Genomic DNA, 113,104 nt, shown 5'->3' with positions numbered 1-113,104 from the left:
TGACGATGGCACCCTCGCGCAGGGGCGACCCCACGACAGTGGCGCTCGGATCGACGGCGTACCCGTCCACGTACACGAGGGGCGCGTTGTTGGCCGGCGCGTGCCGGTGCTGCCCGAGCGGGATGACCTGCGCCCCGCTGTGCCCCACCTGCTTGGCCAGCTCCTGCGCGATGTCCCCCACGGTGGACTCAGGATCGGCATCGAGCACGACGTCGGCGGTGCCACCGCCGTACGGGTCGACGACGGTCAGAGTCAGGCGCACGACTTGTCCTCCCCGTGCCACTGGGCCGGTGTGGCTCCTGTGGTGTCTGTCGCTGGTTGCCGCTGTGCTGAGCGCTTGCCGTTCTGCCGGCTGTCCTGCTCGCTTCAGTCACGCGGGTCACAGTGGTACTGGGACGATATCCGTTCGGTACGACGGCGGGGCAATGGGGAGGCGCCGTGACGTTCCCGATGGCAACGTCGTACACGCTTTCATGACGGCTCGTTCACAAGCCGGGTATGGGGCACCACAGGCCACACCCGTAAGCTGCTGACGCAAGAGCGGACGATCACACCGGTTGCCGGCTGTGACCGGCAACTCGGCTTCTGAGCCGGTGAGTCCGCAAACAGGGAAGCCACGGGGGTTGGCCCTGCGGCGTTGCGAGAGGGAGCGGCTTCATGGCCAAGGACCTTGATGTCACATATCAGGACATGCGGGATGCAGCCAAGCATGTCGTGAAGGAGAAGGAAAAGCTCCAGGAGAAGCTCGAGGGCCTGAAGAAGTACATCAACAACCTCGTGCAGGGCGGCTACGTCACGAAGAGCTCGTCGAAGGCGTTCGACGAGAACTTCGACGAGTTCGTGCGCGGCATGAAGGACACGCTGGACGGTCTGGACGGCATGGGTGACTACCTGACCATGGCCGCGGACAAGTTCGAGCAGATCGATGAGGAGCTGGCCAAGCAGGCTCGGAGCAAGTGACGTTCTACTGAGGTCACGGGGCGGGGCGGAGTGGCGTGCGCGCCAGGTAGCTGCACCGCCCCGTTGGCTGACGAGGACGACACCATCGCTCTTGGCTCGCCTGCCCCAATCCCCCGCCAGTGCGGTAATGAGCAGGTAGCTGACGGGCCGACCTGCCTCGGAGGCAGCTGCAGGCTTGCCCAGGATGCGGTGTGCGGCGCGGCGGTGTTGGTTGGCGCCAAGCGCCAAGGGTGAGTAAAGTGCCGACGCTTTCACATTGATGAGCGCGAAACTCGCGCATCGGGGGATCTGCATGATGAAGAGTGCGCTTGCGGCGGTGACCTGTGGCTGACCACGCGCGGATCGACGACCTTGACGTCATTCGGGAGATGGGGAAAGGCCTTGGGCGGATTCACAAGGCGTTCGAGGGCCTGCCGGGCGTCGTGGAATCGTATGGAGAAGACTTCGGACACGATGACCTGACCGACAAGTTCGAGGACTTCGAGGCGAACTGGAACCTGAATCGGGACAAGCTACAGGAAGAACTCAAGTTCTTGTCGGAGTATGCGCTGGCTGCTGCAAAGACGTACAGCAAGTTGGATCACGAGTTGGCCAGGGTGATCCGCGAAGCCCAGAGCCCCGGCAAGAAGGGTAAGTGAGTCGCCGTGGCTGGAGGACGTCCTCGTGATTGGTCGCCGCTGTGCTGGTTCGACCCTGTCCCAGGAGACCCGGACAGGGTTGCAGGCTTGGGGAAGAAACTCAAGAAGACTGCTGAAGAACTCGAGCGTCAGGTAAAGAACCTCAAGGCCATCTCTGAGGTCGACTCCTGGGACAGCGAAGCGGGCAGGGAGTTCCGTAAACGGGCTGAAGGCTCAACGGGGAAGCTGGAAGCGGCGCGAAAGCGCTACGCGACTGCCGCGGCCGCACTCGGAGACAAAGTCGTCGACGTCGGCGGTGGTTATGCGGACAAGGTCCATGCCTCGCCCACGAACTACGCCTCTGACCTGAACCGCGCTCAGCAAATAGCTGATCAGGCCCTCAAGGAAGCCCAAGCGGCGGAAGACGACAAACGTGCAGCCGGGACGAAGCTAGCCGACGCGGAAGACGACTCGAAGAAGAAGGACCTCGAGGATCAGCAGAAGGCGGCCGATGATGTCGTCAAGGCTGCCCAGGAGAAGATCGAAGAGGCGAAGCGCATCCGAGATGCCGCCGCCAAGCGGGCCTGTGACGCGATCGACGAGGTCATATCCGATGATGCGTTGAAGGACGGGTTCTGGGACAGCCTTCTCGACGACATCGCGGACATTACAGGAACGATCGCCACCGTGTGCGGTGTGTTGTCCCTGATGGTTGGCTGGATTCCAGTGATCGGACAGGCGCTGGCCGGAATTCTCGGCACCATCGCTCTCGTCATGTCGTTGGTCGGTTTCATCTGTACGGCAGTTCTTTACATGCGCGGAAACGCGGACCTCATGGATTTGGGTGAGGCGGCGCTCGGCTTCCTGATGATCGGTGTCGGCAAGGCGTTCTCGAAGCTTGCCGGCAAGTACGCGGGGACTGTGCTCAAGCGGCTCACCAGAATGAAGTCGAGCAAGACGCCGGGCATAGGCAAGGCCTTCAAGCGTGATCGTCAGAAGCTGAACAAGCTCGGCTCGCAGGGTTTCACGAAGGTGTTCTCGATGACACCGAAGGAGCTCGGCAAGACGATGGCCAGTCCCTTCACCGAGCTGGTCACAAAGAGCGGGTGGAAAGGATTCGCGGACAACGCCAAGACCGTGTTCAATCCGAGCAGTTGGCGGGGCGCGAAGGAAGCGATCACAGCGAACGGGGGGGTGGCGAAATCGGTGTCGTTGGTCGACGCTGAAGTTGCTGCGAGTCTCAAGTCGATCAAGCCTATGGCCGCCAACTTCCCCGACATCCCAGGCCTGAACGGCGTCAAGACCACGGTCAACGTCCTGACCGGCATCGGATACGCTGTGACCGGTGGAAACATCTATCTCGACGAAAACACTCGACCGGCCCTCTAGGAGATCGACATGACAGTTGAAATTGACGACTGGACCTGTCGGCTGCATTTTTCTGACGGTTGGGTCGACCTGACAGCCGGTGCCGGACTCGACTCCGCAGAGAAGTCCGCCTGGGCGCGGGAAGTCGTTGAGTCCTTCAACCCACTGGATCTCGTGGCCTCGAAGGAGTCCATCGAGAAGGACCTCATTCACCTTGCTCGAGCCGCCGAAAAGAATCACGCGGTTCTCGCCGCCGCGTTCTTCGCCGCAGGCGGAGCACACTACGCCACGTTCGACGTCCAGATTTTCGGCGAGGACGAAACCACTCTCTCTCTGGACGAGGTCGAGAACATGCTGCGGGGCCACAAGGAGATCGTCGGGGAACCGCAGGTCAGCAGGGTCGAGCTGCCCGTCGGATCGGCAGTTCGGCTGCAGGCCATGTACCAGTCCAAGGGGGTGCTGGGGTTCGGCAAGAAGCTCACTGAAGCCGTTTCGTATGCCCTTTTGGTGCCCGAGACCTCAGACGTGCTCCTGGCGACGATGAACTGGGGCGCCATGGAACACAGCGATCAACTCACAGAGGAAGTCGATGCGCTGATTCCGACGCTGCGCTTCGTGCCGCTCGACGCGGAGGGCAACCCGATTCCGGAGGCGGGCAGCCCTGATGCCTGAGCCCTGGGAAGACGAGGACGCCACGACGCCGCCGAAAGACTACAATCTGATCGTCCCCGACGGCTGGTTCAAGCTGTCGTTGGACCCGGAACACCGTGACCGCAGCATCATCGCGCTGGCGGAACAGCAGTTCCATGGTGTCGACAACGCTCCTCTGCTCAAGGAGCAGATGATGCGTGAGTTGCAGAAGACAGCGAAAGACGCGTATCAGGCCGGCGGTATCGAGTTGTACCTGTCGACCCTGCGGATCGGGCCTCTGCCGCTTTCGTCATCGCTCTTGGTGAGCTTTGCCGCGCCTGGAACCATGCCCTCATCCTCCGACGTGCACACGTTCGCTGACGTGCTTGGCCGGCGTGGGGCGGAAACTGCCGTGGTCAAACTCCCCGTCGCTGGCGGTGCGGTCCGCGAGTTCCGCTCCGAAGCGGCTTCTCCCACCACGCAACTGGGGAACGAACTCCCAACGACCACGGTGAAGTATTACGTTCCTGTCCCGGCGACTGATGAGTGGCTGATCCTGTCGTTCTCTACGCCCCTGGATCCGCTGGCGCGTCAGATGGTCGGGCTCTTCGACGCGGTGGCGGACACGTTGCACTGGACGTGACGTGGCAGTGAAGACCAGACTCCGAGGGCGAGTTGCGGCGGGTGCCTGCCCCGTCGAGGAAGGGACGACGGGTGGAGCGACAAGCTGACGCTACGGCTGCCGACAATCGGCTCCGGGCGCCGGATGGTGTGGGAATCGTCGTCGGGGTTCTCTGCCTGGTCGTCGGGGTGGGCGCCATTCTGCTGTTCATGGGACTGTGGAAGCGGTTCGCTCGTGAAACGGTCCCTGTGTTGGTCGACCTGCCCGGAGGCTCTTGGGCGGTCGGCGGCGTTCTCGGGCTGATCACTGTAGTCGGGGCGACGGGCGGTCTGCGCTGCGCGTTGAGTCGGGCAGGGGAGACCCGTCGGATGCAGAGGCTGCGAGCGGCGGGCACTGCGGCTTGTTGCACAGTGGCATTCGGGCCGCTCTTCTATCTGCTGAGTGGACTGCCCGGCAAGAACTGCCGCTCAGCCAGCTGTGAGTACATCCCCGGTACTGGGAGCGCATTCCTCGCCTATGCGCTCGGCATCGGCGTCATGGGCTGGCTTTTCTGGCGTTGGGCCAGCGCTCGGTCCGAGGTAGAAGCGGCGCGGGAGCTGGAACGACTGCGGAGACTTCGAAAGAAGGGCAAGGGGAAGAGCCGCGCGGCGCGCAGAGGGTGAGGCGGAATGCAAACAGGTCATGGGCAGTTCCATACCAGTGCTCCGGCGCAATTCTCATAGCAACGTCGGAGAGTGCTGCCGGAGTGGTCATGCCTCTCCGGGCAGGCCCTGTGACCGTTCCTCGGCCCAAGCTTCGGTCGGTTCGACGAAGGAAACGGTCTGCAGGACGGCCGACAACAAGCGGTAAATGTCGGTCCAGTGGTCCATCGAGGCCGTGTAAAGCGTGAAGATCGCTGTGAAGGGGCCGGTCGGGAAGGGCACGTAAACCTGGATCTGGCCCGTGAGGAGTTTCGTGGCCTCGCCGTCGGCGGATGCTTCCGGGCCGAGGTCGTATTCGCGCAAGCTGACGCAGGACACCGCCGGGCCGCACGGCAGATCGAGCCAGATGGCGTCGTTGTACGGGTCGCTGGAGTGGGTCGCGAGGATGCCCTGGGCGACGACATCGGTGTCGATGCCGGCCTGGTCCGTGGGGGCGATGGCGACGGTGAAGGCGCATTGGGCGATGCCCTCGGCAGGTTCGTGCCTGATTACCTGTCCCTCTGGCACTTCGCTTTCGTCAGCCGTGGAGAACAAGCCCATGGCCGCATAGGAGACACCGGTGTCTCCCATGAGTTCGGCAATCGCCGCGTAATAGGGGGCGGCAGGTTCCCAGATGGTCTCATCGCCCCGGGAGTACAGCTCTCGGACGAAGGAGAGGGCGCGTTCGCTGCGCTCCTCCGGGGTGGCGGCGATGGGCAGTGCGAAGAAGCCCTCGGGGGCGAGGAACCAGAGGGGCGGGATGTTCCCGTCAGCAGCACTGACGTGCTGGGCGTTCGCGGAGTCAGCGGCTGGGATCATGGAGGTAGTGTGCCGTTCCGGTCGAGTGCAGGGCCTGAGTGTTAGGTCAGGAAGTCTTCTTGGTGGTATTCCGTCAGACCGAGTTCCGTGCCGTTCAGGTCCATTACCGTGTTCAGCCCGGAGTGACCGAAGGAAGCATGAACGGTGCTCGGTGCCACGACTTCGACCCGAAAACATCCACATGGGTTCCGCTTGACCAAAGGCGGCTGGGCATCCGGTGCCTGAGCTGCTGCAAACCTCTCAGCGGTGTTGCGTTGCGCCTGCGTCAGCGATGTCAGCGGGATGAAGTCGACAGGTTCGATCAGGTAACGAGTGAGCCTCTCCCGTTTGATGCTGCTAACTCTGCACCAGGAACCGTCAGTGAATGCGATCTTTGCGTCGTTGCCGAGCTTGAAATCCCGGAGCTCGACCCCTTCGATGCCGGACCGAGGTGTCTCCCAGAGGAACTCGTCGGAGATGCGCCTCTCGTCCCCCTTGAAATATGGGAAACCCACGATCACGAGCCGCTGGTCGGTGACGATCGCGTGTGTGCGGTACTCGTCCTGAGGGGAGCGCGAGGGGTCCAACTGCCAAGGCAGAGTGCGTGCGGTGGAGCCCCGAGCGGCCCACATGACCGGGAAATCCTCGACCTCGTCAGGTCGGTCGTGCGAGGTGTCCGAGCCCTTGTCTGAACGGCCTGGGCCGACACTGCCCGACTGGGACGACAGGAGGCCCATGACAGCCACACCGGCCGCCATGGCGGCGCCCTTCACGGTGTTCCGGCCGGCGGTGCTCCCCGAAGAACGGGCGGTGTATGACGGTCCTTCGGGCCAGCCGTCTAGTTCGTTCTGGATGTCGTTGCGCTCGCTGTCGCGAAACCAACGCATTCCCTTGACCCGAGTGGCCGCGCCCGTGGCGAAAGTCAGCGGAGCACGGGCGATGAAAGTCTCTCCCGAGCTGGGCCACCACACGCTCATGTCCTCACACTTCCTTTCGCGGCCATCTTGGGTGCCATGGCGCAACCTCGGGCTAGTCGCCCGCCACGTGGCCGTAGATCTTGGGGGCGATCTTGAGGCCCGCATCGAGGGCTATACCGCCCGCCCCGAAGGGGTTGATGTTCACGCCGGGAATCAGATTGGCTCCCTTGGAACCGATCAGCTGTCCTTGATGGTAGCCCGCGTAAGAGAGGCCCCCCATACGAGACATCAAGCCGCTGCTCCCGTGCGCAACTTCGAAGACATCGTCGGACATACCGCCGATCTTTACCAAGCCGGCCTTCCCGAACCCTCCGACGATGTCTGCGGATTCCTTACCGAAGGACATCAGCACCCGTGAACTGCCGAGCTTGGTGGCACTGAAGCCCGTACCGAGCCTCTCTGCCGTCAACGCAGCCTTGCCCGCACCGACCACCTTGATTCCCTTGCCGAACATGCCGATTCCCGGCAGCAGGCCCACCGCATCCAGCCCGAGTTGAGCCCAACTCACGTCCGCTCCGGCTGCTTTGGCCACCCCATGCGTAGCCAGCGTGAGGCCCGCGCCGATGAGCGCGGCAGTGCCGAAGATGGCGGCGAGGGGCGGGAAGGGAAGCGTGACGATGGCAAGCAGCCCGAGGACGGCTGTGATGTCGCTGAGCACGTCACCGATCGCCTTGATCAGGTCGGCGTGCTCCTTGAGCCAGTCGCCGGTGGCGTCCCAGGCGTTTGCAATGCCCGTGCCCAGCTTCTCCCAGAAGCCCGGCTCGTCGGGGGCGATGTCGGCGGCCTTGTCCAGTTCCTTGCTGATCTTCGCCGCGGCCTGCTTGTAACGGTCCTCCAGTTCATGGACCTTCTGAATGAGGCCGGTGACATCGCCAGAGGCCTTGCCGTATTCCTCAGTGCCTTCCTTGGCTTCCGCCTTGGCGTCGAGTTTCTCTCCCGCCTTCTTCTCCAGGCGGTCCGTCTCGTCCTGGAAGTCCTGGAGCTCGTTGGCCCAGCGATGCAGTGCGCGCGAAGCCTTGTCAAAGGACTCGTGGCTCTTTCGGATCAGTGGGGTGACGTCCTGGCCGATGTACTCGGTGAAGGCGACGGCGGTCTTGCCCTTCCAGGCTCCGCACTCTATGCGCTCCAACTCGCGTACGGCTGTGCCAAGCTCGCCTGCCAACTTGCCAAGTCTTTTGGCGAGTTGCTGGGTGTCCTCCACGCTCCCGGGCGTGGGATCCCAGCCGATGTTGGGAGGAACGGTGCGCTGACCGGCCACGTTACTTGCCCTTCTTCTTGACCTTGAGTGACTGAGCCAGCTCCAGATCGAGGCCGTCGAACGTCTCGCCGATCTTGTTGATCATCTTGACTGCGCCGTGGGTGTGCTTGCCGAGTTGCTTGATGCCGTAGCCCCAGTCGTCGGCGAAGTCCTGGACGTCTTCGATGAGCCCGCTCTCGCCGACAGCCGAGGAGTCGGCTCCTCGAAGGTCGCGGCGGGCGTCCTCCATACGGTCGCTGATGGAGGAGAAGGTCTTCTTCAAGTGCTCGAACACGGTGTCTTCGAGGCGCAGATCGCTCATGGTGGCGCTCAGTCTCTGTGGGTGGGTAAGGCGCGGCCTGCGGGGCGGCGGACCCCGCCTGTGCCGGGTCAGCGGGTGGCGGCCGTGAGCGTGCGGTGGCTGATGCGGCGGCCGTAGAGTCCGTTGAATGGGCCTGCACGGGTGATGCGCAGCGGCGGCGTGCGGAACGGAAGGCGACGCTTCAAGTGACTCCCCCGAGAAGCGAGAAAGGTCTGCCAGGTAACGCCGACGGTACCTGCTGAGTTCCGCGGTTCGCCAGCGCGAACTTCTCGGTGGAGTATGGGTGATTTATGGGGGTCGGGGTGGGGGTGGGAATGCTTATGTGTCGCGCGCACCTCTTGCGAAGGTGGGTATGTGAAAGTTCATGGCGCGGGCGGTCCGCGATGTGCAGAGCTCTTCACGAAGATTGCACGATGAAATCAGTCCTGAGGTGCGGTTGCGCAGCCACCTGCCGACGTTGCCTGCCGGCCCGGCGCCGGGCGGAGCAGGGCAAGACGGCCGCAGAGGCGTTCGCTCCACCTCTCCGGCCGTCTTACCGCTCATACGCCCCGCAGCGCAGGGGCTGCCGGTGCCGGCCTCGTGATGCCGTCTCGGCGTTCGCGTAGCGGCCAAAGTCACCGGTTGACGGCCTGGATCTCCTGGACGGTGATCGCTTGCTCGTTGCCGAAGGTGCCGTTCGGAAGGTCTCCGCCCGCGCCGCCGGTGCCGGTCCAGTCGATGTCCCACGTGATGGTGGCCCGGAGTTTGTACGTGCTGTCGCCGGAGGAGCGGAGGTACCTGATTCCGCACGGCGGGGTCTCGTCGGCCTTCCCCTTGGCGTAGGGCTCGCCGATGGAGTCGTCGGCGTTGATGACGCACTCGCCGGACGCCGGGTAGGTCTCGGCGTCCTTGGTGCCCGGCTCCAGCTTGAGGGACACCGGCCTGGCGGTGGTGGTGGCCTGGATGTTGAAGCCGGGGACGTTGAGAGCCGCCGTCGCCTCGACCTCGTCGAAGACGGCCTTGTCGAGCCAGGCCCAGGTCGGCAGGTTCACCTTGGTGTTGGCCTCGGGGGCGAGGGTGACCTTGGTGTCGGGCAGCTGCATGTGCTGGTAGGCCAGAGCGGCGAGTATCTCCGGTGAGATGGCCTCCTCGTACTGGGGCGGTGGCGCATCGCCGTTCTCCACCCAGAAGGGGAGATCGGTGCACGAGGTCCGCTTGAGGTAGTCCGGCTCGTTGGGGTTCTCGACGCCGGCCCAGAACATTCCCTTGCCGTCGTTCTCGACGTTGTAGTCCTTGTAGCCGGGTTTCCCGGGGATGTCGAAGCCGTCCTCGTAGTGGCGCTTGGTCTCGCCGAGCGCCGCGCCCGCGGTCCCGCCCATACCAGGCGTGTTCAGCTGGCTGTCGATGTGCTTGGACATCTCCTTCTTGAAGTCCTTGGCGCCCAGGTAAGGGGCGTACCAGCAGGGAGGCGGTGTCCAGTTGATGTCAGATGACGTTACGTTTCCGGTGCCGCCGCCCTTGGCGACGGAGCCGGAGTACTGGATGCGGGCGGCGGCGTAGATACCGTTTTCGTTGCTGCCGCCTGACTCTTCTGTGTTGGTGCCCTGAGCGTTGGCCGGCTTTTCGTCCGCATAGGCCGGTTGCGTGACTGCGAGCATGATCAGGGTTAGCCCCAGGGCAGCTGTGCCCTTGCAGAGAGCTAGCTGCCGTGACCTGTTCACTGGCACTTCGCCGCCTTGGCCTCGACGTAAACCTTGGAAGCCTGCCACAGACCATCTCCAGTGGGGAGCTTGACCATGACGATCTTGAAGTAGTCGAAGGACGAGATGCTGGGGGTGCCCTTCAGGACCTTACCGGTCTTGATCTCCTTGGAGTAGAATTTGCTCGAATCTACACAGAACGCAACCTCCACGGAGTTGCCGTTCGGCGCGGAGCGGGTAGTGGCCTGGTAATGGCGCCGTGTGCCGTACGCTGTCCAACCGCCGTCCAGTCGGGCGTTGATTTGCGTCTTCGCGTAGCTCGTCCCATCGCCTGTCGAGTAGGCGACCAGAGAGGCGTCCTTGGTCGTACGCTTGTCGACGCCTCGATAGATGGCCCGGACGTAGTTCGCCGCATCATCCATCGCAGCCGCCTCGTTCTTGTCCTTCGGCCTGTCCCAGTCGAAGACCAGGTTCATGTCCTTGGGCAAAGAGACGTCCACGCCGTCCGGCTTGTCCTCTGCCGGTGCTCCCGAAGGTGATGCCGACTCCTTCGGCGTCTTCGCTCCCTGGTCGGCGCCTGCGATCTTGTCGTTGTCGCTGGACTTGTCGTCCCCGCTACCGCAGGCCGTCAACAGCAGTGCTGCCGTTGCCGCCAGCGCGGCAGCAACGGGCAAAGGGCGGCGCTTCACAGTGGATACTCCCCGTGAGACAGATGTGAGGTCAGGGAGACAGACGCTATCGGTGAGGTTCTCGGTTTCGCCAGAGCGAACTGGGAGCTGCGCAGGGCATTTGGGGCGTATGAGGGTGTAGTGGCGCGGAGTTGTTCCCAGATCGTGCCTCAGCCATGGCGGCCCCGGGCACTCGGTCGTCCGTGCCCGGGGTCGTCGGTGTAACCGGGGTTTTTGCTATCGCGTCGCCCTGCATCCAGCGCAGGCGCACGGCGGATATGCGGAGGTGTACGGCACGGGCTCGGCGGAGCCGCCGGCCGTGATCTCGACCTTTCCGCAGTCCTCCGTGACGGCGCCTCCGGCGTCGATTCGGTAGACGTGGAGCGTCATCCGCGAGTGGCGGTAGGGGGATTGCAGGAGACCGACCGCGCCCTCCAGGGCCGGGTAGTGAGAGATGCACTCCTGGCAGGCGTAGATGGTGAGGGGTAGGCCTGCCGGGGCCCGGAACTGCCGGATGGGGACCGGTGTGCCTGTGGAGCGTTCGCAGCGGGTGCACATCCGCATCGCCGGGCGCGTCATCGGGTGGCCACCGGTACGCGCACTCCGTGGATGCGCTTAGCGCCCACATCCGTGCCGAGGGCGGCTCGACGGCGTTCGCGTTGGCGGCGGTGTTCGGCGGGGTCCAGGACGTAGGGGCGCACCAGGCGGCATGCGGTGCCGTCCAGCAGTTCGGTGAAGCGGGTCGGCGGGGGCGGGATGGGGACGATCCGCAGGGGCGGCACCGCGCCGAGGCGGTGACGGCCGCGAGGGCGTGGGGTGCAGAGGCTCAGCATCCACGCGAGGGTGCGGACGGTAAGGTCCAGCATGTCGGCGCTCCTTCGTAGCGTTGGCCATGCCCCGGGACGGCCACCATCCGTCGCCGGGGTCTGTCGTGACAGACCGTAGAGCTACTTGTACAGGCCTGTCTACCCATATGGGCTGAGAGGAGCTTCTATGCCTTCATGGAGGGTCGTACGTACAGTTCACTGGTGTTCGAATTTGACCCCACCAGGCCGAAGTGGCAGCAGATCGCCGAAGTCGTTCGGCAGCGCATCGCCAGTGGCGAGTACCCGGTGCGCGGCTTGATCTCCGAGGTGAAGCTGGAGCAGGAGTTCGGAGTTGCTCGCGAGACTGTTCGTAAGGCCACCGCAGCCTTGCGGGAAGAAGGGCTGATCGTCACCACCCGGGGCATGGGGTCGTTCGTCGCCGAGCGCTGAGCCACCCCGGGCAGTCTCGATGGGGAACCGGCATGCGGTCGGGGGCGCCGCGGCCTCGTGGAATTTGCTGTTACGGCCATCCAATCGCCGACGCGTAACTACACTCCCGGCCCATGCGAACCCCCCACAACACCAAGCGCCCCAAGCCGAGAAGAGGCAGCGGCTCCCGAGGCGGCCGTGAAGAAGTGCCCGGGGGCGGTGACGCCCCCTGACCCCCGCCCCGTCCAAAGCCAAGGGCAACACCAAAGCCAAAACCCGGGCCCGTCACAAACAATCCCGCGACCCCCGAGCCCACTGGCTCCTCCTCGCCCTCACCCTCCCCCTCGTCTTCGCCCTGCTGATCTTCGAAGGCTGGACCCGGCACGAGGTCGACGCCGCCAAGGCGCGGTCGCCCTGTACGGCTCCCGTGCCCGACGTCGTCGCCCGCGGCGGGCCCGTGATCGGGATCAACCGGGACGGGATACGGACCGGGGCGATGCCCGCCCGGACCGTCGCGCTCACCTTCGACGGGGGTCCCGACCCCGTCTGGACACCCCGGCTCCTCGACCTGCTGCGACGGCACAACGCGCGGGCGACCTTCTTCGTGCACGGCTCCCAGGCCGCCCGGCATCCGGAACTCACACAGCGGATCCGGGCCGAGGGGCATGAGATCGGGTCCAACACCTATACCGGGGCCGTCCTCGGGGAGTCCTCCGCGCCGCGTTTCCGGGCCGAGTTGGAGCTGACCCAGAGTGCCCTCGCCGGGGCCACCGGACGGCGGACGAACCTGCTGCGGATGCCCCGCACCACCAGCCCCGACACCCTGTGCGGACGCGAGTGGCAGGCCGCGCGGCGGGCCGCCGGGTACGGGTACGTGCTCGTCGCCGCCGACAAGGGGTCGCGCAAGCCGGTGCAGGGGATCGTCCGGCAGCTGAGTCAGACGGAGAGCGCTTACGCGGAGGCGCGCAGGCTCCTGAAGAACCCGGGCGTCGATCGGTTCACCACCGTGTCCGACGGGCTCGGGCTCGTGCCGTACGCCTCCCCGTCCCTCGTTCAGAAATGGGCCGGGCGGGGACTGATCCACGTCACCGGTCTCGGCCAGGCCTTCGCCACCGCCATGATCTGGATCCTCGGCGTCGCCGGCGGCCTCGGCGTGCTGCGGCTGTTGCTGCTCGCCCTCTTCGCCCGCGCCCATGTGCGGCGGCTGGAGCGGTTCCGGACCGGTGCGCCCTGGATGCGGGAGACGTCGGGGCCGGTGACCGTGCTGGTCCCTGCGTACAACGAGGAGGCCGGGATCGGGTCGACCTTGCGGTCGCTGCTCGACTCCACCCACCGGCGGCTCCAGGTCGTCGTGATCGACGACGGGTCCACCGACCGGACCGCCGACATCGCCGAGACCATGGGGGACGCGCGGGTGGAGGTCGTACGGCAGGCCAACGCGGGCAAAGCCGCCGCCCTCAACACCGGGATCGCACACGCCCGGTACGACATCGTCGTGATGGTCGACGCGGACACCGTCTTCGAGCCCGACGCCGTCGAGCGGATCGTCCAGCCGCTCGCACACCCGGCCGTGGGTGCCGTCAGCGGCAACACCAAGGTCGGCAACCGGCGCAGTCTGCTGGCCAGATGGCAGCACCTGGAGTACGTCTTCGGGTTCAACCTCGACCGGCGCATGTTCGAGGTGCTGGAGTGCATGCCGACCGTGCCGGGTGCCATCGGGGCGTTCCGGCGGGACGCCGTGATCGGGGTCGGCGGGGTCAGCGAGGACACCCTCGCCGAGGACACCGACCTGACGATGGCCCTGTGGCGGTCCGGCTGGCGGGTGCTGTACGAGGAGTCCGCCGTCGCCTGGACCGAAGTTCCCACCAGCCTGCGGCAGTTGTGGCGGCAGCGGTACCGGTGGTGCTACGGCACGCTGCAGGCCATGTGGAAGCACCGGGGAGCTCTCCTCGGCAGGGGCCCGGCCGGGCGGTTCGGGCGGCGCGGGCTGACGTATCTCGCGCTGTTCCAGGTCGCTTTGCCGCTGCTCGCGCCCGTCATCGACGTGTACGCGCTGTACGGCGTGCTGTTCCGCGACCCGTGGGAGTCCGCCGCGGTCTGGTTCGCGTTCCTGGGCGTCCAGATCGTCTGCTCCGGCTACGCGCTGAGACTCGACGGCGAGCCGGTGCGGGCCCTGTGGTCGATGCCGTTCCAGATCGTCGTCTACCGGCAGTTGATGTATCTCGTCGTCATCCAGTCGCTGGTCGCGCTGCTGCTCGGCAGCCGGCTGCGGTGGCAGCGGATGCAGCGGTCCGGGACTGCCGCTGAACAGATCGGCGGGCCCGTTCCGTATAGGAGTGTGCCGATGCGCTGACCCGAGAGCCCCCACAGCACCTTCGAGGCGTCGATGAGCGACTGGACCGACCGGCTGGGAGAATCCCCACCGGAGTGGAGCCCGCGGCGGGAACCCCTCGTTCCCCCGCCCTCGATCCGCACCGCCCCCCTGCCCGGCATGCCCTCGCCCGCCGCCCCCGGCCGCTACGACAGCGGCCCGGACCACCGCGGCGGGCGCGGCAGCAGGAACCCGCGGCGCCGGGCGGGCAGGGGCCGGAGGTACCTGCGTACGGCCGCCGTCCTGGCGTCCGCGCTGGTGCTCGGCGGGGCCGGTACGTACGTCTGGGCAGACACCCGGCTCAACCAGGAGGTCGACCTCGGCGCGCTCGGCGCCCGGGTGCCGGCCGGTGAGGGCACCACCTACCTGGTCGTCGGCTCCGACAGCCGCGAGGGACTGTCCGCGCAGGACCGGAAGGATCTCAACACCGGCTCGGCCGAGGGCCGCCGCACCGACTCGGTGATCCCGGCTTCGCCGGCTTCGTGGGGGTGGTGGACGCCGTCGGCGGCGTCGACCTGTGTCTGGGCCGACCCGTGCGGGACAAGGACTCCGGAGCGAATCTGCCCGCCGGCTGCCAGACCCTCGACGGCGCCGAGGCGCTGGCCTTCGTACGGCAGCGCAAGCAGGAGGAACAGGGGGACCTGGGCCGCACCCGCAACCAGCAGAGATTCCTCGCCGCCCTCGCCCGGAAGGCCGCCACCCCGTCCACCCTCGCCGACCCGTCGAAGTCGTTCCCGACCCTGGACGCGGGCCTCGACACGCTCATCGTCGACGAGGGCACCGAACTGCCGGACCTCATGGGGCTGTTCGAGGCCCTGCGGAAGGCCACGGGCCGCGGAGGGCGGCAGCTCAACGTGCCCGTGGCCGACCCTGACCTGCGCACCCCCAAGGGCAGCGCGGTGAAGTGGGACGACCGTCGCGCCCGTGCCCTGTTCGACGCCTTGCGCGAGGACCGACCGCCCGGCTGATCAACGGCCCCTGCCGAGACCGGCCGACGGGGGCACCAGGGAGCCGTGCCCGTTCAACGGGCCTCGGCGAGACCGGCGGCCGTGGGCAGAACGGGGCCGCGCCCGTTCAACGGGCCCTGGCGAGACCGGCCGAGGGGGACATCAGCGAGCCGTACCCGGACGCCGCCCACACGCTCCGTCCCGCCGGTACCTCGAAGTAGGGCACCCTACGGCCGTCCTCGTCCGTGTCGGGGAGCACCTCCGGGGCGCGGCGGTCCCGCAGCGCGTCCGCGCACTCCTGGCACACCGCCACGTCGAGCCGGTCCCGGCGGCCGAGCGGACGCCAGCCGGTGCGCAGGGCCGCGCGGCCGTGCAGGGGGTTGAAGAAGCAGAGGGGAAGGCCGGGCGAACCGGTCAGGGCGTCGCGGCCCTCCTGCGCCAGGGCCAGGGCGCCCGCCAGGTCCGGCAGGCCCCGGGCCCCGTCGAGAACCGTGCCGGCCGCGGCGTACGCGTCGAGGGCCTGCTGGAGGCCGGGGGTCGCGGCCACGTCGGCGGCGTGGGTCGCCTCGCCCAGCGCCAGTACCTCCGCCTCCGCACGGCGCCGCACCCGCGCCTCGTCGGCCGCGCGGGCCGTGGCGAACACGACGTGGGGGACGGCCGGGTTGGGCCTACGGGAACGGAGCAGAGCCGTGCGGGTCGCGAGCGCGGTCAGGGCCAGGGCGGGTACGGCGATGAACAGCCACCAGCCGGTCATGCCGGAGCCGGAGTCGGGACTGGAGCCAGAGCCGGAGCCGGGCTGCGTGGGGCGGGGCGGCCCGCCCAGGTCGCGCATCGCCTCCTCGTAGCGCTGCTCGCCCTTGCCCTCCGCCACCAGGTCCACGGCCTTCGCCGTCAGGTCCGCAAGGCCCGCGTCCCGCATCTCGTCCAGGAACCCGGCGGCCGTCACGGCCCTGCGCGCCTGGTGGGTGTCGCCGGGCCACTCGTAGCCCTGGAGGGAGTCGGGGAAGTCGCCGTCCGACGTGATGAGGACGAGGTCGCGCCGTTCCGGGAGCCGGTCGCGGACCGTCCCGGCCAGGAGGGCGGATTCGCCGTCGAAGGCGTCGCCCTTGGTGAGCGGTGTGAGCACGACCTTGATGGGCAGGCCGGTGCGGCGGATGCGGTCCGCCAGTTGCCGTTGCCGGGACGGCGGTACTGCTTCGGCGTAGGCCTCGTCGACGTAGACGGGCGAGGTGCGCAGGGCGCTCGCGATGCGCTGCCCGGCGCTCGGGGTGCCGCCGTCCGCCGCGCCCGCGGTGCCCGTCGTGGTGAGCGCCGTCAGCAGCAGTGCCGCGAGGGCAGTGATCACGCGCTTCGCGGCGCTCTGGTCGACTTCAGTGGACACCTGCGGTCTCCCTCACCTTGTCGATGAGCCGGGCGATTCCTTGCGGTACGGCGGTCAGGGGGCCGTCGGTCACGTCGTAGTAGGGCAAGCGGGCGTTGCCCAGGGAGGGGTCGGGCAGCTTCAGCAGCCGGCCCGGGATGTCGCCCGGTGCGGCGACGGCCGTGTCGCCGCAGAGCGGGCATACGGGCAGCAGACGGCGGCTGTTGCCCCCGGCCGAGACGCGGACGTGGTGCCGGCGGGCGGCGGGCCCGTGCAGTGGGTTGACGCCGCAGCAGAGGTCGGCCGGATCACCGGCGAGTCCGGCACGGCCGGCTCGCGCGAGCACGATCACGGCGACGAGGGTCGGGGCGTCCGTCCCCGGCTGCCGGACGCGCCCGGGGTCGCCGTCGACCAGGAGCAGCGCGGCGTCGAGGTGGTCCCAGGCGCGGTCGCGGTCGTCCGGGTCGCTGAACTCACCTGCGAGGGAAGTTAGTTCGGCGTAAGCGGTGCGCCGGAGGTAGGACACCGAGGGTTCGGTCGGGGCGGTGAGCGGGAGGCTGCCGGACGGCTCGGGTACGGGGGAGCGTCGCCGCCGAATTGCCTGGACGATCCCTGTCGCCCCGGCCACGAGGCTCGACAGCAGCAGGGCCGCGAAGGCGCCCACGAACAGGCCCGGCCAGAAGTCCGTGGAGAACAGGGCGGGGAGGGCGGTCTCGCGGGTGGCGTTCGGCGCCGCCGGGGGCGCGGGCTCGGACCAGGGCCGGTCGGTGCGCGGGGTGTCGTCGATGAAGGTCATCAGCGCGTCGAGGCGCTCACCGAGGAGGTGGTCGTCGGCCTCGTCCGCCCTGCTGTCGCCCAGTGTGACGGAGTCCGGTACGTCGAAGGAGAGGCGGTTGCCGTCCAGGCGCAGGCCGTGGTTGTAGACGTCGATCGTGCCGTCGGCCGGGTCGGCGACCACGTACACCCCGTCCCGGCCCACCTTGGCGTGTACGGCCGCGGCGAACAGCCCCGAGTCGCCGGCCGATTCGCTCTCCGGCGTCTGCGGTACGAGGGAGACGTACACCGGGCCGCCGCCGTCGGAGCGCCGGAAGTCCCGGATCCGCTCGTGCAGCCGATCCAGTTGACGGGCGTCGAGGACGCGCGGGCTCTCCGGATCGGCGTACACCGGGTCCTGCTTCAGCCCCGCCGCGACCCGCTCCACCCGGGCGGACAGGTCGGCGGGGGCGGGAGGCTCCGCCGCGCTGGACCGGGTCTGGTCGAAGGCGACGGTGGCGGTGAGGGCGACAGCGGCGGCGGAGAGGACGGCCGCGCCCCAGACGAACCGGCGCAGGACGGGCTTCTTCGGGCGCCCGCGCCTCGCGTAGGCCGCGAGCAGCAGAATCGACAGGGGTACGCCGGTGAGCAGGATGCCCGTGAGGAACGACTGGTTCTGGCGGTCGGACGGGCCGATGTACATCTCGGCGGGTTCGTCGTCCTGGTACTTCTCACGAGCGGCCTCGGCGCGGGCGGTGGCCTTCTCGGCGCCCTGCGCGATGACGTCGGCGAAGCGCTCGAAGCTGAGCAACGCGCCTGCGTCGTAGGGGAGTTCGTACTGTGCGACGGTGACGGCGGCGTCGGCGGGGGCGTCGACGCCGAAGGCCCTGGCCTCCGTGATGTCCGGCCCTTCGAAGAGGACGTACAGCCCGTCGCGCCCCAGCCGGTCGTGCACCGCGCCGAGCAGCTGCCGGGCGTCCGCGCCGGTCTGCAGCGGCAGGACCAGGACGTAGGTCGGGACACCGGTCTTCTTCGCGATCCGGGAGAAGTCGGGGGCGCTGGAGCGGGGGACCTCGCGGGGGAACTGGTCGGAGACGTGGACCGGGTTCTCGCGGAGGCGCTCGGCGAGGTAGGCGGCCGGAGTGGGGGTGTCCGCGGCGACGGCGGGTGTGGCGGTTGCGAAGAGGGCTGTCATCGCGAGCAGGGTCAGGAACAGTCCGATCGCGCGGCCGCGCCTGCGCCCCGTTGCCCGTATCCCCGCTGTGCAGGCGTAGTTGGCCGTGACTGTTCTCACCGGTGAGTCCCCCGCGGTCCGTTCGACGTCCGCGCGGCACTCTACTCGTTCGTTCGCGACTGCTACAGGTCGCTCGATGAGGAGCTCGCGGCCCTCACCCTCACGGGGCATGACCACGCGACGCCCTCACCTCGACTTCGTGAGTGAATCGTGCAGGCCTGATGGCCGACAGGTGACGAACCAGACCGCTGGCCAGGCCTGTTGGGGGCCATGGCGATTCGCTTGCGCACAGGTGCTGATGTCATGTGGGGCTGTCCCCGGCCGGGTTGGGCGGGTGGGACGTTGCAGATGGATAACAGGCCGTACCCTGCGGCCCCTGGGGTCGGACGCGCCTTGAGGGGCTTATGTGCGGCTGATACGGTGCGATGGCTTGACACTCACCCCCAGTGCTGGCTATTCGCCCAGGTCGGGCGGGTACGTCCGGCCCGTCCCGTGCTTTTCCGTGCGGGTCGACGCGGGTGAAGTGTCCGAATTTGAAGGCACATGACAGACATCTTCTTGGGTGTACGGGGAGCGGTTGCGTGAAGATCCAAGAGCGTACGGGGGCGGGCGCAGGTCGTTCTGCCGCTCCGGCTCAGCCGTCGGTCGGCGACCGGCTTCCCACCCCGCCTCGCGAGCGCAAACCGGCACTGGCCGCGCTCGCCGTGCTGCTGATTCTGGTGGGTGCGCTGGGGGCGACGATGCTCGTGCTCCAGGCCGGTGACCGGATCGAGGTCGTCAAGGTGACGAAGGAGGTCCAGGCCGGGGAGTCCCTCACCGACAGTGACGTGACCTCCGTGATGGTCGCCAAAGACGACAACATCCACTACATCGAGTGGGCGCAGCTCGACACCATCAAGTCTTACAAGGCCAAGTCCACGCTCTACGCCGGGACTCTCGCCGTCGGTGAGATGTTCGCCAAGAAGGCCAGCCTGCCCGCCGGCAAGGCCTCCGTCGGGCTCGCCCTCAAGGAGGGCACGTACCCCGCGGACATCAAGGCCGGCGACATCGTCTCCGCCTACCGCGTCGGCTCCACCGGCTCCGGTTCGAGCAACTCCGAGGGCAACAGCGGTTCGGGCGGCACCTCCGTCGGCGGCGCCCTCGTCGACAACGCGCGCGTGAACTCCGTCGTGGCGGACGACGACGCCACCGTGAGCACGGGCAACCTCTCGCTCACCCTCCTCGTCGACCAGGCCGACGCGGCCGCGCTCGCCTCCGCGGCGGCCGCGAACGAGGTCGCCATCGTGCACGTCCCCGGCAACTAGAAGGCGGCACCCACCCCATGGCGCTCATCGCTCTCGCCGCCGACAAGGGTTCCCCCGGCGTCACCACCGCGGCCGTCGCCCTCGCGGCGGTCTGGCCGCGGCGGGTCCTGCTCGCCGAGGCGGACCCGGCGGGCGGTGACCTCGTCTACCGCAGTGCCGCCGCGCACGGCGGACCGCTCAACCCCAACACCGGCATGCTCTCCATTGCCGCCACTGCGCGCCGCGGCCTCGTGCCCGACCAGCTCTGGGACCACGTCCAGCCGCTGAGCGGCGGTCTCGAGGTCCTCGTCGGGCTCGGGATCGCCGAACAGGCCGCCGGACTGGCGGGGTTGTGGCCGACCCTCGGGCACGCCTTCAACTCCCTGGCCGACTCCCCGCACGCCGCCGCCGACGTCATCGCCGACTGCGGACGCATCAGCGGCGACACCCCGGCCGTCGAGCTGTTCCCGCACGCCGCACTCGTGCTGCTCATCTCGCGCACCGAGCCGGAGGCCCTCGCCCGTGTCCGTGACCGGGCCGCCGCCCTCGCCGGCAAGCTGCACGGCGGATCGCGTGGCGCCGCGAGCCTCGGCACCCCGATCATCGGCGTCGTCCTGATCGCCGACACCGGCACGGCCGGCAAGCTCGCCTCGCAGGTCAACGACATGCTCGTGCACGCCCAGACCGGCGCCCGCGTGGTCGGCACCATCGCCGACGACCCGGCCGGCGCCGACCAGCTGGCCGGCCGCAAGCGCGGCCGGCTCGACAAGTCGCTGCTGATCCGCTCGGCCCGCAAGGTCGCCGCCGACCTCTACCAGCAGTACGGCGCCGCCTGGGCGGCCTCCGCGCAGGCCAACCAGGCACCGCAGGCCCACCACGCCCCGCACGCCCCGGGCCGGATGCAGGGCCACGCAGGGGCCGGCGCATGACCGCTGTCGACCACCAGTTGGTCAAGCGGTTCCGCCAGGACGCCGGCGACCGCATCGCCGAGCAGCGCCGGCAGGACCAGGCCGCGGGCGTCACTCCGATGTCCACGGAGGACGAACGGCAGTACGCCCGGGCCGTCATAGCCCAGATCCTGGAGGAGTACGCCCGCGCCGAGATCAACGCGGGCCGTACGCCGCTGGACGCCGAGACCGAGGAGCAGTACGCGGCCGCCGTGCACGCCGCGCTGTTCGGCGTCGGCCGGCTCCAGCCGCTGCTGGACAACCCGGACGTCGAGAACATCGACATCAACGGCTGCGACCAGGTGTTCATCGGCTACGCCGACGGCCGCGAGGTCCAGGGTGACCCCGTCGCCGAGACCGACGAGGAGCTCATCGAGCTCATCCAGGTGCTCGGCGCGTACTCCGGTCTGTCCTCGCGTCCCTTCGACTCCGCCAACCCGCAGCTCGACCTGCGCCTGCCCGACGGTTCGCGACTGTCGGCCGTCATGGACGTCACCCGGCGGCCCGCCCTGTCCATCCGCCGCGCGCGCATGGGCAAGGTGTTCATCTCCGACCTCGTCGGCAACGGCACCCTGTCGCCCGAGGTCGCCCACTTCCTGGCCTGCGCGGTCCGGGCCCGCAAGAACATCATGATCGCCGGGGCCACCAACGCCGGCAAGACCACGCTCCTGCGGGCCCTCGCCAACGAGATTCCGCCGGGCGAGCGCCTCATCACCGTCGAACGGGCCCTGGAGCTCGGCCTCGACACCTTCCCCGACCTGCACCCCAACGTGGTCGCTTTCGAGGAGCGCCTGCCCAACTCCGAGGGTCAGGGCACTATTTCGATGGCGGAACTGGTGCGGCGCTCGCTGCGTATGAACCCCTCCCGCGTCATCGTCGGTGAGGTCCTCGGCGACGAGATCGTCACCATGCTCAATGCGATGTCGCAGGGCAACGACGGCTCGCTGTCCACGATCCACGCCAACAGCTCGCACGAGGTCTTCAACCGTATTTCCACCTACGCGCTCCAGGCGACGGAGCGGCTGCCCATCGAGGCCAGCCAGATGCTGATCGCGGGCGCGGTCAACTTCGTCGTCTTCATCCAGCGGCGCAACAACTTCGGCAACGGCGGCCGTCTCCAGCGCATGGTCACCTCCGTCCGCGAGGTCAACGGCGTCGACGGACGGGTGCTGTCCAGCGAGGTGTTCGCGGAGGCCCCCGACGGCCGGATCGTGCCGCACGCCCCCATAGCCTGCCTGGAGGAACTGATGGCACACGGCTACCAGCCGTCCGGGACCTGGGGGTGAGCCGGGGATGACCACGAACCTCGCGGCAATCGGCTCGCTCGGCTCCATGGGCGGCCTGTTCTCCACCACCGTCCTGTACTCGATAGGGAGCGGCGTCGCCGTCGGCGGTGGCCTCGCCCTCCTCCTCATCGCCGTCCGCGGGCTGCCCGCCAAGCCCGACCACGAGAAGCAGAAGGCCGCCGAGCGGGCGGGCGAACTGCTCCGCTTCGCCGGGCAGCGTGGCTCACTCGCCGCCATCGTGGGCCTGGTCGTCCTCGTCCTCACCCGCTGGGCCGTCGCGGGCATCGCGGCCGGCGTCCTCGTCTTCTTCTGGGACCGCCTGTTCGGCGGCGCCAGTGAGGAGCGGGCGGCCATGCGCCGCGTGGAGGCCCTCGCCTCCTGGACGGAGTCGCTGCGCGACACCATCGCCGGCGCCGTGGGCCTGGAGCAGGCCATCCCGGCCTCCGCCCGTGCCGCGGCCCCCGTCCTGCGCCCCCACCTCGACGCCCTCGTCGACCGGTTGCGCGCCCGCACTCCGCTGCCCGAGGCGCTCCAGCAGCTCGCCGACGAGATCGACGACGCCTCCGCCGACATCATCGTCGCGGCCCTCATCCTCAACGCGCGGCTGCGCGGCCCGGGTCTGCGCCAAGTCCTCGGCGCCCTGGCCAAGTCGGCCCGCGAGGAGGTCGACATGCGCCAGCGGGTCATGGCCCAGCGCGCCTCGACCCGCAGGTCGGTGCAGATCGTCGTCGCGGTCTCCATCGCCTTCGTCCTCGGCCTGTCGATCTTCAACCGCGACTTCGTGGAGCCGTACGGAACGGCCGTCGGCCAGCTCGTCCTGGCCTGTGTCTGCGGCCTGTTCGCGCTCGGCTTCTGGTGGCTGCGCAAGCTGTCCACCATCGAGACGCCCGAGCGCTTCCTGGTCCGCGACGAGGCCTCCGTCCAGTTCGTCCGCCCGAGGACACCGTCGCACGCGCAGTCCCAGCAGCGGCTGCCGCAGGAAGAGGGGGCGCGCTGATGGATCTCACGATGCCGCTCGTCGTCGGCGCCGTCATCGGCCTGGGCATCTACGCCCTCGTCCGCGCCCTCATGCCCAGCAAGCGCAGCGCGATCTCCCAGGTCGCGCGGATCGACGCGATGCGCGCCCGCGGCTCGGCCTACGAGTCGGCCCGCGTCGAGCGGGAGAAGGGCCGCCTGGGCGCGCTCCGGGCCGAAGTGGGCCTGCGCGTCTCGGAGTTCTACCTCCAGCAGGGCTGGGAGCAGCGCTCGCTGCGCGCGGACCTCGCGGTACTGGACCGCAGCTGGGAGAAGTTCCTGGCGACGAAGGTGCTGCTGGGCGTGGCCGGTCTGTTCTTCGGTCCGTTCCTGTTCGCCATCGTCTACACGCTGGGCTTCGGCAGGAGCCCGATCATCCCGGTCTGGCTGGCCCTGCTCTTCGCGGTCGTCTTCTTCTTCCTGCCCGACCTGGAGGTACGGCGGGACGCCGCCGAGAAGCGGCGCGACCTGCGGCGGGTGATCGGCGCCTACCTCGACCTGGTGTCGATGAGCCTCGCCGGCGGACGCGGTCTGCCCGAGGCCCTGATGGCGGCTGCCGAGGTGTCCGACGGCTGGGCCAACCAGCGCATCCGCAACGCCCTGTCCGACGCCCGCATCACCGGCGTCAGCCAGTGGCAGGCGCTCGGCGCGCTCGGCGAGGAGATCGGCGTGGAGGAGCTCAAGGACCTCTCCGCTTCCCTGGCCCTGGTCGCGGACGACGGTGCCAAGGTCCGCGAGTCCCTCGCCTCCCGCGCCGAGACCATGCGGCACCGCGAACTCGCCGAGATCGAGGGCAGTGCGGGCGAGAAGTCCCAGTCGATGCTCGTCGCCCAGCTGCTGCTGTGCGCCGGGTTCCTGGTGTTCCTGATCTTTCCGGCGGCGATGCGGGTGTTCCAGGTGCAGTGAGCCGTGCATGAGCCTTGCGGTGAGCTCGCAGTGAGCGACCTTCACAACTCCAGAACTCCGTGACCTGATTTCGAAAGGACAAGACGTCATGAACGGACGCACCTTCCACACCGGCATCCCCGCCGTGGACTTCCTCGTCACCTTCCTCCAGGCCCGCACCGAGCGGGCCCGCTCCGGCGAGCTGGACCGCGGTGCCTCCGCGGTCGAGTGGGTCATCATCTCCGCGGTCGTCGTGGCGATCGTCGGTGTCGTGGCCGCCATCATCAACGCCGCGCTGAGCGAGGGTGCCAACAAGGTCGGCGACTGCATCAAGGGCGCGGACGCGGGCAAGACCTGCTGATCGCCCTCGGGAGCGTCGGAAGCATCAGGAGCAACGGGGTTCACGGGATGCCGGCAGATGTGGGCAGACGGGCACGCCGCTGGGTGCGGGCCGCACGGGAACGTGCGGCCGCCCGCGGCGACTCAGGCATGACCGCGATCGAGTTCGTGCTGCTCACCCCGGTCCTGTTCTTCATGATCTTCGCGACGGTGCAGTTCGCCCTGTACTTCTTCGCGGACCACGTCGCCCAGGCGGCGGCCCAGGCCGGAGCCCGCAAGGCCCGGGCCACGGCCGACGAACAGCCGGGTGCGTGGCGGGGCGAGGCGCGGGACGTGGTGGACAGCTACATCCGCCAGCTCGGCCCTCAACTCGTCCTGTCCCCGGACGTGACGATGGTGCAGCCGGAGCAGAACACGGTGGGCGTGGAGATCGCGGCGAGGGTCCCGACGGTGTTTCCCGGACTGGACCTGACGGTGCACGCGCAGTCGGTGGGGCCGGTGGAGCGGTTCGTCCAGGAAGAGGGCAACTGAATGTCCTTCCCCTCCTTCCTCAGGGGCCGCCGGTCCGCGGACGACAGTGGCCTGTCCACCGTCGAGGTCGTGATCCTCGCGCCGGTGATGATCCTGTTCATCCTGGTCCTGGTGGCCTTCGGCCAGCTGGTGGACGGCCGCGGGGCGCTCGACGGCGCGGCCCGGGACGCGGCCCGCGCGGGTTCGATCCAGAAGGACCACGCGACGGCCATGGCCGAGGCGAAGAAGGCCGCGGAGGCGAACCTCGCGGACGTCTGCTCGGGCCCGGTGTCCGTCACGCAGACCAGCCAGGGCTTCGAACCGGACACCATCTTCACCGTCGAGGTGAGCTGCCAGGTGCGGGGCCTCGCCATGCTCGGCCTCGACGTCCCGACGACCCTGTCGTCGAGCTTCAGCTCCCCCCTCGACCCGTTCCGGAGGTCGGCGTGAGACACCTTCGGTCTTCCCGGCCGTCCTGGTGGGCGGCCCGTGGCGCACGTCTGGACGACCGTGGCTCCGGCGCGGGAGCGGTCATCATCTTCACCCTCGTCTTCCTCTCCCTCTCGGCGTTCGTCATCGACGGCGGCCTGTCCATCTCCAAGCGGGAGCGCGCCGCCGACATCGCCGAACAGGCGGCCCGTTACGCCGCCCAGGACATCGACCGCGACGCCCTCTACGAGAACGAGGGCGGCCCCGCGCCGATCAACTTCGAGAACTGCAACGCCCGCGTGAAGGCCTTCGCCCGCGAGATGGACATGACGGGCGCGGACATCGGCGCGACCCACTGCGTGGCGGCGAACGCCGAGCAGGTCGAGGTGGAGGTACAGCTGACGTACTCCCCGGTCTTCACGGGGATGTTCTACGGCGGCGATGTGGTGGTCCACGGGCAGGCGGTCGCGCAGAACGAGGTCGGCTGAGCCGATCCGGAACATTCGGCGAATCTGCACACCGTTCACCGTGAGGTCGTGGCGGAGTGGGACAGAAGCCGAGGCCGGCTCGTTTCCCGCCCCGCGGAACGCATTTCCGTACCGCGAAGTGGCAGGAATGTGAAGACGACGAGGTCCCGGGTGATCAAAAGGTCACACCCGTGAATATGCGCCCGGAAAACCACTCCTGTCCATATCCACGGACTGGGCATTGACTGGCCGCCCCTTCTTCTGGCGTGCTTTGATCAGTCGCGCCCGAGCACTTCGAATTATTGAACGAAGGGAACCGCCCTCCATGGCCTTCACCCCGCAGATCCAGACCGCCCAGATGTCCGACGCCGAGCTGGACACCATCGCCGGCGGCCAGGCGGGCGGTGCTGCCGCGGGTGCCGGCGCCGCAGCCGGTCTCTACGTCGAGACCACGGCCGCCGGCCTCACCGCCGGCGTCGGCGGCGGCGTGGGCCTTGCCGTCTCGCCGCAGGGCATCGCGGCGGACCTGCACCTCAACGCGGCCGTCGCTCACTGACGATCGCATGAAGAAGGCCCCGGGGCTTGCGCCTCGGGGCTCTTTTTCGCGTCCGTCTCTCGGACAGGGGGCTACTTTCCCCCGCCGTCTCCCTTACTGCCCTTACCACCCTTACCGCCCCGCTTGTCCTCGGTCTTCATGGCGTCGTTCACCTTCTTGGCGAGTTCGTCGTCCAGCTTCTTGAACTCTCGCACGACGGCATCGGACATACTCGCCAGCGCATCCAACTGCTGCGTGATGTCCTCGCGCCCGTCTTCCCAGTTGGACTCGAAATCGTCGAGCGCGTCATTGACACTGCCGTCGCCGATGGCGTCCTTGTACGACGCGAAGAGCTTCTTGGTGTGATTCAGACGGGTCTTGATGGACCGCAGCCGGCGCCCGTAGCTCTCCAGCTCGGTCAGCGGGAGCGCGAGGTCGCTCTTGCCCTTGGCCATGTTGATTCCCCCAGCAGGTCGGACGGTCAGACGAAGCGGAAGGTACTCGTCACAGCGTCGAAGATGTCATGGAAGGCGTCGGCCAGGTCCAGGACGGGGCTGGCCCCGGAGACGAGTACGACCTTGTCGGTGGCTCCCGGCAGGGGGACGTACGTCTGTGTCAGCACCATCCGCAGGGTTCGAGCGTCGCCCTCGGCGACGGGCACGTCCTCCACCCCGTACGTGCGCGCGGCCGGCCCCACTTCCGGAATCTCGACAGTCGTCACCTTGCGCCAGGCGTCACCCTCGCGGCGGGGCGTGATGGAGCGCAGGGTCTCGGCGATGGCGCGGGGGTCTGTGGACAGTGCCACGCCCTGCTTGTTCCTCGCTCCGAGGACGGAGACGGTCACCGTAGCGGAGAGGGGGATGCCGTCGAAGTTCTCCGCCATGCAACCCATGTACAGCGCACCGGACTCGTGCGCGTCCTTGGCCATCTTGCGGAGCATGGTGGTCACGTCGGCGCGATAGGGCGCCAGCTCGGGCGTCTCCCGCACCCGCTCGTCGACGAGAGCGCGGATGGTGGCCTCACGACCTTCCGGGCGGATGTCGAACTCCCACCAGGATTCGGGAACCGCCAGCGAAAAACTGGGCATCGATGCAACCTGTCTCTTCCGGTCCACTTCAGTCACATGTTGATTCCGAGGTCGTTTTTGGCGATGTCGACCAGCCTGCTCTCGCTCACTACTGGAGCCTTGTATTTTAGGGTCCGGATGTGCTCGACGAATTCGTTGGGCAGAGCGACGTGATACGTGGCCACGTAATACGTGAGATCCTCGCGCCAGAGCCAAGTGCCGTCCGTGTACAGTGATCCGATGCCGGTCATTTCGGGTGCGTAAGGATCCAGAACGTCCGGGCCGGCACTCATTTCACTCCAGATCCCTGTGCCGCTTCTGAGGTAATCGAGGATGTTCTTCTCGTCCGGCTCGCCCAAGGGCCTGACCGCATTCCTGATCGAACCGGTCTCCGCAAGTCCCCAGCCGGGAGAGAGCTCAGAGAAAAACCCTACGGGGCGAATCATCGCAACTCCTTCTGGTGCCGCCGTCTTCAGGCCATGGGAAGAAAGGTGAGCCACACTCCCTCGTCCCTGATGTGCGGTGTGAAGGGGCCCTCGCCGAAGCTGGGCACACCGACTGCGTTGGTGGGAGCCTTGACGGGGACCCCTAGGGAGTTCGCCATGTCTTGGATCACGTGCGGCTGCGCGGCTCCGGAGCCGTGCGCCCGGCGGCCTCCTCGCGCATCAGCTTCGCCTGGCCCGCGAGCCTCTTCGCCGCATCGAGGGCGTTCTGCGCGGTCTGCACCTCGCGTTCGGCCGCGTCCTGGCGAGCCTTGGCGTGCTGCGCGTTACGGGTGGCCCGGCGGACCTCGGACTCGTCCGGCTTCGGGACGTCCTTGCCGCCGTTCTTCGAAGGGTCGTAGGAGTCGCTCTTCTCGGTCGCCGTCCGGACCCAGTCGCTGGCACCGGACAGGGCCGTCTGCGCCGTGGTGAGTTCCGCGCGCGCCTTCCGGCCGTCCCGCAGTGCCTTGTCGGCCTTGTCCTGCGCGGCCTCCAGGTCCGGCCAGAAGGAAGAGAGGGCTTCACCGGCCAGGTCGTACGACTTCTTCAGCTTCCGCAGCTTCTTGGGTGCGTCCGCGAACTCCTCGGCGAACACATCTGCCGTCTTGCCCGCCCAGGAGAGGATCTCGTCCTCCTTGGCGATGCCCTTCAGATCGCGCAGAGCGTCAGCGACGTCGTCGGCGAAGTCGTGCAACGTGCCCGCGAGTTTGCGGATGCGCTGGGGATCACCGGGGGTCGGGTCACCGTCCAGGTCGAGTATGTGCCAGTCCGTCGGCCTGTTCGACACGTGTTTCCCCCCGTGACAGCTGCAACCTCTGCTTGAGAGCGTGTCGAAGTTATCGCACGTCACGAGGCCGGCGTGAGGGGAGCCGGAGGGGAGCGCACTTGCTCAGGCAGGGTGACGATGTGCAGGGGCCCCCTGACCCAGCAGAGCGACCATCCTCTGGGCGCCGTCGGGTGAACTCGTCAGCCGTACCCACGAACCGTCCCGGAAGTAGACCTTGAAGTCCGACTCGTCCCAGCTGAACCGCTTGATCTCCGCGCCGACGATTTCACTCCGCGGCAGCGTCCAGAGGAGAGCCTCGGATCCCGGGGCCTTCCCGCCGCCACCCCAGGAGAGATGCCGGCTGCCCCGCGCCGTGTCCTCGTACGACCAGATGCGCACCAGCCCGTCCTGCTCTGCGAGTTCGATCTCGGTCACGGTGCGCCAGGATCGCCGGGAGGGGTCGAGCTGCCACGGCAGCGTACGGGCCGTCTCGCCTTCACCCGCCCACATGACGGGGAAGTCGTCGACCTCGTTCGCACGATCCTCCAGCTTCCCCCGCTTCTCCGGCGAGACGGGGCTGCCGAGGGCGTCGGCGAGGATGTAGAGGGGCAGCAGCAGGAGGCGGGTGACGACGGTCAGCGTGTACCGGCCGAGCCTGCCGAGGAACCCTCGGACTTTGAAGGGCGGTCGGGCCGGCCAGCCGGGCAGGTCCCGCTCGATGTCGTTGCGTTCGAGGTCGCGGAAGGAGCGCCGCTTCTCCACGGAGGCGGCGGTGCCGCTCGCGAACTCGACCCGGTGACGCCGGGGTTCCTCGATCATGCCCTTCCTTCGCCGTCACGCGCCGCTGAGTCCGCTCAGCGGTTGATCGACTGGATCTCCTGGACGTTCATGTCCTGGGTGGTCTCGAAGGTGCCGTCGGGCAGGTCGCCCGCGGAGCCGTCGGAGCCCTCCCAGGTGATCTTCCAGGTGACGCTGGCCGAGAGCTGGTACGGGGTGCCGTCGGTCGCGCGGAGGTAGCGGATGCCGCACGGCGGCGTCCTGTCGGCGGCGCCCTTGGTGTAGGGAGTGCCGATGGAGCCGTCATCGTTGATCGCGCAGTCGCCGGAGGCGGGGAAGACCTCGGCGTCCTCGGTGCCCGGGTCCAGGTGCAGGGCGACCGGCTTGGCGGTGGTCTCCGCCCACAGGCCCGTACCGGGGAGTTCCGCCCGGACCTTGACGTCCTTGAACGTGCCCTTGTCCAGCCAGACCCATGTCGGCAGGTTCACCGTCGACTGGGCCGCCGGCTTCAACTCCACCTCGGTCTCGGGAACCTTGACCTTGTCGTAGGCGTAGTCGGCGAGGACCTCCGGGGTGGGGGCGTTCGGCACGTCAGGAATCTCGCCCGCGTCCTGCCAGAACATCAGCCGGCTGCACAGGGTCGTGTCGTCGAGCTCGGTCACGTTCGGTGCGACACCGCGCCAGAAGTAGCCCTTCTTGCCGAGGTTGTAGTTCTTGTACCCCTTCACGGTCGCCGGTTTCGTGAAGATGGTGGTGGCGTCCTTCTCGTCCCTGAAGTGGTCGGTCCAGAGTTCCGATCCGTACCAGCCGTCGCGCAGACCGGCGTCGCCGCTGCCGTCGTTCTCCGAAAAGTTCTTCAGCTGCTCAGGGGTGAAGACCGGTTCGTACCAGCACGGCGGCGGCTTCCAGTTCACGTCCGTTGACGTGACGGTGCCCTGCTTGCCGCCCGTGGGGCCGCTCGTCTGGGTGACCTTGATGCGGGAGTGTGAGGCGGATGCGGAGAGTTCACCGCTGTCGTTGGCGCCACCTCGCACATCGCTGCCGGGGCCTCCGAATGCGCCCGCCGACGACGAACTCAGTAGTGTCACGACCAGGGACGTGATGATCAGGGGTATCGCTCGGTGCGACGCCTTCACCGGGAGCACTTCCCTCGCTCACCGCGCACCGACGAGTTCTGCCACACGCCCTGCTCGTTCTTCGTCAGGGAGAGCGAGTAGAGAACGTAGGGGTTCGTGCCCGCCGGGTTGCCCTCGACCTTGCCGGTCTTGCGATGCCTGGTCTTCGCCTCGGTCTCGTCCGTGCAGTAAGTCAGCGCCGCCCCCTTGCCGTTCTTGGCCAGGATGACCTTGGGGTTGAATGCGGGCAGCTTGCCGATGACGGTGTAACCCTTGTCCGTGTAGGACTTGATCCACTGCTTGGTCTGTCCGCGGACGCCTTCGGTGTCGTAGAAGGCGACGGCTTCACTGTCGGGATCGTTCGCGATGACCGCCGCGTACCCGGCTCGAAGCTCCTCCTTGCCGTCGTTCAGCACCGCCTGCTCGACCGGATCGCTGCTCGTCCAGTTCTCGAACGTCAGCTGGAAGCTGCTGGGGAGCTTGATCACCGGGCGTTTGACGACGGCCGCCGAGGCCGACGGCGATGCCGACGGGCTGCCCGAGCTGTTGCCCGCGCCCTTGATGTCGTCCGACGACGCGTCGTCGCCTCCGCCACAGGCGGTCAGAAGCAGCGCTGCCGCCGTGGCGAACGCGGCGGCAGTCGTGGTCAGTGCGCGGCGGGCCACTGTTGGTTCCCCCGTAGTTTCGGTGTACGCGACAGGGAACGAAGCTATCAGGGGAGGGTGAAGGGGCCTTGATAGGCAGTGGTTGATTGCGTGGGGATAGTGAAAGCCCTGCGTGGCACATGCGAAGATGACGTGCCCGGTTGCCCGGTCCCGGAGTGAACTCCCGTGACGGCAGGGGCAAAACGGACTTCGGTGGGGATCCGTCGATCCGCCCTTCGACGCCCTCCGTAAGAGTCCATAAGATCTCTGTAGGCTCAGCACACCCCTCACCCGAGCTCGGCCTCACCCCACTCCACACACGACCCCAGGACACCCGCCATGCCGCGACGCCGCACCTCAAGCTCGTCAAGCTCGACGGGAAGTACGTCGGGAAGTACGACGGGGACCACGGCCGCCCCGCGGAACCGGACCCCGCAGCCCGTGCGGATCCGGCGGCGGTCGTTCGGGGACTTCGTCAAGGCGTTCTTCGCCCTCGTCGCCCTGGCCGTGCTGCTCGTCGGCGTGCCGGGCGCGCTGGCCACGCAGATCGGGTGGCCGCTGCCCGACGGGGTGCCGAGTCTCGACTGGCTCCAGCAAGAGATCACCGTTCACACCTTCCTGAACATCCTCACCGTCATCGTGTGGCTGGCGTGGGCGCAGTTCACGGCGTGCGTGCTCGTGGAGATGAAGGCCGCGCTGTCGGGTGTCGGCGTGCCGGGGCGGGTGCCCGGCGCCGGGCCGAGCCAGTTGCTCGCGCGGCAGCTCGTCGCCGCGCTGCTCCTCGTCGGCGCAACCGCCGCCAGCTTCACGCCCGGGCTGTCGCAGCTCGGGACGGGTTACGACGCCAACCAGAAGCCGACCGTCGCGGCTGCCCAGGCCACCCCGGGCCTCTTCGCCCAGCAGCAGGAGCAGGCCTCCGGCGCCGCGGCCGCGCTCGCGGAGCAGGCCTCGCACGCCGCAGCCCACGCCGACGCCGGCGGCAGCACCGCCCAGCAGGGCGACACGAAGTTCTACCGGATCCAGCCGCCCGAGGGGCGTCACCACGACTCCCTGTGGGAGATAGCCCAACGGCACCTCGGTGACGGGCGTCGCTACAAGGAGATCTTCGAGCTCAACAAGGACCGCGTGCAGCCGGACGGGTCCAGGCTCTCCGAGGCCAGTCTCATCCGGCCCGGCTGGATCATGGAGATGCCCGGCGACGCCCGCGGCGGCGACCTCGTCGAGATGCCCGACGAGGCGCCCAACGTGTCGCCCGACGTGCAGCAGCAGATCAGCGACTACGCCCGGACCGGCGACCATGCGCAAGGCGCAGGTGCCCAGGGCGGCGGACACGAGCACGCAGGCGGCGGCGCCACCCAGGTGTCCGTCCCCGAACAGCAGCGGCCCGCCCACGACACCGGTCACCAGCAGGCCACCGCCGTCGGCGCCGAGTCCGACAGCTCCTTCGGGCTGCCCGAAGCCCTCCTCACCGCGCCCCTCCTCGCCGCCGGTCTCCTCGGCGCCCTGGGGCGGCGGCGCCGGCAGGCGCTGTGGCAGTCGGCGTTCGGGTCCGTCGGCGGGCGGCGCGGCATGGAGCCGCCCACGCCGACCGGTGACGCGCAGGACGTGCAGGACGCGCTGCTCGTCGGTGCCGACCCCGAGGGTGTGCGGTTGCTCGACCGGTCGCTGCGCGGTCTCGCCGCCTCCCTCGCCGAGGAGTCGCGCGCGCTGCCGGTCGTCTACGCGGCCTGGCTCAGCAACGGCGACCTGCACCTCCAGCTCGCCCAGCCCGCCGGGAAGCCCCCGGCCCCCTGGCAGCAGGGCCAGGACCAGACCTTCTGGATGCTGGCCCGGACCGACGCCGAGCGCTACGAGGACGTCGACACGGCCGCGCCCTACCCGGGCCTGGTCAGCCTCGGCACCATGGACGACTCGCGGCTGCTGCTCAACCTGGAGGCCGTGCCCGGCATCGTCTCGCTGAGCGGCCGGGAGGCCGACCGGGCCGCCGTGTTCGCCTCCGTCGCCGCCGAGTTGGCGACCAACGGCTGGTCCGACCGCATGACCATCACGCTCGTCGGCTTCGGCGAGGACCTCACCCCGCTCGCCCCGAACCGCATCCGGCACCTGGAGGACGTCGAGGCGCTCGTCGAGACCATGGAGGCCGAGACGCGGCAGCGACGCGGGGCGCTCGGTGCCGCCGGGCACGACTCCGTCCTCACCGGGCGCACCGGGCCCGCCCAGCACACCCGTTGGGCCCCGCACCTGGTCCTGCTCGCCGCGCAGCCGTCCGCGGAGGACGCCGTCAGGCTCGCCGAACTCGCCGCCGACGCCGGCCGCCTGGGCATCGGCTACCTCGTCGGCACCGAGACCGGCGATCTGCCGGGCGCCGCCTGGGAGATGGAGATCACCGGCCAGGGCAAGCTGCTCGCGCCGCTCCTCGGACTCGAACTCGACGCGCAGCTGCTGCCGGCCGCCCAGCAGCGGGCCGTGGTCGAGCTGTTCGTCGAGGCCGACCCGGAGCGCGAGACCGACGGGCCCGCCTCCACCCCGCCGTTCCTCGTCGACATCAGCGAGCAGGGCCGTCCGGCCGTGTACGCCCGGCTCGTCGGGCCGTACGAGGTCATCGGCCTGGACAACCCGGACGGGGAGCGCAGCGCGCTCCTGCACGAGGCGCTCGCCCTGCTGCTCCTGCACCGCGAGGGCGTGCACCCGCGCGTGCTGTCCTCGGCGCTGTGGCCGCGCGGCGTCACCGACGACGTGCGCGGCGCGCTGCTCGACCGGCTGCACGACTGGCTCGGCGCAGACCCCGACGGCACGCCCCGCCTGACCACCGACGGCTCCGGCCGGCTCACGCTCGCCAAGACGGTCGTCTCCGACCTGGACGTGCTGCGGTCCCTGTACCACGAGGCCACGCAGGGCAAGGGCGTCGACAGCCGGGCCGTGCGCGGGCGGCTGCTCACCGACGCGCTGGTGCTGGTGCGCGGGCCGCTGCTCGCCGACCGGCCCGAGGGGCGTTACCGGTGGCTCACGCACGAGATCGTGGACGCCCAACTGCCGCTGCTCGTCGCGGACACGGGGCTCGCGCTGTGCGCGTTCCACCTGGAGAAGAACCGCGCGGAGAAGGCCATCGAGGCGCTCAACGCGGCCCTGCGCACCGCTCCGGCCGACGAGCGGCTGTGGCACGAGCTGCTGCGCGCCACCCACGCCACCGGCGATCCGGACCGGCTGACCGCCCTCGCCACCGACCTCATCGGCCGCAGCGGGGCCCGTGGGCTGCCGCCGCGCACCGAGGCACTGCTCGACGAGCTGCTGCCGACGTGGCGTGACGCGATCGCCGCGGCGGGATGACCACCGGGCTGCTGGTCCTCGCCGCCGCGCTGTGGGGTGCGGCGGCGGGAGCGCTGCTGCCGCGGGCGGCCTACCGGTTCTCGGCGCCCTCGGGGGAGGTGTGGCGGGAGGAGTGCCCCGGCGGGCACACCGTCAGGGGCTGGCTGGGGCGGGCGGCGTGCCCCGAGTGTGCGGAGCCCGCTTACGGGCCGCGTACGACGCCGCTGCTGATCGCCACCGCCCTGGTCTGCGCCGTCCTCGCCGCCGCGACCGGCACCCGCCCCGAACTCGGGGTCTGGCTGCTGCTCGCCCCGGTCGGCGTGCTGCTGACGGTCGTCGACTTCCGCGTCCGGCGCCTGCCCGACCCGCTCACCCTGCCCTTCGCCGCCGCGGCCCTGGTCCTGCTGGGCCTCACCGCCCTCGTCCCCGAACACGCCGGCCACTGGACCACCGCCCTGCTCGCCTCCCTCGCCCTGGGCGGCGGCTACTTCGTCCTGTTCCTCGTCAACCCCGCGGGCATGGGCTTCGGCGACGTCAAACTCGCCCTCGGCGTGGGGGCCGCCCTCGGCTGGTACGGCTGGCCGACGGTCATGCTCGGCACCTTCGCCGGCTTCCTCCTGGGCGCCCTGTACGGCGCGGCCCTCGTCATCACCCGCCGGGCCACCCGTAAAACAGCCATACCGTTCGGCCCGTTCCTGATCACGGGGGCGTTGCTGGGGCTTCTGGTGGGTTCCTACACGGCCTGATCCAGAGCCCTGCATGCTTGTGATCATGACAAACGTGCCTCCGTACCCGACCGCTCCTACCGCGTTCCCGACGGCCCCACCCCCCGACCCCGCCGGCCACGCCTACCACCGCCTGGACCGGGCCACCGGGCGGCACAGCTGGTGGCGGCCGGTGGTCGGCACGGTGTTGCTGAGCCTCGCCTACGTCGTCCTCATGCTCCTGCTGCTGGCCATCACCTGGGGTCTGGGAACGGCGCTCGGCGCGCCGGAACTGCCGGACGGGGGCGTCGACTTGGGGCCGCTCGGGAACACGGCGATGGACCTCGTGTCCATCGCGATAGCCCTGCCCCTGGTGCTGCTGGCCACGCTGTGGCCGGCGAGACGGCCCGTCGGAACCGTCACGTCGGTCACCGGGCGGCTGCGGATCGGCTGGCTCGGGCGGTGTCTGCTGGCCGGCCTGCTGCCCATCCTCCTGCTCACGGTGACGTCCTTCCTCCTGCCGGACGACTCGGGCGACACCGGCGCCTGGGTGGGCTGGGATTCCTTCCTCACGGCCCTGGCCGTGCTGGCCGTCCTCGTCCCGTTGCAGGCCGCGGCCGAGGAATACGTCTTCCGCGGCTGGCTGCTCCAGGCGGCCGGGGCGTTCGTGCGCTCCCCGTGGTTCGCCGTGATCCCGCAGGCCGTGCTGTTCGCCGCGGCGCACGGCTGGGGCACCCAGTGGGGCTTCCTCGGCCTGCTGGTGAACGGCCTGGTGGCGGGACTGCTCACGATCCGCACCGGCGGACTGGAAGCGGCGATCGCCCTGCACGTCCTGAACAACCTGCTGGCCTTCGGCGCCTCCGCAGCGGTCGTCGACGGACTGTCGTCGGACGAGACCGCGGCCGACGCGCCCTGGTCGCTGGCCCTCACCGCCATCGTCACCGATCTGCTCTACGCCGCGATCGTGCTGTGGTTCGTCCGGCGCCACAGGCCGCAGCGCCTCTCGGCGCCGAGCACCCCGCCCACCCCGCCCGCCCCCTACGCCCATCCCGCCCGCACGGCCTGACGTCCGGCCCGGAGAACCGCTGGCGTACGCTGGGCTGGTCCGTCCACAACCCTTACGAAAGGGACGCCCGGTGACCGAGAAGGCCGACCTTCAGCCCATCCTCGACCGTGCAGCCGCCGGTGGGCGGATCACCCCGGACGAGGCACTCGTGCTGTACCGGGACGCCCCGCTGCACGCGCTGGGCGCCGCCGCCGACGCCGTACGCCGCCGCCGCTACGCCGGGACCGAGCACATCGCGACGTACATCATCGAGCGCAACATCAACTACACGAACGTGTGCGTCACGGCGTGCAAGTTCTGCGCGTTCTACGCCCCGCCGAAGGCCAAGGACAAGGGCTGGACGCGCGACCTGGACGACATCCTGCGCCGGTGCGCGGAGACCGTCGAGCTGGGCGGCACGCAGATCATGTTCCAGGGCGGGCACCACCCGGACTACGGCGTCGAGTACTACGAGAAGCACTTCGCCGCGATCAAGAAGGAGTTCCCGCAGCTGGTCATCCACAGCCTGGGGGCGTCCGAGGTCGAGCACATGGCCCGGATCTCCAAGGTGAGCGTCGAGGAAGCCATCCAGCGCATCCACGCCGCCGGCCTCGACTCCTTCGCCGGTGCCGGTGCCGAGCTGCTGCCCGAGCGGCCCCGCAAGGCCATCGCCCCGCTGAAGGAGTCCGGCGAGCGCTGGCTGGAGATCATGGAGATCGCGCACAATCTGGGCGTGGAGTCCACCTCCACGATGCTCATGGGCACCGGCGAGACCAACGCCGAGCGCATCGAGCACCTGCGGATGATCCGCGAGGTCCAGGACCGTACGGGCGGCTTCCGCGCCTTCATCCCGTACACCTACCAGCCCGAGAACAACCACCTGAAGGGCCGCACGCAGGCGACGCTCTTCGAGTACCTGCGGATGATCGCCATCGCGCGGCTGTTCATGGACAACATCGCCCACATCCAGGGCTCGTGGCTGACCACGGGCAAGGAGGTCGGGCAGCTCTCCCTGCACTACGGCGCCGATGACCTCGGCTCGATCATGCTGGAGGAGAACGTGGTGTCGTCGGCCGGCGCCAAGCACCGGTCCAACCGGATGGAGATCATCGATCTGATCCGGAAGGCGGGCCGGGTGCCCGCCCAGCGCGCGACCACGTACGAGCACCTCGTCGTCCACGACGACCCGGCGAACGACCCGGTCGACGACCGCGTCGTCTCGCACATCTCCTCGACGGCCATCGAGGGCGGCACGGCTCACCCCGAGCTGAAGCTGCTCGCGCCCAACTGACCCGGCCGTGCTGACGATCCACGCCGCCCCGCTGGTCCTCCCGGCGGGCGCGGACCCCGTCGTGGACGGCGCCGTCGTGGTGGACGGCGACCGGATCACGGCCGTGGGGCCCTACGACGAGGTCGCCGAGGACGCGCCCGGCGCGCGGGGGCGGCGCTGGCCCGGTGTGCTCACCCCGGGTCTGCGCCAGTGGCACCCGCTGTGGCTGCTGCGCCACTGCTATCACCCCGACCCGCGCGAAGCCGACGAGCTGGGCGAACAGCCCCTGTGGGGCGAGCGGCTGACCGCCCTGGGCGACCTCACCGAGAGCCGCTGGTCGGGCAGTGTGCGGCGCGGCGTGCAGCGGATGCTGCGGTACGGCACGACGGCGGTCGCCTCGCCCGGCGCCCGCTTCCGCGATCCGCTCGTGGCCACGGCCGTCGCCCGCTCCGGGCTGACCGTCGTGGGGACCACGGGCGCTCCCGGCACGCTGCTGGGCGAGCGGCCCGACCTCGACCCGTTCGCGGAGGGGTACGACCTCCCCGGCACGGTCCACGGCCCGCTGACCGTCGGCGGCCGGGCCGACCTGGCCGTGTTCGACGTGCCCGACGAGGCGGCCCTGCGCGAGCGCGGCGCGGCCACCTGTGTGGCGACCGTGCTGGCGGGCCGGCTGGTGTACCGGGCCCGCTGACCAGGGCCGGTCAGCCCGCGAAGGCCTTACCGAACGCCCCCGCTTCCTGCTGCACCCCGCTGCAGTCCGTCGCCGCCTGGGTCGGCTTCGAGTTGTCCGCGCACTGCCGGTCCCGGGCCGTCGACCACATCGACACCCAGGCGATGCCCTTCTCCTCGGCGAACGCCCGGACCTCGGCGGCGTCCGCGAGCGTGAACGTCTCGTTCGCGACGTCGTTGACGCCGATCATCGAGGTGAGCGCCATGCCCCGCCAGGCGTCCGGGTCCGAGGTGCCGAAGGTCTTCCTCAGCTGGGTGTGCGCGGCCTTGGCGGCCGTGAGGGCGTAACCGCCCATGTCACCGTCGTACGACGAGCCGTAGTTCATCGTCATGAGATTGACGGTGGAGACCTGTACGCCCTTGTCGTTGGCGGAGGCGAGGAGCGCCAGGCTGTCCTTGTCCAGCCCGGACGGCATCACCGGCAGGGTGAACGAGACCTCCAGGTCGGCCCGTTCCTCCTGCAACCGCGCGATCGCCTCCGAACGCAGCGCGATGGAGGCGGAGTCGGACAGCTCGTCGCCCTCGATGTCGAAGTCGGCCAGGGTGGTGCCGGCCGCGTCGAGGGCCTTGCCGTACGCCGTCGCCAGAGCCGCGGCGCTGTCGCAGTTCACCGCGAGCTCCTTGCCGGAGGCGCCGCCGAAGGAGACCCGGACCCGGGCGCCGTCCGCCGTGAGCTTCGCGATGCGGGAGGCGACCTTCGCGTCGCCGATGGCGTGCGTGCCGTTCCAGCGCGGGGTGCAGTCGTCACCGCCGGCGATGACGAACGCCAGGTTGTACGTCGTGGGGGAGCCGGCGGTGTCGGTGCCGGCGGCCTCGGTGGCGCTGAGGTACGGGGCGTACGAGGTGCCGGCCGCGGCCGTCGCCGTGGGGGACGCGGGGGCCTTCGAGGCCGGAGCGCCCGCGTCGCCTTGCCCGGAGCATGCGGCGGTGGCGAGGGCCAGCAGACAGCCCAGCCCGGCCGCCGCCGGTTTCCGGTAACTCCTCATGACGTGCGCTCCCGTTCTCGTGAGGTCAGGGTAGAACAGGAAGTACGTTTCCCGGCAGCAAACGTCTCACAGGGTCGGTCGCGTGCGGCGAGTTCCGCAGGCTTTCCGAGGAACTCTCAGAGGAAGGGCAGCTTCGCATTCCGAGCCTGCCATCGAAAGCCGCACCCCTGGTGGTCGCCGTCGCAAACGCGGCAACGGGTCCGCCCAAGGCCCCGTGTTCGTTGACAACTCCGGACGCCGCGCCCGGCTGCTGCGCCGGATCGGTCTCCTCCTGGGCCGTCTGCCTCGGGTACGCGGCCGTCCTGGGCGCGGCCTTCATGGGCTGGGGGACGTCCCTGACGCCGTGGCAGTTGCTGCCGTTCGCGGGTGCGGGGCCCGGCGGCGGTCGGCCGGAGGGGGTTCCGGCCGGTCCCGGCGCCCCGGGGGTCCGGCCCAGCGGCGCCCCGTCGGCCCCGGCCGGGGAAGCCGTGAGCGGCACCACCTCGTCACCGACGGCTTCCGTGTTCGCCTCCGCCGGCGCCAACTGACCGGGGCGCGCCATGAACACGACCACCCCCTCCCGACGACGGCCCCAATCCGACCTGGACGCCCCAGGTGCCGGTGATCCTGGAGAAGTACGACGTGCCCGCCACGTTCTTCCTGTTCGGCGTGGGCTGGGTGCTGATCGCGGTGTTCGTGCTGTTGTGCGGCTGGGTGGAGGACGTGGCGGCTCGCGAGCGGCCGCGGCTCCTGCCCGGAGGGGGTGCTGCAAGAATGGGCCCGTGACCCGCGCATCCCTGGACAAGCAGCCGCACGAAGTCGCCTCGATGTTCGACGACGTGGCGGAACGGTACGACCTGACCAACGACGTGCTGTCCCTCGGCCAGGACCGGCGATGGCGCAAGGAGGTCGCCAAGGCGGTCGACGCGCGCCCGGCGCAGAAGATCCTCGACCTGGCCGCGGGCACGGGCACCTCCTCGCTGCCCTTCGCGCAGACCGGCGCCTACGTCGTCCCGTGCGACTTCTCCCAGGGCATGCTCCAGGTCGGCAAGCAGCGCCGGCCCTGGCTGCCGTACACCGCCGGCGACGCGACGCGGCTGCCGTTCAAGGACGACACCTTCGACGCCGTCACCATCTCCTTCGGGCTGCGCAACGTGCAGGACACGGACGCGGCCCTGCGCGAGATGCTCCGGGTGGCCCGGCCGGGCGGGCGGATCGTGATCTGCGAGTTCTCGCACCCGACGTGGACGCCGCTGCGCACGGTCTACACCGAGTACCTGATGCGCGCCCTGCCGCCGGTCGCCCGGGCCGTGTCCTCCAGCCCCGACGCCTACGTCTACCTCGCCGAGTCCATCCGCGCCTGGCCCGACCAGCCCGCGCTGGCCGAGCGGCTGGGCAAGGCCGGCTGGTCCCGGGTGGCCTGGCGCAACCTGAGCGGCGGGATCGTCGCCCTGCACCGGGGCTTCAAGGCGAGCTGAGGACCATGTAGGGGTCGCCCGGCTCGTCCAGCTCGCGCTGGAGACCGCCCCGGGGCGGCCGCGGGATCCGCGGTTCGTGCACGCCCCCGCCGCCCTCACCGGGGCCGAAGTCGAACCACACGTAGACCATCGAGTCCCGCGGCACCTCGGCACCGGGCTGCGGGTACTGGCGTACGACGTAGTCGACGACGGCGCGAGCGAGTTCGGGCCGGTCCGGCGCGGTGAGGAGGAGGCCCTGCGCCCGGGCCGTCTCCCGTGCGTCCACGGCCATCAGGCCGACCAGACGCGGTACGCGCACTTCGGGTGTCTTGCGGGAAATGTGCACAGATGTCACCCCCAGCGGTACAGGAAGGGTAACTCCCGCCCCGCACCGACCGGAAGCGACAGATGTCTTTCTGTGACAGTCGACTACGCTGCGTCAGCGTCCCGGAGGTCGAGCCGGTAGCAGTGCCCCGTCCGCTGCGAAGCCGGAGTCGTGAACGTCTCGGCCAGGCGCATCCCGAGGCGCCGGGTCACCGCGATGGACCGGCTGTTACGGGCGTCGACCATCGCGACGACACCCGGCACGCCACTGGCCCGCATCCGCTCCAGCGTCTGCCGCGCGGCCGCGGTGACGTAGCCCTTGCCCCAGTGCTCGCGGCCGAGCCGCCAGCCGATCTCGATCTCCCCGGCCGGCCCCCAGGACCGCTCCCACGGCTGGGCGCCGGTGAACCCGATGACCTGCCCCGAACCGTCCAGCACGGTCCACAGGCAGAAGCCCAGTTCGGCGTCGTGCCGGCGCTGGCGGGCGGTGAGCTCCTCGTAGACCGAGAGCTCCGCGGCCCTGCCGCCCTGGAACTCCATGACGTCCGGGTCGTCGAAGATCCGGTGCCAGACGATCGCGTCCTCATGGGTGGGGACGCGCAGCCGCACGGCGGGGAGAACTCGATTCACGAAGGCAGCCCTTCAGCCGGGTGATGAATGCTGCTGCATAGACTGCCCATGTCCAGTGCCGGTCGGCACGCAAGATTGACGAACTTGGGGAGATCCCGCCGTGACCGTCGTGACCGAGCCCCTCTCCGAGAACACCGCCGATGTGATCGTCGTGGGCGCGGGGCCGGCCGGCTCCACCACCGCCTACCACCTCGCCAAGGCCGGACTCGACGTCCTCCTGCTGGAGAAGACCGAGTTCCCCCGCGAGAAGGTCTGCGGCGACGGCCTCACCCCCCGTGCCGTCAAGCAGCTCGTGGCGATGGGCATCGACATCTCCGAGGAGGCCGGCTGGCTGCGCAACAAGGGCCTGCGCATCATCGGCGGCGGCGTGCGGCTCCAGCTCGACTGGCCTGATCTCGCCTCCTTCCCCGACTACGGCCTCGTCCGCAAGCGCGACGACTTCGACGAGCAGCTCGCCCGGAACGCCCAGAAGGCCGGCGCCCGGCTCTTCGAGCGGTGCAACGTGGGCGCGCCGATCCTGGACGAGCGCACGGGCCGCATCACCGGGGTGCACGCCAGGCTCGGTGAGGAGAAGCGCGAGGTCACCTTCCGCGCGCCGCTCGTCGTGGCCGCCGACGGCAACTCCACGCGGCTGTCCCTGGCGATGGGCCTGCACCGCCGCGAGGACCGCCCGATGGGCGTGGCCGTGCGCACGTACTTCACCAGCCCGCGCCACGAGGACGACTACCTGGAGTCGTGGCTGGAGCTGTGGGACCGCCGCGGCGCCGAGGACCGACTGCTGCCCGGCTACGGCTGGATCTTCGGCATGGGCGACGGCACGTCGAACGTCGGCCTGGGCGTGCTCAACACCTCCGACTCCTTCAAGGAGCTGGACTGGCGCGAGGTGCTGAAGGCCTGGTGCGCGTCCATGCCGGAGGACTGGGGTTACACCCCGGACAACATGACCGGCCCGATCCGCGGCGCCGCCCTGCCGATGGCCTTCAACCGCCAGCCGCACTACACCAAGGGCCTGCTGCTCGTCGGTGACGCCGGCGGCCTGGTGAACCCCTTCAACGGCGAGGGCATCGCCTACGCCATGGAGTCCGGCCAGATCGCCGCCGACGTCATCGTGCAGGCCCACGCCCGGCCGACCCCCGCGAGCCGCGAACTGGCCCTCCAGCGCTACCCGCGCGTCCTGAAGGACACCTACGGCGGCTACTACACGCTCGGCCGCGCCTTCGTGAAGCTCATCGGCAACCCGAAGGTCATGCAGATCGCGGCCCAGCGCGGTCTCACGCATCCGATGCTGATGAAGTTCACCCTGAAGCTCCTCGCGAACCTCACCGACCCGACGGGCGGCGACGCGATGGACCGCATCATCAACGGGCTGAGCAGGGTGGCCCCGAAGGCCTGATCAGGCGTTCAACGCCGCAATGTCGGCGGCCCGGCGGGCGAGCACCTCGTCCCGCCGGTCCGCCGTCTGCCGCAGCGCGGCCTTCCGCTCCCGTGCGGAGAGCCGGTCCGGATAAAGCCGCCCGTCGCAGTGATCGGCCTCGTGCGCGAGGCAGCGGGCGAAGTAGCCGGTGCCCTCGATCACGAGCGGCTCGCCGTCCCGGTCGAAGCCGCGCACCACGGCCCGGTCCGGACGAGGCACGTGCAGGGTGGCGCCCGGCACGGAGAGGCAGCCCTCTGCGTCGTCGAGGAGCCTCCTGCGCGAGGCGTCGACCGGATCCAGGACCGGGTTGACGATGTGCCCGACGTGCCGCACCCCGTCGTCGTCCGGGCAGTCGTACACGAACACCCGCAGATCGACCCCGACCTGGTTCGCCGCGAGGCCGGCCCCGTCCGCGATGTACATGGTCAGGAACATGTCGGCGATGAGCGCGGCGAGGTCCGGGCCGAACTCGGTGACGTCCCGGCACGGCTTGTGCAGGACCTCCTCGCCGGCCTCGGTGATCCGCCGGACCCTGCCCTGCCGGGCTCGGGCGCGAGCCGCGGGCAGTACTCATCACAACAGAACACCCGGCCCGGTCCCAGGAGCAGTCCGGCCACGCGGGGTCGTCGGCGTCAACACCGCGCCAATCCGGGTAATTCGGGCGCATCGTGGGGAAGTGGCGGACGGGCAGAGGCAGGCCGGAGTGTCAGCTGGGCCGGGGAAGGGCTCTGAAGGCCCTTGGAGCGCCTCGGGGAGGGATCGAGGGGATTCGGGGCCTGCGCGACCCCGGACAGGCCGGGAGGGCCGTTGCCTCGTCGTGGCAGCGGCCCTCGAGCCCATGCATGCGGATGTGTCTGACGGCGTGTGACGTCAGAGGACGCGGACCGCGCCCGACGCCGGGTAGCCCGACAGGTCCTGGATGACGACACCCTTGGACGGGTTGGCCGCGTCCAGGTACTGGCCGTTCCCGATGTAGACACCCACGTGGTACGCGGAGCCCTTGCCGCCCCAGTACAGGATGTCGCCGACCTGGACGCTGGACAGCGGGACGTCCGTGCCGGCCATCGACTGGTCCTGCGAGACACGCGGCAGATCCACACCGACCTGCTTGTACGCGGCCTGCACGAGGGAGGAGCAGTCCCAGGCGTTGGGACCGGTGGCGCCCATGACGTAGGCGTCGCCCACCTGGGCCTTGAGGAACGCGATGACCGTCGCGACGCTGCCGCTGGCGGGCGCCGACACCGACGTGGAGGCGGACGCGGAGGCGGACAGGGTGGCGCGCTCGGTGCTGCGGTTGGCGCGCTCGGCGGCGGCCTTGCGGGCGGCCTCGGCGGCCTTCTTCTTGGCCTCGGCCTTCTTCTTCGCCTCGGCGAGGTCCTTCTTGGCCTCCGTCGCGGCCTTGGCGGCGGCGGCGTCACGCTCGGCGCGCAGTTCGTAGTTCGCGGCGGCCTGCTGGGTGGCGGCCGCGGACTGGGCGACCTGAGCGGACAGGTCGGCCGTCAGAGTGGGCAGTTCGATGGTCTGCGTCACCGGCTCGGCGGCGCTCGCCGAGGCCGACGCACCAGCCGCTGCCATGCTGAGAACGCCACCGGCAACGCCGGCGCGCAGGGCGATCGAAGAGGTCGCGCTGCGGCGGGGTTTCCGGTGGCTGCGTATGTGAGCGGTGTGGGACATGGGAATAACCGGTACCAGGGGCTCCTTCATATCTTCAAGAAACGTGTGCTGCGCCACAGTTGTTCAGTCAGGCCCCCAAAACCCCCGAACGACGCCCCTTATTGACGCCGTAACGGACATTGCGGGCGCACCGTGACCCGGCTGTGATCACGATGTTTGATCAATACGCCCGAATTGCCCCGCGCCTACCATCGGTTGGGTTGATTGGCCAAGCCCCGTTCTCATGGATCTCTCACCCATGTGACGCGGATCACGGAACGGTTGGCCCTGAGGTCGCGTCCCGGCGCGTAGATCACGGCCGGGTCACGGGCTCGCGAAGATCGTGAACGCGTGCACGCGTCCACACTCCGCCCCACACGCCCTCTGATGTGTGAACGGGCCTCTATCAAGAGATCAAGTCCATCGCCAATTTGCATGCAAGGGAACCCTCTTGATATTGAGACGCCCCCTCCGGCCTGCGCTGACGAGCTAAAATGTCACCTCTCGTGATCACACGGACGCTTCGCGTGTGAAGATCACCGCTCATCCGACTTCATGATCGATCGTCAGGTGGTGGAGATCACAAAGGTTGAGTAATACCCCGTGTCGCAGATCACAGAGCGTCGGGCATAAGATGCACGCGGTTGGGCTTGTGACCTGCTTCACATGTTCCCGATCTTCGCCGGGGCGGGCGGGGTTCGAGGGACGGGTGGGGCGGATGTGAGCCCGATGCAATCCGCCAGCAGTCAGTGCCGACTGAGAGGAGCGAGGAGCGGTGAACGCTTATGCGCCCATCCTCGTACTGGGAGCCCTCGGGGCAGGCTTTGCGATCTTCTCCGTGGTCATGGCCACGTTGATCGGGCCCAAGCGGTACAACCGGGCCAAGCTCGAGGCCTACGAGTGCGGCATCGAGCCGACCCCCACGCCGGCCGGCGGCGGGCGCTTCCCGATCAAGTACTACCTGACGGCGATGCTCTTCATCATTTTCGATATCGAGATCGTCTTCCTCTACCCCTGGGCCGTCACCTTCGACGCCCTGGGGATCTTCGGGCTCGTGGAGATGCTGCTCTTCGTGCTCACCGTCTTCGTCGCGTACGCGTACGTATGGCGGCGCGGCGGCCTGGAATGGGACTGAGGGGCCACACGTCATGGGACTCGAAGAAAAGCTGCCGAGCGGCTTCCTGCTGACCACCGTCGAGCAGGCCGCGGGCTGGGTGCGCAAGGCGTCGGTCTTCCCCGCCACGTTCGGCCTCGCCTGTTGTGCCATCGAGATGATGACCACCGGAGCCGGCCGCTACGACCTGGCGCGCTTCGGCATGGAGGTCTTCCGCGGCTCACCGCGCCAGGCCGATCTGATGATCGTCGCCGGCCGGGTGAGCCAGAAGATGGCGCCGGTGCTCCGGCAGGTCTACGACCAGATGCCGAACCCCAAGTGGGTGATTTCCATGGGGGTCTGCGCCTCCTCGGGCGGCATGTTCAACAACTACGCCATCGTCCAGGGCGTCGACCACATCGTGCCGGTCGACATCTACCTCCCCGGCTGCCCGCCCCGGCCGGAGATGCTGATGGACGCGATCCTCAAGCTCCACCAGAAGATCCAGTCCTCCAAGCTCGGCGTGAACGCCGAGGAGGCGGCCCGCGAGGCGGAGGAGGCGGCGCTCAAGGCCCTGCCCACGATCGAGATGAAGGGGCTGCTGCGGTGAGCGACGCGAACGGCAACGGTGTCAACCCCGAGAAGGACCTCTCCGCGGAGAACCTCCCCGGCCAGCGCGGCCAGGGCGGCGAGGAGATCCGCGTCCAGCGCGGCATGTTCGGCGCGAACAACGGCGGCGACACCTCCGGCTACGGCGGCCTGGTCCGCTCGGTCCGGCTCCCGGGACCGGCGGCCCGGCCCTACGGCGGCTGGTTCGACGAGGTCGCCGACGAACTCGAAGGCGCGCTGGAGGAGCAGGGCCTGCTCCCGGACAACGCCATCGAGAAGACGGTCGTCGACCGCGACGAGCTGACCTTCCACATCGAGCGCGAGCACCTCGTCCGCGTCGCCCGCACCCTGCGCGACGACCCGGCCCTGCGCTTCGAGCTGTGCACCGGCGTCAGCGGCGTGCACTACCCGAACGACAAGGGCCGCGAGCTGCACGCCGTCTACCACCTGCGCTCGATCACCCACAACCGGGTGATCCGCCTGGAGGTCAGCGCCCCCGACAGCGACCCGCACATCCCGTCGCTGTTCGAGGTCTATCCGACGAACGACTGGCACGAGCGCGAGACGTACGACTTCTTCGGAATCGTCTTCGACGGCCACCCCGCCCTGACGCGGATCATGATGCCGGACGACTGGCAGGGCTTCCCGCAGCGCAAGGACTACCCCCTCGGCGGCATCCCCGTCGAGTACAAGGGCGCCCAGATCCCGGCTCCGGACCAGCGGAGGTCGTACTCATGAGCACTCCCAACCCGTCACCCGGCCACCACCCCTCATCGAGCCCCTCCGGGACCACCTCCTCGATGGCGTCTCCCCGGGAAACCACCGAGGGCACCGTATATACGGTCACGGGCGGTGACTGGGACGAGGTCGTCGAGTCGGCGGCCCGCGCCGACGACGAGCGCATCGTCGTCAACATGGGCCCGCAGCACCCGTCCACCCACGGCGTGCTCCGCCTGATCCTGGAGATCGAGGGCGAGACCGTCACCGAAGCCCGCTGCGGAATCGGTTACCTGCACACCGGCATCGAGAAGAACCTCGAATACCGGACGTGGACGCAGGGCACCACGTTCGTGACGCGCATGGACTACCTCACGCCGTTCTTCAACGAGACGGCGTACTGCCTCGGCGTCGAGAAGCTCCTCGGCATCGAGGACCAGATCCCGGACCGCGCCTCGATCATCCGCGTGCTCCTGATGGAGCTGAACCGGCTCTCCTCCCACCTGGTGTGCATCGCCACCGGCGGCATGGAACTGGGCGCGACCACGATCATGATCTACGGCTTTCGTGATCGTGAACTCATTCTCGATATCTACGAGCTGATCACCGGCCTGCGGATGAACCACGCGTACATCCGCCCCGGCGGACTCGCCCAGGACCTGCCGCCCGGCGCGGTGGACCAGATCCGCGAGTTCGTGAAGAAGATGAGGAAGAACCTCCCGGAGTACGACAAGCTCGCCACCGGGAACCCCATCTTCAAGGCCCGCATGCAGGACGTCGGCTACCTCGACCTGGCCGGTTGCATGGCCCTCGGCGCGACGGGCCCGATCCTGCGCTCCACGGGCCTGCCGCACGACCTGCGCAAGGCCCAGCCGTACTGCGGTTACGAGACCTACGACTTCGAGATCCCGACCGCGGACACCTGCGACTCCTACGGCCGCTTCCTGATCCGGCTGGAGGAGATGCGCCAGTCCCTGAGGATCGTCGAGCAGTGCCTGGACCGGCTCCAGCCCGGCCCGGTCATGGTCGCCGACAAGAAGATCGCCTGGCCGGCCCAGCTCGCCCTGGGCCCCGACGGGCTCGGCAACTCCCTCGACCACATCAAGAAGATCATGGGCACCTCCATGGAGGCCCTGATCCACCACTTCAAGCTGGTCACCGAGGGCTTCCGCGTCCCGCCCGGACAGGCGTACGCGGCGGTCGAGTCGCCCAAGGGCGAACTCGGGGTGCACGTCGTCTCCGACGGCGGCACCCGCCCCTACCGGGTCCACTTCCGGGACCCGTCCTTCACCAACCTTCAGGCCATGGCGGCGATGTGCGAGGGCGGCCAGGTCGCCGACGTCATCGTCGCCGTCGCGTCCATCGACCCCGTGATGGGAGGCGTCGACCGGTGACCACATCGTCTTCCGAGCGGGGCGTCAGCCTGGGCATGCCCGAACTGCCCGCACCCGCCTACCCGGACGACGTCCGGGCCCGTCTGGAGACGGACGCGCGCGAGGTCATCGCCCGCTACCCGGACTCCCGGTCCGCCCTCCTGCCGCTGCTGCACCTGGTGCAGGCGGAGGAAGGGCACGTGACCCGCACCGGCATGCAGTTCTGCGCCGACGTGCTCGGACTGACCACGGCCGAGGTCACCGCCGTCGCCACCTTCTACACCATGTACCGGCGCAAGCCGAGCGGTGACTACCAGGTGGGGGTGTGCACCAACACCCTGTGCGCCGTCATGGGAGGGGACGCGATCTTCGAGGAGCTCCAGGAGCACCTCGGCGTCGGCAACGGCGAGACCACCGGCGACGGCAAGGTCACCCTGGAGCACATCGAGTGCAACGCGGCCTGCGACTTCGCGCCGGTCGTGATGGTCAACTGGGAGTTCTTCGACAACCAGACCCCGGACAGCGCCAAGAGCCTCGTCGACGACCTGCGCGCGGGTCGGCCGGTGACGCCCACGCGCGGTGCTCGCATGTGCACCTTCAAGGAGACCGCCCGGGTCCTGGCCGGCTTCCCCGACGAGCGGGAGGGCGCCGTGGAGTCCGGGGGGAGCGCCGGACCCGCCTCCCTGGTCGGCCTGAAGCTCGCCAAGGGCGAAACGTCGTCCGCGCGCGTGGTGCACCCCCGCGGCGAGGCGGCCCGCACCGGGGCACCGCACGAGCCGTCGCCGACAGAGCACTTGAGCTCGCACGACGCGCCGCAGGACACATCGGCCTCCGACCCTGCCCACCCGGCCGGGCCCACCGCCGAGGAGGGGGAGTGATGACCTTGGCACCCGAGCTGAAAGACACGAGCCCCGAGAAGCTGCTCGCACCCGTGCTGTCGGCCTTCTGGGACGAGGACAAGTCCTGGACGCTGGACGTCTACCGGCGGCACGACGGGTACGAAGGGCTGCGCAAGGCGCTCGCCATGACGCCGGACGACCTCATCGCCTACGTCAAGGACTCCGGTCTGCGCGGACGCGGCGGCGCGGGATTCCCCACCGGGATGAAGTGGCAGTTCATTCCGCAGGGGGACGGCAAGCCGCACTATCTTGTTGTCAACGCCGACGAGTCGGAGCCGGGGACGTGCAAGGACATCCCGCTCCTCTTCGCGAACCCGCACAGCCTCATCGAGGGCATGATCATCGCGTGTTACGCCATCAGGTCGTCGCACGCCTTCATCTATCTGCGTGGTGAAGTCGTCCCCGTGCTGCGGCGGTTGCACTCGGCCGTGCGCGAGGCGTACGAGGCCGGTTTCCTGGGCGAGAACATCCTGGACAGCGGACTCGACCTCGACATCACCGTGCACGCGGGCGCGGGCGCGTACATCTGCGGTGAGGAGACCGCACTGCTGGACTCGCTCGAAGGCCGCCGGGGCCAGCCGCGGCTTCGTCCTCCCTTCCCTGCCGTCGCGGGCCTCTATGCGTGCCCGACTGTGGTGAACAACGTCGAATCGATCGCGTCGGTTCCCGCGATCCTCCAGCGGGGCAAGGAATGGTTCCGGTCGATGGGGAGTGAGAAGTCGCCCGGCTTCACGCTCTACTCCCTCTCCGGCCATGTCGCCAGCCCCGGCCAGTACGAGGCGCCGCTCGGGATCACGCTCCGCCAGCTCCTCGACATGAGCGGCGGCATGCGCCCCGGGCACCGCCTCAAGTTCTGGACGCCGGGCGGCTCCTCCACCCCGATGTTCACCGACGAGCACCTCGACGTCCCTCTTGACTACGAAGGAGTGGGCGCCGCGGGTTCCATGCTCGGCACCAAAGCCCTCCAGTGCTTCGACGAGACGACCTGCGTGGTCCGTGCCGTCACCCGCTGGACGGAGTTCTACGCCCACGAGTCCTGCGGCAAGTGCACGCCCTGCCGTGAAGGGACCTACTGGCTCGTGCAGTTGCTGCGCGACATCGAGGCCGGCAAGGGACAGATGTCCGACCTCGACAAGCTGAACGACATCGCCGACAACATCAACGGCAAGTCCTTCTGCGCCCTCGGCGACGGCGCCGCCTCGCCGATCTTCTCCTCGCTGAAGTACTTCCGCGAGGAGTACGAGCAGCACATCACGGGCCGGGGCTGTCCCTTCGACCCGGCCAAGTCGACGGCCTGGGCCGACCGCACGGAGGTGAACGCATGACCGTGACCACCAGCTCTCCCTCCGGCGGGGGAGAGGCGGCGGTCCCGCCGGAGGACCTCGTGTCGCTGACGATCGACGGCGCGGAGATCAGCGTGCCCAAGGGCACCCTGGTCATCCGGGCCGCCGAGCAGCTCGGCATCGAGATCCCCCGGTTCTGCGACCACCCCCTGCTCGACCCGGCCGGCGCCTGCCGCCAGTGCATCGTCGAGGTCGAGGGCCAGCGCAAGCCGATGGCGTCCTGCACGATCACCTGTACGGACGGGATGGTCGTCAAGACCCACCTCACCTCCCCGGTCGCGGAGAAGGCCCAGAAGGGTGTGATGGAGCTCCTGCTCATCAACCACCCGCTGGACTGCCCGGTCTGCGACAAGGGCGGCGAGTGCCCGCTGCAGAACCAGGCCATGTCGCACGGCGACGCCGACTCCCGCTTCGAGGGCCGCAAGCGGACCTACGAGAAGCCCGTCCCGATCTCCACGCAGGTGCTGCTGGACCGCGAGCGGTGCGTGCTGTGCGCCCGCTGCACCCGGTTCTCCAACCAGGTCGCGGGCGACCCGATGATCGAGCTGGTCGAGCGGGGCGCCCTCCAGCAGGTCGGCACCGGTGAGGGCGACCCGTTCGAGTCGTACTTCTCCGGCAACACCATCCAGATCTGCCCGGTCGGCGCGCTGACCTCGGCGGCGTACCGATTCCGCTCCCGTCCCTTCGACCTGGTCTCCTCCCCGTCGGTGTGCGAGCACTGCTCCGGCGGCTGCGCCACGCGCACCGACCACCGGCGTGGCAAGGTCATGCGGCGGCTCGCCGCCGACGACCCCGAGGTCAACGAGGAGTGGATCTGCGACAAGGGGCGGTTCGGGTTCCGGTACGCGCAGCAGCGCGACCGGCTCGACACGCCGCTGGTGCGCAACGCCGAGGGCGAGCTGGAGCCGGCCTCCTGGCCGGAGGCGCTCCAGATCGCGGCCCAGGGGCTGCTGGCCTCCCGAGGCCGCACCGGTGTCCTGACCGGCGGCCGCCTCACCGTCGAGGATGCCTACGCGTACAGCAAGTTCGCGCGCGTGGCGCTCGACACCAATGACATCGACTTCCGCGCGCGGGTGCACAGCAGCGAGGAGGCCGACTTCCTCGCCGCCCAGATCGCCGGGCGCGGCCGGGACCTCGACGGCACCGGCGTCACGTACACCGCGTTGGAGAAGGCACCGGCCGTCCTGTTGGTCGGCTTCGAGGCGGAGGAGGAGGCGCCCGGCGTCTTCCTGCGGCTGCGCAAGGCCTGGCGCAAGCACGGGCAGAGGACCTTCTCCCTCGCCACGCACGCCACCCGCGGTCTGGAGAAGGCCGGTGGCACGCTGCTGCCGGCCGCTCCCGGCACCGAGACCGAGTGGCTGGACGCGCTCGCGAACGGCGCCGGCCTGGAGGACGACGGTGCGCTCGCCGCCGAGGCGCTGCGGGCCGAGGGCGCGGTGATCGTCGTCGGTGAGCGGCTGGCCGCGGTGGCCGGCGGGCTCACCGCCGCCGCACGCACGGCCTCCGCGACCGGTGCCCGGCTGGTGTGGATCCCGCGCCGGGCCGGGGAACGCGGCGCGATCGAGGCGGGTGCGCTGCCGTCGCTGCTGCCGGGCGGACGCCCGGCCACCGACCCGCGCGCGCGGGACGAGGTCGCCGCCGTCTGGGGCGTCGCCGGTCTCCCGCACCGCTACGGCCGCGACACCGGCCAGATCGTGGAAGCAGCGGCGACGGGTGAACTCCAGGCCCTGCTGGTGGCGGGGGTGGAGATCGCCGACCTGCCCGACCCGGCACGCGCGCGTGCGGCGCTCGACGAAGTGGGCTTCCTGGTCTCGCTGGAACTCAGGCCGAGCGAGATCAGCCGCAAGGCCGATGTCGTCCTGCCCGTGGCCGCGGTAGCCGAGAAGGCCGGCACCTTCCTCAACTGGGAAGGCCGCATCCGCTTCTTCGAGGCCGCGCTCAAGCCCGACCAGATGACCCGCCGCCCCGCGCCCACCGACGCGCGCGTGCTGCAGATGCTGGCCGACGCCATGGACGTCCACCTCGGACTGCCGGACCTGCGCACCGTGCGCGGCGAGATCGACCGGCTCGGCGCCTGGGACGGCCCGCGGGCCGGCGAACCCCTGGAGACCGCGGCCGCACTGCCGCGGCCCGCCGTCGGGGAAGCCGTCCTCGCGGGGCACCGGCTGCTGCTCGACCAGGGCGTCCTCCAGCAGGGCGACGAGGCGCTCGCCGGCACCCGGCACGCCGCCCGCGCGCGGGTGTCGGCCCCGACGGCCGCCGAGGCGGGCGTCAAGGACGGCGACCTGCTCGCGGTGACCGGCCCCCAGGGAGTCGTGGAACTCCCGCTCCAGATCAGTGACATGCCCGACCGGGTGGTGTGGCTGCCGCTCAACTCCACCGGCGGCGGCGTCGCCTCCGACACCGGGGCGCGGCCCGGCTCCCTCGTCCGCATCGGCCCGGCGACGCTCGCCGGCGAGGCCCCCAAGGAGGTGGAGGCATGAGCCCGTACCTCGCCGCTGAAGACCTCTCGATGTTCGGCACCGACCCCTGGTGGCTGGTCGTCATCAAGGCGGTGTTCTGCTTCGCCTTCCTGATGGTGACCGTGCTGATCTCCATCGTCATGGAGCGCAAGGTCGTCGCCTGGATGCAGCTGCGCATCGGCCCCAACCGGCACGGCCCCTGGGGCATGCTCCAGTCGCTCGCCGACGGCATCAAGCTGATGCTGAAGGAGGACGTCATCGTCAAGCGCGCGGACAAGGTGGTGTACGTCCTCGCGCCGATCGTCGCGGCGATCCCGGCCTTCATGGCGATCGCGGTGATCCCCTTCGGCCCGGCCGGCAACGAGATCTCGATCTTCGGCCAGCGCACCACGATGCAGCTCACCGACCTGCCGATCGCGATGCTCTACATCCTCGCGGTCGCCTCGGTCGGCATCTATGGCATCGTCCTGGCGGGCTGGAGCTCCGGCTCGACCTACCCGCTGCTGGGCGGCCTGCGCTCCTGCGCGCAGATGATCTCCTACGAGATCGCGATGGGCGCCGCCTTCGCCTCCGTCTTCCTCTACTCGGGGTCGATGTCGACGTCGACGATCGTGGAGCAGCAGGCAGACCGCTGGTACATCGTGCTGCTGCCGGTCTCCTTCATCATCTACATCGTCACGATGGTGGGCGAGACCAACCGAGCCCCCTTCGATATGCCGGAGTCCGAGGGCGACCTGGTCGGCGGCTTCAACACCGAGTACTCGTCGATCAAGTTCGCGATGTTCATGCTCGCCGAGTACGTCAACATGGTGACCGTCTCGGCCGTCGCCACCACCCTGTTCCTCGGCGGCTGGCGGGCTCCCTGGCCCATCAGCACCTTCTGGGAGGGCGCAAACCACGGCTGGTGGCCGCTGCTGTGGTTCACGGTCAAGGTCCAGCTGCTGCTCTTCATGTTCATCTGGATCCGCGGCACCCTCCCGCGCGTCCGCTACGACCAGCTGATGAAGCTCGGCTGGAAGGTCCTCATCCCGGTCTCGCTGGTCTGGCTGATGCTCGTCGCGAGCGTGCGGGCCTTCCGGAACGAGGGCTACGACTTCGCCGACATCGCCCTCTACGTGGGCGGCGGCGTTCTCGCCCTGCTCCTGCTCTCCTTCGTCGCCGACCTGTTCCGCGAGAAGGCCAAGAAGGCCGAACAGCCGGCCGAGACCCCGGCCGCCTTCGACCCGATGGCGGGCGGATTCCCCGTGCCGCCGCTGCCCGGACAGGAACTACCGCCGGTCCCACGCCGCCGCTCGCGCCGTGAGCGGGAGTTGATTGTCAGTGGTGGGCCCGATACTCAGAGTGACGGATCTCTGAGCGGATCTACGGATGGAAAGGAGGCGTCCGATGGCTGAGGAACTCGAGCGTTCGAAGGCCGAGGAACCCAAGGACACCAAGCCCGGTTTCCAGAACCCCGTGGCCGGCTTCGGCGTGACCTTCAAGGCCATGTTCAAGAAGCGGCTGACCGAGCAGTACCCGGAGCAGCAGAAGACCACGGCTCCCCGCTTCCACGGACGGCACCAGCTCAACCGCCATCCGGACGGCCTGGAGAAGTGCGTCGGCTGTGAACTGTGCGCCTGGGCCTGCCCCGCCGACGCGATCTACGTGGAGGGTGCGGACAACACCGACGAGGAGCGCTACTCGCCGGGCGAGCGGTACGGCCGGGTCTACCAGATCAACTACGCCCGCTGCATCCTGTGCGGCCTGTGCATCGAGGCCTGCCCCACCCGGGCGCTCACGATGACCAACGAGTTCGAACTGGCCGACTCCAGCCGGGCCAACCTCATCTACACCAAGGAGCAGCTGCTCGCCGGTCTGGAGGAGGGGATGGTCGACTCGCCCCACGCCATCTACCCCGGCACGGACGAACAGGACTACTACCGGGGCCTGGTGACGGAGGCCGCGCCCGGCACCGAGCGGCAGGTCGCCCACTCCAAGGGCGAGGTCGTGCAGGAGGCCGACTCGACCTTCGGCGGGACGGAACCGGCGTCGGGGAAGGTGGCCGGCCGATGACCACCCAGCTCGCCGCCTACTCCACCTCAACCGGAGAGGCCGTCCAGTTCTGGATCCTCGGCACCGTCGCGGTGATCGGCGCCCTGTGCACCATCCTCATGAAGCGGGCCGTGCACAGCGCGCTCTGCCTCGCCGGGACCATGATCATCCTGGCGGTGTTCTACCTCGCCAACGGCGCCTACTTCCTGGGCGTCGTCCAGATCGTCGTCTACACCGGCGCGATCATGATGCTGTTCCTGTTCGTGGTGATGCTCGTCGGCGTCACGGCGGCGGACTCCCTGAAGGAGACCATCAAGGGCCAGCGCTGGCTGGCCGCCCTGTGCGGGCTCGGCTTCGGCGTCCTGCTCGTCGCCGGGATCGGCAACGCGTCCCTGAAGGAGTTCAACGGCATCGGCCAGGCGAACGCCGGGGGCAACGTGGAGGGCATCGCCGCCCTCCTCTTCACCAAGTACGTCTTCGCGTTCGAGATCACCGGCGCCCTGCTCATCACGGCCGCCGTCGGCGCCATGGTGCTCACCCACCGCGAGCGCACCGAGCGGGCCAAGACGCAGCGGGAGCTCGCCGAGGAGCGCGTGCGCGAGGGCAGGCAACTGCCGCCGCTGCCGGCGCCCGGCGTGTACGCCCGGCACAACGCGGTCGACATCGCGGGCCTGCTGCCCGACGGCACCCCGTCCGACCTCACCGTCAGCAAGACCCTGCGCGACCGCGGCCAGATCCGCGACGTGTCGCGGGAGGCACTCAACGACCTCAAGGCCCTGGAGCAGCGGTCCGAGGAGCGTCTTGAGCGCAGGGCGGTCGGGCCGGCGAAGTTCCAGCGGTCCGAGGAGGCGTCGAAGTGAACCCGGTCAACTACCTGTACCTCGCGGCCCTGTTGTTCACGATCGGCGCCACCGGCGTGCTGATCAGGCGCAACGCGATCGTCGTGTTCATGTGCATCGAGCTGATGCTCAACGCCTGCAACCTCGCGTTCGTCGCCTTCTCCCGGATGCACGGCAACCTCGACGGCCAGATCATCGCCTTCTTCACGATGGTCGTCGCCGCCGCCGAGGTCGTGGTCGGGCTCGCGATCATCGTGTCCCTGTTCCGTGCCCGCCACTCGGCCTCGGTCGACGACGCCAGCCTGATGAAGCTGTAAGGGGTCGGAAGAATCGTGGAGAACCTCATTGCGCTGCTGGTGGCGGCGCCCCTGCTCGGAGCGGCGGTCCTGCTGTGCGGCGGGCGGCGGCTGGACGCCGTCGGCCACTGGCTCGGCACCCTGCTCGCGGCCGTCTCCTTCGTGCTCGGCCTGGTGCTTTTCACCGACATGCTGGGCCGGGACGCCGAGAGCCGCGTCCTGAGCCAGCACCTGTTCAGCTGGATCCCGGTCGAGGGCTTCCAGGCCGACGTCGCCTTCCAGCTCGACCAGCTGTCCATGACGTTCGTGCTGCTGATCACGGGCGTCGGATCGCTGATCCACCTGTACTCGATCGGGTACATGGAGCACGACGAGCGGCGCCGCCGCTTCTTCGGCTATCTGAACCTGTTCCTCGCGGCGATGCTGATCCTCGTCCTCGCCGACAACTACCTGCTGCTGTACGTCGGCTGGGAGGGCGTCGGTCTCGCCTCCTACCTGCTGATCGGCTTCTGGCAGCACAAGCCCAGCGCCGCCACGGCCGCGAAGAAGGCCTTCCTGGTCAACCGCGTCGGCGACATGGGCCTGTCCATCGCGATCATGCTGATGTTCCTGTGGTTCGGCACCTTCGCCTTCGGGCCGGTGCTCGGCGACCACGGTGAGGCCGGGCTCGCCGGTGCCGCCGGCGAGGACAAGCTGACCGCGATCGCGCTGATGCTGCTCCTCGCCGCCTGCGGCAAGTCCGCCCAGGTGCCGCTGCAGTCCTGGCTCGGGGACGCGATGGAGGGCCCGACCCCGGTCTCGGCCCTCATCCACGCCGCGACGATGGTGACGGCGGGCGTCTACCTGATCGTCCGCTCCGCGGCCGTCTTCAACGGCGCCCCGGACGCGCAGCTGGTGGTCACCATCGTCGGCGCGGTCACGCTGCTGTTCGGTGCGATCGTCGGTTGCGCGAAGGACGACATCAAGAAGGCGCTGGCCGGCTCGACCATGTCGCAGATCGGCTACATGATCCTCGCCGCCGGCCTCGGCCCCATCGGCTACGTCTTCGCGATCATGCACCTGGTGACGCACGGCTTCTTCAAGGCCGGGCTCTTCCTTGGAGCCGGTTCGGTCATGCACGGCATGAACGACGAGGTCGACATGCGCCGCTACGGCGGACTGCGGAAGTACATGCCGGTCACCTTCGTCACCTTCGGCCTCGGCTACCTGGCGATCATCGGCTTCCCGGGCCTGTCCGGCTTCTTCTCCAAGGACAAGATCATCGAGGCGGCGTTCGCCAAGGGCGGCACCGAGGGCTGGATCCTCGGCGCCTGTGCCCTGCTCGGCGCGGCCATCACGGCGTTCTACATGACGCGCGTGATGCTGATGACGTTCTTCGGCGAGGAGCGCTGGCGCCACGCCCCGACGCCGTCCCCGGCCGAGCCGAGCGCGGAGCCCGCCGCCGAGACGCGCGGCGAGTACACCCCGCCGCACCCGCACGAGTCGCCGAAGGTCATGACGGTCCCGATGATCGTGCTGGCCGTCGGATCGGTGGCCGGCGGCGCGTTCTTCAGCATCGGCGACCGGTTCGTGCACTGGCTGGAGCCCGTCACCGGACACAGCCACGGCAACCCGCCGATCAGCGCGGGCGTGGTCACCGGCGCGACCGTCGCCTGCATGATCATCGGCGTCGCCATCGCCTGGGCCCAGTACGGCCGCCGCCCGGTCCCGGCCGTCGCCCCGCGCGGCTCGCTGCTCACCCGGGCCGCCCGCCGCGACCTCCTCCAGGACGACTTCAACCACGTCGTCCTGGTGCGCGGCGGCGAGCACCTCACGCGGTCCCTGGTCTATGTCGACCACACCCTGGTCGACGGCGTCGTCAACGGCACGGCGGCCTCGGTCGGCGGCCTCTCCGGGCGGATGCGCAAGCTGCAGAACGGCTTCGCCCGCTCCTACGCGGTCTCGATGTTCGGGGGTGCGGCGGTCATCGTCGCCGCGACCCTGCTGATGAGGGCGGTCTGATACCGATGTCCTTTCCTCTGCTGACAGTGACAGCGGCGCTCCCGGCCGTCGGGGCGATCGCCACCGCCGCCGTCCCGGCCGCGCAGCGCACCGCGGCCAAGTGGCTGGCGCTGCTCTTCTCGCTCGCCACGCTCGCCCTGGCGATCGTCGTCCTGGTGCGCTTCGACCCGGGCGGCGACCGCTACCAGCTCACCGAGTCCCACGCCTGGATCGCCGACTTCGGCGTCCGCTACGAACTGGGCGTGGACGGCATCGGCGTGGCGCTCATCGCGCTCACGGCGCTGCTGATCCCGTTCATCATCCTCGCGGGCTGGCACGACGCCGACCCCCTGGAGACCGGCAGCAGCCGCTGGCGGCCGACGCAGGGCTTCTTCGCCCTGATCCTCGCCGTCGAGGCGATGGTGATCCTCTCCTTCGAGGCCACCGACGTCTTCCTCTTCTACATCTTCTTCGAAGCCATGCTGATCCCGATGTACTTCCTCATCGGCGGCTTCGGGGACCGTGCCCACGAGCACGGCGAGAAGGCGGCGGCGACACAACGCTCGTACGCGGCCGTCAAGTTCCTCCTCTACAACCTGGTCGGCGGTCTGATCATGCTGGCCGCGGTGATCGGCCTGTATGTGGTCGCCGGGAACTTCTCGCTCCAGGAGATCGCCGAGGCCCGCGCCAACGGCACGCTCGACATGGCGACCAACACCGAGCGCTGGCTGTTCCTCGGCTTCTTCTTCGCCTTCGCGGTGAAGGCGCCGCTGTGGCCGCTGCACACCTGGCTGCCCAACGCCATGCAGGAGTCCACGGCCCCGGTCGCGGTGCTCATCACGGCGGTCGTCGACAAGGTGGGCACGTTCGCGATGCTCCGCTTCTGTCTCCAGCTCTTCCCGGAGGCCAGCAAGTGGGCCACGCCCGCGATCCTCGTCCTCGCCCTGATCAGCATCATCTACGGGGCGCTGCTCGCGGTCGGCCAGCGGGACATCAAGCGGCTGGTGGCGTACGCGTCGATTTCCCACTTCGGCTTCATCATCATGGGCATCTTCGCGATGACCAGCCAGGGCCAGTCCGGCGCGACGCTCTACATGATCAACCACGGCATCTCGACGGCCGCGCTGATGCTGGTGGCGGGCTTCCTGATCTCCCGGCGCGGCTCGCGGCTCATTGCCGACTACGGCGGCGTGCAGAAGGTCGCCCCGGTGCTCGCCGGCACCTTCCTGATCGGCAGCCTCGCCACCCTCTCCCTGCCGGGTCTTGCCCCGTTCGTCAGTGAGTTCCTGGTGCTGGTCGGCACGTTCACGCGCTACCCGGTGATCGGCATCATCGCCACCTTCGGCATCGTCCTCGCCGCGCTCTACACCCTCGTCCTCTACCAGCGGACGATGACGGGCCCGGTGAAACCGGAGGTCTCCGCGATGCCGGACCTGCGGGTCCGTGAGCTCGTGGTCGTCGCCCCGCTGGTCGTCCTGCTGATCTTCCTGGGCGTCTACCCGAAGCCCGTCACGGAGATCATCGACCCGGCGGTCAAACAGACCATGTCCGACGTACAGAAGAAGGACCCCCAGCCCGAGGTGGAGGCGGCCAAGTGAGCGCAACAGCCGTCCACAGCCTGTGGACAAACGCGGCCGATCCGATCACCAAGATCGACGCACCGAAGTTCGAGTACGGCCAGCTGTCGCCGACCCTGATCGTCGTCGGCGCGGCGATCATCGGGATCCTCATCGAGGCGTTCGTCCCGCGCAAATCGCGCTACTACGCCCAGATGTTCGTGTCCGTCGTCGCCCTCGCGGCCGCGTTCGCCGCGGTCGTGGCCCTCGCGGCCGACGGCTACGGCACGACCAAGGCGCGCATCGCCGCGATGGGCGCGATCGCCGTCGACGGGCCCGCCCTGTTCCTCCAGGGCACGATCCTGCTGGCGGCCCTGGTGGGCCTGTTCACCTTCGCCGAGCGGCGCCTCGACCCGGTGGTGCACGGCAACCGCGTCGACTCCTTCGCCGCGCAGGCCGCGTCCGTGCCGGGCAGTGAGAGCGAGAAGGCCGCGGTCAAGGCCGGGTTCACCACCACCGAGGTGTTCCCGCTGCTGATGTTCGCCGTCGCCGGCATGCTGATCTTCCCGGCGGCCAACGACCTGCTGACGCTGTTCGTCGCGCTGGAGGTCCTCTCCCTCCCGCTGTACCTGCTGTGCGCGCTGGCCCGCCGTAAGCGGCTCATGTCGCAGGAGGCGGCGGTCAAGTACTTCCTGCTCGGCGCCTTCGCCTCCGCGTTCACCCTGTTCGGCATCGCCCTGCTCTACGGCTACGCGGGCTCGATGTCGTACGCGACGATCGCGCAGGTCGTCGACGGCACCGTGCAGGACGTCAACCCGGCGCTCGCCGACACCATGGGCAACGACGCGCTGCTGCTGATCGGCGCCGCCCTGCTGGTGATGGGCCTGCTGTTCAAGGTGGGCGCCGTGCCGTTCCACATGTGGACACCGGACGTGTACCAGGGCGCGCCGACGCCCGTGACCGGCTTCATGGCGGCGGCGACGAAGGTGGCGGCGTTCGGCGCCCTGCTGCGACTGCTCTACGTCGTCCTGCCGGGCCTGCGCTGGGACTGGCGGCCGGTCATGTGGGCCGTGGCCATCGTCACGATGCTGGGCGGTGCGATCGTCGCCATCACGCAGACCGACATCAAGCGGCTGCTGGCGTACTCGTCGATCGCGCACGCCGGGTTCATCCTCGCGGGTGTCATCGCGACCACGCCCGACGGTGTCTCGTCGGTGCTGTTCTACCTGGCGGCGTACTCGTTCGTGACGATCGGCGCCTTCGCGGTGGTGACCCTGGTCCGCGACGCGGGCGGCGAGGCGACGCACCTGTCCAAGTGGGCCGGCCTCGGGCGCAGGTCCCCGCTGGTGGCGGCGGTCTTCGCGGTGTTCCTGCTGGCCTTCGCGGGCATTCCGCTGACGTCCGGCTTCGCCGGCAAGTTCGCCGTGTTCAAGGCGGCGGCGGAGGGCGGGGCCGCCCCGCTCGTCGTCATCGGTGTGATCTCGTCGGCGATCGCGGCGTTCTTCTACATCCGCGTCATCGTGCTGATGTTCTTCAGCGAGCCGCGGCCGGAGGGCCCGACGGTGGCGGTGCCGTCGCCGCTGACGATGACGGCGATCGGGGTGGGCGTGGCGGTCACGCTGGTGCTCGGTGTGGCACCGCAGTACTTCCTGGATCTGGCGGGGCAGGCGGGAGTGTTCGTGCGCTGACGCCGCTTGGACGAAAGCCGCGGCCCGGTACCCTCCCCCAGGGGTGCCGGGCCGCGGCTTGTCCAGGTCTATTGCGTCCTGTCCCGGCGTGCCCGGATCTGAGTGAGGTCCAGGTCTGCCGGGAACGGAACGTCCACTTTCATCCGCTCGCGGAAGATGTTGATGCCGGTGTAGGCGCCCGTGGTCGGCTCCAGCTCGAAGACATGCACCGCGGCGCGCCCGTTCTCGTTCTCGACCCGCCAGTAGTGCGGAATCCTGGCACGCGCGTACTTCAGGGGCTTGGTCTCGCGGTCGCGGGAGACGGAGTCCTCGGAGACGACCTCGATGGCCAGGAGCACAGCGCCCGCGGGAAACCGGGTCTGATCAGGGTCTTCCACAATGTCCCCGCGTACCACGACCACATCCGGTTCGGGACGGTTCTGGCGGTCGAGGTCGATGGTGAACTCTCGGAACACTTCGAGATCCGCGGGTGCCAGAGACTGCAGCTGCCACTTGAAAAAGTCGATGGCACGCTCGTGGAAGACGGTTTGCGGACTCACGAAGACAAGGCTCCCGTCGATCAGCTCCGTGTGCGGAGGAAGATTCGGGAGGCGGTCCAGGTCGTCGGCGGTCCAGCCGCCTTCCGGCGGGGTCGGCCAGGTGGGCTTGGACGCCTTCGGTGCGACGCTCATCAGTGCTCCCATGGGACGGAGTCTCGCGGGTGCATTCAGACTATCCGCCGGAAACGGGCAGGTCTCCTGCGAACGTGTGAACGACGATCGTGTCCTTGACGCAGCCCTACGGGGCGGACCTGTGGATAACTCCGGGGCTGTCGGTGTGGGCGCCTATGGTGGACGCAGTGGTCGAGGCGCGACGCACGGGGGACGCAACGATGGGCGCGACGGGCGGGACGGGTGTGATGACGGAACTGGACGCGGTGACCGGGGCGGAGGCGATCGGGACCGGGGCGGCCGGGACCGGGGCCGGAACCGGCGCGGGCCGCGGTCCCGCAGGGCCCCTCGGCGCCGACGCGAGCGAGGCGCTGGCCACGCTGCACCGGGTTTTCGGCTACGACGCCTTCCGCGGCGAGCAGGAAGCCGTCATCGAGCATGTGGTGGCGGGTGGCGACGCCGTCGTGCTCATGCCAACCGGCGGCGGCAAGTCGCTGTGCTACCAGATCCCGTCCCTGGTACGGCCGGGCACGGGTGTGGTCGTCTCCCCGCTGATCGCCCTGATGCAGGACCAGGTGGACGCGCTGCGGGCGCTGGGCGTGCGGGCCGGGTTCATGAACTCCACGCAGAACTTCGACGAGCGGCGGATGGTGGAGGCCGAGTTCCTCGCCGGCGAGCTGGACCTGCTGTACCTGGCGCCGGAGCGGCTGCGGCTGGAGAGCACACTCGACCTGCTCTCCCGCGGCAAGATCTCCCTCTTCGCGATCGACGAGGCGCACTGCGTCTCCCAGTGGGGCCACGACTTCCGCCCCGACTACCTGGCGCTGTCCCTCCTCGGCGAGCGCTGGCCGGACGTGCCGCGCATCGCACTGACGGCGACGGCCACGCACGCGACGCACCAGGAGATCACCCAGCGGCTCAACATGCCGACGGCCCGCCATTTCGTGGCGAGCTTCGACCGGCCCAACATCCAGTACCGGATCGTGCCCAAGGCCGACCCGAAGAAGCAGCTGCTGAGCTTCCTGCGCGAGGAGCACGCGGGCGACGCGGGCATCGTCTACTGCCTGTCGCGCAACTCGGTCGAGAAGACCGCCGAGTTCCTCAGCCGCAACGGCATCGAGGCGGTGCCGTACCACGCGGGCCTGGACGCCGGCACGCGCGCGGCCCACCAGTCCCGCTTCCTGCGGGAGGACGGCCTGGTCGTGGTGGCGACCATCGCCTTCGGCATGGGCATCGACAAGCCGGACGTCCGTTTCGTCGCCCACCTCGACCTGCCCAAGTCGGTCGAGGGCTACTACCAGGAGACGGGCCGGGCCGGCCGTGACGGGCTGCCCTCGACGGCCTGGATGGCCTACGGGCTGAACGACGTCATCCAGCAGCGCAAGCTGATCCAGTCCGGCGAGGGCGACGAGGCCTTCCGGCGCCGGGCCCAGGCCCACCTGGACTCGATGCTGGCGCTGTGCGAGACCGCCCAGTGCCGCCGGGGCCAGCTGCTCGCCTACTTCGGCCAGGACCCGGACGCGGCCGGCTGCGGCAACTGCGACACGTGCCTGACCCCGCCGGAGACCTGGGACGGCACCATCGCGGCACAGAAGGCGCTGTCGACGGTCGTCCGGTTGCAGCGGGAGCGCGGACAGAAGTTCGGCGCGGTGCAGATCGTCGACATCCTGCTGGGGAAGCGCACCGGCAAGGTCATCCAGTTCGACCACGACCAGCTGTCCGTCTTCGGTATCGGCGAGGAGCTGACCGAGGCCGAATGGCGGGGTGTCATAAGGCAGTTGCTCGCGCAGGGGCTGCTCGCGGTGGAGGGCGAGTACGGCACGCTGGTGCTGACCGAGGCGAGCGGGGCGGTGCTGCGGCGGGAGCGGGACGTGCCGCTGCGCAAGGAGCCGAAGAAGCCCGCGACCTCCCGGTCGGGATCCTCGTCGTCCGGCTCCGGGCGGGGCGAGCGCAAGGGCAGGGCTGTCGCCGCCGAGCTGCCCGAGGAACTGCTGCCGGCGTTCGAGGCACTGCGCGCCTGGCGCGCCGAGCAGGCCCGTGAGCAGGGCGTCCCGGCGTACGTCATCTTCCACGACGCCACGCTGCGGGAGATCGCCACGGTGTGGCCGGCGTCGGTGCGGGAGCTCGGCGGCGTCAGCGGGGTCGGTGAGAAGAAGCTGGCGACGTACGGCGAGGGTGTGCTGGAGGTGCTCGCCTCGCTGGGCGGGCCGGCAGGCTCCGCTCCCGCGAGCGATTCGCCCCCGGCCCGGACGGCGTCCGGCCGGGAGGCGGCTCACCCCGCCGGGCAGGACGCGGGCGAGCCGGACCACTGGCCGGAGATGGACGAGGAGCCGGAGCCCGACGACTGGATATAGGGCCGGGCTCCGGCCGGGTCAGGCGGATCCGGAAGCCGGGCCGGTCACAGCGCCCGTCCCGCGTACGCCCTGACATCCGCGTCGGAGTCCGTCGTCGCCGTGGCGAGCGCCGCCCGGGCCTCCTCGGTGCCGCGGTGCCGGGTCAGCGCCAGGACGGCGGCCTTGCGGACGTCGGCGTTGGCGTCCGCCAGGGCCTTGGCGAGCGCCGGGACGGCGACGTCGGGGTCGGTGACCGACAGGGCGGTGGCGGCTCCGGACCGGACCTGCCAGGCCCTCTCGGACAGGGCGGCCACGGCGCGTGCGGTGAGGGGCGCCGGGCACCCGGTGGTGCCGAGTGCTTTGTAGGCCGCGGCCCGCACCAGGGCATCGGGGTCGTCGAGGAGGCCGGTGAGGGCCGCTTCGATGACGCCCGCGGCGGGATCGGCGGCGGGGGCGTCACCCGCGAGCTGCTCGGCACCCACCGTGGCCAGGCCCTTGGCGATCGCGACCCGGACCTCGCGGGAGGGGTCGGCGAGCGCCGCGCCGGCCAGTTCGCCGGCGGCGTCGACGGACACCAGGGCGCGTACGGCCTCGATGCGCACGGCGATGTCGGCGTCCACGAGAGAGTCCGCGAACAGGGCGGCGTCTCCGAGGCGCAGGGCGCGCAGGACGTCCAGGGCCGCGGCGCGCACCACCGGGTCCGGCTCCGCCAAGGCGGCGGCGAGACCGTCGCGCAGGTCCGGCTCGGCCGGGAGCGTCTCGACCAGCTCCCGCAGTGAGGCAGCGGCGGAGGCACGTACCTCGGCGGCGCTGTCGCGCAGGGCGGCGGCGAGGGCGGTGCCCGTTCCCCGCGGAAGCGTCTCGGTGAGCACGGCGACGGCCTCACGGCGGACGGTGGCGACGGGGTCGGCCAAGTAGGGCCGGAGGGCGACGAGTTCGGGCTCCTCGTCGGCGAGGGCGACGAGTTCGAGAAGACGGGCGGCGGACTGCTCATCGGAGGGCGCGACGGCCGAAGGCTCCGGTGGCGGGACCGGCTCCGTCGTCTCGGCCGCAGCCCCGACCGCGGCCGCGACCGGCGCCAGGTCACGCGAGCCCGCCGTGGCCACATCCTCGGCGTGGACCTCGCCGAGAACACGGGACGGACCGCCGACGGGATCGAAGCCGTCCACCGGAACGAGGTAGGGAGCCACGGGCCTTGCCGTGAACTCCATCGCACCAGAGGGGGACTTGTGCAGATCGAGATGGTGGAACCAGGAGGCGTCGTCCCGCTGGGGGTGGTCGAGCCGATCGTGGTAGAGGCCCCAGCGGGACTCCGTCCGGGCCAGGGAGGAGCGTGCGGCCATCTCCGCGCAGTCGCGGATGAAGGTGACCTCGGCGCAGCGCATCAGCTCGTGCGCGGTGCGGGCGCCCATCTCGGCGACGTCGGTGTGCATCCGCTCGAAGGCCTCCAGGGCCAGCGACAGCCGGGCGCCGGACTTGGGCGGGGCGACGTAGTCGTTCACGAAGCGCCGCAGCTTGTACTCGACCTGGGGCTGCGGCGGGCCGTCGGGGTTGCGCAGCGGGCGGTAGATCAGCTCGTGCGCCTCACGCAGCTGGTCATCCGGCAACTCCCCTTCGTACGCCGTGTACTGGGAGGCGTCCGCGCCCGCGAGGTCGCCGAAGACGAACGCGCCGATCATGTAGTTGTGGGGCACGCACGCCAGGTCGCCGGCCGCGTACAGCCGCGGCACGGTCGTGCGGGCGTGGTCGTCCACGCGGACGCCGGAGGCGGAGTGGCCGCCGCACAGGCCGATCTCGGAGATGTGCATCTCGATGTCGTGGGTGCGGTAGTCGTGTCCGCGGCCGGAGTGGAAGGTGCCGCGGGTGGGGCGCTCGGTGGAGTGCAGGATCGTCTCCAGGGCCGAGACCGACTCCTCGGGGAGATGGCTCAGCTTCAGGTAGACGGGGCCCCGGTCGGAGGCGACCTCCGCCGCGAACTCGGCCATCATCTGGCCCGACCAGTAGTCGGAGTCGACGAAGCGCTCGCCGTGCCGGTTGACCTGGTAGCCGCCGAAGGGGTTGGCGACGTAGGCGCAGGCCGGGCCGTTGTAGTCCTTGATCAGCGGGTTGATCTGGAAGCACTCGATGCCGGTGAGCTCGGCGCCCGCGTGGTAGGCCATGGCGTAGCCGTCGCCCGCGTTGGTGGGGTTCTCGTAGGTGCCGTAGAGGTAGCCGGAGGCGGGCAGGCCGAGGCGGCCGCAGGCGCCCGTCGCGAGGATCACCGCGCCCGCGCGGACCTGGACGAACTGCCCGGTGCGGGTGTTGAAGCCGGCCGCCCCCACGGCCCTCCCCCCGGCGGTGAGGACCCGCACCGGCATCACGCGGTTCTCGATGCGGATCCGCTCCCGCATCTCGCGCCGCCGCAGCTGCCGGTAGAGGACCTTCTTGACGTCCTTGCCCTCCGGCATGGGAAGGACGTACGAGCCGGAGCGGTGCACCTGGCGGACCGCGTAGTCGCCGTGTTCGTCCTTCTCGAACTTCACGCCGTAGGACTCCAGCCGCTGCACCATGCCGAAGCCGCGGGTGGCGGTCTGGCGGACGGTGGACTGGTCGACGATGCCGTCGTTGGCGCGGGTGATCTCGGCGACGTAGTCGTCGGGTTCGGCCCGGCCCGGGATGACCGCGTTGTTGACTCCGTCCATGCCCATGGCGAGCGCGCCGGAGTGACGGACGTGCGCCTTCTCCAGCAGCAGCACGTTCGCGCCGTGCTCGGCGGCGGTCAGGGCGGCCATGGTGCCGGCGGTGCCGCCGCCGATGACGAGGACGTCGCAGGTCAGTTCCTCGGCGTCGGCGAGAGGCGGGACGGCGAGGGGCGGGACGGCCAGGGGGGTGTCCGCAGGGGGGTTCACGGAGGTGGTCACCGGGGTGCCTTTCACGTACCGAGCGAGGTGAGGACGTCGCGCCGCAGGGCCACGCGCGCCGGGTCGTCGTGTGCGCCGCGCTCGCGCGGGCGGGGGATGTCCCGGACGGCGACGAGGCCGCCCGCGCCGAGCAGGGCCACGCGGTCGCCCAGGAACAGCGCCTCGTCCACGTCGTGGGTGACGAAGACGACGGTGGCGCCCGTGCCCTGGAGCACCTCCACCAGCAGGTCCTGCATCCCCGCGCGGGTCTGCGCGTCGAGGGCACCGAACGGCTCGTCCATCAGGACGGCGCGCGGTCGTCCGGCCAGGGCGCGGGCCAGCTGGACGCGCTGGCGTTGCCCGCCGGAGACCCGGTGCGGCAACTGCCGTGCCTGCGAGCCGAGCCCGACCCGCTCCAGCCAGGCCTGGGCCTGCCTCCGGCGCTCGGCGCGGGGCACGCCGCGGATGGCGAGGGGGAGTTCGACGTTGGCACGCAGGGTGCGCCAGGGGAGCAGGGCGTCCTCCTGGAAGACCAGGGCGCGGTCGGCCGAGGGGCCGGTCAGCGGGTGCCCGTCCTGGGTGATATCGCCGGCGAGCGGCGACAGCAGGCCGGCCAGGGTGCGCAGCAGGGTCGACTTGCCGCAGCCGGAGGGGCCGACGACGGTGAGGATCTCGCCGGGGGCGATGTCCAGGCCGACCTCGTCCAGGGCGATCGCGCCGGGGCGGCCGAGGGAGGCACCGGCGAGCGTCAGCCGGGTCCCGCGCACGGGGGCGGCGGCCTCCGGCGGGGCTGTCGGCCCGGTGCCGGACGAGGCGTCCGTGGCAGCCTTGGACGGGGTGTTCGAGACGGTCTCAGACGAGGTGCTCATCGCGTGCCTCCTCGGATCGGGCCCCTCCGGGGGCCTCGGCGGGGTCGGCCGGTGCCGGTGCCGCCGCCGGTGTCACGGACCGGTCGGACCGGTCGGGCCGGGGAGGCCGGGCGCCGGGCACGTACGCGGTGCGCGGCAGCCAGCGGGTGAGACGGCGGCCCAGCAGTTCCACGGCCGTGGAGGTGAGCCAGCCGAGGACCCCGATGGTGGCCATGCCGACGAACACGCCGGGGTAGTCGACGACGGTGTAGTCCTGCCAGGTGCGGTATCCGACGCCGTACTGGCCGGAGATCATCTCGGCGGAGATCACACAGATCCACGAGACGCCGATGCCGACGGACAGACCGCCGAACACGCCGGGCAGCGCGCCCGGCAGGACGACCGAGCCGAGGATCCGCCACCGGCCGCCGCCCATGGTGCGCACGGCTTCCTCCCATACGGGCGTCAGGGCGCGCACCGCGTGCCGGGTGGAGACCAGCACCGGGAAGAAGGCGGCGGTGCAGGTGATGAAGACGATGCCCTGCTCGTTGGAGGGGAAGAGCAGGATCGCGACGGGGACCAGGGCGATGGCCGGGATCGGCCGGATCACCTCCAGCACCGGACCGAGCAGGTCCTCGGCGAGACGCGAGCGCGCCACGAGCACGCCCGTGGCCACCCCGAGGACGGCGGCCAGCAGGAAGCCCGCGAGGATCCGGGTGAGGCTGTCGGTGAGGTCCGTCCAGTAGTCCGGCCCGGACACCCGGGCGGCGAAGGTCCGGGCCACGTCGGTGACGGTGGGGAACTGCGAGAAGCGCAGCCACAGGTCGATGTTCCAGCTGGTCAGCGCCTGCCACAGGCCGAGGGCGGCGGCCAGCGACACGAGACGGAGCGCGTACCGCTTCACGAGGCCCGCTCCAGAGCATCGGCGTACGGGACGACCCGCGCTCCGCCGTGCGCGGCGATGTACGCCTGCGCGGTGTCGGGGGCGACGAAGGGCAGCAGCCGGTCGCCGTCGGCCACCCACACAGCCTTGTCGGCGAACCAGAGGGTGCCGGTGGTGGTGTCGGGGACATAGGCGGCGCGCAGGTCGTCGCGGTGCCCGGCGACGTAACGCAGCAGCTTGGAGGGGGAGTTGAACGAGACCGTCTTCGAGGCGCCCTTGAGCCATGCCTCGCCCGCGGCCGGTGCGGGCTTCGTGGCGAGGTGCCTGGCGTACGCCGCCGGCCCGAGGGCCTTCTTCACGTACCGGTCGTCGACGAAGGAGTCGACGTCCACGTCGCCGGTGAGCTTCGCCGACTTGAGGACCGACACGTCCTGCTTCAGCGCGGAGACGAGCTGGGGCTTGATGGCCGGGTCGAAGGTGGCGATGCCGTGACCGCCGTTGTAGAGGTAGACGACCTCGGCGGGCAGACCCGTCGCCTTGGCGACCTTCTCGGCGGCGTCCACCGGGTGGTCGTTGAGGTAGTCGGTCGCCTGCGCCTGGGCCTTCAGGAAGGCCTCCAGTACGGCCGGGCGCTGCTTCGCGAAGTCCTCGCGGGCGGTGACGCCGTGGAAGGTGGGCAGGTTCAGCCGGGCGCCGTCGTAGATCGCCTTCGCCTTGCCCTGGAAGGCGAGCAGGCCGGGCCAGGCGACGAACTGGGACAGGGCGTCCGTGCTGCCCGCCGCGAGGGCGGAGGCGCCGACGGAGGGCTGCTGGTTGAGCTTCTCGATGCCGCTGTCCGGATCGATGCCCGCGCGCTGCAAGGCCCGTACGAGGGTGCCGTCGGCGGCCGAGCCGACGCTCGTGGAGATCTTCCTGCCCTTCAGGTCCTGCAGGGAGGTCAGCTTGGAGTCCGGCGCGGTGACGATGGTGTTGAGGCCGCCGCGGAGGTTGTAACCGGTGACCGAGACCAGGCGGGTGGGGCTGTTCAGCTGCTTGCCGCGGGCCGCGTTGATGAGAAGGGGGAAGTCGCCCATCGAGCCGATGTCGATCTTCCCCGCGGTCATCTGCGCGGTGATGGGGGCCCCAGTGGCGTAGTCCTGCCAGTTCACCTTGTAACGGACGCCGTCGTGCAGGGCGTTGAGCTGCTTCTCGAAGGAGCCGAGGGAGCGGAGCAGGGTGCCCGCCGTGACGGTGTTGATCGTCCTGGACTGGTAGCCGACGGTGACGGTGACCGTGGAGCCGCTGCCGGCCTCGGTGTCACCGCCGCAGGCGCTGAGCGGGAGCAGGAGGACGGCGGCGGAGATCGCGACTGCTGTGCGTTGCGTGGTGGTTCGGGACATGACGGTTTCGGCCTCTCACCGGAGCAGATAGGGCATGTTGACCGTGACGGCTCCGGTGGGGCAGCGGGCCGCGCACGGGCCGCAGTACCAGCACTCGTCGACATGCATGTACGCCTTGCCGTTGCGCTCGTCGATGGCGAGGGAGTCCAGCGGGCACATGTCCACGCAGAGCGTGCAGCCGTCGATGCACTTCGACTCGTCGATGGTCACGGGCACGTCGGCCCGCTGGGGCGCCAAGGGCATGGCTGTCTCCAGGGATGTGCGCGAGCGGGTGGGTTACCGGGTCCGGTGCAGCAGGCCGCTCATGGTGATGCGGTCGCCGCGGAAGCGGATGAACTCCAGGTCGACCGGGCGGCCGTCCGCGAGGTGGGTGAGGCGTTCCAGCATGAGGACGGCGGCGCCGCGCGGGGCCTCGAGCACGGCGGCCGAGTGGGTGTCCGCGCTGACCGCTTCCAGGGTGATCTCGGCATGGCCGAGGGGCCGGCCGGTGACGGCTTCCAGGAGGCGGAAGACGTCGGTGTTCTCCAGGTCGGCGCCGAGCAGTTCGGTGCCGATGTCCAGGGGGATGTAGGTGAGGTCGAGGGACAGGGGCAGCCCGCCGAGCTTGCGCAGGCGTTCGATGTAGAGGACGTCGGTGCCGGGCGCGAGCCCGAGGCGGTCGGCGACGGGCGCGGGTGCCGGGGCGGGGCCCATGGTGCGGACCTCGTTGGTGACCTGCCCGTGTTCGCGGAGGGTTTCCGCGAGGCCCATCAGGCGGTCGAGGCCGTGGGGGTACTTGTGGGCCACGACCACGGTGCCGACGCCGGGCTGGCGCTCCACGAGGCCCTCGGCCCGCAGCAGGTCGAGCGCCTCGCGGACCGTGTTGCGGCTGGCGCCGTACTCGGCGGCGAGGGCCGACTCGTGGGGGAGGACACCGCCCGGGAAGGCGCCGGTGAGCAGCAACCGGCGGAGCGGGTCGGCCAGTTGCCGGGCCCGGTCGGCGCGCAGCCGTCGCCGCGCGCGGTGGGCGGCGACGGTGGTCGCGGCTCCCTGTCCGGCGTGGTCTCGGATGCGGTCACTGGGCATGGTTCGGACCATACCTATCCGATAGGAAAAGTGGTGTTGCGGGAATGTTGCGCCACCGGGAATGTGACCTGTTCGACTGTTGAGCTGCTGTTTCGGCCGGCCCGCGGGGAGATCCGCCACCACGGCACGGGCCGCCCCGGCTACGACAGCGCCGTCAGCCCCGGGGCGAACGCGATGAGCAGGGGCAGCAGCGGTACGAGTGCCGCCGTCGTGGTGGTCAGGGCCCGGTGCCGGCGGCCCAGCCGGGGCGGCGGTTCCAGGAGCCGGTCGACCCGCTCGCCCAGCAGGCGGTGGCTGGAGGCGCAGGACAGGACGCCGCGGTGCTGGTTGAGCTCGATCAGGGCCAGGGCCGTGGTCAGGTGGCCGCAGCGGCGGGAGGCCGTGTCGTCGGCGGCCAGTTCGACCAGGCGGTGGGTCTGGTCGCAGAAGTGGGCGAACAGCGGGATGCGCGGGAAGCCGGTGGCCAGGGCCGTGGACAGGTGCAGGAGCCAGTCGTGGCGGGCCCGTGCGTGGCCCCGCTCGTGGGTGAGGACGGCGTCGATCTGGTGGCCGGTGAGGCGGTGCAGGGCGCCCGTGGTGACGATCAGCTGGGACGGGCTGCCGGGCATCCACCAGGCGTCCGGGTACTCGTCCTCCAGGACCAGCAGCGGTCCGCGCGCCGCGGGCAGGCCGGCCGGGAGGTCGGGGGCGCGCTCGCGCAGGTGGGCGCGGGCCTGGGCGCGGCGCCGGCGGGCCTCGACGAGCTCCCGTGCGAGCATCGCCGTCGTCCAGGCGGCACCGCAGGCCAGCAGCAGGGTGAGGGCGGCGGCCCAGGGCGGGGCGGTGGACAGGTCGTACGCCGCGGTCACGGCGGGGGGAGCCGGGGCGAAGAGCTGGGCGCGGACGGTGCCGAAGACGGCCGCGGCGCCCAGGGAGAGTGCCGTCACGCAGCACAGCAGCACCGTGGCCACCAGGCACTGCCAGACCCACAGCGCGACCACCGGTTCCCGCTCGGGCCAGGCGGCCCGCGTCAGCGCACGGGGAACGGGGACGGCGGCCGTCATGGCGACGACGCTCAGCAGGAGCAGGCAGACGGTCATGGCCACGGGCTCCGGTTCCTCGTCGGAAGAGGGGCGGCTACGGGTCGTGCGGGGGAGGGCGGTCGCCGTGCGCACCGGTGACCACGCCGAGCGTGGCGTACGTGCGGGCACACCGCCCCGCGCCCAGTATGACGGGCCCGGGCGGTGTGCGTCAGGGACTGAAGGACAACAGAGGAAACGGGAGGGACGACCATCGGACACCCGGAGGGCCGGCTCCCGGCCGGTCCGTGTCAGCCCTGGACCACCCGCCCCGTCACCTCGCCCAGCCCGACCCGTACGCCGTTCGGTCCAGGGGCCCAGGCCGAGAGGGTCACCTCGTCACCGTCCTCCAGGAACGTGCGCTTGCCGTCGGGGAGTTCGAGCGGCTCGCGGCCGTTCCAGGTCAGCTCCAGCAGGGAGCCGCGCTGCCCCTCCGCCGGACCGCTGACCGTTCCGGAGCCGTACAGGTCACCGGTGCGCAGGGAGGCGCCGTTGACGGTCATGTGGGCCAGCTGCTGGGCGGCCGTCCAGTACATGGTGGAGAAGGGGGGCTCGGAGATGACATGGCCGTTGACGGCGACGCTGATCCGCAGGTCGTAGCCGCCGGGTTCCTCGCCGCTGTCGTCCAGGTAGGGCAGCAGCCCGTGCGTCCGGGCCGGAGGCGCCACGAGCGCCTCCTCCAGGGCGTCCAGCGGGGTGACCCAGGCCGACACCGACGTGGCGAAGGACTTGCCGAGGAACGGGCCGAGGGGCACGTACTCCCAGGCCTGGATGTCGCGCGCGGACCAGTCGTTGAGGAGGCACAGCCCGAACACGTGCTCGCGGAAGTCGCCGAGGGCCACCGGCGCGCCCATCCGGGAAGGCACGCCGACGACGAACCCGACCTCGGCCTCGATGTCCAGACGGACGGACGGGCCGAAGACGGGGGCGGCGTCCGTGGGCGCCTTGCGCTGGCCGGACGGGCGTGCGATCTCCGTGCCGGAGACGACGACCGTGCCGGAGCGGCCGTGGTAGCCGATCGGCAGGTGCTTCCAGTTGGGGGTGAGCGAGTCCTCCGCGTCGGGGCGGAAGATCTGCCCGACGTTCCGGGCGTGGTTCTCGGAGGCGTAGAAGTCGACGTAGTCCGCGACCTCGAACGGCAGGTGCAGGGTCACCGACGACAGGGGGTGCAACAGCGGTGCGACGGTCTCGCGGTGGGACGGCACGGTCACCCAGGCGGTCAGCGCCCGGCGCACGTCGGACCAGGCGGTGCGGCCCGCGGCCAGCAGCGGGTTGAGGGTCGGCCGCGCGAGCAGGGAGGCGTACGGCGAGCCCAGCGCGTGGGCCGCGGCGCCCGCGTCCAGTACGTGGTCGCCGAGCCGGACGCCCACGGTCCGGTGGGACGAGCCGGGCAGGGAGAACACGCCGTACGGCAGGTTGTGCGGGCCGAAGGGGTCGCCCTCGGGGACATCGAAGGGGGGCATCGGGTGCTGCCTCGCTTTCGGGTGTGCCATGTCGTCGCCACGTGTTCGTGGTCGTGCCACACGTTACGGGTGACACGCCGGTCCTGGGCAGAGTCCGAGGAGGCGGAGACGGACGAACGGGGCAGGTGGGCCCGGGTGGGACCGGACGGGGCGACTCCGGCGCGCCGGACGGGGCGCCGCATTCGTACGTGCCGGAAGTTATCCACAGGACGCGACGCAATCTTGACGGACCGGTGCGAACGGGGCGACTCTGGGCGGGTGCCGGAAGGCCTCGGGGAGGGGGCTTTCCCACGGCACATCTGGGGGGCGGATGGCCATAGGGGAGGCCGGTCCGGGTTCGGTGCGGCATGGCGGACAGCCGAAGCGGCTGGAAGAGGCCATGCGCGTCCGGCTCGGCCGGGAATGTGTGTACGTACCGTCGTGCCGTTTCGGGCTGTACGTGGCGCTGCGCCACTGGTGCCCGCCCGGCGGACGGGTGCTGATGTCGCCGGTCAACGACGACGTGATCTTCTTCGTCGTGCTCGCGGCCGGACTGCGGCCGGTGCAGGCGCCGTTGAACCCGCTCGACGCGTCCATCGACATCGGTGCCGTGCCGGACGAGGTGTGGGGCTCGGTGTCGGCCGTGCTGACGACGAACCTGTACGGGAACCCGGACCCGGCGCCGCGCCTCAGGCAGAAGTGCGACGCGCTGGGGATCCCGCTCTTCGAGGACGGGGCGCACGCGATCGGCAGCCGGGTGGGGGGCAGACCGGTCGGGGCGTGGGGCGAGGCGTCCGTGTTCAGCCTGTCCAAGCACGTCGGGGCCAAGGCCGGAGGCATGCTCTCGCTCGCCGACCCGGGGCTGCGTGAGGCGGTGGAGAAGACCTGTGCCGGACTGCTCGCCCCGCGCCGGGCCGGCGCCGAACTCGCCTACTTGATCCGGCCGTACGCGGAGGCCGCGGTGCGCGGGCTGCGGCTGCGGCGCGCCGCTTGGTCCGCGATCCGGCTGCTGGGGCTGGCGGACCGCGAGGAGATCCGGATGCCGCTGCGCCCGGACGAACTCGCCCTCGCCGCCCGCCACACGCCCGGGCTCGACGCCCACCACCCGTGGCTGCGCGTCGACATGCACGACTACCGACTGGAGGGCGGCCGGCTGCGGCTGCGGCGCATCGGGCGGGGACTCGACCGGCTGGACGACGTCCTGGACGCCTGCCGGGCGGGCACGGAGCTGCTGCTCTCCACGCCGTGGGCCAAGCGGCGTGACGCCTACGACGCACAGCCGTTGTTCCGTGTGCCGCTGTTCGTGGCCGACCGGGACGCGGCGGTGGCGGCTCTGGCGCGACAGGGCATCGTCGTCGGCTACCTCTACGACCCGCCACTCGACGACTACGCCGGTGCGGAGTTCACCGACCCCTCGCCGGCCCCCGAGGCGGCCCGCTGGTTCGCACGGCACGCGCTGCCCGTGGACCCGCTGCGGGCGCGGACGGTCGCCGAAGTGCTGGAGCGGTCCGGGGCGCGGCCGGTGCGGGCGCCGGGAGAGGGAGAGCTGCCCGGGAGCGGGCCGACACCGGGAGGGCTGGGACAGTCCCGTGACTGAGATCCAGGTGCACGAGCCCGCCGCCGCGCGCACCGACGGCGGCGGGCCGAAGCCTGCCGACGGCGACCACACCCACGACTCGCTCTTCAAGAACGCCTACTTCCTCATGCTCAGCACCGGCGTCTCCGCCGTACTGGGCCTGGGATTCTGGCTGGTGGCCGCCCGCTACTACACGGAGGAGGCCGTCGGCCAGGGCTCGGCCGCGATCGCCGCGATGCGGCTGCTCGCCAGCATCACGGCGACGACGATGATCGGCGCGGTCGTCCGCTTCGTCCCGCGCGCGGGACGCCGGACCGGGCGCCTGGTGTGGGGCACGTACGTGGCCAGTTCGCTGGTCGTGGCGCTCGCGGCCGCCGTCTTCCTGCTCACGCTCGACGCGTGGGGAGCGTCCTACGCGCCTCTGGGCACGCCCGTGGCGGGAGCGGTGTTCGTCGCGGCCTGCGTGGCCTGGGCGCTGCTCACCCTCCAGGACGGGGTGCTCACCGGACTGCGCAAGGCGGAGTGGGTGCCCGCCGGGAACGCGGTGTTCTCGGTCGGGAAGCTGGTCCTCCTGGCCGTCTTCGCCGGCATGCTGCCCGTGCTCGGCATCTTCGTCTCCTGGGCGGTGGCGATCGCCTTCTCCACGCTGCCGCTGGGCTGGCTGATCTTCCGCCGGCTCATCCCGCGCCAGGCGGAGGCCGACCGCGACAAGGAACCCCCGAAGATCAAGGACATGGGCCGCTTCCTGGCCGGGGACTCGCTGGGTGCCCTGTTCAGCCTGGCGATGATCAACCTGCTGCCGGTGATGGTCGCGGTCCGCTTCAGCGCCGCCGAGAACGGCTACTTCTACGTGGCCTACACCGTCGGCGGCACGATGGAGTTCATGGCCATCAACATGGCCTCGTCGCTCACCGCGCACGCCTCGCACGACCCCCGCCAGCTCGCCGACGGCGTCCGGGGCGCCCTGCGGCGCATGACGCTGCTGCTGGTCCCGGTCGTGGCCGTGCTGGTCGTCTTCGCCCCGTACATCCTCACGCCCTTCAGCCCGGACTACGCCGAGCACGGCTCGACCGTGCTGCGGCTGCTGGCCCTGGGCGCCCTGCCGCGGGTGGTGGTGGAGCTCTACATCGGCGTACTGCGCGTCCAGGGGCGCACGGGTGTGCTCGCCGCGCTCCAAGGGGCCATGTGCGCCCTGGTGCTGGGCAGCGCGGCCGTGCTGTTCACCCCGTCCGGAATCGCGGGCGCGGGCTGGGCGGTGCTGCTGAGCATGACACTGATCGCCGTCGTCTCCATGGCCGGGCTGCGCGCGGCCCTGCGCCACGAAGACAGCGCGCCCGCCGTCCGCGCGCCCGCCGCCCCCGCCTACGGCACCCACTGGGCGAAACTCAACGCCACCGCCGGGTACGGCACGACCTGGGCCCGCCGGGCCGCCTACCAGCCCAAGGAGGGCGACCAGGACACGGTCACGCTCTTCATAGGGCGCCCCGGCTACGAGCGCGAGGCGCTCCAGGCGGACACGCTGGCGCTGATCGTGCGGCCGGAGGGTCCGGCCGGGCAGCCACCGCCCCACGACCCCGGGGAACCGGACGAGGAGCCGCGGGAGCGGCGGCTCAGAGGCGCCCTGTGGAGCCTGCTCGGTGTCGCCGCCGTGTTCTTCTGGGCCCCGCTGCGCGACCTGCCGTGGCTCGACCGGGCGTCCGAAGCGGCCCTGACCGGCCGTCAGATCCTGGAGGGCCTGCCCCTGCCGTCGCTCACCGCGGGCGGCCTGCTGCTCGTGGTGTTCGTCGCCGCCGTCACGCTGAGCACCCGGCACGACCCGTGGCTGCCCGGCACGGCGCTCGGCACCGCCCTCATCGCCCTGTACGCCGCACCGGCCGCCCTCGGGCGGGAACCGCGGCCGGTGGACTGGGCGTTGTATGAGAAGACGGCCGGCTTCCTGGCGGACGCGGTGGGGCTCTCCGGGCCCGAACCGCTGCTGCGCTGGGCGCCGCCGCTCTGCCAGTTGCTGTGTCTCGTACCACTGGGGCTGCTGCTCGCGAGCGCAGGCGGACGGCTGCCGTGGCCGGGGCGCTGGGGGGTTCTGTATCTCGTCGCGGTCGGCGGCTGGGTGTGGCGTGACGCGCTCGCACCCCTCGCGCCGCCCCTGCTCGTCGCCCTCACGCTGCTCCTGCTGCTCCACCGCGCCGTGACGGCCTGGGCGCGCTCCCGCACCACAGCCTCGACAGGCCCCTCAGCCGGCCGAACGGCCGACGAACCACCGAGCGGCCCGCCCCGCGACTGACCGGACCCGAAGCCGAGACCGACCCGGACTCCGGGCCGACAGAGGCCGACAGAGGCCGAACAGAGGCCCCATAGAGCCGAACAGAGGCCGACAGAGGCCGAACAGAGGCCCCATAGAGCCGAACAGAGGCCGACAGAGGCCCCGAAGAGCAGAACAGAGCCGAAGAGAGCAACCGCCAGGGGGGAACCACCGTGCGTCCGCCAGTCACACCGAGGGAGAGATCCACGCCAGAACCCACACCCGCACGGGACGGCGCGACCACCCCCGGCAGCGGCCCCGAGACGGCCAGCCAGTCCTCCAGCCCCTCCTCCTCGGAGTCGTCGAGCCCCGCCCATGAGCCCGTGACGGATCTGTCCGACCTGCCCGCGGCCCGGTCCGGGCGCCGCGCACCGGCCTGGCCGGGTGTGCCGCTGCTCGTCGCGCTCGCGCTGTGGGCGTACGCCGTGCGGCACACCGACGTCTCGCGGCTCGACGACTACGGGCTGGTCAGCGCGCTGCACCCGGCCTTCTGGGCGGGGCTCGCGGTGCTCACCACCGGCTTCTGGTTCACGGTCCGCGACGCGCGCCGGCCGGGCGCCTGGTCGGCGGCGTACGTGCTGGGCCTGCTGGTGATGGAGCGGGCCACGCAGGCCGTGCTCTACCCGACGCCGCTGTACGCCTGGGCGTGGAAGCACGAGGCGGTCATCGACCATCTGCTGACGGCCGGCGGACTGCAGACGGCCGACCAGGTCGGCGACATGGCGGTGTACGACCAGTGGCCGGGCTTCTTCGCCGCCCAGGCCGCCCTCCAGCGGCTGCTGGGCGTGGACTCGGCGGCGATGTTCATGGCCTGGTGGCCCCTGGTCTCCAGCCTGATGCTGCTGCTCCCGCTGCTGCTGATCTACCGCACCTTCACCGAGGACCGGCGGCTGATCTGGACCGCGGTCTGGCTCTTCTACGTGGCCAACTGGGTCGGGCAGGACTACTTCTCCCCGCAGTCCGTGGCGTACGCGCTGCACGTGGGCGTCCTGGCCGTCGTCCTGCGCCGCTTCGGCCGGTCCGCCGTGCGGCGCGGCCGGCCGCGCCAGGCGGTGTGGACGGTGGTGATCACCGTCCTGATCGTGGCGATCGTCATCTCCCACCAGCTCACCCCGGGCATGCTGGCCGTCTGCCTGCTCGCCCTGTGCCTGAGCCGCCGCTACCGCGACTGGGTCCCGCTGGCCACGACCGTGGTGATCTTCCTGGCCTGGTGCCTCACGGCCGCGCTGCCCTTCCTGTCCGCAGCGATGCCGGACATGATCCGCTCCATCGGCGACGTCGGCGCCAACGTCGAGACGGGCTACGGCGCCACCCCGACCGGCGCCGGAGCGATCGCCACCTCCTGGGCGGCCCGGCTGCTGTCCGGCTCCGTGCTGCTGCTCGCGGCCGTCGGCGTGCTGCGCCAGCGGGTGCTGCGCCACCGTGCCCGGCCCCTGCTGCTGGTCGCGGCGGCCCCGCTGCCGATGTTCGCGGCGAGCAGCTACGGCAGCGAGATGATCTTCCGGGTGCTGCTGTTCATGCTGCCCGGCGCCGCCTTCTTCGCCGCCGCGGCCCTGCTGCCCAAGGTCCGCACCCTGGCCGCCGACGCCGCCGAGCAGGAGGCCGGAAACCGGCAGGCCACCGGCTCCGCCAAGGCCCGCCGGTGGGGCATCGGCACCTGGGTGCCACTGGCCGCGCTGCTCGGCGGAACCCTGGCGTTCGTCCCCGCCTACTCCGGCAAGGACCGGATCAACTACTTCCCGCCGCAGGAAGTGGCCCTCGTACGGCAACTCTTCGACCAGGCGCCCGAGGGCTCGCTCATCGTCGCCGCCAACCGCAACTACCCGGACGCGTACGCCTCCTACTGGAACATCGACCACTACTGGTTTCTCGACGACGCCCGCAGCCACGTCGACAAGATCGTCCGGGAGCCGGCCGCCACCCTCGCCGATGACATGGCGGGCGTGGAGCGTCCGGCCCGGGCCTACTTCCTGCTCACCCAGGGGCAGCTGGCCAACTCCGAGATGAACGGGCAGCTCGACAAGGCGCAGCTGGACCGCATCCGGACGTCCGTCGCGGCCTCGCCGCGCTTCCGGCTGGTGGCGGAGAACGGCGCCGGATGGCTCTACGAACTGAAGCAGTCAGGGGGAGCGAAGCGATGACACCGCAGGAACTCGTGGTCCGGATGCTGCCCCCGTTCGGCGGCTGGCTGGCGCTGGCCGCGCTCGCCCTGCCCGGCGGATCACCGCTGCGCGGCGCCGCAGTCGTGCTCTTCCTGGCGGCGGGTCCGGGCGCGGCCGCGGTCAGAGTCTGCGCCCCCGCCCTGGGGGCGCGGCCCGCCGAGGGCCCCGTGGAGCGCCGGGAGCCGGACTTCGCCCGCCACTCCGACCTGCTGGAGCGGCTGATGCTGACGCTGTTCCTGAGCATCGGCGCCGTGATGCTCGTCGCGACCGTGCTGATCGCCACGCACACCTTCAGCGCGCAGCGGGTGCTGCTGACGCTGACGCTGCTGACCACACTCGCCGCGTTCTGCCCGCCGCTGCGCGCCTCCCCGCCGCCGAGGACGACGCCGAGGACACCGAAGGGTTCCGCTCAGTGAGGTTCAACCGCCCCCACCGTCCCTTTCGCCGCACGCCGAGCACGACCGGAGGACAGCACCGCAAAGATCCGCACCAGACGCAGTCCGCCGGCCCGCTGGCATCCAGCCGGCGCCGCCTGCTGATCACGTCGGCCACGGTCGTCAGCGCGGTCCTGGTCGCCGTACTCGCCCTGCGGGACGCATCGGGGCCGGAACCGGGAGCCGCCGGTTCCCGGGCGGACTGCCGCCCCACGGCCCTCCTGGAACCGCCCTGCGGCGCCTGGTTCGGGGCGTTCGTGCCGCACGAGCGGGACGACCTGCCGGCGAAGGTGCGCGCCTACGAGAAGCGCGTGGGCCGCGAGCTGGACATCGTGTACACGTACCACGACATGTCCCTGGCCTCGGGCACCCGGCGCGAGGGCCAGCTGCTCACCCCGGAGGAGCGGCGCGTCGGCGAGGATCACCTGCTGCTGCTGTCCTGGGAGAGCAAGTGGTGGGGCGGCACGAAGCGACAGCAGCCGACCTGGAAGCAGATCGCCGCCGGCGAGCTCGACGACAAGGTCATCGACGTCCAGGCCCGGCGCATCAAGGACTACGGCAAGAAGGTCTTCCTCTCCTTCGACCTGGAGATGGACACCCGCACCCCGGACAACGGCACGCCCGCCGACTACGTGAAGGCCTACCGGCACATCCACGACCGCTTCCGCGCACTGGGCGTCGACAACGTCGTGTGGACGTGGATCACCACCGGGTACCTCGACCACGCCGACGAGATCAAGAAGATGTACCCGGGCGACGACTACGTCGACTGGGTCGGCTACAACCAGTACAACTACTACCGCTGTCACGAAGCGGGCTGGCTGACCTTCGCGCAGACCCAGAAGGCCACGCACGACTGGATCCGCGCCAACATCTCCGACGACAAGCCGCTGATGCTCTCCGAGTTCGGCACCGCCGCGGACGCGAACCGCCCGCAGCGGCAGGCCGAGTGGTACGCGGAGGTGCCCAGGGTCCTGAAGGGCCTGGAGGGCGTGAAGGCGGCCCTCCAGTGGAACTACCGCGACCCCGGGCCGCACTGCAACCTGGCGCTGGCCAACGACGCGGCCTGGGACAGCCTGCGCAAGGCGGTCTCCGACCCGTATCTCAACCAGCCGCTGCGCTAGCCCGCCCGGGTCAGCCCGCGAACTCGGGCCCGTGCACCATCGCACGGGCCCGCCGGTACCAGCGCCAGGCGATCGTCTTCGGCCCGTCGCGGTACGGCGCGACCCGGGCGCCCGCCCCCGCCAGCCAGCCCTCGACGTCGGCGACGGTGTGGGTGCGCCGGACGATGAGCCGGGCGATGCGGTAGCGCTCGTCGCGGTCGGAGCTGAGCGCGTGCCGCACGGCGGTCGCCGTCTCGTAGCCGGCCCGGGCCGACATCGCCCGCACCCGGGGGCTGTTGTAGCCGTGCGGGTAGGCGAGGTGCCGGATCTCGTGCCCGAGGGCGTCCTCCAGGACGGCCTTGGAGGTGCGCAGTTCGTACGCCAGGTCCTTGGCGGACAGGGTGTCGAGCTGCGCGTGCGTGACGGTGTGGCTGCCGATCTCCATGCCGGAACGTTCCAGCTCCGCCGCCCGGGCCAGGGTCATCATCGGGGCGGGCGGCAGCAGACTGCGCCCGCCCGGGGCGATGGCGCCGGTGGTGAGGTAGGCGGTGGCGGGCAGCGCGCGTGCGGCCAGGGCCTCGGCGGTGGGGCCGGGCAGATCGGCGAACCCGTCGTCGAAGGTCAGCAGCACGGGCCGGGGCGGCAGCGGCGCCCGCCCGGCCAGGTGATCGGCGATGGCGCTGATCGTCACGGGTGTGCGTCCGCTGCGGACCACGGCGTCGAGGTGCGCGCCGAACTGCTTCGGCGTGACCGTGAACTCGGCTATCCACTCCGGCGGATCGTCCATCACGGAGTGGTACAGGAAGACGGGGATGGCGGGAGTGCCGTGGGCACGGGGCGGGGCTATCGGCCCCTCACCCTCCTGCGCACCCCGCTCCGCCCGGCCTCTGCCGTCCGTCTTCATCTCGCCCCCCGGGCCGTCTCGTAGCGAGCGGTCGCGCGCAGCGCGCGCCGCGCCTTCACATAGCCGGCCGGGCCGTACAGCATCCCCCTGCGCTGCAACCGCGACAGCCGCCGCGGCCAGGGATGGGTCCGCACGTCGTGATCACCCGGCGTCCCTCCGCCCTCCGCCTCGCGTACGGCGGTCAGTGCGCGGGCGTGGGCCAGACCCCGCGGCAGCCTCGCGAGGAACGCCGGCAGCAGCGCGGGCCGGTTCACGAGCACGGCGGTGAGGTACGCCGTGAGCCCGGCGCCGTAGCCGTACGCCTGGGTCTCCAGGTCACGCCAGGTCTCCCGGTGGTGGTGCCAGACCAGGGCGTACGGCGTGTAGCGCAGCCGGTGGCCCTGGGCCAGGACCCGCACGAAGCCGTAGAGGTCGTCGCCGCCCCGGGCGGCCGTCCCGGCGCCGGTGGCCGGGTCGAAACCGCCGACGGAACGCAGCACCGCCGTCCGGAACGCCATGTTCGCGCCCGAGCCGAACCGCCCGGCGGTGAACGGGAACAGCGGCTCGTCGCCCGGCGGGTGCGCCGGGTCGTACGTCCTTGGAGTGAAGCCCTTCGCGAAGCCGCCGTGGCTTTCCAGCAGCACCTGGGCCGGGGTGGTCAGCCGCGCGGGCAGGATCAGCCCGGTGCAGCAGCCGAGCCCGGCGTCGGCGGCGAAGGGCGCGCTCAGCTCGGTCAGCCAGCGCGGGTCGGCGACCACGTCGTCGTCGGTGAAGGCGACCACCTCGCCGCCGACGGCGTCCAGCCCGGCGTTGTGCGCGGCTGCCAGCCCCGGAACAGGCTCGCAGACGTACCGCACGCGCTCGGCGTACTTCCGCTCGATCAGCTCCCGCGTCTCGCTCGTGACGGGCGCGTTGTCGACGACGACGATCTCGAACCGCGGATGGTCCTGCGCCAGCAGCGAGTCCAGCGCCCGGGCCAGCTGCCCGGCACGCTCCCGGGTGGCCACGACGACACTCGTGAACGGCGGTTCCCCGGGCTCGCCGAAGACGGCCGGCCCGCACTCCGCCCGCGCCCGCTCCGCCAGCACGGTCCGGGGGTCCGCCCCCTCCGGAACCCGCCCGAGCAGTGTGCCCACGGGTCGGCCACCCCTTCTGACCAGCACGAACACCTCGCCGTGCGTCACGGGCGGGCTCCCCGGGCCGGGTCTGAGCACCGCCTCGTCACCGTCGAGGTCCAGCTCGGCGACCTGCACCGCCCCGATGTCCAGGAACCGCCGGATCTCCTCCTGCGCACGCGCCGAACGGGCCATGCGCCCACCCCCCTTGTGTGTCAGGTACGGCGCAGCCGAGCCGCGCCCTTCAGCGTCCGAGCGGCCAGCGACGCGAGCCGCGGCCTGCTGCGGACGAAGCTGTGCGCGCGGCGCGCGGGCTCGCGGCTCAGCCAGTGCAGTGCCGCGCCGGCCCCCGGCCGGGTCACCGCACCCTCGTACACGGGCAGTTCGCCCGTTTTCAGCGCGTCCTTGTACTCGGCCGCGCCCCGCCCCAGGTCGAGCATGCCGATGCCGGCGGCGGCCGCCGCCTCGGCCATGCGCAGGTGCAGCACCAGACCCGGCGAGAACTTGGCGAACTCAGGGTCGTAGGCCGGGAACCAGCAGGCGAGCACCGAGGACGAACGCAGCCCGAAGTGCGCGGCGACGGGCCGCTCACCGGCGTACAGCACGGACAGCGTGCCGCTGCACTCCGGCGCCCTCGTCCGGGCCAGCTGCCCGACGAGCCGGGTGATCCACTCCTGGGCGAACCGGTCCCGGCGGCCGGTCCTGCGGTACTGCGCGGACTTCCACTCCATGAGCGTGCGCAGCGCGGCCGGTTCGCGCTCGTCGAAGACGAACCGCAGCTCGCCGCTCTGCCGGCCGAGCCTGCGCTCCTTGGCCAGGGTGGTCTTCAGGAACTTCGGCGACTGCGAGCGCAGCACCGACTCGTACGTCTCGTAGCCCTTCTCCACGTCGATGACGTAGGTGGCGTGCTCCTCGGCCGCGTACCGGACGAACAGCCGCTGCTCGGCCTCCAGATTGTCGAAGGCGAAGCTCGACACCGAGCAGGCCCTCAGCAGCCGGCCGGTCTCCAGGTCCAGGCCCGGCCGCAGGATCGCGCCCTGCGCGTCCGAGACACCGAGCCCGATCGCCCGGCCCTGCCCCAACGGGCCTCGCTCATAGGGCAGGAACCCGGCCGGTTCCAGTCCCTCGTACACCACGGCCACCCGGGCACCCGGCCTGACCCTGCCGACGGCTTCGGCGAACTCCGGTTCCATGAAGGGGTTGCGCGGTGCCTCGGAGGCCGCGCGCAGCGCACGCCAGCGCTCCCTCTCCCCTTCGCCGAGTTCCCCGGGCCCGGCCACGCGTATGCGCCCACTGCTCAACCCGACCCCCCGATCAAGTCCCCCCTGGACACTTGGAAGGTACCGCTCGATGCGGCCTCACGGGTAGGTAGCGGAGCATGTTGTTGCCAACCGGTGCAGAGGCCTTCAACCGGGCATCGGTGTCCCTCGTACGATGAAACGAAGGGGCGCGCTGTCCGTATTCTCTGATCATGGCCGCACCCATCGCATATTCGCTCATCGCCACCGACCTGGACGGGACGCTGCTGCGCGGCGACGACACCCTGTCCGACCGGTCCCTCGCCGCGCTCGCGCGGGTGGCGGACGCCGGTGCCCAGCACCTCGTGGTGACGGGCCGGCCGGCGCCCAGAGTGCGGCCGCTCCTGGACGACCTCGGCGCCACGGGGCTCGCGGTGTGCGGGCAGGGCGCGCAGGTGTACGACGCGGGCGCGGACCGGCTGCTGTGGTCCATCACCCTGGACCGGGAACTGGCCGAGACCGCACTGGGCAAGATCGAGGCCGAGGTGGGGCAGGTCTACGCGGCGGTCGACCAGGACGGGGTCGACGGGCTCACGCTGATCGAGCCGGGCTACCTGATGCCGCACCCGACCCTGCCCGCCGTGCGGGTCGACCGGCGCGACGACCTGTGGGGCGAGCCCATCAGCAAGGTGCTGCTGCGCCATCCCCACCTGTCGGACGACGAGTTGGCGGCGACGGCCCGCTCGGTGGTCGGCTCACTGGCGACGGTGACGATGTCGGGGCCCGGCACGGTCGAACTCCAGCCGTGCGGGATCACCAAGGCCACGGGCCTCGCGCTGGCCGCCGAGCATCTGGGGCTGCGCCCTGCGGACACCATCGCCTTCGGTGACATGCCCAACGACATCCCGATGTTCGACTGGGCCGCTCACGGGGTGGCGATGGCCAACGCCCATCCCGAACTCAAGGCCGTGGCCGACGAGGTCACCCTGTCGAACGAGGACGACGGCATCGCCGTCGTCCTCGAACGACTGCTGGGCGGGGCGGCTCAGTACGGGCCGTTGACGTTGTCGATCGAGCCGTAGCGGTCGGCCGCGTAGTTGCAGGCCGCGGTGATGTTGGCGACCGGGTCGTACGGGTCCCACGACGTGCCTTCGACGTGGTAGGCCTGGAAGGTCGGGTCGATGGTCTGGAGCAGACCCTTCGACGGGGTGCCCTTGGCGGCGTTGGAGTCCCAGTTGTTGATCGCCAGGGGGTTGCCGGACGACTCGCGCATGACGTTGCGGTAGATGCCGTCGTAGGACCCGGGGATCCCCTTCTGCGCCATGATGTCGAGCGCCTCGCGGATCCACCCGTCGAGGTTGTTCGCGTAGGTCTTCGCGGACGCCTGGGTGGCCTGGGCGACACCGCCGGCGGGCTTCGCCGCCGGCTTGGCGGGGGCGGACGACTTGGTCGCCGTCTTTTCCGCGGCGCTCGTCTTGGTGGTCTTCACCGTCAGCTTCAGACCCGGGTGGATCAGCTTCGGGTCGTCGCCGACGGCGGCGCGGTTGTCCTTGTAGAGCTGCTTCCAGCCGCCCGAGACGTCGTACTTGTCCGCGATGCGGGCGAGCGAGTCGCCCTTGACCACGGTGTACGTGAGGGACTTGGCGGGCTGGGCCGCCTGCTTCACGGACTGTGCGGCGGCGGGTGCGCTCTGGGGCTCGGCGGCGCTCGCGTGCGTCGCGCCGAGGAGCGGAAGGGTGAGTGCGGCTCCGCCGGTACCGGCGGCGATGATGCCTCGGGTCAGCGGGTTGGTTCTGGGGCGACGGTGCTTGCCTCGTCCGGCCATGGCGATGTTCCTCTCCGGCGCCTGCGAGGTGAGCTGTCGGGTTCGGGCCGGGAGGTGCCCGGCCGCGTACGGCACCGTGTGCCGTGCGCGGCTTCACCCCGAGCCGTGCCGCTGTGCGGACCGGCGACTTACCTGGGTCCCCCGCTCCTGCCACGCGTGAGTGAGTCGGTTCCTGTGGGGAGTCCGGGCGGCGGCAGGATTAGGCGTCCGCCGGACAGGGCCGGAACGTATGCGAGAGCACATGTCGGGAACAAGCACCTCAGTCACACATCACGCGGTTGACCTTGGTCGTGGGCGTTTTGGCCGCTTGATCCTTTGCGGGAGCCAAGGCTCAACTGGCGTACGGGGGGCGGCGGTACGGGCCGATGCCGAGGTGGGGCGGAAAAGGGGAACAAGTGATTCAACTCACTGATCACGAGTCCGCAGGGCAATTTCCGCCAAGAGGAATTCACCTACCCATCACGGCAAATCGTGCATAGTTCGCTACCTCCGGGTAAGTCGATTTATATCTGTTCTTATAGGTTGATCGAAAACATAACGGTCGTTATCGGATACCGCCCGGCCTGTAACCCCGGGTGCTGGCGGTGATCGAAACGTGACCGGATACGCTGGCCGGAGTGGGGGCAGCGACCTATCGACAATCCGCGTGACCACCGGCAGACACAGCAGACAGGAGACCCCTCGTGACCGACGTCGGGCCGTTCGGGCTGAGCGTGCGGGACCAGGCTCTGGAAGCCGATGTCCAGGCCGGACTGGCGGCTGTCGAGGAAGGCTTGCTCGAGGCCACGAAGAGCGAGGTGCCCTTCATCACGGAGGCCGCCCAGCACCTGGTGCGAGCCGGGGGCAAGCGGTTCCGCCCGCTGCTGGTGATGCTCTCCGCCCAGTTCGGCGACCGGTACGCACCCGGGATCGTGCCGTCGGCCGTCGTCGTGGAGCTGACCCACCTCGCCACGCTGTACCACGACGACGTGATGGACGAGGCCACCGTGCGCCGCGGCGTCGCGAGCGCGAACACCCGCTGGGGCAACTCCGTCGCGGTCCTCACCGGCGACTTCCTCTTCGCCCGCGCCTCGCACATCCTGGCCGACCTCGGCCCGGAGGCCGTGCGGGTGCAGGCCGAGGCGTTCGAGCGCCTGGTGACCGGCCAGATCCTGGAGACGGCCGGACCGCAGGACGGCCGGGACCACGTCGAGCACTACCTCGACGTGCTGGGCGGCAAGACCGGGTCGCTGGTCGCCGTGTCCTGCCGGTTCGGCGCGATGATGTCCGGCGCCGACGACACGGTCGTGCACGTCCTGACCCAGTACGGCGAGCGGCTCGGCGTCGCCTTCCAGCTCGCGGACGACGTCCTGGACATCGCCTCCGACTCCCACGAGTCCGGCAAGACCCCCGGCACCGACCTGCGCGAGGGCATCCCCACGCTGCCGGTGCTGCGGCTGCGCGAACGGGCGGCCCGGCTCGGACTCGCCGAGGACATCGCCCTGTGCGAGCTCCTCGACTCCGACCTCACCGACGACGCCCGGCACGCCGAGGCCCTGCGCCTGCTGCGGGCCCACCCGGCACTGGAGCAGGCCCGGCGGGACACCGTCCGCTACGCCCAGGACGCCCGTTCGGCGCTCGCGCCCCTGCCGGAGTGCACGGCGAAGTCGGCGCTCCTGGAGCTGTGCGACGCGGTGGTGCACCGGGCCGGCTAGCCCGCCCTGACCGCACGACCCCTACGGGTCGGGGGAGAAGCCGCCCCTCCGTGTCATACCCCAGCAGTACACGGAGTTGAGCCCGGGGTCTGACGTATCTCCCTGACCGATTTGGTCAGATGGTCGCCAGGGAAAGACACCACTCCTCACCTGTTCGGGTGAGAATGGCGGCTCAGGGACGAGTGCGTGGACGACACGGACAGCCGCCGCCGACCACGGAGGTAGGGCACACATGGCACCGTACGCATCCGACGACAGCACGACCGCCGGAGAGGTCGACGAGCAGCGCTCCGCGCGGCGCAAAGCCGCGCGGTACATCGTCCCGGTCACGGTGGTGGGGGTGGCCGCCGCGACGATCGGGCTGGTCCCCGCGCTCGCCGACTCCGGGGACCCCGACCTCCCGAAGATCACCGCACAGCAACTCATCGAGAAGATCGCCAAGTCGGACGTCCAGCAGCTGTCCGGCACGGTGAAGATCAGCACGGACCTCGGCCTGCCGAACCTCGGCGGCCTGGAGTCGGGCCTGCTGTCCGGCGCCGCGGGCCAGGGCGAGGGCGGCTCCTCCGCCGACCCGACGGCCAAGCTCACCGAACTGGCCTCCGGCACGCACACCCTGCGTGTCGCCGCCGACGGCCCGGACAAGCAGAAGCTGTCGCTGCTGGAGAACGCCGCCGAGTACAGCCTCATCCACAACGGCAAGGACGTCTGGGGCTACGACAGCAAGTCCAACGAGGTCTACCACGGCACCTCCTCCGAGAGCCCGGAGCGCGGCCAGGACCAGCAGCCGCCGGCCCTGCCGAAGGACTTCGCCGAGGAGGCCCTGAAGGCGGTCGACGACACCACGTCCGTGACCGTGGACGGCACCGCCCAGGTGGCCGGCCGGGATGCCTACAAGCTGGTCGTCGAGCCGAAGCAGTCCGGTTCGACGGTCGGCGCGATCACCGTCGCCGTGGACGCGGAGACCGGCATGCCACTGAAGTTCACGCTCACCCCGGCGGGCGGCGGCTCGGCCGTCGTCGACGCGGGCTTCACGAAGGTCAGCTTCGCCAGGCCGGCCGCCTCCACCTTCGACTTCACCCCGCCCAAGGGCGCGAAGGTCACCGAGGAGAAGGACGCGGGCAAGGCAGCCGACAAGGCCTGGGGTGAGACCCCGCGCAAGGCCCCCGGCAAGCCCTTCGGCCTGGGTGAGGCGCCCAAGGCCGGGAAGGACTCCGGTAAGGGCTCCGGTGGCCCCGGCGGGATGAAGACCATCGGCGAGGGCTGGACCGCCATAGCCACCTTCGACACCGGCGGCGAGGGCGTGCCCTCGGGCAAGGCCGGCGGTGAGTTCGGCGGCTTCATGGACTCCCTCGGCGACAAGGTCCACGGCACGTTCGGCTCGGGCACGGTCTTCTCCACCCGCCTGGTCAACGCCCTCGTCACCGACGACGGCAAGGTCTACGCGGGCCTGGTCACCAAGGACGCGCTCGTGAAGGCGGCCGACGCCGGCAAGTAAGTCCCGTAGCCGCACGGGGCGTCGAGAGAACGAGGAAGCCGATGGGCGAGGTGTCCGCCGGGGAACCGGAGCAGCCTGGGACGCGGGCCGAGGCCGGGGAACCGGTCATCGCCACCCGCGCGCTCACCAAGCGCTACCGCGGCGGACAGCTCGCCGTGGACGGTCTCGACCTGACCGTCCCGGCGGGCAGCGTCTTCGGCTTCCTCGGCCCCAACGGCTCCGGCAAGACCACCACCATCCGCATGCTGATGGGGCTCATCGAGCCCACCTCCGGCACGGCCCGGGTGCTCGGGCAGCCCATGCCCCGCGCCACCCGCGCCGTGCTGCCGCACGTCGGCGCCCTCATCGAGGGCCCGGCCCTCTACGGCTTCCTCTCCGGCCGCGACAACCTGATCCGCTACGACAGCGCCGACCCGGCCGCCGACCCGCGCACCCGGCGCACCCGGGTCGCCTCGGCCCTGGACCGGGTGGGCCTGACGGCCGCGGCGGGCAAGAAGGCCAAGGCGTACTCCCTGGGCATGAAACAGCGGCTGGGCCTCGCGGCGGCGCTACTCCAGCCGCGCCGGCTGCTCGTCCTGGACGAGCCCACCAACGGCCTCGACCCGCAGGGCATGCGCGAGATCCGCGCCCTGGTCCGGGAACTGGCCTCGGACGGCACGACCGTCTTCCTCTCCTCCCACCTCCTCGACGAGATCGAGCAGGTCTGCACGCACGCGGCCGTGATGGCCCAGGGCCGGCTGATCACGCAGGGCCCGGTCGCCGAGCTGTCCGCCGGGGCGCGCGGCCGGCTGGTCGTGACCACGCCGGACCCGGCGGACGCGGCCCGGATCCTGAAGGAGCAGGGCGTCGCCGACGTCGTCGTCACCGACGACCGGGTGACCGGCGAACCACCGGAGCGCGACCTCGCCGAGGTGACCGCCGCGCTGGTGACGGCCGGGGTCCGGGTACGCGGCCTCACGGTCGAACGGGCCTCGCTGGAGGACGCGTTCGTGGCGCTGACGGGGGAGGGTTTCGATGTCGCGGGCTGAAGCGAGCGCCTCTCAGGGGAGCGGGGAACTGCGCGACCGGTCACGGACGGCCCGCCTGCGCCGCACCACCTTCCGTGCCACCCTGCTCCGCAACGAGCTGCTCACCACGTTCCGCCGCTGGCGCACCCTGGCCCTCCTTGCGGTGCTGGCCGCCGTCCCTGTCCTCGTGGGCATCGCGGTGAAGATCGAGACCGGCGACGGTTCGGCGGCCGGTCCCGGAAGCGGTGGCGGACCCGCCTTCATCTCGCAGATCACCAACAACGGCCTGTTCCTCGTCTTCACCGCCCTGGCCGCGACGCTCCCGTTCTTCCTGCCGATGGCGGTCGGCGTCGTCGCGGGTGACGCGATCGCCGGCGAGGCCAACTCCGGCACGCTGCGCTATCTGCTGGTCGCCCCGGCCGGCCGCAGCCGACTGCTGCTCACCAAGTACGCGACGGTGGTGGTCTTCTGCCTGGCCGCCACGCTCGTGGTCGCCGTCTCGGCGCTGACGGTCGGGGCGCTGCTCTTCCCGCTGGGTGACCTGACGACCATCTCCGGCACGCAGATCAGCTTCGCCGAGGGCCTGGGCAGAGCCCTGCTGATCGCCCTGGCCGTCGCCGCGTCACTGATCGGCGTCGCCGCGCTCGGCCTGTTCGTCTCGACCCTGACGAGCAGCGGCATCGCGGCGATGGCGACGACGGTCGTCCTGCTGATCACGGTCCAGATCCTCGACCAGATCCCGCAACTGCACGCCCTGCAGCCGTACTTCTTCTCCCACTACTGGCTGTCCTTCGCCGACCTCATGCGCGAGCCGGTCTACTGGGACGAACTGGCGAAGAACCTCGGCCTCCAGGCCCTGTACACGGCGGTGTTCGGGTCGGCGGCGTGGGCGCGCTTCACGGCGAAGGACATCACCGCCTAGCGCTCAGTCCTCGTACAGGAACCTGGCCAGGGGCGCCTCCTGCTCGAAGAAGGTCTTGGCGCGGGTCAGGGCGGCGTCGTCGGTCAGTACGTCACCGGGCTTGCTGCCGTTGCCGAGCAGCACCCCGCCGAAGCGCATCCCCAGGTACGCCGCCGAGTTGTGCAGCGTCCCGACGAGCGGGTCGGCGACCACCTCCTGGGTGTGCGCGAGGGCGGTGACGCCCCACAGGGTGCGGCCGGCCATGGTCGCCTTGAAGTCGAGGCCCGGTGTGCGCAGCCAGCCCGACCAGTAGTCGAGGTAGCGCTTGGTCTGCGCGGAGACCGAGTACCAGTACAGGGGCGAGACGATCACGATGTCCGTCGCCGCGAGCGTCGCGTCCAGCAGCCGGGCCACGTTGCCCTCGGTCGGGCGGACGTGGTCGCTGTCGTGCCGCAGGTCCTCGAAGTCCGGCACCGGATGCCCGGTGAGGTCGATCCACTCCTGCTCGACGTCCGGGGGCAGTTGCTCGGCGGCCCGGCGGGCCAGCAGCTCGGAGTTGCCCTCGGCGCGAGCGCTGCCCAGGACGAAAAGGAAACGGCGGGTCATGGGTGCCCCTCTGCAAACTCGGCGAACGGCGGTAGCATGCGTGTGCATCATATGCGTGCGCAAGTAAATCCGCCAGGGGTGCCCGTCACGCCTCCCGCGCCACCGTCAGCAGCAGCGCCTCCCGCCCCCGCGGCGCCACCAGTTGGAGACCGGCCGGGCAGCCGTCACCGCCGAAGCCCGCGGGCAGGCTCAGCGCGGGGTGGCCGCTCAGGTTGAACCCCCAGGTGAGAGAGGTGGAGTAGCGGTCCCCGGGCCCCTCGTGACCGTGCGGGGCGGTGGGCGCCGTCGGGGTCAGCAGGAGCTCGGCCTCGGCGAACAGCCCGGCCAGCCGCCCGTCGTTCTCCGCACGGACCCGCTCGGCCCCGGCCGGGTCGGAACCAGGGGTGCGCAGGGCCAGCCAGGCCGGGCCGGGGTCCATCAGCCGCAACGGCACCCGCGGCCGTACCAGCCGTACGACCCCTGCCCCAACGAGCCGCTCCACCGCGGCCCTCGCGAGCGCGACGGGCTCCGGGTCGGGATCGGCGAAACCCAGGTCGGGCGACCAGACAGCCCGGACGGGGAGGGCCGCCGCGGCCGGTGCCCGCTCCCCGGACACCGCCGTCCACCACAGCCCGGCATCCGACGCCGAGCGGGCGAGCACCCCGGGAACCGCGAGCCCCGTACGGTCGCCCGACGGCAGCCGTCCGCTCGTCGTCTTCAGGCCCACCACCCCGCACCACGCCGCCGGGATGCGCACCGACCCGGCCCCGTCGCCGCCCGTCGCCAGCGGCACCAGCCCGGCCGCCACGGCCGCCGCGGCCCCGGCCGACGAGCCGCCCGGCGTCCGGTCGGCCCGCCACGGATTGACGGTCCGGCCGTGGGCCCCGAGCCCCCACGTCTGCCAGGGCGTTCCCGGCCCGGGCACCGAGGTCGCCCCCACGGGCACGCAGCCGGCCGCGAGCAGCGGACCCGCCGCGCTCAGCCCGTTTCGCCCCTTCACGGCGACCGGCACGCCGGCCAGCGGCAGGGAGACGTCCGGGGCCCGCCGGTCGAGTCGCACGTCCACCTCGCGCGCCCGCCGCAACGCCTCGTCGCGCCACACCGCGGCGAACGCGCACAGCTGCGGGTCGGTCCGCTCGATCCGCTCCAGGGCCTCCGCGGCGACTTCCGCCGCGCGCAGCTCCCGGGCCCGTACCCGCGCCGCGATCTCCACGGCCGACAGGTGGACGCCCTGGGTCGTCAGCGTGCCGCTCCCGTCAGCCGGGCCAGGGCTTCCGTCTCGCGCGGCGGGCGGCCCAGTTCACCGAGGCGCCAGGACGGCACCCACGGCACGCGGTAGACGTCGATGACCGACTCCAGCGACCTGACCCGCTGGGCGAGCGGACGCGGCAGCCGGCCCGGGGCGTCCGCCACGAGGACGATCGCGTCCAGATCGAGCCCCGGCGGAGCCTGGCCGCGCCGGAAGATCTCCACCGCCCCGGCGGCCCTGTCCAGCCCGGCCGCGTGCGTCCGCGCGACCAGCAGCACCGACGGGGGATCGCCGGGCCCGGGCCAGGACCGGCCGCTGTCATGGCCGCCGTAGACAGCGGCGAGCGTGGAGACGCCCGCGCCGCCGTGCAGGCCGACCCAGGAGAAGCGCCGCGCCGCGGCATGGGCGTGCGCGGGCTCCGGCGGCCCCGGCTCCGGGCTGGTCACCGGGCCGCGCAGCCAGATCTCCGGCCCCTGTCGCATGCCTGTGTGCATGCCCCTCTCCTCCCTCGTACGCCCGGTCTTCATGCCCTCGGTAACGACCGTGCCGGGGCCGGCGTCCCTTGGGACGAGCCTGTGACACCGTGGTGACGTGAGAAACGGGGGCGAGCGGACACACTCGACAGTAGGTGTACGACGCCCAGTGAGGGGACGATGTCGCGACTCAGCCGCGAGAAGAAGCGGGAACAGAAGCAGGCCGCACACGCGGCGACCCCGGCGGCGCCGATCGACGTCCATGTCCCCGGGCCCGGCACGGACGTGGGAGGGGTCACCGGGGTGTCCGACGGCGCCTCGGTCGGTGGTGTCCCGGTCTTCGCCGCTCCCGGTGAGGAGATCCAGCGGGCCGTCCTGAACCGCCTCCACCACATCGCCCTCGCCACGGGCCACCCCGTCCTCGCCACGATCCGCGACGAGCGCATCGGCTACGTCGTACCGCTCCAGGTCGATCCGGACGGCTCCAGCCACTTCACGGCCGAGCCGGTCGCCACGGCCCCGCCGGAGCCGCAGCGGCACGCGCGAGGCGAGGCAACCCGTACGCCTCCGGGGCCGCAGCCCGCCCGCGGCGAGGCAACCCGTACGCCTCCGGGGCCGCAGCCCGCCCGCGGCGAGGCAACCCGTACGCCTCCGGGGCCGCAGCCCGCCCGCGGCGACGCCACCCGTACGCCCCCCGAGCCGCAGCACGCCCGGAGCGAGGCCACGGCCCCGCCCGAGCCGCAACGCCCGCGCGGCGACAGTGCCACGCACGTGCTGCGTCCCACGCCGGAGTCCGGCCGCGGCGCGACCCCGACGTTTCCGCTGCGGGCCGTGCCCGAGCCGCAGCCGGCCGACGGAGTAGTACCGACGTTCGAGCTGCGCGCCGTGCCGGATCGGGCCGGGGCCGCGCCGGAAGACACGCCGCCGGCCCCGGGCGCGGGGACGCCGCCCGGCACCGTAGCTCCGCCCACGGGCGAGTTCGGCCCGCCTCCGCCCATGGACGCGAGGCCGCTCCCGGTTCCCGAGGCCCAGCCGGCTCCGCGGCCCGCACCGGTCCCCGAGGACGCCCTGATCGCCGCCGACCCCGACCCCAAGCCCACGCCTCCGCGCGGCTTCGACGCCGTCGCGGAGGCCGTGCTCGGGGACGAACCCCTCACCGCCCCGGGCGATCCCGCCGCCCCCGCGCTGCTCGCGGAGCCGATCGCGCGGATCAACGAGGCGGTGAAGGAGGGCAGGATCGAAGCGGCGTCCGGGCTGGCGGAGCAGACCCTCGTGCAGGCGTCCGCGACGCTCGGGCCGGAGCACCCGGAGGTGCTCCGGCTGGGCGAACTCACGGCGTACATCGCCTACTTGGCGGGCGACCCGCTCCGCGCCTTCCGGCTGTCGCTGGACCTGGCCGGTGCCCGCCGCCGGGCCGGCGACCCGGAGGCCGCCTTCGGCAACGTGGAGAGCGCGGCCACCGCCTGGCGCGCGGTACGCGACCCGGCGCTCGGGCTGGAGCTGGGACGCGACCTGATCGGCCTGTGGACGGAGCTTGCCGCCGAGGACGGCCCGGCCGCCGAGGAGGTCGAGCAGCTGGAGTCGGCCCGCGCCCGCATGGGCCGCCTCACCGAACGCGCCCGCAACCAGTAGGCGCTGTGCCGGGGACTACTCCGACAGCTCCCACACCGCGTGCGCCAGGGCGTCGCTGTTGCGGTTCAGTGCCGTGTCGTTGATGTTGGCGGTGGTGTCGCAGGAGGAGTGGTAGCAGCGGTCGAACGCCCGTCCGGCCGTACCGCCCCACTTGGCCGCCTGCGCCGCCGTCATCGTCCGGCTCGCCCCGGTGAACAGACCGCCCACCGGCACGCCCGCGCTCTTGAAGGGCGCGTGATCGGAACGGCCGTCGCCCTCGGTCTCGATCTCGGTCGGGACGCCGATGCCGCCGAAGTAGTCCTTGAAGGTCTTCTCGATCGCCGGGTCGTCGTCGTAGACGAAGTAGCCGGGGTTCGGGGAGCCGATCATGTCGAAGTTCAGATAGGCGCTGATCCGCGAACGGTCGCCGGTGGTCAGCCGGTTGACGTAGTAGCGGGAGCCGACCAGACCGAGCTCCTCCGCGCCCCACCAGGCGAACCGCAGGTGCTTGGTGGGCTTGTACTGCGCCCGGGACACAGCCAGGGCGGCCTCCAGGACGGCGGCCGACCCGGAGCCGTTGTCGTTGATGCCGGCTCCGGAGGAGACGCTGTCGAGGTGCGAGCCGGCCATCACGACCTGGTTCGCGTCGCCGCCCGGCCAGTCGGCGATCAGGTTGTAGCCGGTGCGGCCGGAGGCGGTGAACTGCTGGATCGTGGTGGTGTATCCGGCCGCGTCCAGCTTGGCCTTCACGTAGTCGAGCGAGGCCTTGTACCCGGCCCGGCCGTGCGCCCGGTTGCCGCCGTTGGCGGTGGCTATGGACTGCAGCTGGGACAGGTGGGCCTTGACGTTCGCCACGGGTATGTCCGGCGCGGCGGCCGCTCTGGAGGGAGCGGAGGACGCGGCGTCGGCCACGGCGCCGCCGGTCAGGAGCATGGCGGTCGCCATGCCGCCCGCGGCGGCGGCGCGCGCGGAAACGGAGAGCTTCATGTGGGGGCTCCGGATGCCGTGGGGAAGCCCGTGGGATGTCCACGGGCCGCCCACAGTGATTGGGGTGCCTGGATGGTGAAGCTGGTACTGACTCTCCGTCAAGGTGCTGATTCGGCCAGGGAGTTACGGAGCGCAGGGCTCCGGAGCGCCTGTCATTGCACGCAGAACTCGTTTCCCTCCGGGTCCGCCATCACCACCCACTCGCCGCCCGGCTCCTTCACCCGCCGCAGCGCGCTCGCCCCGAGCCCCTCCAGCCGGGCGACCTCCTCCTCGCGCCGCCCCTCGCCCGGGTGCAGGTCGAGGTGCAGCCGGTTCTTGACCGTCTTCGCCTCCGGCACCCGCTGGAACAGCAGCCGCCGCCCCAGCCCGGTCCCGCTCTCCTCGTCGAAGGAGTCCTCGGGGTGCCGTACGGCGATCAGGTCCCGGAAGGCGCGGCGGCCGTGGAACTCGACCGTGGCCTCCTCCGGCAGAGCGCCGAAGCCGAGCAGCTTCTGGATGAGGGCGCTGTTGTCCTCGACCTCGTAGCGCAGGGCGGCGGCCCAGAAGTCGGCCTGGGCGTGCGGATCGTTCGCGTCGACGACGAGCTTCCAGTGCACGGGAGCCGGTGATGCGGGTGTCTGCGTCATGTAACCACTTATACTGGTTAGATGAGTGGACGCGCCGGGGAAACGCCGGATCGCACGCCCGGTCTGATCCTGGTCTCGGGCGAGGGCAAGCCCTACCGTTTCGACCCCGGCGCCCTGTGCCTGGAGCTGACGACGACGGGCGGCCCCGGCCTCTTCGCCCGCTGGGAAGTGCTGCACGAACCGTCCGACCTGGTCACCTGGGCCGGGCTGAGCCGGCTGCCGGACGGGCTGGACCTCACCGTCTCCCCCGGGGAGCTGGAGCGGGCGCGCATCCTGCGCGACGCCGTGTTCCTCCTGGCGGCCGACCGAGCCCACGGCCGCCCCCTGCGGGCTTCCCACCTGGACGTCGTCAACGCCGCCGCGGCCGCGCCGCCCCTGGTCGCCCGCATCGGGCCCGACGGCACCCGCTCCTGGGCCACGGGCGCCACCGGTACCCAGCTCCTCGCGACCGTCGCCCGCGACGCGATCGACCTGTTCACCGGGCCCTACGCCGACCGGATCCGCGAGTGCGGCGCCCACAACTGCCACCTGCTGTTCGTCGACACCTCCCGGCCGGGCCGCCGCCGCTGGTGCGCGATGGAGCACTGCGGGAACCGCGAGAAGGTCCGGGCGCACCGCGCCCGCCGCGCCCCTACGAAGCCGTAGCCTCCGCGGCCTCGGCCGCACGGGTGTCGTACGCGGTCCGGGCCTGCGCGATCTCCTCCTGGTGCTCTTCCGTATCGACGCCGTCCTCGCGCCGACGCTCACGCCCCGACTGGTCACCCGCTTCGGCAACGCCCGGGTGATCGCCGGCGGCTTCCTCCTGGCCGTGGCCTCCTACGCGCTGTTCCTGCCGGTCGGCATGGACTGGTCCTACGCCATGATGTTCCCGACCCTGCTGCTGAGCGGTCTCGCGTTCGCCCTGGCCTACGGGCCGCTGACCATCGCGGCGACGGACGGCGTGGACGAGTCGGAGCAGGGTCTGGCGGGCGGGCTGCTGACCACGGCCACCCAGTTCGGCTCCGCGATCGGTATCTCGGCGGTGACGGCGGTCTACGGCCTGGCGTCCACCGGGTCCGGCCCGCAGGCCACGCTCTCGGCGTTCCGCGCGGCACTGACCGTGCCGGTCGCCCTGGTCGTGCTGGGCACGCTGATCTCGTTGGTGAGCGTGCGGGAGGCCCGGCGGGCGGTGCGCAAGGCGTCCCAGGTGAGCAGCGTCAACGCCAGCCACACCAGCGCGAATCCGGCCCAGCGCTCCGGCGGCATCTCCTCGTGGAAGTAGAGGACGCCGAGCAGGAACTGAAAGACCGGCGTCAGGTACTGGAGCAGGCCAATCGTGGACAGGGGCACGCGGATGGCGGCGGCGCCGAAGCAGACCAGGGGCAGCGCGGTGACGATGCCGGCCGAGGCGAGCAGCGCCGCGTGCCCCGCGCCCTCGGCCGCGAAGGTGGAGTCGCCGCGCGTTGAGAGCCACACCAGGAAGCCGAGCGCGGGCAGGAACTGGATCGCCGTCTCGGCGGCCAGCGACTCGATGCCGCCGAGGCCCACCTTCTTCTTGACCAGCCCGTACGTGGCGAAGGAGAACGCCAGGCAGAGCGAGATCCACGGCGGCTGCCCGTAGCCGACCGTCAGCACGACGACCGCGACGCCGCCGGTCCCGACCGCCGCCCACTGCGCCGACCGCAGCCGCTCCTTCAGCAGCAGCACGCCCATCGCGATGGTGACCAGCGGGTTGATGAAGTACCCGAGCGAGGCCTCGACGACGTGCCCGGAGTTCACGGACCAGATGTACAGGCCCCAGTTGACGGTGATGACCGCCGCGGCGACGGTGATCAGCGCCAGCTTGCGCGGCTGCCGCAGCAGCTCGCCGGCCCAGGCCCAGCGGCGCAGCACCAGCAGGGCGGCGGCTACGAAGACCAGCGACCAGACCATCCGGTGGGCCAGGATCTCCATCGCGCCGGCCGGCTTCAGCAGGGGCCAGAACAGGGGGACCAGGCCCCACATCCCGTAGGCCGCGAAGCCGTTCAGCAGTCCTATGTGCCGCTCACCCCTCGGCTTGCCGGTCACGTGCCCCTCCTTCGTGCCTGGCGTGCGTCCGCGTTCACGACGGTAACGCCGGGCACCCCCGGCTGTCATGTCCGTATCGGCATACGGTCATGACAGTTCGGGGGTGGTGTGACGCGGGGGAGCGTCAGCCCTTGAGCGCGGCGGCGATGGCGTCGGCTAGCGGGGTGGTCGGTCGGCCGGTCAGGCGGGACAGGTCACCGGTGGAGACGACCAGTTCGCCCTTCTCGATGGAGGCGTCGACGCCCGCGAGGATCTGCGCGAGCGGCTCGGGCAGGCCCGCACCGGTCAGGATGCCGGCGAGCGCTTCGGGGGAGACGGCGTTGTAGGCGATGTCCTTGCCGGTCTGCCGGCTCAGCTCGGCCGCGTACTCGGCGAAGCTCCAGGGGGTGTCGCCGCCCAGCTCGTACGTCTTGTTCTCGTGCCCCTCACCGGTCAGCACGGCGACGGCGGCAGCGGCGTAGTCGGCGCGTGAGGCGGAGGAGACCTTGCCCTCACCGGCGGCGGCGACGACCGCGTTGTGCTCCAGCACGGGGGCGAGGTTCTCGGTGTAGTTCTCGTGGTACCAGCCGTTGCGCAGCAGCGCGTAGGGCACGCCGGAGCCCAGCAGGATCTCCTCGGTGCCGCGGTGGTCGTCCGCCAGCGCGGCGGTCAGGGTGCCGGGGGCGCTGGTGTAGGCGAGCAGGGCGACACCGGCGGCCTCGGCGGCGTCGATGACGACCTTGTGCTGCTGCACACGGCCCTTGTCGAACTCGTTGCCCGAGATCAGCAGCACCTTGTCGCCCGCGGAGAAGAGGTTGTCATAGGAGGCGGGGTCGTTGTAGTCGGCGAGGGCGATCTTCACACCGCGGTCCGCGAAGTCGGCGGCCTTCTCCGCATTGCGCACGACCGCGGTGATCTGCTCGGCGGGGACCTTCTCCAGCAGCTGCTCCACGACGTGGCGGCCGAGGTGCCCGGTGGCTCCGGTGACGACGATGCTCATGGTGAGGACTCTCCTTGTGGGGTGCGTTGGCACTAACCCTAGGAGATGCGCTAACTATCGGAAAGTACCCACTTTGAAGTAAGGTACTGGCATGGCGGTAAGTGACAACGAAGCCCTGTGCCCGTACCGGCTCGTCCTGGAGCACGTGACCAGCCGCTGGGGCGTGCTCGTCCTGATCGAGCTCCTGGACCGCCCGTACCGGTTCAGCGAACTGCGCCGCGCGATCAGCGCCTACGGCGGCCGGGGCGTCAGCGAGAAGATGCTCACGCAGACCCTCCAGACCCTGGAGCGGGACGGACTCGTCCACCGCGACGCCAAGCCGGTCATCCCGCCGCGCGTCGACTACTCCCTCACCGGCCTGGGCCGCGAGGCCGCCGAGCAGGTGCGGGCCCTGTCGCAGTGGACGCACGACCGCATGGACGACGTGGAGAAGGCGCGGCGGACCTATGACGAGACCCGGGCCGCGTCCTAGCGCCCCGGGCCTCGTCGGGTGTCCGGCAGGTCAGCCCACGACCGTCCAGGTGTCGCCGCCCGCCAGCAGCGCGCCCAGGTCGCCCTTGCCGTGCTGCTCGATCGCGGTGTCCAGCTGGTCGGCCATCTGCGTGTCGTAGACGGGCCGCTCGACGGAGCGCAGGACACCGATCGGCGTGTGGTGCAGCGTGTCCGGATCGGCGAGGCGCGACAGCGCGAACGCCGTGGTCGGGGACGGGGAGTGCGCGTCGTGGACGAGCACCTGGTCCTCGTTGTCCGGCGTCACCGTGACCACCTTCAGATCACCCGTCAGCGGGTCCCGCACGACCCCCTTGGCCAGGTCCGCGCCGAACCGGATGGGCTTGCCGTGCTCCAGCCGGATCACGGCGTCCTCGGCCTGCTGCTTGTCCTTCAGGGCGTCGAAGGCACCGTCGTTGAAGATGTTGCAGTTCTGGTAGATCTCGATCAGCGCCGTGCCCTGGTGGGCGGAGGCCTGGCGCAGCACCTCGGTGAGGTGCTTGCGGTCGGAGTCGACCGTGCGCGCCACGAACGAGGCCTCCGCGCCGATCGCCAGCGACACCGGGTTGAACGGCGCGTCCAGCGAGCCCATCGGCGTCGACTTCGTGATCTTCCCGACCTCGGAGGTCGGCGAGTACTGGCCCTTGGTCAGACCGTAGATCCGGTTGTTGAAGAGGAGGATCTTGAGGTTGACGTTGCGGCGCAGCGCGTGGATCAGGTGGTTGCCGCCGATGGACAGCGCGTCGCCGTCACCGGTGACGACCCACACCGACAGATCCCGGCGGGAGCTCGCCAGACCCGTGGCGATGGCGGGGGCGCGGCCGTGGATGGAGTGCATCCCGTAGGTGTTCATGTAGTACGGGAAGCGGGAGGAGCAGCCGATGCCCGAGACGAAGACGATGTTCTCCTTCGCCAGCCCCAGTTCGGGCATGAAGCCCTGCACCGCGGCGAGGATGGCGTAGTCGCCGCAGCCGGGGCACCAGCGCACTTCCTGATCGGACTTGAAGTCCTTCATCGACTGCCTGCCCTCGGCCTTGGGGACGAGGGAGAGCGACTCGACGGTGCCCGTGCCGTGCGTGGACGTCTCAGCCATCGATGGCCTCCTTCAGAGCCGCGGCGAGCTGCTCCGCCTTGAACGGCATGCCGTTGACCTGGGTGTACGAGTGGGCGTCGACCAGGTACTTCGCCCGGATGAGCGTGGCGAGCTGCCCGAGGTTCATCTCGGGGATCACCACCTTGTCGTAACGCTCCAGCACGGAGCCCAGATTCCGCGGGAAGGGGTTGAGATGGCGCAGGTGCGCCTGCGCGACGGACTCCCCGGCCCTGCGCAGCCGCCGTACCGCCGCCGTGATCGGCCCGTACGTCGAGCCCCACCCCAGGACCAGCGTCTTCGCCCCGTGGGGATCGTCCACCTCGACGTCCGGGACGTCGATGCCGTCGATCTTCGCCTGCCGGGTGCGCACCATGAAGTCGTGGTTGGCCGGGTCGTAGGAGATGTTGCCCGTGCCGTCCTGCTTCTCGATGCCGCCGATCCGGTGCTCCAGGCCCGGCGTGCCCGGGATCGCCCAGGGGCGGGCCAGCGTCTGCGGGTCCCGCTTGTACGGCCAGAACACCTCGGAGCCGTCGTCGAGCGTGTGGTTCGGCCCCTGCGCGAACTGCACCCGCAGATCCGGCAGCTCCTCGATGTCCGGGATCCGCCAGGGCTCGGAGCCGTTGGCCAGGTAGCCGTCGGACAGCAGGAACACCGGCGTGCGGTACGTCAGCGCGATCCGCGCCGCCTCCAGCGCGGCGTCGAAGCAGTCCGCCGGGGTGCGCGGCGCCACCACCGGCACCGGCGCCTCGCCGTTGCGTCCGTACATCGCTTGCAGCAGGTCCGCCTGCTCGGTCTTGGTCGGCAGGCCCGTCGACGGGCCGCCGCGCTGGATGTCCACGACCAGCAGCGGCAGCTCCAGCGAGACAGCCAGACCGATCGTCTCCGACTTCAGCGCCACACCGGGACCGCTCGTCGTGGTCACGGCCAGCGAACCACCGAAGGCCGCGCCCAGCGCGGCCCCGATGCCTGCGATCTCGTCCTCCGCCTGGAAGGTCCGCACGCCGAAGTTCTTGTGTTTGCTCAGCTCGTGCAGGATGTCCGAGGCCGGGGTGATCGGGTACGACCCCAGGTACAGCGGCAGATCCGCCTGCCGGCTCGCCGCCACCAGCCCGTACGACAGGGCGAGGTTGCCGGAGATGTTGCGGTAGAGACCCGGCGGGAACGCCGTGGCCGCCGGGGCGACCTCGTAGGAGACGGCGAAGTCCTCCGTCGTCTCGCCGAAGTTCCAGCCGGCCCGGAACGCGGCGATGTTGGCCGCCGCGATGTCGGGCTTCTTCGCGAACTTCGACTTCAGGAACTTCTCCGTGCCCTCGGTGGGCCGGTGGTACATCCAGCTCAGCAGGCCCAGCGCGAACATGTTCTTGCTGCGCTCGGCCTCCTTGCGGCTGAGGTCGAACTCCTTCAGCGCCTCGACCGTGAGCGTCGTCAGCGGCACGGGGTGCAGGTGGTAGCCGTCCAGCGACCCGTCCTCCAGCGGGGACGTCTCGTAGCCGACCTTCTGCATCGCCCGCTTGGTGAACTCGTCGGTGTTGACGATCACCTCGGCGCCGCGCGGCAGGTCGCCGATGTTCGCCTTCAGTGCCGCCGGGTTCATCGCCACCAGCACGTTCGGCGCGTCGCCGGGCGTGAGGATGTCGTGGTCGGCGAAGTGCAACTGGAAGGACGACACACCCGGCAGGGTCCCGGCGGGCGCCCTGATCTCGGCCGGGAAGTTCGGCAGCGTCGACAGGTCGTTGCCGAACGACGCGGTCTCCGAGGTGAAACGGTCACCGGTGAGCTGCATACCGTCACCCGAGTCCCCCGCGAACCTGATGATCACCCGGTCGAGGCGACGGACATCCTTCGCGCCCGCCGCTTTGCGCTGCTCTCCTACGACTGCTCCGTCGGCCTGCTCCGCTGGGCTACTGACCTGGCTGGTCACTGAACTGGGCCTCCCTCGAGGACGCTGTCCGGGACAGGCCCTCCCGCAGGCCCTCCCAGGATCAACCCTACGACCGCGGGGGTCGCCTTCTTTGTGTCATTCGCATCTTGGACACGACTTTGGGGCGATCATGCGTCCGGTTATGTCCGGGTCTCCCGCCTCAGCGGGTGAAACGTCACGACTTGAGGTACGTGAGCACGGCCAGCACCCTGCGGTGGTCCCCGTCGCTCGGGGACAGCCCCAGCTTCAGGAAGATGTTGCTGACGTGCTTCTCGACCGCCCCGTCGCTGACCACGAGCTGCCGCGCGATCGCCGAGTTCGTCCGTCCCTCGGCCATCAGCCCCAGCACCTCACGCTCCCGCGGGGTGAGCCCCGCCAGCACGTCCTGCTTACGGCTGCGGCCCAGCAGCTGCGCGACCACCTCCGGGTCGAGCGCCGTACCGCCCTCCGCCACCCGCACCACCGCGTCCACGAACTCCCGCACCTCGGCAACCCGGTCCTTCAGCAGATAGCCGACACCCCGGCTGGAGCCCGCGAGCAGCTCCGTGGCGTAGCGCTCCTCCACGTACTGCGACAGCACCAGTACCCCGAGCCCCGGGTGCGCCTTGCGCAGCTGCACCGCCGCCCGCACCCCCTCGTCGGTGTGCGTCGGCGGCATCCGCACGTCCGCCACGACCACGTCCGGCAGGTCGCCCTGCGCGTCCAGCTCCGTGATGGTCTTGATCAGCGCCTCACCGTCACCGACACCGGCGACGACGTCGTGCCCGCGGTCCGTCAGCAACCGGGTCAGGCCCTCCCTGAGCAGCACTGAATCCTCGGCGATGACCACCCGCACCCTGTCCTCCACGATGTCCGGCCCCCCACAGCCCGATGCCGCCCGTCCGCAGCCCACAACGGCTCCGCGCCCACCCGTGCGACGGGTCCAGCATTTCAGGATCGGAGGGTGAATGGGGACGGGAGCGGCTTCTTGACTGGCCGATCGGGTGGTGAGGGAAAGACGGGGGACCGGAGGCGACGGCCTCCGGCCCTGTCACGGCGCGCGGGGGCCGGGCCCCCGCGGAGGTCACCGCACGTGCTCCCCCCGCCACGGCAGCTCCGCGGTCACCCGGGTCGGCCCGCCCGCCGGCGAGTCCACCACCAGTATCCCGTCCACCGCGTCGAGCCGGTCCGCCAGCCCCGCGAGCCCCGACCCCTCGGAGACGTCCGCCCCGCCCACACCGTTGTCCACGACCTGCAACATCAGCCGGTTCTCCGTCCGCCACACCTCGACGCCCGCCCAGGTGGCCCGCGCGTGCTTGCTGACGTTCTGCAGCAGCTCCGACACCGTGAAGTACGCGATGCCCTCGATGGCCGGCGCCGGCCGCTCCGCCAGGTCGACCTCGACCCGCACCGGCACCGTGCACCGCGACGCCACCGCCGACAGCGCCGCGTCCAGCCCCCGGTCCGTCAGCACCGCGGGATGGATCCCCCGGGCCAGGTCGCGCAGCTCCTGGAGCGCCGTCTTCACCTCGCCGTGCGCCTCGTCCACCATCCGCGCGGCCGCCTGCGGATCCTCTTGCAGCTTCTCCTTCGCCAGCCCCAGGTCCATCGCCAGCGCCACCAGCCGGGCCTGCGCCCCGTCGTGCAGGTCCCGCTCGATGCGCCGCAGGTCGGCCGCGGCCGTGTCCACCACGACCCCCCGGTCCGACTCCAGCTCCACCACCCGCGACGCCAGCCGCGACGGCCCGAGCAGCCCGTGCACCAGCAGCCGGTCCACCATCGTCAGCGCCCGCACGATCCACGGCGAGGCGATCGTGAACAGCAGCCCCACCAGCGCGGTCACCGTGATCTCGAAGGGGTTGTCGAGGTAGATCCGGTGCGTCTCGTCGCCGTAGAGCTGGATCCCGTCCTGACCTGCGTACACCGGGAACACCCAGAACCACAGCGGGTACGTCAGCAGCGCCCAGCCCAGCACCCACACGTTCACCGCGACGACGAACGAGAACACCGCCCAGGGCAGGTGCAGCACCGCGTACAGCAGGGCCCGCCACGAGGCCCCGCTCTTGAGCACGGCCCCCATCCACGCCATCGCGCCCGGCCCGTTCCTCCGCAGCGGCTCCGGTTCGGCCACCTCCAGGCCCAGCAGTCCCCGCGCCCGCATCCGCTCCAGCGCTCCGAAGCCGCGGCACCCGGCGAGCCCCGCCGCCAGCACCGGAATGCCGAGGAACGTGACCAGCAGTCCCGCCCCCAGCGACACCATCGTGACCGCGTAGGTGAACAGCAGGATGCTGATGGGCAGGCTGAGCAGCACGTGGGTGAGCTCCAGCCAGGTGCGCGGCTCGACCGGCGCCCGCAGCGCGGCGGGCAGCCGGTGCCGCCGTTCGGTGCTCCCCGGGAACCCGGGCCCGCTGTCGAGCCCGTACCGCTGTCCGTACTCCGTGGCCATCGGCGCCGTCCTTCTCCTCGTCCCGCGGCTGTGCTCCGGTACCTCCACCCTGCTCCACCGCAGGCCGGCGGACCATGGAGTCCGTCGGCGTCTCGGGCGGGGGGTTTTCCCTACCCCCGGGCCCCGGACCGGTCCCGCCAGGGCAGTTCCGCCGTGACCGTCGTCGGGCCGCCCACGGGCGACTCCAGGACGAACAGCCCGTCGACGGCGTCCAGCCGCTCCGCCAGGCCCTTCATCCCCGTACCGCCGTCGAGGCTCGCGCCCCCGCGCCCGTCGTCCCACACCTGGATGAGCAGCCGGGTCTTCGTCCGCCACACGTCCACCGAGGCCGACCTCGCCCCGCTGTGCTTGCTGACGTTCTGCAGCAGCTCCGAGACCGTGAAGTAGGCGATGCCCTCGATGGCCGCGGCCGGCCGCTCCGGCAGATCGACCGTCACCTTCACCGGGACCGTGCAGCGCGAGGCGACCGAGGACAGGGCCGCGTCCAGACCCCGGTCGGTCAGGACCGCCGGATGGATGCCGCGCGCCAGATCCCGCAGCTCCTGGAGCGCCAGCTTCACCTCGCCGTGCGCCTCCTCGACCATCGCCGCCGCCGCGTCCGGATCCTCCAGCACCTTCTCCTTGGCCAGGCCGAGACCCATGGCCAGGTTGACCAGCCGCGCCTGCGCCCCGTCGTGCAGGTCCCGCTCGATGCGCCGCAGGTCGGCCGCGGCCGTATCGACCACGACCCCCCGGTCCGACTCCAGCTCGGCGATCCGCCGCTCCAGCTCGTCGGAGGGCGACAACAAAGCCCGCACCATGGCCCGGTCGGCGTTGGACAGCCCCCGCGCGATGAACGGCAGCACCGGCCACAGCACGAACAGCGACACCAGCGTGACGGTGAAGGTGAGCACGCCCCACGGCAGCCGGATGAACTCGTACAGCACCGTGCGCCAGCCCACCGGGTCCTTCAGCTGCATCCACAACCGCTGGAAGAAGCCGCCCCCGCCGCGCAGCCGCAGCCGGCTCGGCTCCTCGATCCGCACCCCGAGCAGCGCCCGGGCCCGCGCCCGCTCCATCCTGCCCAACTGCCGCGCACCCACGAGTCCGGCCGCGAGCAGCGGGAATCCGACCACCGTGACGGTCAGCCCGAAACCGATGGACATCATCGTCACGACATAGGTGAAACCGAGCAGCGCGACCGGCAGGTTGGCCAGCAGGTGCGCGATCTCTTTCCAGGTGTGCCGGTCACAGGCGAGCCGGGCGGGCGGCGGACGGTCGTCCGGCCCGGCGGCCCCCCGGGCCGCCGTCGTGCCCGGGGACGGGATGCGTTGGGTCATATGCGTTAGCGTGCCCGGCGGCGGGCGACGGCGCCATGAGGTGGACCGCCAGGATCGACTGAGGAAAACCCCACCCCCGCATGCCAGGCGGTGACGGGCTGCTTACCCTGCCCTTATCAGGGCCTAGACTCCCGTGCGTACAGATCGTCGAACGGGCGGCATCCGCGTGAGCCGCAGCAACGTCGCACGATCCAGGTCCGAATTCTGAGGGAGCGAGGGACGGACGTGCCGGAACCGACCGTCGTCACCACGACCGTCGTCGCGGCGGACTACTTCCAGTCCTATTCGGTCGTCGGACTGCTCGCCGTCGTCGGCGTGCTGTTCGTCGCCGTCGCGTTCGGGGCCGGCCGCCTGCTGCGGCCCGTGGTCCCCACTCCGGAGAAGCTCCTGACGTACGAGTGCGGCGTCGACCCCGTCGGCGAGGGCTGGGCCCACACCCAGGTCCGCTACTACGTGTACGCCTTCCTCTACGTGATCTTCGCCGTCGACTCGATCTTCCTGTTCCCCTGGGCGACCGTCTTCGCCGCCCCCGGCTACGGCGCGACGACCCTGGTCGAGATGTTCATCTTCCTCGGCTTCCTGGCCGTCGGCCTGCTCTACGCCTACAAGAAGGGCGTCCTGACATGGACGTGAACCCCTCGGCGCCCGAGCCCGTCCTGCTGCCCGAGCCCAAGCGGCTGGGCGCCCTGGCCCGCCTCGCGCCCGAGCCGATGAAGGTCGTCCTCAACTGGGGCCGCCGCTACTCCCTCTGGGTCTTCAACTTCGGCCTCGCCTGCTGCGCGATCGAGTTCATCGCCGCGTCGATGGCCCGCCACGACTTCATCCGCCTCGGCGTCATCCCGTTCGCCCCGGGCCCGCGCCAGGCCGACCTGATGGTGGTCTCCGGCACCGTCACGGACAAGATGGCCCCGGCCGTGAAGCGCCTCTACGAACAGATGCCGGAGCCGAAGTACGTCATCTCCTTCGGCGCGTGCAGCAACTGCGGCGGCCCCTACTGGGACTCCTACTCGGTCACCAAGGGCGTCGACCAGATCATTCCGGTGGACGTGTACGTGCCCGGCTGCCCGCCGCGTCCCGAGGCGCTGCTCCAGGGCATCCTCAAGCTCCAGGAGAAGATCGCCCGCGAGTCGCTGGGGGAGCGGTACGGCAGCGGCGCCGGCCGGCCTTCCGCGGCGGCACTGCAGAGCGGACTGGTGCGGCCTCCCGCACCGGAGCCGACCTCGGGGGAGGGGCGATGACCGCCGTCGGCTGGCTGCCCTCCGACGCCGAGGAGCTCTTCGGCCCCGACGCCACGGCCGAGGAGTCCTACGAGGTCCTGACCGTCGACGTACCGCCGGCCTCCTGGATCACCGCCCTGGAGACCGCCCGCGACCGCCTCGGCTGCACCTACTTCGACTGGCTCAGCGCGGTCGACGAACCGGGCACCGGCTTCCGTGTCTCGGCCCACGTCGCGGCCCTGTCCCCGCTGCGCCGCCTCCTCGTGCGTACGACGGTCCCGCACGAGGCTCCCGTCCTGCCCTCCGCCGTCGGTGTCTACGCCGGTGCCGCCTGGCACGAACGCGAGACGTACGAGATGTTCGGCATCACCTTCGAAGGCCACCCGGCGCTGGACCACCTGCTCCTGCCGGAGAACTTCGAGGGGCACCCCCTGCGCAAGGACTTCGTCCTGGCCGCCCGCGTCGCCAAGGCCTGGCCCGGTGCGAAGGAACCGGGCGAGTCGGAACACGGCGGCCCCAAGCGCCGCCAGATGCTCCCGCCCGGCGTCCCCGACCCCAACGAATGGGGCCCCCTCAAGGGCCAGCTCCCCCCGGCCCCCGCCCGCCCGGCCCGCGGCGCGGCACGTGCGGCGGGGGAACGTCCGGTGCGTCGTACCCGCTCGGCATCAGGGGGCTCGGCGAGCCAGGCGGCCGCGGGTACGGAGGCTCCGGCCGTCGGGCCGGCGACTTCCGCCGCCGGTGTGGAGACGCCGGCCGCCGGTGCGGGTACGTCGGCTGCCGGGGGCGAGGCTCCAGTCGCTGGTGCGGACGGTTCAGCCTCGGTGCGGCGTTCGCGTTCGGCTGCGGAGGGTTCCGCGAGTCAGTCCGCTGCTGGTGCGCAGGCTCCGGCTGCCGCGCGGCGTTCGCGCTCCGCGGCGGAGGGGTCGGCGAGCCAGTCCCCGCCCGGCGAGCCGACCGCTCCGGCCCCGACGGGACCGCGGCGCAACCGCTCCGTGTCGGAGGGCTCGGTGTCGCAGGGTGCGGTGTCGCAAGGGGCGGCGAATCAGCAGCCCAGCGGCGATCGGACGTCCGCGTCGCCGGGCTCCGAGTCCGCGATGCCGGGCTCCGAGTCCGAGGCGCCGACCTCCGAGCCTCCGACGCCCGGGGCATCGGCTCCGTCCGCGGGACCGCGCCGGGCGCGCAGTGTGTCGGAGGGCAGCGCGAGTCAGAGGGCCGGGTCCGACCGCGGGGACAGCCGTCCGGGCCGGACCTCTACCACTGCCCGCGGCTCGGACGCCCCCTGGCACCACGCCCGTCCGGCCTTCGACGAACCGGCTCCCGAACCGTCGCCGGAGGCAGCGCAGTTGCCGGATCCAGAACCGTCGAACGGGTCACAGGCCTCCGAGCCCGCGGGCGCCCCGGAGCCCTCGGGCGACTCGAAGGCAGCCCCGGACGCTCCCGCCAGCCCGGACACGGACACCTCCGAGAACCCAGACACCCCCGAGGAACCCGCAGGAGGCCCGCGGTGAACGACGTGCTCGACGTCGCCCTGCGACTCCTGGTCGTCTTCGTCGTCTTCCTCACCTTCCCCCTGGTCATCGGCCAGACCGAACACAAGGTCATGGCCCACATGCAGGGCCGCCTCGGCCCCATGTACGCCGGCGGCTTCCACGGCTGGGCCCAGCTGATCGCCGACGGCGTGAAGTTCGCGCAGAAGGAGGACGTCGTCCCCGCGGGCGCCGACCGCCGCATCTTCCAACTGGCCCCCGCCGTCGCCCTCCTGCCCTACCTCCTCGTCCTGCTCGCCATCCCCATCGGCCCCGGCGAGGGAGCCGTCGGCCAGGTGGTCGACGCGGGCGTCTTCTTCGTCCTGGCCGTCATGGGCGTCGGCGTCCTCGGCTCGCTCATGGCCGGCTGGGCGTCCGCGAACAAGTTCTCCCTGCTCGGAGGTCTGCGCACCGCGGCCCAGCTCCTCGCCTACGAACTCCCGATGCTGCTGACGGCGGCCTCCGTGGCGATGGCGGCCGGCACCGTCTCCCTCCCCGGCATCCTCGACGCCTTCGAGTGGTGGTGGCTGCCCTGGCAGATCGTCGGCGCGATCGTCTTCTTCGTGGCCGGCCTCGCCGAACTCCAGCGCCCGCCCTTCGACATGCCGGTCGCCGACTCGGAGATCATCTTCGGTGCCTACACCGAGTACACGGGCCTCCGTTTCGCTCTCTTCCTCCTCGCCGAGTACGCCGGAATCGTCGTCCTGTGCGGCCTGACCACCGTCCTCTTCCTGGGCGGCTGGCACGGCCCCTGGGGCGCCGACGGCCTCGGCTGGGTCTGGACCCTGCTGAAGACCGCGGTCCTCGCCTTCCTCGTGATCTGGCTGCGCGTCACCTACCCCCGTCTGCGCGAGGACCAGCTCCAGAAGCTCTCCTGGACCCTCCTCGTCCCCCTCGCCCTCGCCCAGATCGCCCTCACCGGCGTCGTCAAGGTGGTGATCCAGTAACCATGGCTGAGTCGCACCCGCCCACCCGGCCCCGCATCCCCGGCTCTGGGCTCGCCAAAGGCCTGGCCGTCACCCTCCGCACGATGACGAAGAAGTCCGTCACCGCGCAGTACCCGGACGCCCAGCCCGACCTCCCGCCCCGCACCCGCGGTGTGATCGGCCTGTTCGAGGAGAACTGCACGGTCTGCATGCTGTGCGCCCGCGAGTGCCCCGACTGGTGCATCTACATCGACTCCCACAAGGAGACGGTCCCGGCGGCGACCCCGGGCGGCCGCGAGCGCAGCCGCAACGTCCTCGACCGCTTCGCCATCGACTTCTCCCTGTGCATGTACTGCGGTATCTGCATCGAGGTCTGTCCTTTCGACGCGCTGTTCTGGTCCCCCGAGTTCGAGTACGCCGAGACCGACATCCGCGAGCTCACCCACGAGCGGGACAAGCTCCGCGAGTGGATGTGGACCGTCCCGGCCCCGCCCGCCCTCGACCCCGGCGCGGAGGAACCGAAGGAACTGGCCACCGCCCGCAAGACCGCCGACAAGCTGGCCGCCCAGCAGGCCCCGCCGGTCACCGAACCGCACGCCGACGAGCAGGCCCGCGCCGCCGAACAGCCCACCCGCCCCCAGGGCGACTCCAAGCAGCAGACCGATCAGCCGAAGCCGGGGCAGGAGGGCTCGGAATGACCCTCGCCGCAACCGCCGCCCACCTCGCGACCGGCCCGGCCACCGAGGCCGCCGCCGGAACCCACGGCTTCCTCTCCCCGACCGGCGTCGAGATCGCCTTCCTCCTCGTCGGCCTGGTGACCTTCGGCGCCGCGCTCGTCACCGTCACCACCCGGCAGCTGGTGCACGCCGCCCTGTGGCTGGTGATCACCCTCGGCGGCCTCGCCGTCGAGTACCTCCTGCTCACCGCCGAGTTCATCGCGTGGGTGCAGGTCCTCATCTACGTCGGTTCCGTGGTCGTCCTCCTCCTGTTCGGACTGATGCTCACCCGGGCTCCCATCGGCCGCTCCCCGGACGCCGACTCGGGCAACCGCTGGGCCGCCCTCACCGTGGCCGTCGCCGCCGCGGCCGCCCTGGTCTGGGTCGTCGTGGACGCGTTCCGCACCACCTGGATCGACCTGGACGGGCCCGCCGCCGGCTCCACCGAGGCTACCGGCGCGAGCCTCTTCCAGAACTGGGTCCTCCCCTTCGAGGCACTCTCCGTCCTCCTCCTCGCCGCCCTGGTCGGCGCGATTGTCCTGTCCCGCAAGGCGAAGGCCGAGACCGCCACCCGGTCCGGCCAGGACACCGGGCGCGACACGGAAGGGGCCCGCTGATGCACCTCGCCTATCCCGCCGTGCTCTCCGCCCTCCTCTTCTGCACGGGCCTGTACGGCGTCCTCGCCCGCCGCAACGCGATCCTGGTCCTGATGTCGGTCGAGCTGATGCTCAACGCCGTCAACCTCAACCTGGTCGCCTTCGACGTCTGGCTCAGCAGGACCGCCGAGGAGACCCTGCACTCCGGACAGGCCCTGACCCTGTTCACCATCGCCATCGCCGCCGCCGAGATCGGCATCGGCCTGGCGATCGTCCTCGCCGTCCACCGCAACCGCGGCACCGCGGACATCGACCGGCTGCGCGACACCTCCGAACGGCACGACCCCGACGGCACCGGCCACGACGCCCGCACGGCCGAGCCGTCCGACGAGGCCCAGAAGGCTGAGGCCACCGCGTGACCACGACCACCCTCGCCGTCCTCGTTCCCCTCCTTCCGTTCCTCGGCGCCGTCGCCGGGCTGCTCCTGGGCCGCACGGCCCCGGGCTTCGTCCGCCCGCTCGCCGTCCTGCCGACCCTCACCTCACTCGTACTGGCCGCGCTCGTCGCCGTACGTCAGGGCGGCGACGCGGCCGTCGACTCGGCCACCGAGCTCACCCCCACCGGCTCGGTCCCGATCGAGCTCGCCCTGCACATCGACGGCTTCG

The 113,104-nt window shown here is 70.7% G+C and carries 109 protein-coding genes, 2 pseudogenes and 1 riboswitch (2 of these 112 cut by a window edge); of the genes and pseudogenes, 64 read left to right on the top strand and 47 right to left on the bottom strand.

All coding sequences use genetic code 11. The annotated features are described in order from the left end of the window. On the bottom strand, positions 1-262 hold the start of the coding sequence (locus tag OO68_RS16520; RefSeq protein WP_033309093.1) for an FtsK/SpoIIIE domain-containing protein. The gene continues 4,391 nt to the left of window position 1, outside the view; the window shows 262 of its 4,653 coding nt (coding positions 1-262); it begins with the start codon at positions 260-262; its stop codon lies off the left edge, out of view. A gap of 395 nt (positions 263-657) precedes the next feature. Between OO68_RS16520 and OO68_RS16515 the strand changes: the two genes are divergently transcribed. From OO68_RS16515 to OO68_RS16495, 5 genes are all read left to right on the top strand, one after another. Continuing rightward, entirely contained in the window at positions 658-960 is a 303-nt protein-coding gene (locus OO68_RS16515) for a WXG100 family type VII secretion target (RefSeq protein WP_033309092.1), read from the top strand. Positions 961-1,283: 323 nt separating this feature from the next. Continuing rightward, a complete protein-coding gene (locus OO68_RS16510; RefSeq protein ID WP_033309091.1) occupies positions 1,284-1,598 on the top strand; it encodes a hypothetical protein in 315 nt (104 codons plus the stop codon). 87 nt (positions 1,599-1,685) lie between these two features. Continuing rightward, entirely contained in the window at positions 1,686-2,966 is a 1,281-nt protein-coding gene (locus tag OO68_RS43110; protein WP_051814670.1) for a hypothetical protein, read from the top strand. A 9-nt stretch (positions 2,967-2,975) separates the two neighbouring features. After that, a complete protein-coding gene (locus OO68_RS16500; protein WP_033309090.1) occupies positions 2,976-3,617 on the top strand; it encodes a hypothetical protein in 642 nt (213 codons plus the stop codon). Then, positions 3,610-4,218 (top strand): hypothetical protein, encoded by a 609-nt coding sequence (locus tag OO68_RS16495; RefSeq protein ID WP_033309089.1) that lies wholly within the window; start codon positions 3,610-3,612, stop codon positions 4,216-4,218. Before OO68_RS16500 ends, OO68_RS16495 begins: the two co-directional genes overlap by 8 nt. A gap of 728 nt (positions 4,219-4,946) precedes the next feature. Here OO68_RS16495 and OO68_RS16490 read toward each other — a convergent pair. From OO68_RS16490 to OO68_RS16455, 7 genes are all read right to left on the bottom strand, one after another. Continuing rightward, a complete protein-coding gene (locus OO68_RS16490) occupies positions 4,947-5,696 on the bottom strand; it encodes a hypothetical protein (RefSeq protein ID WP_033309088.1) in 750 nt (249 codons plus the stop codon). Positions 5,697-5,737: 41 nt separating this feature from the next. Beyond that, positions 5,738-6,652 (bottom strand): hypothetical protein, encoded by a 915-nt coding sequence (locus OO68_RS16485; RefSeq protein ID WP_033309087.1) that lies wholly within the window; start codon positions 6,650-6,652, stop codon positions 5,738-5,740. A 52-nt stretch (positions 6,653-6,704) separates the two neighbouring features. After that, on the bottom strand, positions 6,705-7,910 hold the full coding sequence (locus OO68_RS16480) for a WXG100 family type VII secretion target (RefSeq protein WP_033309086.1): 1,206 nt from the start codon (positions 7,908-7,910) through the stop codon (positions 6,705-6,707). 1 nt (position 7,911) lies between these two features. Continuing rightward, complete coding sequence (locus OO68_RS16475) at positions 7,912-8,211, bottom strand: hypothetical protein (protein WP_030840073.1); 300 nt, start codon at positions 8,209-8,211, stop codon at positions 7,912-7,914. 614 nt (positions 8,212-8,825) lie between these two features. Then, positions 8,826-9,848 (bottom strand): hypothetical protein, encoded by a 1,023-nt coding sequence (locus tag OO68_RS16470; protein ID WP_245237002.1) that lies wholly within the window; start codon positions 9,846-9,848, stop codon positions 8,826-8,828. Between the two features lie 59 nt (positions 9,849-9,907). Beyond that, positions 9,908-10,579, bottom strand: a complete 672-nt coding sequence (locus tag OO68_RS16465) for a hypothetical protein (RefSeq protein WP_078625327.1) — start codon at positions 10,577-10,579, stop codon at positions 9,908-9,910. A gap of 554 nt (positions 10,580-11,133) precedes the next feature. Further along, positions 11,134-11,424: a hypothetical protein gene (locus OO68_RS16455; RefSeq protein ID WP_033309083.1), complete on the bottom strand. Its 291-nt coding sequence runs from the start codon at positions 11,422-11,424 to the stop codon at positions 11,134-11,136. Between the two features lie 162 nt (positions 11,425-11,586). Here OO68_RS16455 and OO68_RS16450 point away from each other — a divergent pair, with 162 nt between their 5' ends. From OO68_RS16450 to OO68_RS48480, 3 genes are all read left to right on the top strand, one after another. Next, on the top strand, positions 11,587-11,814 hold the full coding sequence (locus OO68_RS16450; protein WP_033309133.1) for a GntR family transcriptional regulator: 228 nt from the start codon (positions 11,587-11,589) through the stop codon (positions 11,812-11,814). Positions 11,815-12,022: 208 nt separating this feature from the next. Next, positions 12,023-14,146 carry a bifunctional polysaccharide deacetylase/glycosyltransferase family 2 protein gene (locus OO68_RS16445; RefSeq protein ID WP_500691359.1) on the top strand — a complete coding sequence of 708 codons (2,124 nt, stop codon included), beginning with the start codon at positions 12,023-12,025 and terminating at the stop codon, positions 14,144-14,146. 509 nt (positions 14,147-14,655) lie between these two features. Beyond that, positions 14,656-15,132 carry an LCP family protein gene (locus OO68_RS48480; RefSeq protein ID WP_342449657.1) on the top strand — a complete coding sequence of 159 codons (477 nt, stop codon included), beginning with the start codon at positions 14,656-14,658 and terminating at the stop codon, positions 15,130-15,132. Between the two features lie 106 nt (positions 15,133-15,238). On the opposite strand, the gene OO68_RS16435 is transcribed toward OO68_RS48480, so the two are convergent. Beyond that, entirely contained in the window at positions 15,239-16,492 is a 1,254-nt protein-coding gene (locus tag OO68_RS16435; RefSeq protein ID WP_033309081.1) for a hypothetical protein, read from the bottom strand. Next, positions 16,482-18,419, bottom strand: a complete 1,938-nt coding sequence (locus OO68_RS16430) for a hypothetical protein (protein WP_245237000.1) — start codon at positions 18,417-18,419, stop codon at positions 16,482-16,484. Before OO68_RS16430 ends, OO68_RS16435 begins: the two co-directional genes overlap by 11 nt. Before the next feature lie 620 nt (positions 18,420-19,039). On the opposite strand from OO68_RS16430, the gene OO68_RS16425 reads away from it, so the two are divergent. From OO68_RS16425 to OO68_RS16380, 10 genes are all read left to right on the top strand, one after another. After that, positions 19,040-19,762: a hypothetical protein gene (locus tag OO68_RS16425; protein ID WP_033309079.1), complete on the top strand. Its 723-nt coding sequence runs from the start codon at positions 19,040-19,042 to the stop codon at positions 19,760-19,762. 17 nt (positions 19,763-19,779) lie between these two features. Beyond that, entirely contained in the window at positions 19,780-20,670 is an 891-nt protein-coding gene (locus OO68_RS16420) for a hypothetical protein (RefSeq protein WP_033309078.1), read from the top strand. After that, entirely contained in the window at positions 20,667-21,974 is a 1,308-nt protein-coding gene (locus OO68_RS16415) for a TadA family conjugal transfer-associated ATPase (RefSeq protein WP_033309077.1), read from the top strand. The genes OO68_RS16420 and OO68_RS16415 overlap by 4 nt, the downstream gene beginning before the upstream one ends. A gap of 46 nt (positions 21,975-22,020) precedes the next feature. Then, positions 22,021-22,971 (top strand): type II secretion system F family protein, encoded by a 951-nt coding sequence (locus OO68_RS16410; protein ID WP_033309132.1) that lies wholly within the window; start codon positions 22,021-22,023, stop codon positions 22,969-22,971. After that, a complete protein-coding gene (locus OO68_RS16405) occupies positions 22,971-23,894 on the top strand; it encodes a type II secretion system F family protein (protein WP_033309076.1) in 924 nt (307 codons plus the stop codon). The genes OO68_RS16410 and OO68_RS16405 overlap by 1 nt, the downstream gene beginning before the upstream one ends. A gap of 88 nt (positions 23,895-23,982) precedes the next feature. After that, entirely contained in the window at positions 23,983-24,234 is a 252-nt protein-coding gene (locus tag OO68_RS16400; protein WP_031107180.1) for a hypothetical protein, read from the top strand. 47 nt (positions 24,235-24,281) lie between these two features. After that, the gene (locus OO68_RS16395) at positions 24,282-24,743 is read left to right on the top strand and encodes a TadE family protein (RefSeq protein ID WP_033309075.1); all 462 of its coding nucleotides are present in this window, start codon (positions 24,282-24,284) and stop codon (positions 24,741-24,743) included. Beyond that, complete coding sequence (locus OO68_RS16390; RefSeq protein WP_033309074.1) at positions 24,744-25,172, top strand: TadE/TadG family type IV pilus assembly protein; 429 nt, start codon at positions 24,744-24,746, stop codon at positions 25,170-25,172. After that, positions 25,169-25,639, top strand: coding sequence for a pilus assembly protein TadG-related protein (locus OO68_RS16385; protein ID WP_033309073.1), 471 nt, complete (start codon positions 25,169-25,171; stop codon positions 25,637-25,639). The genes OO68_RS16390 and OO68_RS16385 overlap by 4 nt, the downstream gene beginning before the upstream one ends. A gap of 304 nt (positions 25,640-25,943) precedes the next feature. Next, on the top strand, positions 25,944-26,174 hold the full coding sequence (locus tag OO68_RS16380) for a hypothetical protein (RefSeq protein ID WP_033309072.1): 231 nt from the start codon (positions 25,944-25,946) through the stop codon (positions 26,172-26,174). 71 nt (positions 26,175-26,245) lie between these two features. Here OO68_RS16380 and OO68_RS16375 read toward each other — a convergent pair whose 3' ends face one another. The 7 genes from OO68_RS16375 to OO68_RS16345 all read right to left on the bottom strand — a co-directional run bounded on the left by OO68_RS16375 (position 26,246) and on the right by OO68_RS16345 (position 31,024). Then, positions 26,246-26,608, bottom strand: coding sequence for a hypothetical protein (locus OO68_RS16375; protein ID WP_033309071.1), 363 nt, complete (start codon positions 26,606-26,608; stop codon positions 26,246-26,248). Positions 26,609-26,634: 26 nt separating this feature from the next. After that, on the bottom strand, positions 26,635-27,240 hold the full coding sequence (locus OO68_RS16370) for a hypothetical protein (RefSeq protein ID WP_033309070.1): 606 nt from the start codon (positions 27,238-27,240) through the stop codon (positions 26,635-26,637). A 32-nt stretch (positions 27,241-27,272) separates the two neighbouring features. Continuing rightward, positions 27,273-27,665, bottom strand: a complete 393-nt coding sequence (locus tag OO68_RS47675; RefSeq protein ID WP_245236998.1) for a hypothetical protein — start codon at positions 27,663-27,665, stop codon at positions 27,273-27,275. Positions 27,666-27,831: 166 nt separating this feature from the next. Then, positions 27,832-28,488, bottom strand: a complete 657-nt coding sequence (locus OO68_RS16360; protein WP_245236995.1) for a putative T7SS-secreted protein — start codon at positions 28,486-28,488, stop codon at positions 27,832-27,834. Positions 28,489-28,590: 102 nt separating this feature from the next. Next, complete coding sequence (locus OO68_RS16355) at positions 28,591-29,286, bottom strand: hypothetical protein (RefSeq protein ID WP_051814669.1); 696 nt, start codon at positions 29,284-29,286, stop codon at positions 28,591-28,593. A gap of 35 nt (positions 29,287-29,321) precedes the next feature. Next, complete coding sequence (locus OO68_RS16350; protein ID WP_245236993.1) at positions 29,322-30,332, bottom strand: hypothetical protein; 1,011 nt, start codon at positions 30,330-30,332, stop codon at positions 29,322-29,324. Positions 30,333-30,376: 44 nt separating this feature from the next. After that, on the bottom strand, positions 30,377-31,024 hold the full coding sequence (locus OO68_RS16345; protein WP_051814668.1) for a hypothetical protein: 648 nt from the start codon (positions 31,022-31,024) through the stop codon (positions 30,377-30,379). Between the two features lie 420 nt (positions 31,025-31,444). Here OO68_RS16345 and OO68_RS16340 point away from each other — a divergent pair, with 420 nt between their 5' ends. The 5 genes from OO68_RS16340 (at position 31,445) to OO68_RS16320 (ending at position 38,019) form a co-directional block, all read left to right on the top strand. Next, positions 31,445-34,330, top strand: coding sequence for a BTAD domain-containing putative transcriptional regulator (locus OO68_RS16340; RefSeq protein ID WP_033309069.1), 2,886 nt, complete (start codon positions 31,445-31,447; stop codon positions 34,328-34,330). Then, complete coding sequence (locus OO68_RS16335; protein WP_033309068.1) at positions 34,327-35,055, top strand: prepilin peptidase; 729 nt, start codon at positions 34,327-34,329, stop codon at positions 35,053-35,055. The genes OO68_RS16340 and OO68_RS16335 overlap by 4 nt, the downstream gene beginning before the upstream one ends. Before the next feature lie 25 nt (positions 35,056-35,080). Continuing rightward, entirely contained in the window at positions 35,081-36,079 is a 999-nt protein-coding gene (locus OO68_RS16330) for a CPBP family intramembrane glutamic endopeptidase (RefSeq protein ID WP_078625332.1), read from the top strand. A gap of 70 nt (positions 36,080-36,149) precedes the next feature. Further along, positions 36,150-37,349: a cyclic dehypoxanthinyl futalosine synthase gene (gene mqnC, locus OO68_RS16325; protein ID WP_033309067.1), complete on the top strand. Its 1,200-nt coding sequence runs from the start codon at positions 36,150-36,152 to the stop codon at positions 37,347-37,349. 7 nt (positions 37,350-37,356) lie between these two features. Beyond that, positions 37,357-38,019, top strand: a complete 663-nt coding sequence (locus OO68_RS16320; RefSeq protein ID WP_033309066.1) for an imidazolonepropionase-like domain-containing protein — start codon at positions 37,357-37,359, stop codon at positions 38,017-38,019. 10 nt (positions 38,020-38,029) lie between these two features. On the opposite strand, the gene OO68_RS16315 is transcribed toward OO68_RS16320, so the two are convergent. Beyond that, positions 38,030-39,043: a chitinase gene (locus tag OO68_RS16315; protein WP_033309065.1), complete on the bottom strand. Its 1,014-nt coding sequence runs from the start codon at positions 39,041-39,043 to the stop codon at positions 38,030-38,032. 221 nt (positions 39,044-39,264) lie between these two features. Between OO68_RS16315 and OO68_RS42300 the strand changes: the two genes are divergently transcribed. The 3 genes and pseudogenes from OO68_RS42300 to OO68_RS16305 all read left to right on the top strand — a co-directional run bounded on the left by OO68_RS42300 (position 39,265) and on the right by OO68_RS16305 (position 40,500). After that, a complete protein-coding gene (locus tag OO68_RS42300) occupies positions 39,265-39,570 on the top strand; it encodes a hypothetical protein (RefSeq protein WP_329503598.1) in 306 nt (101 codons plus the stop codon). A 46-nt stretch (positions 39,571-39,616) separates the two neighbouring features. After that, positions 39,617-39,808, top strand: a pseudogene (locus OO68_RS45480) (hypothetical protein); the annotation flags it as partial. Next, positions 39,805-40,500 (top strand): demethylmenaquinone methyltransferase, encoded by a 696-nt coding sequence (locus tag OO68_RS16305; RefSeq protein WP_033309064.1) that lies wholly within the window; start codon positions 39,805-39,807, stop codon positions 40,498-40,500. The pseudogene OO68_RS45480 and the gene OO68_RS16305, both read left to right, overlap by 4 nt. Here the strand turns inward: OO68_RS16305 and OO68_RS16300 are convergent. Beyond that, positions 40,487-40,798 carry a PASTA domain-containing protein gene (locus OO68_RS16300; protein ID WP_033309063.1) on the bottom strand — a complete coding sequence of 104 codons (312 nt, stop codon included), beginning with the start codon at positions 40,796-40,798 and terminating at the stop codon, positions 40,487-40,489. The genes OO68_RS16305 and OO68_RS16300 overlap by 14 nt on opposite strands. 110 nt (positions 40,799-40,908) lie before the next feature. Next, positions 40,909-41,433 (bottom strand): GNAT family N-acetyltransferase, encoded by a 525-nt coding sequence (locus OO68_RS16295; protein ID WP_033309062.1) that lies wholly within the window; start codon positions 41,431-41,433, stop codon positions 40,909-40,911. Positions 41,434-41,533: 100 nt separating this feature from the next. Between OO68_RS16295 and OO68_RS16290 the strand changes: the two genes are divergently transcribed. After that, the gene (locus OO68_RS16290; protein ID WP_033309061.1) at positions 41,534-42,826 is read left to right on the top strand and encodes a geranylgeranyl reductase family protein; all 1,293 of its coding nucleotides are present in this window, start codon (positions 41,534-41,536) and stop codon (positions 42,824-42,826) included. Here the strand turns inward: OO68_RS16290 and def are convergent, their stop codons facing one another. Then, a complete protein-coding gene (def, locus tag OO68_RS16285; RefSeq protein WP_439332894.1) occupies positions 42,827-43,345 on the bottom strand; it encodes a peptide deformylase in 519 nt (172 codons plus the stop codon). A gap of 372 nt (positions 43,346-43,717) precedes the next feature. Continuing rightward, positions 43,718-44,551 (bottom strand): C40 family peptidase, encoded by an 834-nt coding sequence (locus OO68_RS16280; protein ID WP_033309060.1) that lies wholly within the window; start codon positions 44,549-44,551, stop codon positions 43,718-43,720. 724 nt (positions 44,552-45,275) lie between these two features. On the opposite strand from OO68_RS16280, the gene OO68_RS16275 reads away from it, so the two are divergent. The 14 genes from OO68_RS16275 to nuoN are packed head-to-tail and all read left to right on the top strand — an operon-like array spanning position 45,276 to position 61,386. After that, entirely contained in the window at positions 45,276-45,635 is a 360-nt protein-coding gene (locus OO68_RS16275) for an NADH-quinone oxidoreductase subunit A (protein WP_003974383.1), read from the top strand. A 13-nt stretch (positions 45,636-45,648) separates the two neighbouring features. Then, on the top strand, positions 45,649-46,203 hold the full coding sequence (locus OO68_RS16270) for a NuoB/complex I 20 kDa subunit family protein (protein WP_007383964.1): 555 nt from the start codon (positions 45,649-45,651) through the stop codon (positions 46,201-46,203). Continuing rightward, complete coding sequence (locus OO68_RS16265) at positions 46,200-46,940, top strand: NADH-quinone oxidoreductase subunit C (RefSeq protein ID WP_033309059.1); 741 nt, start codon at positions 46,200-46,202, stop codon at positions 46,938-46,940. The genes OO68_RS16270 and OO68_RS16265 overlap by 4 nt, the downstream gene beginning before the upstream one ends. Beyond that, positions 46,937-48,313 carry an NADH-quinone oxidoreductase subunit D gene (locus tag OO68_RS16260; RefSeq protein ID WP_078625325.1) on the top strand — a complete coding sequence of 459 codons (1,377 nt, stop codon included), beginning with the start codon at positions 46,937-46,939 and terminating at the stop codon, positions 48,311-48,313. The genes OO68_RS16265 and OO68_RS16260 overlap by 4 nt, the downstream gene beginning before the upstream one ends. Next, entirely contained in the window at positions 48,310-49,170 is an 861-nt protein-coding gene (nuoE, locus tag OO68_RS16255; protein ID WP_033309057.1) for an NADH-quinone oxidoreductase subunit NuoE, read from the top strand. The genes OO68_RS16260 and nuoE overlap by 4 nt, the downstream gene beginning before the upstream one ends. Then, positions 49,170-50,516, top strand: a complete 1,347-nt coding sequence (gene nuoF, locus OO68_RS16250) for an NADH-quinone oxidoreductase subunit NuoF (protein WP_033309056.1) — start codon at positions 49,170-49,172, stop codon at positions 50,514-50,516. The genes nuoE and nuoF overlap by 1 nt, the downstream gene beginning before the upstream one ends. Continuing rightward, positions 50,513-53,017: an NADH-quinone oxidoreductase subunit G gene (locus tag OO68_RS16245; RefSeq protein WP_033309055.1), complete on the top strand. Its 2,505-nt coding sequence runs from the start codon at positions 50,513-50,515 to the stop codon at positions 53,015-53,017. Before nuoF ends, OO68_RS16245 begins: the two co-directional genes overlap by 4 nt. Next, a complete protein-coding gene (nuoH, locus tag OO68_RS16240) occupies positions 53,014-54,390 on the top strand; it encodes an NADH-quinone oxidoreductase subunit NuoH (protein WP_033309054.1) in 1,377 nt (458 codons plus the stop codon). Before OO68_RS16245 ends, nuoH begins: the two co-directional genes overlap by 4 nt. Beyond that, positions 54,383-55,048, top strand: a complete 666-nt coding sequence (gene nuoI, locus OO68_RS16235) for an NADH-quinone oxidoreductase subunit NuoI (protein ID WP_033309053.1) — start codon at positions 54,383-54,385, stop codon at positions 55,046-55,048. The genes nuoH and nuoI overlap by 8 nt, the downstream gene beginning before the upstream one ends. After that, positions 55,045-55,887 carry an NADH-quinone oxidoreductase subunit J gene (locus OO68_RS16230; protein ID WP_033309052.1) on the top strand — a complete coding sequence of 281 codons (843 nt, stop codon included), beginning with the start codon at positions 55,045-55,047 and terminating at the stop codon, positions 55,885-55,887. Before nuoI ends, OO68_RS16230 begins: the two co-directional genes overlap by 4 nt. Then, positions 55,884-56,183, top strand: coding sequence for an NADH-quinone oxidoreductase subunit NuoK (nuoK, locus tag OO68_RS16225; protein ID WP_003992252.1), 300 nt, complete (start codon positions 55,884-55,886; stop codon positions 56,181-56,183). Before OO68_RS16230 ends, nuoK (OO68_RS16225) begins: the two co-directional genes overlap by 4 nt. A 15-nt stretch (positions 56,184-56,198) precedes the next feature. Continuing rightward, positions 56,199-58,163, top strand: a complete 1,965-nt coding sequence (gene nuoL, locus OO68_RS16220; RefSeq protein WP_033309051.1) for an NADH-quinone oxidoreductase subunit L — start codon at positions 56,199-56,201, stop codon at positions 58,161-58,163. 5 nt (positions 58,164-58,168) lie between these two features. Further along, positions 58,169-59,740: an NADH-quinone oxidoreductase subunit M gene (locus tag OO68_RS16215; RefSeq protein WP_033309050.1), complete on the top strand. Its 1,572-nt coding sequence runs from the start codon at positions 58,169-58,171 to the stop codon at positions 59,738-59,740. Then, the gene (nuoN, locus tag OO68_RS16210; RefSeq protein WP_033309049.1) at positions 59,737-61,386 is read left to right on the top strand and encodes an NADH-quinone oxidoreductase subunit NuoN; all 1,650 of its coding nucleotides are present in this window, start codon (positions 59,737-59,739) and stop codon (positions 61,384-61,386) included. Before OO68_RS16215 ends, nuoN begins: the two co-directional genes overlap by 4 nt. 68 nt (positions 61,387-61,454) lie before the next feature. On the opposite strand, the gene OO68_RS16205 is transcribed toward nuoN, so the two are convergent. Next, positions 61,455-62,057 carry a Uma2 family endonuclease gene (locus tag OO68_RS16205; protein WP_033309048.1) on the bottom strand — a complete coding sequence of 201 codons (603 nt, stop codon included), beginning with the start codon at positions 62,055-62,057 and terminating at the stop codon, positions 61,455-61,457. A gap of 227 nt (positions 62,058-62,284) precedes the next feature. Here OO68_RS16205 and recQ point away from each other — a divergent pair, with 227 nt between their 5' ends. Further along, positions 62,285-64,390 (top strand): DNA helicase RecQ, encoded by a 2,106-nt coding sequence (recQ, locus tag OO68_RS16200; protein WP_403551805.1) that lies wholly within the window; start codon positions 62,285-62,287, stop codon positions 64,388-64,390. Positions 64,391-64,434: 44 nt separating this feature from the next. Here recQ and OO68_RS16195 read toward each other — a convergent pair whose 3' ends face one another. The 8 genes from OO68_RS16195 to fahA form a co-directional block, all read right to left on the bottom strand. Continuing rightward, positions 64,435-67,269 (bottom strand): fumarate reductase/succinate dehydrogenase flavoprotein subunit, encoded by a 2,835-nt coding sequence (locus OO68_RS16195; protein ID WP_078625324.1) that lies wholly within the window; start codon positions 67,267-67,269, stop codon positions 64,435-64,437. Between the two features lie 11 nt (positions 67,270-67,280). Then, positions 67,281-68,117: an ABC transporter ATP-binding protein gene (locus OO68_RS16190; protein ID WP_245236989.1), complete on the bottom strand. Its 837-nt coding sequence runs from the start codon at positions 68,115-68,117 to the stop codon at positions 67,281-67,283. Further along, entirely contained in the window at positions 68,101-69,000 is a 900-nt protein-coding gene (locus tag OO68_RS16185; RefSeq protein WP_033309046.1) for an ABC transporter permease, read from the bottom strand. Before OO68_RS16185 ends, OO68_RS16190 begins: the two co-directional genes overlap by 17 nt. Then, a complete protein-coding gene (locus OO68_RS16180; protein ID WP_033309045.1) occupies positions 68,997-70,358 on the bottom strand; it encodes an ABC transporter substrate-binding protein in 1,362 nt (453 codons plus the stop codon). Before OO68_RS16180 ends, OO68_RS16185 begins: the two co-directional genes overlap by 4 nt. Positions 70,359-70,373: 15 nt before the next feature. Further along, positions 70,374-70,601: a 4Fe-4S dicluster domain-containing protein gene (locus OO68_RS16175; RefSeq protein ID WP_003992261.1), complete on the bottom strand. Its 228-nt coding sequence runs from the start codon at positions 70,599-70,601 to the stop codon at positions 70,374-70,376. Between the two features lie 33 nt (positions 70,602-70,634). Next, on the bottom strand, positions 70,635-71,423 hold the full coding sequence (locus OO68_RS16170; protein ID WP_209442588.1) for a GntR family transcriptional regulator: 789 nt from the start codon (positions 71,421-71,423) through the stop codon (positions 70,635-70,637). Between the two features lie 140 nt (positions 71,424-71,563). Continuing rightward, on the bottom strand, positions 71,564-72,502 hold the full coding sequence (locus OO68_RS16165; protein WP_033309122.1) for a M56 family metallopeptidase: 939 nt from the start codon (positions 72,500-72,502) through the stop codon (positions 71,564-71,566). 230 nt (positions 72,503-72,732) lie between these two features. Then, positions 72,733-73,944, bottom strand: coding sequence for a fumarylacetoacetase (gene fahA / locus OO68_RS16160; RefSeq protein ID WP_033309043.1), 1,212 nt, complete (start codon positions 73,942-73,944; stop codon positions 72,733-72,735). A gap of 310 nt (positions 73,945-74,254) precedes the next feature. Between fahA and OO68_RS16155 the strand changes: the two genes are divergently transcribed. The 5 genes from OO68_RS16155 (at position 74,255) to OO68_RS16135 (ending at position 81,518) form a co-directional block, all read left to right on the top strand. Next, positions 74,255-75,520 (top strand): DegT/DnrJ/EryC1/StrS family aminotransferase, encoded by a 1,266-nt coding sequence (locus tag OO68_RS16155; RefSeq protein ID WP_078625323.1) that lies wholly within the window; start codon positions 74,255-74,257, stop codon positions 75,518-75,520. After that, entirely contained in the window at positions 75,513-77,780 is a 2,268-nt protein-coding gene (locus OO68_RS16150; RefSeq protein WP_078625322.1) for a lipopolysaccharide biosynthesis protein, read from the top strand. The genes OO68_RS16155 and OO68_RS16150 overlap by 8 nt, the downstream gene beginning before the upstream one ends. A gap of 341 nt (positions 77,781-78,121) precedes the next feature. After that, entirely contained in the window at positions 78,122-79,939 is a 1,818-nt protein-coding gene (locus tag OO68_RS16145; protein WP_033309041.1) for a hypothetical protein, read from the top strand. Beyond that, positions 79,936-80,376, top strand: a complete 441-nt coding sequence (locus tag OO68_RS16140; RefSeq protein WP_033309040.1) for a hypothetical protein — start codon at positions 79,936-79,938, stop codon at positions 80,374-80,376. Before OO68_RS16145 ends, OO68_RS16140 begins: the two co-directional genes overlap by 4 nt. Further along, positions 80,373-81,518 carry a glycosyl hydrolase gene (locus OO68_RS16135; RefSeq protein ID WP_033309039.1) on the top strand — a complete coding sequence of 382 codons (1,146 nt, stop codon included), beginning with the start codon at positions 80,373-80,375 and terminating at the stop codon, positions 81,516-81,518. The genes OO68_RS16140 and OO68_RS16135 overlap by 4 nt, the downstream gene beginning before the upstream one ends. A 10-nt stretch (positions 81,519-81,528) precedes the next feature. Here the strand turns inward: OO68_RS16135 and OO68_RS16130 are convergent, their stop codons facing one another. From OO68_RS16130 to OO68_RS16120, 3 genes are all read right to left on the bottom strand, one after another. Beyond that, positions 81,529-82,284, bottom strand: coding sequence for a polysaccharide deacetylase family protein (locus tag OO68_RS16130; RefSeq protein ID WP_033309120.1), 756 nt, complete (start codon positions 82,282-82,284; stop codon positions 81,529-81,531). 113 nt (positions 82,285-82,397) lie between these two features. Further along, a complete protein-coding gene (locus tag OO68_RS16125) occupies positions 82,398-83,690 on the bottom strand; it encodes a glycosyltransferase family 2 protein (protein WP_033309038.1) in 1,293 nt (430 codons plus the stop codon). Positions 83,691-83,710: 20 nt separating this feature from the next. Continuing rightward, entirely contained in the window at positions 83,711-84,796 is a 1,086-nt protein-coding gene (locus OO68_RS16120; protein WP_033309037.1) for a GNAT family N-acetyltransferase, read from the bottom strand. Between the two features lie 170 nt (positions 84,797-84,966). Here OO68_RS16120 and OO68_RS16115 point away from each other — a divergent pair, with 170 nt between their 5' ends. After that, complete coding sequence (locus tag OO68_RS16115; RefSeq protein WP_033309036.1) at positions 84,967-85,815, top strand: Cof-type HAD-IIB family hydrolase; 849 nt, start codon at positions 84,967-84,969, stop codon at positions 85,813-85,815. On the opposite strand, the gene OO68_RS16110 is transcribed toward OO68_RS16115, so the two are convergent. Beyond that, positions 85,779-86,558 (bottom strand): transglycosylase SLT domain-containing protein, encoded by a 780-nt coding sequence (locus tag OO68_RS16110; RefSeq protein WP_033309035.1) that lies wholly within the window; start codon positions 86,556-86,558, stop codon positions 85,779-85,781. The two genes, OO68_RS16115 and OO68_RS16110, sit on opposite strands and share 37 nt — an antisense overlap. A 3-nt stretch (positions 86,559-86,561) precedes the next feature. Beyond that, a riboswitch (cyclic di-AMP (ydaO/yuaA leader) is annotated at positions 86,562-86,739 on the bottom strand. Positions 86,740-87,241: 502 nt separating this feature from the next. Between OO68_RS16110 and OO68_RS16105 the strand changes: the two genes are divergently transcribed. From OO68_RS16105 to OO68_RS16090, 4 genes are all read left to right on the top strand, one after another. Continuing rightward, complete coding sequence (locus OO68_RS16105; RefSeq protein ID WP_033309034.1) at positions 87,242-88,252, top strand: polyprenyl synthetase family protein; 1,011 nt, start codon at positions 87,242-87,244, stop codon at positions 88,250-88,252. A 232-nt stretch (positions 88,253-88,484) separates the two neighbouring features. Then, positions 88,485-89,747, top strand: coding sequence for a LolA family protein (locus tag OO68_RS16100; protein ID WP_033309033.1), 1,263 nt, complete (start codon positions 88,485-88,487; stop codon positions 89,745-89,747). A 41-nt stretch (positions 89,748-89,788) separates the two neighbouring features. Next, entirely contained in the window at positions 89,789-90,775 is a 987-nt protein-coding gene (locus OO68_RS16095; protein WP_033309032.1) for an ABC transporter ATP-binding protein, read from the top strand. Next, positions 90,762-91,676, top strand: a complete 915-nt coding sequence (locus tag OO68_RS16090) for an ABC transporter permease (RefSeq protein WP_033309031.1) — start codon at positions 90,762-90,764, stop codon at positions 91,674-91,676. The genes OO68_RS16095 and OO68_RS16090 overlap by 14 nt, the downstream gene beginning before the upstream one ends. A gap of 3 nt (positions 91,677-91,679) precedes the next feature. Here OO68_RS16090 and OO68_RS16085 read toward each other — a convergent pair whose 3' ends face one another. The 3 genes from OO68_RS16085 to OO68_RS16075 form a co-directional block, all read right to left on the bottom strand. Next, on the bottom strand, positions 91,680-92,261 hold the full coding sequence (locus tag OO68_RS16085) for a flavodoxin family protein (RefSeq protein ID WP_033309030.1): 582 nt from the start codon (positions 92,259-92,261) through the stop codon (positions 91,680-91,682). 85 nt (positions 92,262-92,346) lie between these two features. Continuing rightward, positions 92,347-93,453 (bottom strand): amidase family protein, encoded by a 1,107-nt coding sequence (locus OO68_RS43100; protein ID WP_106974350.1) that lies wholly within the window; start codon positions 93,451-93,453, stop codon positions 92,347-92,349. A gap of 26 nt (positions 93,454-93,479) precedes the next feature. Next, positions 93,480-93,983 carry a DUF6668 family protein gene (locus tag OO68_RS16075; RefSeq protein ID WP_033309028.1) on the bottom strand — a complete coding sequence of 168 codons (504 nt, stop codon included), beginning with the start codon at positions 93,981-93,983 and terminating at the stop codon, positions 93,480-93,482. Positions 93,984-94,142: 159 nt separating this feature from the next. Here OO68_RS16075 and OO68_RS16070 point away from each other — a divergent pair, with 159 nt between their 5' ends. Beyond that, on the top strand, positions 94,143-95,594 hold the full coding sequence (locus tag OO68_RS16070) for a hypothetical protein (protein ID WP_033309027.1): 1,452 nt from the start codon (positions 94,143-94,145) through the stop codon (positions 95,592-95,594). Between the two features lie 15 nt (positions 95,595-95,609). Here the strand turns inward: OO68_RS16070 and OO68_RS16065 are convergent, their stop codons facing one another. Both OO68_RS16065 and OO68_RS16060 read right to left on the bottom strand, forming a co-directional pair. Next, a complete protein-coding gene (locus tag OO68_RS16065) occupies positions 95,610-96,560 on the bottom strand; it encodes a M28 family metallopeptidase (protein ID WP_033309026.1) in 951 nt (316 codons plus the stop codon). A 152-nt stretch (positions 96,561-96,712) separates the two neighbouring features. After that, on the bottom strand, positions 96,713-97,186 hold the full coding sequence (locus OO68_RS16060) for a VOC family protein (protein WP_033309025.1): 474 nt from the start codon (positions 97,184-97,186) through the stop codon (positions 96,713-96,715). Between the two features lie 21 nt (positions 97,187-97,207). Between OO68_RS16060 and OO68_RS16055 the strand changes: the two genes are divergently transcribed. Together OO68_RS16055 and OO68_RS45475 are read left to right on the top strand one after the other, a co-directional pair. Beyond that, entirely contained in the window at positions 97,208-97,831 is a 624-nt protein-coding gene (locus tag OO68_RS16055) for a CGNR zinc finger domain-containing protein (protein ID WP_051814666.1), read from the top strand. A gap of 61 nt (positions 97,832-97,892) precedes the next feature. After that, positions 97,893-98,294 (top strand): annotated as a pseudogene (locus OO68_RS45475) (MFS transporter); the annotation flags it as partial. Here the strand turns inward: OO68_RS45475 and rarD are convergent. Together rarD and OO68_RS16045 are read right to left on the bottom strand one after the other, a co-directional pair. Next, positions 98,219-99,169, bottom strand: coding sequence for an EamA family transporter RarD (gene rarD, locus OO68_RS16050; RefSeq protein WP_439332893.1), 951 nt, complete (start codon positions 99,167-99,169; stop codon positions 98,219-98,221). The pseudogene OO68_RS45475 and the gene rarD sit on opposite strands and share 76 nt — an antisense overlap. 187 nt (positions 99,170-99,356) lie before the next feature. After that, on the bottom strand, positions 99,357-100,211 hold the full coding sequence (locus OO68_RS16045; protein WP_033309023.1) for an SDR family oxidoreductase: 855 nt from the start codon (positions 100,209-100,211) through the stop codon (positions 99,357-99,359). A gap of 91 nt (positions 100,212-100,302) precedes the next feature. Between OO68_RS16045 and OO68_RS16040 the strand changes: the two genes are divergently transcribed. Next, complete coding sequence (locus OO68_RS16040; protein WP_033309022.1) at positions 100,303-100,683, top strand: winged helix-turn-helix transcriptional regulator; 381 nt, start codon at positions 100,303-100,305, stop codon at positions 100,681-100,683. Positions 100,684-100,713: 30 nt separating this feature from the next. Here OO68_RS16040 and OO68_RS16035 read toward each other — a convergent pair whose 3' ends face one another. The 5 genes from OO68_RS16035 to OO68_RS16015 all read right to left on the bottom strand — a co-directional run bounded on the left by OO68_RS16035 (position 100,714) and on the right by OO68_RS16015 (position 107,458). Then, positions 100,714-101,793, bottom strand: coding sequence for a 2-oxoacid:ferredoxin oxidoreductase subunit beta (locus OO68_RS16035; RefSeq protein WP_033309021.1), 1,080 nt, complete (start codon positions 101,791-101,793; stop codon positions 100,714-100,716). Further along, positions 101,786-103,714: a 2-oxoacid:acceptor oxidoreductase subunit alpha gene (locus OO68_RS16030; RefSeq protein WP_033309020.1), complete on the bottom strand. Its 1,929-nt coding sequence runs from the start codon at positions 103,712-103,714 to the stop codon at positions 101,786-101,788. The genes OO68_RS16035 and OO68_RS16030 overlap by 8 nt, the downstream gene beginning before the upstream one ends. A gap of 175 nt (positions 103,715-103,889) precedes the next feature. Continuing rightward, on the bottom strand, positions 103,890-104,549 hold the full coding sequence (locus OO68_RS16025) for a LuxR C-terminal-related transcriptional regulator (RefSeq protein ID WP_280922504.1): 660 nt from the start codon (positions 104,547-104,549) through the stop codon (positions 103,890-103,892). Between the two features lie 228 nt (positions 104,550-104,777). Continuing rightward, positions 104,778-106,139, bottom strand: coding sequence for a sensor histidine kinase (locus tag OO68_RS16020; RefSeq protein WP_033309018.1), 1,362 nt, complete (start codon positions 106,137-106,139; stop codon positions 104,778-104,780). 110 nt (positions 106,140-106,249) lie between these two features. Beyond that, complete coding sequence (locus tag OO68_RS16015; RefSeq protein WP_033309017.1) at positions 106,250-107,458, bottom strand: sensor histidine kinase; 1,209 nt, start codon at positions 107,456-107,458, stop codon at positions 106,250-106,252. 225 nt (positions 107,459-107,683) lie between these two features. On the opposite strand from OO68_RS16015, the gene OO68_RS16010 reads away from it, so the two are divergent. The 8 genes in view from OO68_RS16010 to OO68_RS15975 are tightly spaced (at most 2 nt apart) and all read left to right on the top strand, a layout consistent with a single transcriptional unit that may run on beyond the window. Next, positions 107,684-108,091 (top strand): NADH-quinone oxidoreductase subunit A, encoded by a 408-nt coding sequence (locus tag OO68_RS16010; RefSeq protein ID WP_031116983.1) that lies wholly within the window; start codon positions 107,684-107,686, stop codon positions 108,089-108,091. Next, entirely contained in the window at positions 108,082-108,696 is a 615-nt protein-coding gene (locus tag OO68_RS16005) for an NADH-quinone oxidoreductase subunit B (protein WP_033309016.1), read from the top strand. The genes OO68_RS16010 and OO68_RS16005 overlap by 10 nt, the downstream gene beginning before the upstream one ends. Next, positions 108,693-110,183 (top strand): NADH-quinone oxidoreductase subunit C, encoded by a 1,491-nt coding sequence (locus OO68_RS16000; protein ID WP_033309015.1) that lies wholly within the window; start codon positions 108,693-108,695, stop codon positions 110,181-110,183. Before OO68_RS16005 ends, OO68_RS16000 begins: the two co-directional genes overlap by 4 nt. Next, positions 110,180-111,148 carry a complex I subunit 1/NuoH family protein gene (locus OO68_RS15995; RefSeq protein ID WP_033309014.1) on the top strand — a complete coding sequence of 323 codons (969 nt, stop codon included), beginning with the start codon at positions 110,180-110,182 and terminating at the stop codon, positions 111,146-111,148. The genes OO68_RS16000 and OO68_RS15995 overlap by 4 nt, the downstream gene beginning before the upstream one ends. 2 nt (positions 111,149-111,150) lie before the next feature. Next, complete coding sequence (locus OO68_RS15990; RefSeq protein WP_033309013.1) at positions 111,151-111,825, top strand: NuoI/complex I 23 kDa subunit family protein; 675 nt, start codon at positions 111,151-111,153, stop codon at positions 111,823-111,825. After that, positions 111,822-112,460 carry an NADH-quinone oxidoreductase subunit J family protein gene (locus OO68_RS15985; RefSeq protein WP_033309012.1) on the top strand — a complete coding sequence of 213 codons (639 nt, stop codon included), beginning with the start codon at positions 111,822-111,824 and terminating at the stop codon, positions 112,458-112,460. Before OO68_RS15990 ends, OO68_RS15985 begins: the two co-directional genes overlap by 4 nt. Then, the gene (gene nuoK, locus OO68_RS15980) at positions 112,460-112,858 is read left to right on the top strand and encodes an NADH-quinone oxidoreductase subunit NuoK (protein ID WP_033309011.1); all 399 of its coding nucleotides are present in this window, start codon (positions 112,460-112,462) and stop codon (positions 112,856-112,858) included. The genes OO68_RS15985 and nuoK (OO68_RS15980) overlap by 1 nt, the downstream gene beginning before the upstream one ends. After that, a protein-coding gene (locus OO68_RS15975) for an NADH-quinone oxidoreductase subunit 5 family protein (protein ID WP_033309010.1) crosses the window boundary here: on the top strand, positions 112,855-113,104 show its start. It continues 1,745 nt past the right edge of the window; only the first 250 of its 1,995 coding nucleotides appear in the window; the start codon lies at positions 112,855-112,857; its stop codon lies beyond the right edge, outside the window. Before nuoK (OO68_RS15980) ends, OO68_RS15975 begins: the two co-directional genes overlap by 4 nt.

It is taken from the genome of Streptomyces iakyrus (assembly GCF_000717055.1).
GTDB classification, from domain to species: domain Bacteria; phylum Actinomycetota; class Actinomycetes; order Streptomycetales; family Streptomycetaceae; genus Streptomyces; species Streptomyces iakyrus.
This window is presented reverse-complemented; position numbering and strand designations above follow the sequence as displayed.

Excerpts from the sequence above, each read along its gene's own strand:
- OO68_RS16515 (WP_033309092.1), top strand. The coding sequence starts at position 658 with ATGGCCAAGGACCTTGATGTCACATATCAGGACATGCGGGATGCAGCC.
- OO68_RS16500 (WP_033309090.1), top strand. The coding sequence starts at position 2,976 with ATGACAGTTGAAATTGACGACTGGACCTGTCGGCTGCATTTTTCTGAC.
- OO68_RS16495 (WP_033309089.1), top strand. The coding sequence starts at position 3,610 with ATGCCTGAGCCCTGGGAAGACGAGGACGCCACGACGCCGCCGAAAGAC.
- OO68_RS16490 (WP_033309088.1), bottom strand. The coding sequence starts at position 5,696 with ATGATCCCAGCCGCTGACTCCGCGAACGCCCAGCACGTCAGTGCTGCT.
- OO68_RS16485 (WP_033309087.1), bottom strand. The coding sequence starts at position 6,652 with ATGAGCGTGTGGTGGCCCAGCTCGGGAGAGACTTTCATCGCCCGTGCT.
- OO68_RS16475 (WP_030840073.1), bottom strand. The coding sequence starts at position 8,211 with ATGAGCGATCTGCGCCTCGAAGACACCGTGTTCGAGCACTTGAAGAAG.
- OO68_RS16470 (WP_245237002.1), bottom strand. The coding sequence starts at position 9,848 with ATGCTCGCAGTCACGCAACCGGCCTATGCGGACGAAAAGCCGGCCAAC.
- OO68_RS16455 (WP_033309083.1), bottom strand. The coding sequence starts at position 11,424 with ATGCTGGACCTTACCGTCCGCACCCTCGCGTGGATGCTGAGCCTCTGC.
- OO68_RS16430 (WP_245237000.1), bottom strand. The coding sequence starts at position 18,419 with ATGACAGCCCTCTTCGCAACCGCCACACCCGCCGTCGCCGCGGACACC.
- OO68_RS16420 (WP_033309078.1), top strand. The coding sequence starts at position 19,780 with ATGGCGCTCATCGCTCTCGCCGCCGACAAGGGTTCCCCCGGCGTCACC.
- OO68_RS16415 (WP_033309077.1), top strand. The coding sequence starts at position 20,667 with ATGACCGCTGTCGACCACCAGTTGGTCAAGCGGTTCCGCCAGGACGCC.
- OO68_RS16410 (WP_033309132.1), top strand. The coding sequence starts at position 22,021 with ATGGGCGGCCTGTTCTCCACCACCGTCCTGTACTCGATAGGGAGCGGC.
- OO68_RS16405 (WP_033309076.1), top strand. The coding sequence starts at position 22,971 with ATGGATCTCACGATGCCGCTCGTCGTCGGCGCCGTCATCGGCCTGGGC.
- OO68_RS16400 (WP_031107180.1), top strand. The coding sequence starts at position 23,983 with ATGAACGGACGCACCTTCCACACCGGCATCCCCGCCGTGGACTTCCTC.
- OO68_RS16395 (WP_033309075.1), top strand. The coding sequence starts at position 24,282 with ATGCCGGCAGATGTGGGCAGACGGGCACGCCGCTGGGTGCGGGCCGCA.
- OO68_RS16390 (WP_033309074.1), top strand. The coding sequence starts at position 24,744 with ATGTCCTTCCCCTCCTTCCTCAGGGGCCGCCGGTCCGCGGACGACAGT.
- OO68_RS16380 (WP_033309072.1), top strand. The coding sequence starts at position 25,944 with ATGGCCTTCACCCCGCAGATCCAGACCGCCCAGATGTCCGACGCCGAG.
- OO68_RS16375 (WP_033309071.1), bottom strand. The coding sequence starts at position 26,608 with ATGGCCAAGGGCAAGAGCGACCTCGCGCTCCCGCTGACCGAGCTGGAG.
- OO68_RS16370 (WP_033309070.1), bottom strand. The coding sequence starts at position 27,240 with ATGCCCAGTTTTTCGCTGGCGGTTCCCGAATCCTGGTGGGAGTTCGAC.
- OO68_RS47675 (WP_245236998.1), bottom strand. The coding sequence starts at position 27,665 with ATGATTCGCCCCGTAGGGTTTTTCTCTGAGCTCTCTCCCGGCTGGGGA.
- OO68_RS16355 (WP_051814669.1), bottom strand. The coding sequence starts at position 29,286 with ATGATCGAGGAACCCCGGCGTCACCGGGTCGAGTTCGCGAGCGGCACC.
- OO68_RS16335 (WP_033309068.1), top strand. The coding sequence starts at position 34,327 with ATGACCACCGGGCTGCTGGTCCTCGCCGCCGCGCTGTGGGGTGCGGCG.
- OO68_RS16330 (WP_078625332.1), top strand. The coding sequence starts at position 35,081 with ATGACAAACGTGCCTCCGTACCCGACCGCTCCTACCGCGTTCCCGACG.
- OO68_RS16315 (WP_033309065.1), bottom strand. The coding sequence starts at position 39,043 with ATGAGGAGTTACCGGAAACCGGCGGCGGCCGGGCTGGGCTGTCTGCTG.
- OO68_RS16280 (WP_033309060.1), bottom strand. The coding sequence starts at position 44,551 with ATGAAGGAGCCCCTGGTACCGGTTATTCCCATGTCCCACACCGCTCAC.
- OO68_RS16270 (WP_007383964.1), top strand. The coding sequence starts at position 45,649 with ATGGGACTCGAAGAAAAGCTGCCGAGCGGCTTCCTGCTGACCACCGTC.
- OO68_RS16260 (WP_078625325.1), top strand. The coding sequence starts at position 46,937 with ATGAGCACTCCCAACCCGTCACCCGGCCACCACCCCTCATCGAGCCCC.
- nuoF (WP_033309056.1), top strand. The coding sequence starts at position 49,170 with ATGACCTTGGCACCCGAGCTGAAAGACACGAGCCCCGAGAAGCTGCTC.
- OO68_RS16245 (WP_033309055.1), top strand. The coding sequence starts at position 50,513 with ATGACCGTGACCACCAGCTCTCCCTCCGGCGGGGGAGAGGCGGCGGTC.
- nuoH (WP_033309054.1), top strand. The coding sequence starts at position 53,014 with ATGAGCCCGTACCTCGCCGCTGAAGACCTCTCGATGTTCGGCACCGAC.
- nuoI (WP_033309053.1), top strand. The coding sequence starts at position 54,383 with ATGGCTGAGGAACTCGAGCGTTCGAAGGCCGAGGAACCCAAGGACACC.
- OO68_RS16230 (WP_033309052.1), top strand. The coding sequence starts at position 55,045 with ATGACCACCCAGCTCGCCGCCTACTCCACCTCAACCGGAGAGGCCGTC.
- OO68_RS16215 (WP_033309050.1), top strand. The coding sequence starts at position 58,169 with ATGTCCTTTCCTCTGCTGACAGTGACAGCGGCGCTCCCGGCCGTCGGG.
- OO68_RS16205 (WP_033309048.1), bottom strand. The coding sequence starts at position 62,057 with ATGAGCGTCGCACCGAAGGCGTCCAAGCCCACCTGGCCGACCCCGCCG.
- recQ (WP_403551805.1), top strand. The coding sequence starts at position 62,285 with ATGACGGAACTGGACGCGGTGACCGGGGCGGAGGCGATCGGGACCGGG.
- OO68_RS16190 (WP_245236989.1), bottom strand. The coding sequence starts at position 68,117 with ATGAGCACCTCGTCTGAGACCGTCTCGAACACCCCGTCCAAGGCTGCC.
- OO68_RS16180 (WP_033309045.1), bottom strand. The coding sequence starts at position 70,358 with ATGTCCCGAACCACCACGCAACGCACAGCAGTCGCGATCTCCGCCGCC.
- OO68_RS16175 (WP_003992261.1), bottom strand. The coding sequence starts at position 70,601 with ATGCCCTTGGCGCCCCAGCGGGCCGACGTGCCCGTGACCATCGACGAG.
- OO68_RS16170 (WP_209442588.1), bottom strand. The coding sequence starts at position 71,423 with ATGCCCAGTGACCGCATCCGAGACCACGCCGGACAGGGAGCCGCGACC.
- OO68_RS16165 (WP_033309122.1), bottom strand. The coding sequence starts at position 72,502 with ATGACCGTCTGCCTGCTCCTGCTGAGCGTCGTCGCCATGACGGCCGCC.
- fahA (WP_033309043.1), bottom strand. The coding sequence starts at position 73,944 with ATGCCCCCCTTCGATGTCCCCGAGGGCGACCCCTTCGGCCCGCACAAC.
- OO68_RS16155 (WP_078625323.1), top strand. The coding sequence starts at position 74,255 with ATGGCCATAGGGGAGGCCGGTCCGGGTTCGGTGCGGCATGGCGGACAG.
- OO68_RS16140 (WP_033309040.1), top strand. The coding sequence starts at position 79,936 with ATGACACCGCAGGAACTCGTGGTCCGGATGCTGCCCCCGTTCGGCGGC.
- OO68_RS16130 (WP_033309120.1), bottom strand. The coding sequence starts at position 82,284 with ATGGACGATCCGCCGGAGTGGATAGCCGAGTTCACGGTCACGCCGAAG.
- OO68_RS16125 (WP_033309038.1), bottom strand. The coding sequence starts at position 83,690 with ATGGCCCGTTCGGCGCGTGCGCAGGAGGAGATCCGGCGGTTCCTGGAC.
- OO68_RS16115 (WP_033309036.1), top strand. The coding sequence starts at position 84,967 with ATGGCCGCACCCATCGCATATTCGCTCATCGCCACCGACCTGGACGGG.
- OO68_RS16110 (WP_033309035.1), bottom strand. The coding sequence starts at position 86,558 with ATGGCCGGACGAGGCAAGCACCGTCGCCCCAGAACCAACCCGCTGACC.
- OO68_RS16100 (WP_033309033.1), top strand. The coding sequence starts at position 88,485 with ATGGCACCGTACGCATCCGACGACAGCACGACCGCCGGAGAGGTCGAC.
- OO68_RS16095 (WP_033309032.1), top strand. The coding sequence starts at position 89,789 with ATGGGCGAGGTGTCCGCCGGGGAACCGGAGCAGCCTGGGACGCGGGCC.
- OO68_RS16090 (WP_033309031.1), top strand. The coding sequence starts at position 90,762 with ATGTCGCGGGCTGAAGCGAGCGCCTCTCAGGGGAGCGGGGAACTGCGC.
- OO68_RS16085 (WP_033309030.1), bottom strand. The coding sequence starts at position 92,261 with ATGACCCGCCGTTTCCTTTTCGTCCTGGGCAGCGCTCGCGCCGAGGGC.
- OO68_RS16075 (WP_033309028.1), bottom strand. The coding sequence starts at position 93,983 with ATGCACACAGGCATGCGACAGGGGCCGGAGATCTGGCTGCGCGGCCCG.
- OO68_RS16070 (WP_033309027.1), top strand. The coding sequence starts at position 94,143 with ATGTCGCGACTCAGCCGCGAGAAGAAGCGGGAACAGAAGCAGGCCGCA.
- OO68_RS16065 (WP_033309026.1), bottom strand. The coding sequence starts at position 96,560 with ATGAAGCTCTCCGTTTCCGCGCGCGCCGCCGCCGCGGGCGGCATGGCG.
- OO68_RS16060 (WP_033309025.1), bottom strand. The coding sequence starts at position 97,186 with ATGACGCAGACACCCGCATCACCGGCTCCCGTGCACTGGAAGCTCGTC.
- OO68_RS16055 (WP_051814666.1), top strand. The coding sequence starts at position 97,208 with ATGAGTGGACGCGCCGGGGAAACGCCGGATCGCACGCCCGGTCTGATC.
- rarD (WP_439332893.1), bottom strand. The coding sequence starts at position 99,169 with ATGTGGGGCCTGGTCCCCCTGTTCTGGCCCCTGCTGAAGCCGGCCGGC.
- OO68_RS16045 (WP_033309023.1), bottom strand. The coding sequence starts at position 100,211 with ATGAGCATCGTCGTCACCGGAGCCACCGGGCACCTCGGCCGCCACGTC.
- OO68_RS16040 (WP_033309022.1), top strand. The coding sequence starts at position 100,303 with ATGGCGGTAAGTGACAACGAAGCCCTGTGCCCGTACCGGCTCGTCCTG.
- OO68_RS16035 (WP_033309021.1), bottom strand. The coding sequence starts at position 101,793 with ATGGCTGAGACGTCCACGCACGGCACGGGCACCGTCGAGTCGCTCTCC.
- OO68_RS16020 (WP_033309018.1), bottom strand. The coding sequence starts at position 106,139 with ATGGCCACGGAGTACGGACAGCGGTACGGGCTCGACAGCGGGCCCGGG.
- OO68_RS16015 (WP_033309017.1), bottom strand. The coding sequence starts at position 107,458 with ATGACCCAACGCATCCCGTCCCCGGGCACGACGGCGGCCCGGGGGGCC.
- OO68_RS16005 (WP_033309016.1), top strand. The coding sequence starts at position 108,082 with ATGGACGTGAACCCCTCGGCGCCCGAGCCCGTCCTGCTGCCCGAGCCC.
- OO68_RS16000 (WP_033309015.1), top strand. The coding sequence starts at position 108,693 with ATGACCGCCGTCGGCTGGCTGCCCTCCGACGCCGAGGAGCTCTTCGGC.
- OO68_RS15990 (WP_033309013.1), top strand. The coding sequence starts at position 111,151 with ATGGCTGAGTCGCACCCGCCCACCCGGCCCCGCATCCCCGGCTCTGGG.
- OO68_RS15985 (WP_033309012.1), top strand. The coding sequence starts at position 111,822 with ATGACCCTCGCCGCAACCGCCGCCCACCTCGCGACCGGCCCGGCCACC.
- nuoK (WP_033309011.1), top strand. The coding sequence starts at position 112,460 with ATGCACCTCGCCTATCCCGCCGTGCTCTCCGCCCTCCTCTTCTGCACG.